The sequence below is a fragment of the Methylobacterium sp. AC315 genome, assembly GCF_979253755.1.
Window position 1 is genome coordinate 1 of the sequence record NZ_CEEDEA010000018.1, and the last position, 83673, is coordinate 83673.

The 83673-nt window shown below is 70.2% G+C and carries 79 protein-coding genes and 2 tRNA genes; 48 read left to right on the top strand and 33 right to left on the bottom strand.

Annotated features, from left to right (window positions below):
- Window positions 1-141 precede the first annotated feature (141 nt).
- A tRNA-Ala gene (locus tag AC0IY0_RS22605) sits at window positions 142-217 on the bottom strand.
- A gap of 122 nt (window positions 218-339) precedes the next feature.
- On the opposite strand from AC0IY0_RS22605, the gene AC0IY0_RS22610 reads away from it, so the two are divergent.
- On the top strand, window positions 340-642 hold the full coding sequence (locus AC0IY0_RS22610) for a YggT family protein (RefSeq protein WP_147853438.1): 303 nt from the start codon (window positions 340-342) through the stop codon (window positions 640-642).
- A 12-nt stretch (window positions 643-654) separates the two neighbouring features.
- Complete coding sequence (locus AC0IY0_RS22615) at window positions 655-1698, top strand: MaoC family dehydratase (RefSeq protein ID WP_147910727.1); 1044 nt, start codon at window positions 655-657, stop codon at window positions 1696-1698.
- A gap of 313 nt (window positions 1699-2011) precedes the next feature.
- Here AC0IY0_RS22615 and AC0IY0_RS22620 read toward each other — a convergent pair whose 3' ends face one another.
- The gene (locus tag AC0IY0_RS22620; protein WP_471765612.1) at window positions 2012-2695 is read right to left on the bottom strand and encodes a hypothetical protein; all 684 of its coding nucleotides are present in this window, start codon (window positions 2693-2695) and stop codon (window positions 2012-2014) included.
- A 38-nt stretch (window positions 2696-2733) separates the two neighbouring features.
- Window positions 2734-2979 (bottom strand): DUF6894 family protein, encoded by a 246-nt coding sequence (locus AC0IY0_RS22625; RefSeq protein ID WP_147910725.1) that lies wholly within the window; start codon window positions 2977-2979, stop codon window positions 2734-2736.
- Between the two features lie 544 nt (window positions 2980-3523).
- Between AC0IY0_RS22625 and AC0IY0_RS22630 the strand changes: the two genes are divergently transcribed.
- Window positions 3524-4507 (top strand): helix-turn-helix domain-containing protein, encoded by a 984-nt coding sequence (locus tag AC0IY0_RS22630; RefSeq protein WP_471765614.1) that lies wholly within the window; start codon window positions 3524-3526, stop codon window positions 4505-4507.
- Window positions 4508-4553: 46 nt separating this feature from the next.
- Here the strand turns inward: AC0IY0_RS22630 and AC0IY0_RS22635 are convergent, their stop codons facing one another.
- Complete coding sequence (locus AC0IY0_RS22635; RefSeq protein WP_246692921.1) at window positions 4554-5990, bottom strand: diguanylate cyclase domain-containing protein; 1437 nt, start codon at window positions 5988-5990, stop codon at window positions 4554-4556.
- A gap of 191 nt (window positions 5991-6181) precedes the next feature.
- Between AC0IY0_RS22635 and AC0IY0_RS22640 the strand changes: the two genes are divergently transcribed.
- From AC0IY0_RS22640 to AC0IY0_RS22650, 3 genes are all read left to right on the top strand, one after another.
- The gene (locus AC0IY0_RS22640) at window positions 6182-7591 is read left to right on the top strand and encodes an MFS transporter (protein ID WP_471765616.1); all 1410 of its coding nucleotides are present in this window, start codon (window positions 6182-6184) and stop codon (window positions 7589-7591) included.
- A gap of 205 nt (window positions 7592-7796) precedes the next feature.
- Window positions 7797-8054: a hypothetical protein gene (locus AC0IY0_RS22645; RefSeq protein WP_147910942.1), complete on the top strand. Its 258-nt coding sequence runs from the start codon at window positions 7797-7799 to the stop codon at window positions 8052-8054.
- A 177-nt stretch (window positions 8055-8231) separates the two neighbouring features.
- A complete protein-coding gene (locus AC0IY0_RS22650) occupies window positions 8232-9221 on the top strand; it encodes a helix-turn-helix domain-containing protein (protein WP_471765617.1) in 990 nt (329 codons plus the stop codon).
- Here AC0IY0_RS22650 and AC0IY0_RS22655 read toward each other — a convergent pair.
- Window positions 9214-10401 (bottom strand): hypothetical protein, encoded by a 1188-nt coding sequence (locus AC0IY0_RS22655; protein ID WP_471765619.1) that lies wholly within the window; start codon window positions 10399-10401, stop codon window positions 9214-9216. The two genes, AC0IY0_RS22650 and AC0IY0_RS22655, sit on opposite strands and share 8 nt — an antisense overlap.
- A 659-nt stretch (window positions 10402-11060) precedes the next feature.
- Window positions 11061-11621, bottom strand: coding sequence for a L,D-transpeptidase (locus AC0IY0_RS22660; RefSeq protein ID WP_147854512.1), 561 nt, complete (start codon window positions 11619-11621; stop codon window positions 11061-11063).
- A 785-nt stretch (window positions 11622-12406) separates the two neighbouring features.
- Between AC0IY0_RS22660 and AC0IY0_RS22665 the strand changes: the two genes are divergently transcribed.
- Window positions 12407-12994 carry a GIN domain-containing protein gene (locus AC0IY0_RS22665; RefSeq protein ID WP_471765620.1) on the top strand — a complete coding sequence of 196 codons (588 nt, stop codon included), beginning with the start codon at window positions 12407-12409 and terminating at the stop codon, window positions 12992-12994.
- Window positions 12995-13089: 95 nt separating this feature from the next.
- Here the strand turns inward: AC0IY0_RS22665 and AC0IY0_RS22670 are convergent, their stop codons facing one another.
- Window positions 13090-13422, bottom strand: a complete 333-nt coding sequence (locus AC0IY0_RS22670; protein WP_471765621.1) for a hypothetical protein — start codon at window positions 13420-13422, stop codon at window positions 13090-13092.
- Between the two features lie 15 nt (window positions 13423-13437).
- Here AC0IY0_RS22670 and AC0IY0_RS22675 point away from each other — a divergent pair, with 15 nt between their 5' ends.
- The 8 genes from AC0IY0_RS22675 (at window position 13438) to AC0IY0_RS22710 (ending at window position 24509) form a co-directional block, all read left to right on the top strand.
- A complete protein-coding gene (locus AC0IY0_RS22675) occupies window positions 13438-13881 on the top strand; it encodes a hypothetical protein (protein ID WP_246692930.1) in 444 nt (147 codons plus the stop codon).
- A 236-nt stretch (window positions 13882-14117) separates the two neighbouring features.
- Window positions 14118-15473: an efflux RND transporter periplasmic adaptor subunit gene (locus AC0IY0_RS22680; protein ID WP_471765623.1), complete on the top strand. Its 1356-nt coding sequence runs from the start codon at window positions 14118-14120 to the stop codon at window positions 15471-15473.
- An 18-nt stretch (window positions 15474-15491) separates the two neighbouring features.
- Window positions 15492-18656 (top strand): multidrug efflux RND transporter permease subunit, encoded by a 3165-nt coding sequence (locus AC0IY0_RS22685; RefSeq protein WP_471765625.1) that lies wholly within the window; start codon window positions 15492-15494, stop codon window positions 18654-18656.
- A gap of 313 nt (window positions 18657-18969) precedes the next feature.
- Entirely contained in the window at window positions 18970-20586 is a 1617-nt protein-coding gene (locus tag AC0IY0_RS22690) for an ABC transporter substrate-binding protein (protein WP_147910354.1), read from the top strand.
- A 9-nt stretch (window positions 20587-20595) separates the two neighbouring features.
- Window positions 20596-21576, top strand: a complete 981-nt coding sequence (locus tag AC0IY0_RS22695) for an ABC transporter permease (RefSeq protein WP_147910353.1) — start codon at window positions 20596-20598, stop codon at window positions 21574-21576.
- A gap of 7 nt (window positions 21577-21583) precedes the next feature.
- Window positions 21584-22555, top strand: coding sequence for an ABC transporter permease (locus AC0IY0_RS22700; protein ID WP_471765627.1), 972 nt, complete (start codon window positions 21584-21586; stop codon window positions 22553-22555).
- Window positions 22552-23532 carry an ABC transporter ATP-binding protein gene (locus tag AC0IY0_RS22705; protein WP_147910351.1) on the top strand — a complete coding sequence of 327 codons (981 nt, stop codon included), beginning with the start codon at window positions 22552-22554 and terminating at the stop codon, window positions 23530-23532. The genes AC0IY0_RS22700 and AC0IY0_RS22705 overlap by 4 nt, the downstream gene beginning before the upstream one ends.
- Complete coding sequence (locus AC0IY0_RS22710) at window positions 23529-24509, top strand: ABC transporter ATP-binding protein (protein ID WP_147910350.1); 981 nt, start codon at window positions 23529-23531, stop codon at window positions 24507-24509. Before AC0IY0_RS22705 ends, AC0IY0_RS22710 begins: the two co-directional genes overlap by 4 nt.
- Before the next feature lie 738 nt (window positions 24510-25247).
- On the opposite strand, the gene AC0IY0_RS22715 is transcribed toward AC0IY0_RS22710, so the two are convergent.
- Entirely contained in the window at window positions 25248-26252 is a 1005-nt protein-coding gene (locus tag AC0IY0_RS22715) for an AraC family transcriptional regulator (protein ID WP_471765629.1), read from the bottom strand.
- A 290-nt stretch (window positions 26253-26542) separates the two neighbouring features.
- On the opposite strand from AC0IY0_RS22715, the gene AC0IY0_RS22720 reads away from it, so the two are divergent.
- Window positions 26543-26746, top strand: coding sequence for a hypothetical protein (locus tag AC0IY0_RS22720; protein ID WP_471765631.1), 204 nt, complete (start codon window positions 26543-26545; stop codon window positions 26744-26746).
- 353 nt (window positions 26747-27099) lie between these two features.
- Here the strand turns inward: AC0IY0_RS22720 and AC0IY0_RS22725 are convergent, their stop codons facing one another.
- Both AC0IY0_RS22725 and AC0IY0_RS22730 read right to left on the bottom strand, forming a co-directional pair.
- Window positions 27100-27540 carry an MEKHLA domain-containing protein gene (locus AC0IY0_RS22725; RefSeq protein ID WP_471765633.1) on the bottom strand — a complete coding sequence of 147 codons (441 nt, stop codon included), beginning with the start codon at window positions 27538-27540 and terminating at the stop codon, window positions 27100-27102.
- An 81-nt stretch (window positions 27541-27621) separates the two neighbouring features.
- A complete protein-coding gene (locus tag AC0IY0_RS22730; RefSeq protein ID WP_471765634.1) occupies window positions 27622-28830 on the bottom strand; it encodes an SMP-30/gluconolactonase/LRE family protein in 1209 nt (402 codons plus the stop codon).
- Between the two features lie 774 nt (window positions 28831-29604).
- Between AC0IY0_RS22730 and AC0IY0_RS22735 the strand changes: the two genes are divergently transcribed.
- Complete coding sequence (locus AC0IY0_RS22735) at window positions 29605-30330, top strand: ParA family protein (protein WP_147910569.1); 726 nt, start codon at window positions 29605-29607, stop codon at window positions 30328-30330.
- On the opposite strand, the gene AC0IY0_RS22740 is transcribed toward AC0IY0_RS22735, so the two are convergent.
- Window positions 30321-31706: a M20/M25/M40 family metallo-hydrolase gene (locus AC0IY0_RS22740; protein WP_147910570.1), complete on the bottom strand. Its 1386-nt coding sequence runs from the start codon at window positions 31704-31706 to the stop codon at window positions 30321-30323. The two genes, AC0IY0_RS22735 and AC0IY0_RS22740, sit on opposite strands and share 10 nt — an antisense overlap.
- A 257-nt stretch (window positions 31707-31963) precedes the next feature.
- Here AC0IY0_RS22740 and AC0IY0_RS22745 point away from each other — a divergent pair, with 257 nt between their 5' ends.
- The 4 genes from AC0IY0_RS22745 (at window position 31964) to AC0IY0_RS22760 (ending at window position 36216) form a co-directional block, all read left to right on the top strand.
- Window positions 31964-32488 carry a (2Fe-2S)-binding protein gene (locus AC0IY0_RS22745; protein ID WP_147910571.1) on the top strand — a complete coding sequence of 175 codons (525 nt, stop codon included), beginning with the start codon at window positions 31964-31966 and terminating at the stop codon, window positions 32486-32488.
- Window positions 32485-33492 (top strand): FAD binding domain-containing protein, encoded by a 1008-nt coding sequence (locus AC0IY0_RS22750; protein WP_147910572.1) that lies wholly within the window; start codon window positions 32485-32487, stop codon window positions 33490-33492. Before AC0IY0_RS22745 ends, AC0IY0_RS22750 begins: the two co-directional genes overlap by 4 nt.
- Window positions 33493-33502: 10 nt before the next feature.
- Complete coding sequence (locus tag AC0IY0_RS22755) at window positions 33503-35755, top strand: xanthine dehydrogenase family protein molybdopterin-binding subunit (RefSeq protein WP_419829885.1); 2253 nt, start codon at window positions 33503-33505, stop codon at window positions 35753-35755.
- 305 nt (window positions 35756-36060) lie between these two features.
- A complete protein-coding gene (locus tag AC0IY0_RS22760; protein ID WP_187193465.1) occupies window positions 36061-36216 on the top strand; it encodes a hypothetical protein in 156 nt (51 codons plus the stop codon).
- Between the two features lie 11 nt (window positions 36217-36227).
- Here AC0IY0_RS22760 and AC0IY0_RS22765 read toward each other — a convergent pair whose 3' ends face one another.
- From AC0IY0_RS22765 to AC0IY0_RS22775, 3 genes are all read right to left on the bottom strand, one after another.
- Window positions 36228-36908: a glutathione S-transferase family protein gene (locus AC0IY0_RS22765; protein WP_147939945.1), complete on the bottom strand. Its 681-nt coding sequence runs from the start codon at window positions 36906-36908 to the stop codon at window positions 36228-36230.
- A gap of 167 nt (window positions 36909-37075) precedes the next feature.
- Complete coding sequence (locus tag AC0IY0_RS22770) at window positions 37076-38581, bottom strand: M48 family metalloprotease (protein WP_471765637.1); 1506 nt, start codon at window positions 38579-38581, stop codon at window positions 37076-37078.
- Between the two features lie 5 nt (window positions 38582-38586).
- Window positions 38587-39483, bottom strand: coding sequence for a pentapeptide repeat-containing protein (locus tag AC0IY0_RS22775; protein ID WP_471765638.1), 897 nt, complete (start codon window positions 39481-39483; stop codon window positions 38587-38589).
- A 582-nt stretch (window positions 39484-40065) separates the two neighbouring features.
- On the opposite strand from AC0IY0_RS22775, the gene AC0IY0_RS22780 reads away from it, so the two are divergent.
- The 4 genes from AC0IY0_RS22780 (at window position 40066) to AC0IY0_RS22795 (ending at window position 44663) form a co-directional block, all read left to right on the top strand.
- A complete protein-coding gene (locus tag AC0IY0_RS22780) occupies window positions 40066-40476 on the top strand; it encodes a helix-turn-helix domain-containing protein (protein ID WP_147909408.1) in 411 nt (136 codons plus the stop codon).
- A 168-nt stretch (window positions 40477-40644) separates the two neighbouring features.
- The gene (gene metK / locus AC0IY0_RS22785) at window positions 40645-41823 is read left to right on the top strand and encodes a methionine adenosyltransferase (RefSeq protein WP_147909404.1); all 1179 of its coding nucleotides are present in this window, start codon (window positions 40645-40647) and stop codon (window positions 41821-41823) included.
- A 195-nt stretch (window positions 41824-42018) separates the two neighbouring features.
- Window positions 42019-42753, top strand: a complete 735-nt coding sequence (gene trmB, locus AC0IY0_RS22790; protein WP_419829881.1) for a tRNA (guanine(46)-N(7))-methyltransferase TrmB — start codon at window positions 42019-42021, stop codon at window positions 42751-42753.
- Window positions 42754-42896: 143 nt separating this feature from the next.
- Entirely contained in the window at window positions 42897-44663 is a 1767-nt protein-coding gene (locus tag AC0IY0_RS22795; protein WP_471765639.1) for a sensor histidine kinase, read from the top strand.
- Window positions 44664-44676: 13 nt separating this feature from the next.
- Here the strand turns inward: AC0IY0_RS22795 and AC0IY0_RS22800 are convergent, their stop codons facing one another.
- Entirely contained in the window at window positions 44677-45510 is an 834-nt protein-coding gene (locus AC0IY0_RS22800; RefSeq protein WP_471765640.1) for a hypothetical protein, read from the bottom strand.
- 391 nt (window positions 45511-45901) lie between these two features.
- On the opposite strand from AC0IY0_RS22800, the gene AC0IY0_RS22805 reads away from it, so the two are divergent.
- From AC0IY0_RS22805 to AC0IY0_RS22825, 5 genes are all read left to right on the top strand, one after another.
- Complete coding sequence (locus AC0IY0_RS22805) at window positions 45902-46501, top strand: superoxide dismutase (RefSeq protein WP_007567646.1); 600 nt, start codon at window positions 45902-45904, stop codon at window positions 46499-46501.
- Window positions 46502-46882: 381 nt separating this feature from the next.
- Window positions 46883-48409 (top strand): murein biosynthesis integral membrane protein MurJ, encoded by a 1527-nt coding sequence (gene murJ, locus AC0IY0_RS22810; RefSeq protein WP_147939939.1) that lies wholly within the window; start codon window positions 46883-46885, stop codon window positions 48407-48409.
- Between the two features lie 166 nt (window positions 48410-48575).
- Window positions 48576-49253 (top strand): haloacid dehalogenase type II, encoded by a 678-nt coding sequence (locus AC0IY0_RS22815; protein ID WP_147909399.1) that lies wholly within the window; start codon window positions 48576-48578, stop codon window positions 49251-49253.
- A gap of 201 nt (window positions 49254-49454) precedes the next feature.
- Window positions 49455-49925, top strand: coding sequence for an SRPBCC family protein (locus AC0IY0_RS22820; RefSeq protein WP_147909398.1), 471 nt, complete (start codon window positions 49455-49457; stop codon window positions 49923-49925).
- A 178-nt stretch (window positions 49926-50103) separates the two neighbouring features.
- Complete coding sequence (locus AC0IY0_RS22825) at window positions 50104-50430, top strand: hypothetical protein (protein ID WP_147909407.1); 327 nt, start codon at window positions 50104-50106, stop codon at window positions 50428-50430.
- A gap of 52 nt (window positions 50431-50482) precedes the next feature.
- Here AC0IY0_RS22825 and AC0IY0_RS22830 read toward each other — a convergent pair whose 3' ends face one another.
- Both AC0IY0_RS22830 and nhaA read right to left on the bottom strand, forming a co-directional pair.
- A complete protein-coding gene (locus tag AC0IY0_RS22830; RefSeq protein WP_419829878.1) occupies window positions 50483-52237 on the bottom strand; it encodes a carbamoyltransferase family protein in 1755 nt (584 codons plus the stop codon).
- A gap of 50 nt (window positions 52238-52287) precedes the next feature.
- Window positions 52288-53493, bottom strand: coding sequence for a Na+/H+ antiporter NhaA (nhaA, locus tag AC0IY0_RS22835; RefSeq protein ID WP_147909396.1), 1206 nt, complete (start codon window positions 53491-53493; stop codon window positions 52288-52290).
- Between the two features lie 130 nt (window positions 53494-53623).
- Here nhaA and AC0IY0_RS22840 point away from each other — a divergent pair, with 130 nt between their 5' ends.
- Together AC0IY0_RS22840 and AC0IY0_RS22845 are read left to right on the top strand one after the other, a co-directional pair.
- Window positions 53624-53935: a hypothetical protein gene (locus tag AC0IY0_RS22840; protein ID WP_471765641.1), complete on the top strand. Its 312-nt coding sequence runs from the start codon at window positions 53624-53626 to the stop codon at window positions 53933-53935.
- A gap of 116 nt (window positions 53936-54051) precedes the next feature.
- Window positions 54052-54501 (top strand): type II toxin-antitoxin system VapC family toxin, encoded by a 450-nt coding sequence (locus AC0IY0_RS22845; RefSeq protein ID WP_471765643.1) that lies wholly within the window; start codon window positions 54052-54054, stop codon window positions 54499-54501.
- A 52-nt stretch (window positions 54502-54553) separates the two neighbouring features.
- On the opposite strand, the gene tlpA is transcribed toward AC0IY0_RS22845, so the two are convergent.
- Window positions 54554-55195 carry a thiol:disulfide interchange protein TlpA gene (gene tlpA, locus AC0IY0_RS22850; protein WP_471765645.1) on the bottom strand — a complete coding sequence of 214 codons (642 nt, stop codon included), beginning with the start codon at window positions 55193-55195 and terminating at the stop codon, window positions 54554-54556.
- A gap of 42 nt (window positions 55196-55237) precedes the next feature.
- Between tlpA and argH the strand changes: the two genes are divergently transcribed.
- Window positions 55238-56617 carry an argininosuccinate lyase gene (gene argH, locus AC0IY0_RS22855; protein WP_147909393.1) on the top strand — a complete coding sequence of 460 codons (1380 nt, stop codon included), beginning with the start codon at window positions 55238-55240 and terminating at the stop codon, window positions 56615-56617.
- Between the two features lie 117 nt (window positions 56618-56734).
- On the opposite strand, the gene AC0IY0_RS22860 is transcribed toward argH, so the two are convergent.
- A complete protein-coding gene (locus AC0IY0_RS22860) occupies window positions 56735-56989 on the bottom strand; it encodes a hypothetical protein (RefSeq protein WP_147909392.1) in 255 nt (84 codons plus the stop codon).
- Window positions 56990-57020: 31 nt separating this feature from the next.
- On the bottom strand, window positions 57021-57902 hold the full coding sequence (locus AC0IY0_RS22865; protein WP_471765646.1) for a hypothetical protein: 882 nt from the start codon (window positions 57900-57902) through the stop codon (window positions 57021-57023).
- 434 nt (window positions 57903-58336) lie between these two features.
- On the opposite strand from AC0IY0_RS22865, the gene AC0IY0_RS22870 reads away from it, so the two are divergent.
- The 3 genes from AC0IY0_RS22870 to AC0IY0_RS22880 all read left to right on the top strand — a co-directional run bounded on the left by AC0IY0_RS22870 (window position 58337) and on the right by AC0IY0_RS22880 (window position 60573).
- Window positions 58337-58828, top strand: a complete 492-nt coding sequence (locus tag AC0IY0_RS22870) for a P-loop nucleotide/nucleoside kinase family protein (protein WP_147939936.1) — start codon at window positions 58337-58339, stop codon at window positions 58826-58828.
- A gap of 558 nt (window positions 58829-59386) precedes the next feature.
- The gene (locus tag AC0IY0_RS22875; RefSeq protein ID WP_147909389.1) at window positions 59387-59674 is read left to right on the top strand and encodes a hypothetical protein; all 288 of its coding nucleotides are present in this window, start codon (window positions 59387-59389) and stop codon (window positions 59672-59674) included.
- 179 nt (window positions 59675-59853) lie between these two features.
- Window positions 59854-60573 carry an invasion associated locus b family protein gene (locus AC0IY0_RS22880; RefSeq protein ID WP_147909388.1) on the top strand — a complete coding sequence of 240 codons (720 nt, stop codon included), beginning with the start codon at window positions 59854-59856 and terminating at the stop codon, window positions 60571-60573.
- Between the two features lie 11 nt (window positions 60574-60584).
- Here AC0IY0_RS22880 and AC0IY0_RS22885 read toward each other — a convergent pair whose 3' ends face one another.
- A complete protein-coding gene (locus AC0IY0_RS22885; protein WP_471765647.1) occupies window positions 60585-60926 on the bottom strand; it encodes a hypothetical protein in 342 nt (113 codons plus the stop codon).
- Window positions 60927-61452: 526 nt separating this feature from the next.
- Complete coding sequence (locus AC0IY0_RS22890; protein ID WP_147909386.1) at window positions 61453-62130, bottom strand: HAD family hydrolase; 678 nt, start codon at window positions 62128-62130, stop codon at window positions 61453-61455.
- Window positions 62131-62321: 191 nt separating this feature from the next.
- Between AC0IY0_RS22890 and AC0IY0_RS22895 the strand changes: the two genes are divergently transcribed.
- Window positions 62322-62642, top strand: coding sequence for a PetM family of cytochrome b6f complex subunit 7 (locus AC0IY0_RS22895; protein ID WP_147909385.1), 321 nt, complete (start codon window positions 62322-62324; stop codon window positions 62640-62642).
- Window positions 62643-62651: 9 nt separating this feature from the next.
- On the opposite strand, the gene AC0IY0_RS22900 is transcribed toward AC0IY0_RS22895, so the two are convergent.
- Window positions 62652-63146, bottom strand: a complete 495-nt coding sequence (locus AC0IY0_RS22900) for a PAS domain-containing protein (RefSeq protein WP_147909384.1) — start codon at window positions 63144-63146, stop codon at window positions 62652-62654.
- A gap of 251 nt (window positions 63147-63397) precedes the next feature.
- Here AC0IY0_RS22900 and msrA point away from each other — a divergent pair, with 251 nt between their 5' ends.
- Window positions 63398-64054 carry a peptide-methionine (S)-S-oxide reductase MsrA gene (gene msrA / locus AC0IY0_RS22905; RefSeq protein ID WP_471765648.1) on the top strand — a complete coding sequence of 219 codons (657 nt, stop codon included), beginning with the start codon at window positions 63398-63400 and terminating at the stop codon, window positions 64052-64054.
- 4 nt (window positions 64055-64058) lie between these two features.
- On the opposite strand, the gene AC0IY0_RS22910 is transcribed toward msrA, so the two are convergent.
- From AC0IY0_RS22910 to AC0IY0_RS22925, 4 genes are all read right to left on the bottom strand, one after another.
- Complete coding sequence (locus AC0IY0_RS22910) at window positions 64059-64232, bottom strand: hypothetical protein (protein WP_187278477.1); 174 nt, start codon at window positions 64230-64232, stop codon at window positions 64059-64061.
- Window positions 64233-64267: 35 nt separating this feature from the next.
- Window positions 64268-64636 (bottom strand): hypothetical protein, encoded by a 369-nt coding sequence (locus AC0IY0_RS22915; protein ID WP_471765650.1) that lies wholly within the window; start codon window positions 64634-64636, stop codon window positions 64268-64270.
- 97 nt (window positions 64637-64733) lie between these two features.
- Window positions 64734-65153 (bottom strand): hypothetical protein, encoded by a 420-nt coding sequence (locus tag AC0IY0_RS22920; RefSeq protein ID WP_147939934.1) that lies wholly within the window; start codon window positions 65151-65153, stop codon window positions 64734-64736.
- A gap of 7 nt (window positions 65154-65160) precedes the next feature.
- Entirely contained in the window at window positions 65161-65463 is a 303-nt protein-coding gene (locus AC0IY0_RS22925) for a hypothetical protein (protein ID WP_246692072.1), read from the bottom strand.
- A 357-nt stretch (window positions 65464-65820) separates the two neighbouring features.
- On the opposite strand from AC0IY0_RS22925, the gene AC0IY0_RS22930 reads away from it, so the two are divergent.
- Window positions 65821-66210: a hypothetical protein gene (locus tag AC0IY0_RS22930; RefSeq protein WP_471765652.1), complete on the top strand. Its 390-nt coding sequence runs from the start codon at window positions 65821-65823 to the stop codon at window positions 66208-66210.
- A gap of 27 nt (window positions 66211-66237) precedes the next feature.
- Here AC0IY0_RS22930 and mepA read toward each other — a convergent pair whose 3' ends face one another.
- Window positions 66238-67197, bottom strand: coding sequence for a penicillin-insensitive murein endopeptidase (mepA, locus tag AC0IY0_RS22935; RefSeq protein ID WP_147939933.1), 960 nt, complete (start codon window positions 67195-67197; stop codon window positions 66238-66240).
- A gap of 134 nt (window positions 67198-67331) precedes the next feature.
- Here mepA and AC0IY0_RS22940 point away from each other — a divergent pair, with 134 nt between their 5' ends.
- Window positions 67332-67736, top strand: a complete 405-nt coding sequence (locus AC0IY0_RS22940) for a PRC-barrel domain-containing protein (RefSeq protein WP_461230194.1) — start codon at window positions 67332-67334, stop codon at window positions 67734-67736.
- Between the two features lie 92 nt (window positions 67737-67828).
- Here AC0IY0_RS22940 and AC0IY0_RS22945 read toward each other — a convergent pair whose 3' ends face one another.
- Complete coding sequence (locus AC0IY0_RS22945; protein ID WP_471765654.1) at window positions 67829-68695, bottom strand: NAD(P)-dependent oxidoreductase; 867 nt, start codon at window positions 68693-68695, stop codon at window positions 67829-67831.
- A 286-nt stretch (window positions 68696-68981) separates the two neighbouring features.
- Between AC0IY0_RS22945 and AC0IY0_RS22950 the strand changes: the two genes are divergently transcribed.
- From AC0IY0_RS22950 to AC0IY0_RS22965, 4 genes are all read left to right on the top strand, one after another.
- A complete protein-coding gene (locus tag AC0IY0_RS22950; RefSeq protein WP_419829869.1) occupies window positions 68982-71054 on the top strand; it encodes a carbon starvation CstA family protein in 2073 nt (690 codons plus the stop codon).
- 8 nt (window positions 71055-71062) lie between these two features.
- On the top strand, window positions 71063-71284 hold the full coding sequence (locus AC0IY0_RS22955) for a YbdD/YjiX family protein (protein WP_471765655.1): 222 nt from the start codon (window positions 71063-71065) through the stop codon (window positions 71282-71284).
- A gap of 216 nt (window positions 71285-71500) precedes the next feature.
- On the top strand, window positions 71501-71935 hold the full coding sequence (locus tag AC0IY0_RS22960) for a tellurite resistance TerB family protein (RefSeq protein ID WP_147910171.1): 435 nt from the start codon (window positions 71501-71503) through the stop codon (window positions 71933-71935).
- Window positions 71936-72156: 221 nt separating this feature from the next.
- Entirely contained in the window at window positions 72157-75426 is a 3270-nt protein-coding gene (locus AC0IY0_RS22965) for an efflux RND transporter permease subunit (protein WP_471765656.1), read from the top strand.
- 109 nt (window positions 75427-75535) lie between these two features.
- Here the strand turns inward: AC0IY0_RS22965 and AC0IY0_RS22970 are convergent, their stop codons facing one another.
- From AC0IY0_RS22970 to AC0IY0_RS22980, 3 genes are all read right to left on the bottom strand, one after another.
- Window positions 75536-75682 (bottom strand): hypothetical protein, encoded by a 147-nt coding sequence (locus AC0IY0_RS22970; protein ID WP_187193463.1) that lies wholly within the window; start codon window positions 75680-75682, stop codon window positions 75536-75538.
- Between the two features lie 140 nt (window positions 75683-75822).
- Window positions 75823-78360 carry a CheR family methyltransferase gene (locus AC0IY0_RS22975; protein ID WP_461230193.1) on the bottom strand — a complete coding sequence of 846 codons (2538 nt, stop codon included), beginning with the start codon at window positions 78358-78360 and terminating at the stop codon, window positions 75823-75825.
- Window positions 78361-78507: 147 nt separating this feature from the next.
- On the bottom strand, window positions 78508-78876 hold the full coding sequence (locus AC0IY0_RS22980; protein WP_147910168.1) for a DUF6894 family protein: 369 nt from the start codon (window positions 78874-78876) through the stop codon (window positions 78508-78510).
- Between the two features lie 143 nt (window positions 78877-79019).
- On the opposite strand from AC0IY0_RS22980, the gene AC0IY0_RS22985 reads away from it, so the two are divergent.
- On the top strand, window positions 79020-79793 hold the full coding sequence (locus AC0IY0_RS22985; RefSeq protein ID WP_147910167.1) for a Crp/Fnr family transcriptional regulator: 774 nt from the start codon (window positions 79020-79022) through the stop codon (window positions 79791-79793).
- Window positions 79794-79974: 181 nt separating this feature from the next.
- Here AC0IY0_RS22985 and cynS read toward each other — a convergent pair whose 3' ends face one another.
- Window positions 79975-80463, bottom strand: coding sequence for a cyanase (gene cynS, locus AC0IY0_RS22990; protein ID WP_147856983.1), 489 nt, complete (start codon window positions 80461-80463; stop codon window positions 79975-79977).
- 374 nt (window positions 80464-80837) lie between these two features.
- Here cynS and tsaE point away from each other — a divergent pair, with 374 nt between their 5' ends.
- The 3 genes from tsaE (at window position 80838) to AC0IY0_RS23005 (ending at window position 83484) form a co-directional block, all read left to right on the top strand.
- On the top strand, window positions 80838-82415 hold the full coding sequence (gene tsaE, locus AC0IY0_RS22995) for a tRNA (adenosine(37)-N6)-threonylcarbamoyltransferase complex ATPase subunit type 1 TsaE (protein WP_147910166.1): 1578 nt from the start codon (window positions 80838-80840) through the stop codon (window positions 82413-82415).
- A gap of 98 nt (window positions 82416-82513) precedes the next feature.
- On the top strand, window positions 82514-83254 hold the full coding sequence (locus AC0IY0_RS23000; RefSeq protein WP_471765657.1) for a nucleotidyltransferase family protein: 741 nt from the start codon (window positions 82514-82516) through the stop codon (window positions 83252-83254).
- A 153-nt stretch (window positions 83255-83407) separates the two neighbouring features.
- Window positions 83408-83484: transfer RNA gene (locus AC0IY0_RS23005), tRNA-Arg, on the top strand.
- Window positions 83485-83673: the final 189 nt, after the last annotated feature.

Below are 83673 nucleotides of genomic sequence, written 5' to 3' on the forward strand. Positions count from 1 at the left end.
ATGCGGTCACGCCCGACGAGTGCGCCAACTTCTTCGCTGCCGCAGGATACGAACCAGATTAAACCGAAAATGCTCTAAGTCCCTGGCTCAGCAGCGTTATCGCCGCAGCCAGTAGGACACTCGATAACCACCAGGAAGGCCTGGTGGAGCTGAGGGGAATCGAACCCCTGACCTCCGCAGTGCGATTGCGGCGCTCTCCCATCTGAGCTACAGCCCCGTCGAGGCGCCGGCCTTGTAGGCGCGGGCGGCTCAGCCTGTCAATTCCTGTTTCACCGCCGCCCGCCGCACACCGCTCCCGGTGACGCCGCGCGGGCGCCCCTAGGATACGCGCGGACCCGCATGAACGCCCTGATCTGGCTCTTCGACACGGTCGTCCAGCTCTTCATCTACGTCCTCATCGCCAGCGCGGTCCTGAGCTGGCTGGTGGCGTTCAACGTGGTGAACGTCCGCAACCCGATCGTCGCCCAGATCGGCGAGGTGCTCTACCGGATCACCGAGCCGGTGCTGCGGCCGATCCGCAACCTGCTGCCCAATCTCGGCGGCGTCGACATCTCGCCGATCATCCTGATCCTGCTGCTGCTGTTCATCAGCAAGCTTCTGCACGAATATGCCGTGCCCCAGGCTTACATGTACGCGCAGTAGGATCGAGTGACCGTGAAAACCAACCCCGGCCGGTTCTTCGAGGATTTCCGCCTCGGTGAGACCATCCGCCACGCCACGCCCCGCACCATCACGGTGGGCGACGTGGCGCTCTACACCGGCCTCTACGGCCCGCGCTTCGCCGTGCAATCGTCGGACGCCTTCGCCCGCGCCTTCGGCTACCCGAAGAGCCCGCTCGACGACCTGCTGACCTTCCACATGGTGTTCGGCAAGACCGTGCCGGACGTCTCCCTCAACGCGCTGGCCAATCTCGGCTACGCGGAGGGCGGGTTCCGCCGGCCGGTCTATCCGGGCGAGACCGTGTCGACCGTCTCTGAGGTGATCGGCCTCAAGGAGAGCTCGAACCGGCAGACCGGCGTGGTCTACGTGCGCTCGGTGGGCTCCGACGAGGCCGGCGAGACCGTGCTGAGCTATTGCCGCTGGGTCCTGGTGCGCAAGCGCGACCCGGAGGCCGCCATCGCCGAGGAGCACGTGCCGAGCCTGGCCAAGGTGGTCGACCCGCAGGATCTCGCGGGCGCCCTGCCGAAGCTCTCGGCCGCCGCCTACGATTCGGAGCTCGCCGGCAGCCCGCACCGCTTCGGCGACTACGCGGTCGGGGAGAAGATCGACCATGTCGACGGCATGACCGTCGAGGAGGCCGAGCACCAGATCGCCACGCGCCTGTTCCAGAACACCGCCAAGGTCCATTTTGACGGCCTGGCCGCCAAGGACACCCGGTTCGGCCGCCGGCTGATCTATGGCGGGCACGTGATCTCGCTGGCCCGGGCGCTCAGCTTCAACGGCCTGGGCAACGCCTTCGCGCTCGCCGGCATCAATGCCGGCCGCCACGTGGCGCCGCTGTTTGCCGGCGACACGGTCTATGCCTGGAGCGAGGTCCTGGCCGCGGCCGATGTCGGGCGCGACGATGTCGGGCTCCTGCGCCTGCGCACGGTCGCCACCAAGAACCAGCCCTGCGGCGCCTTCCCGGACCGCACCGGCGAGGGCTACGACCCGGCCGTGATCCTCGACCTGGATTACTGGGCGTTCGTGCCGAAATAGGGCTCCACGGGGCGCGCGGTCCGCACAGCGGGCGCGCTTTCCCGCCTTCGTCCGGGGCTGTCGGGCTTCGCACATCTCCGGAGGACCGGGGTTCTCCCGATCGGGCGCATCCCTCACCCCAACTTTCTCCGGCACGGGCGGGGGATGCCACGCCCCATGACGGCCGATGCGGGAACGCCGTAGGCTCTGCGGGGCTGGGGGTCCGCGGGTGCCGGTCTCTGCTGCCGATGCCGACGCTGGTGGCAAGCGCGCGGTCGGTGCTGACCGGAATTCGCTCCGCCGCACGCTGGATCGAGCCGAAACCAAAAAAATCTCAGCGCAGGCCGTTGCGGGCGACGCCGGCCTCGACCGCCACGGAGAGGCGGTCCGTGACCGCCCACGTGACCCCGACCCGGGCGTTCGGCAGGAGCGCGATGCCCTCCCGGGTGAGGGGCGGGGTGAACGGGGTCGGCCCGACCCGCAGGGTGTCGTGCACCGCGCCGGCCCCCGCCTTGGCGTAGACCAGCACGTCCGGGCTCAGCAGCGTCCCGACCGTCACCTCCAGCGCGCCGGCCAGGTCGCGGCCGTAGGCGAGGCGCCCGAAGCCGGGGGTGAGGGCGCCGTCGAGGCCGGCAAGGTAATCCAGGCCGCCGCCGATCCCATAGAGGATCGGCCCCGCCTGCCACGTCCGGCCGCCCTCGAAGCCGAAGGTCGGCCCCGCGTAGCTGCCGAGATGGCGGGACGTGCCGACCGCGTAGCCGGTGGACAGGCGGGCGTAGGAGCCGGTCCAGCGGCCCGCCGCATCCGCGGCCGGATCCAGGGCGAAGGACGGCACCGACGCGAAGCCCACGGTGGGCGGCACCGCTTGGGACAGCACTACTTGGGACAGCACCGCTTGGCTCATCGCTGCCCGGGGCGGAAGCGCCTGGGCGGCGGCGGGGCCGGCCGGAAACAGGGCGCCCCCGAGGACGAGGCAGGCCGCGAATCGGCGCGGACGGGGACCGGCGGATCGAATCATGCCGGCATGGTAGCCCACCGCTCGGCACGCGAAACCGATCAGGCCGCGAGGGGCCGCTCCGCCATCGGCTGCCGGAACGGCTGCACCAGGACGCGCCGGCCGGTGAGGTCGTGCACGCTCACCTGCCAGTCCGACCAGTCGGTCTCGTCGGACAACGACCGCATCACGTCGGCGGCGACCCGGCGGGCCCGCACGGTGAGGCGCCCGGCCGCGCGAATCTCCGCGCCGCGGGCGTCGAAGACGCATTCCAGGCCATTGGTGCAGTGGAACCGGTATCGGGCCATCGGGGCTCCTGCCTCATCCTGCGCGGCGGCGGTTGGATGTTCTATATATGTTCCTTTTCGGGACGGACAGGTCCGGGTACGATCCGTCGCAGGTTATTCCGCCCGTCCGCGGATCGGGCAGTCGGCCTTACGGGGGCCGACGCCAGGGCTGCGCTCGAAGGCCCCGCACCGGGGTCCGGCCCGCGACCGGCCGATTCCGCGACTGCGGCCCGCGTCAACGCCTGCCTGCGCATACCGCTTTTGGAGTAGCGACCGCCCATCCTGGCGGCCAGCGCGATCTCGCTGACCCTCTCCGTCGTCCTGCTGAGGCTGTTCTCCCGGGACGTGTTCGGCGACCTGGTCGCGCGATCCCGTCCGCGCGTCGGGAAGATCGACCGGTTGCGGCTCGTCCCCGGGCCGCACTGATCCGCCCGCCGGCCGGCCCGGGCTTGGCCCGAAAACAACAGTCTTCGGGCCATACACAATGACGTTCTGCGCCACAGATAGGCTTCTCCCTTCCGGTCCGAGGCCGAGACTGGGTATCCGGCCGTAGAGTGAGCATCCCGTGTCCGCCGACCCCGTCAAAACGCTCGTCCAGAGCACGGCCGAGGTCGAACCCGAGCGGGCCTTCGAGTTCTGGCGCCACACCGCGCTGGCCATGACCGGCGTCGTCAGCAGCGGGCTGGACCGGTCGCCCGCCTTCGCGGCCCGCCGCCTCGTCGCCGAGACCGCGCACAGCACCCTTCTGCACACGCAGAGCAGGACCATCGACATCGCCCGGCCGGCGCAGCACATCCGGCGGGACGGACGCGACGCCATGACGATCGCGGTGTTCGTCCGGGGCACCGGATACGCCGAGCAGGGCAATCGCGGCGCCCGGATGGTGCCCGGAGACATCTGCATCGTCGACACCAGCCGTCCCTATCGCGCGGGCGGCTACGAGGATTACGAGGAGATCCGGCTGATCACGTCGCGGGCCCTGTTCCGGGCCCATGTCGGCGAGCCCGAGACCTTCGCCGGGCACACGATCGGCAAGGGCCATCTCAACACCCTCTTCGTGTCCTACATGCAGGCCTATGCCGGGCAGGTCGCGACGATGTCCGAGGCGCAGGCCGGGATCGCGGTCGAGGGGGGCCTGCACCTGCTGCGCAGTTTCACGGGGGTGTCGGAGGATCCGATCTCGGTCGACGCGCTGAAGTCCCTGGCCTCGGTGCACATCCAGCGTCGCCTGCACGATCCGGAATTCGGCCCGGCCGCCCTGTGCCGAAGCCTGTGCGTGTCCCGCAGCCGGCTCTACACCGCCTTCGCGGACGGCGACGGCGTCGCGGCGTCGATCCGCGACGCGCGCCTGGACCGCGCGCGCCGCTACCTCTCCGTCCCGGCGCACGCGCACGACAGCATCGCGACGATCATGCTCCGGTGCGGCTTCACCGATGCGTCGGCCTTCAGCCGGGCGTTCCGTCGGCGCTTCGGGGTCGCGGCGCGCGATGTCCGGTCGCCCAGGTCCGGGGACCGCCTCCTGGCCGCCGGCTCTCACGCCGCGGTCTGACGCGCGCGCTTACGCCGAACCGGTATCCACGTCGGCGGTGAGCGCTCTAGGAAAGCGCGCCCCGGTCCGGGCGCCCGGCCCACCGGTAGGTGCCGCGGCCCTGTGCCTTGGCCTGGTACAGGGCCCGGTCGGCGCTCTGGTAGATCGCGTCGGGCTCGATCCCGTCGGCCGGGATCAGGGCGACGCCGATGCTGACGCCCACGGACACGTCGCTGCCGTCGATCCGGCAGGGGGCGCTGATCGTCCGGGTCAGGCGCTCGGCCAGGATGGCCGCGTCGGCGGCCTGGTCCAGGCCGGTCTGGATGACCACGAACTCGTCGCCGCCCAGGCGCGCCAGCGTGTCCTCGATCCGCACGATGGCCCGCATCCGGTCCGCAAGGATGCGCAGCACGGCGTCGCCCGCGGCGTGACCGAGGGTGTCGTTGACGGCCTTGAACCCGTCGAGGTCGAGGCACAGCAGCGCGCAGCCGGCACCGCCGCGCTTCACCAGGGCGATCTCCCGGAGGAACTGCTCCCGGAACCGGGTCCGGTTGGCGAGCCCCGTGAGGGGATCGTGATGCGCGAGATGGGCGATCTGCTGCTCGGCGCGCTTGCGATCGGTGATGTCGAAGGTCAGGCCGACGACCCATTCCGGCTCGCCCCGGTCGTCGACCTCGACCCGGCCGGTTCCGCTGACCCAGCGCGTCTCGCCGTTCGCGCGACCGATGCGGAACTCGGTCTCGAAGGTGCCGCGCGTGGCGATGGCGCGGTCGAGGGCGGTCAGGGTCCGCTCGGCATCGTCGGGATGCACCAGCGGCCGCCAGTCCCGCGCGATGTCGATCTCGATCTCGGCCTCGCCCAGCCCGTGCTGCCGGGCCATCTCGGCCGAGAGGAGCACCCGCCCGGTGGCGACCCGGTAGTGCCACGTCCCGGCCTGGGCGGCCTTCAGGGCGAGGTCGAGCAGCAGGGACTTCTCGGCGAGCGTCTGGTGCATCACGCGGCTGTCGGTCTCCGTCCGGAGATCCTCGACGAGCCGGCGCTGCTGCGCGAGCAGGTGCCGCGCCTCCGCCTCGGCGCCGATCAGCCCGGCGGTCACCCGCTGCACCACGTCGATCAGGAGGATGTCGATCCCGGCGACGAGGGCGAACAGGGCCAGCGCGGTGAGGACCGTGCGGTCGAGGACGAACGAGCCCAGGGGCGGGATGAAGAAGTACCACGCCGCGACGCCGGACAGGACCGCGCAGACGGTGCCGGCGCGCGCGCCGCACAGGAAGGTCGACAGGATGACCGCGGGGAAGAACGTGAAGAACGGAAATCCCGGCGGCAGAACGGGATGGAGTGCGAAGCGCAGCAGGAGCGCGACCAGGAAGGTGGCCGTGCCGATCGCAACGCCCGGCACCGGCTGCCGGAGCCGTCCGCTCGCCGCCATCGACAGCTTCAGGATCTGGATCGCCCGCCCATCCGGTGCGTCGGTGTCGGCACCAAGAACAGCGGCGGTTCTCATCGTCACGGCTCAGGCTTCTATAGATCGATCAGACGTATTCATTCCTAGAGAAGCGTTAAAGCAGTCCATCACGTCTCCGTGTTGGGGCGACCGCGGGCGCGGCCGGCATCGGACTTTGAATCCGGAACCCGCGCCGCTATCAGGACCGCCCACCGGCTCGATCGCCTGTCGGTCGAACGGGGACCCCTGTGGTGAACGACGCATCCGCACGCCCTGCCGCCCCCCGCGGCGCCCCGCCATCCGATCCGCCCGGGTCCCTGACCGCGATCACGGCGCGGCTCGACGGCTTGCCGCTGACGCGGCTCCATCTGGCGATCCTGGCGGTGTGCACCCTCGGCCTGTTCACCGACGTGGCCGAGGTCGCCCTCAGCAACGCCCTGGCGGCGATCTTCCTGGCGCCCCCCCACAGCATGCCCCGGGGCGACCTGTCCCTGCTGCTGGCCTCGGTCTTCGCCGGGGGCGCCGTGGGGGCGCCGGTCTTCGGCCTGGTCGGCGACCGGTTCGGGCGCCGCCGGGCGCTCCAGGGCACCCTCGCGCTGATGGCGGTGGGGTCGCTGGCCGCGGCGGCGAGTTCGGGCCTCACGCAGCTCACCGGGGCCCGGGTGGTGTCGGGCTTCGCGATCGGCGGCTTCCCGCCCCTGGCCGCGACGTATCTCGCCGACGTGATGCCGCCCCGGCGGCGCGGGGCGATGCTGATGCTCTGCGCCGGGATCGGCTTCCTGGGCGCCTCCGCGGTGATCCTGCTGGTCCAGGGCCTCGCCCCGAGCCCGCCGCTGGGGATCGCGCCCTGGCGCTGGGCGCTGATCCTGGGCGGGGTGCTGGCCGTGACCGGCACCATCCTGTTCGCCCTGCTGCCGGAATCCCCGCGCTGGCTCGCCTCGGTCGGCCGGGCCGAGGCGGCCGACCGGGCCTGCGGGCGCTTCGAGGACGCGGCCGGCCTCGCGCCCCCGGAGGGACCCGCCGGGGCGCCCGCCGCGGAGCCGGCGGCCGGTCCGGTGCGGGCGGGGCTGCGGGCGCTGCTGGCCGAGCCGCGGCAGCTGCGCCGGACCGTGCTGTTCGTCGCGCTCTACGGGCTCAGCCCCTGGGCGACGGTGGGCTTTCCCCTGCTGAGCGCCGTCGTGATGATCGGCAAGGGCTTTCGGATCGACCAATCCCTGATCTTCGCCGGGCTGTCGATGCTGGGGCCGCCGCTCGGAACCCTGCTCACCGCCACGGTGATCGACCGCCTGGAGCGGCGCGCCTGCCTGGTCGTCCTGGCGGTCGCGATGGTGGTCCTGGGCACGAGCTTCGCCGTCGCCGAGGCCTTCACGGTCCTGGTCCTGGTCGGCCTGGCGTTCAACACCGCCGCCGCGATCTACGGCGGCGTCCTCGCCATCTACGCGACGGAGCTGCTGTCGACCGCCCTGCGGGCCTCGGCCCTCACCTGCGCCTGGGCGACCGGCCGGATCGCGGCAGCCCTGACCCCGGTCGTCCTGCTGCCGATCCTCGAAGGCTACGGGATCCACGCCATGTTCGCCGTGATCACCGCGACCCTGGCCGCCAGCTGCGTGCTGGTGCTTCGCGGGCCGCGCGGCCGGTCGGGACGGCCGGTGGCGCGCTAGGGCGCCCGGCGCCGGGGCGGCTGCGGCGCCGCCCGGCGGCCCGATCCTCCGGATCCGACGGCCGGTCCCCGATCACGCATCGTCGTCCCGCGCAAGCCGGGGACGCCTGTCGCGGCTCCGCCCTAACGGCAGGGCGGCCCGCACCCTATCTCGGGAAGGATTCAGGACCGCCTTCGGGCCCCGTCGCCCGGGAAAGATGACCGCCATGACCTCCGTACGGATCCTGCCTGCCCTCCTGCTGATCGGCCTCGCAGGCTCGGCGCAGGCGCAGACCGTGCTGGCCCCCTCCGGCGATTCCGCGGTGACGCAGCCCGGCGGCACGCAGGGGCGGGGCGCCCGCCACAACCTCCGCCAGGCCGTCCGGGACGGCGACGTGGTCGGCGTCCCACCCGGCGCCCGCGGCGTCGATCTCGGGACGCGCCCTCTCCGGCGCGGGCCGTCCCGGCCCTATACCGGGCAGTAGGGCGCTCGCCGTCCCAGGGGGGCGCTCGGGACGCCGGCAGCAGCCCTTCGGGACGCCGCTGGCGCCGGCCGCCTGTTTACCCCTGGTTGTCTTCCGGGTCGCTCAGCTCTTGCTTTTGTCGATGCAGCCGGCAATCGCTGCGCGGCGGCCGGTTCCGTCCGTAGCGGAGCTTGCCCCGTGTCCCTCCCGGCCCTCGTCCCCAGCACCATCGAGACCACCCGTCATGTCGAGCCCAAGCGGGCGTTCGACTTCTGGTGCTCGACCGCGCTGGCGCCGCACGGTGATGTCGGCCGCATGCATCCCCGCGCGGCGTTCCAGGCCCGGAGGCTCGTCGTCATGGGCGCGGATTGGGGCCTGACCCATACGGTCAGCAGCCCGGTCGGTGTGACGGTCGGGGCCCGCCATATCGGCCGGAACCCCTCCGACGCGATGGTGATCGGCCTCGCCCTCGACGGGATCGGATACCAGGAGCAGGGCCTGCGCGGCGCGCGCCTGAGCGCCGGGGACATCAGCTTCCTGTCGCGCCAGCGGCCGTTCCTGGCCGGCACCCAGAGCGATTACGCGGAGATCCGGCTGGCGCTGCCGCGCGCGACCTTCGAGGCCTGGATCGGCACCGTCGAGGCCTTCGCGGGGCGCTGCATCGCCGACCGCCCCGCGCACGCGGCGTTCAAGGCCGCGTTCCGCACGTTCGCGGCGTCGGCCGCCTGGATGACCGAGGGCGAGGCGCAGGCCGCGCTCGAAGGCGTGCTGCACCTGCTGCGCACCCTCGTCCGGGACCAGCCCGGCAACCCGGCCGCCCCGGTCTCGTGCGAGGCGGTGGTGTCCCTGGCCCACGCCCACATCATGCGCCGGCTCCACGACCCGAGCCTCGGCCCGGCCGAGATCCAGGCGGCGCTCGGCCTGTCCCGGGCCCACCTGTACCGGGCCTTCGCGGGGACCGACGGCATCGCGGCGGCGATCCGCGACGCGCGCCTCGACCTCGCCCACCGCCGCCTGACCGCGCCGGGCCAGGACCGGCTGAAGATCGCCACGATCGCGTATGCCTGCGGCTTCACCGACGCGCCGACCTTCAACCGCGCCTTCCGCCGCCGCTTCGACCACGCGCCCGGCGATCTGCGCGCCAGAACGGGCGATCCCGGGATGGGTGCTGCGGGCGCCCTTACTTGAGGTGATAGGCGACGCCGGCGATCAGCGCCTTCTCCTCGGTATTGATCGTGGACCGGGGATCGCCGCCGAACTTGTTGTGCCAGTACTGGAAGCCGACGAACGCCTCGACCCGGTTGGGGGCGTGCTCGAGCAGCTGCCCGATATCCAGCACCAGGTTGGTCTGCGAGACGAACTCCGTCTTCGTCCGGTACTGGTTGACGTCGCCGTAGCGGCCCTTGGGCATCACGATGGTGTTGAACCCGGCCAGCGCCAGGGGCAGGCCGGTGAAGGCCAGCGGGATCGTGTAGGTCAGCTCGAATTCCGGCGTCGTCTTGAACTCGACGCTGCGGAAATGCGAATAATCGAAGCCCGGAATCGCCGGGATGCCGCTTTCCTGACGCGGAGGGTCCCCGGCGAAACCGTTGCGGGAGAATTCCTTGTAGGCCTGGACCTTCAGGTTCACGAACCCGACCGGCACGTCGAAGGCGAAGTTGAGCCCGAAGGTGCCGGCGCGCTTCTCGGAATCGAACGTCGTGTTCTTGGTGTTGACGTCGGCCCCGAACGCCAGCCCGATATCCTTGACCAGGCCCGGGATCGCGAACGCGGTGGTGTCGAAGATCTTGTTCGGGCTCAGGACGCCCCGGTAGATCAGGTAGACCTCCGTGGCGCCGTAATTTTTCCTCTGGCCCAGCTTGTCGCCCGCCGCGTCCTGGGAGCCCGACTGGAGGATGTCGAGGGAGATCAGGTTGGTGCCGTAGGCCCAGGAATTGGCGTGGAACAGGTTGACCACGTTCTTGGGCACCTCGCGGGGCACCAGCCGGCCCTTCGCCGTCCCGTCGGGCCGCCGCACCGAGAGGCCGGGCTCCGCCGAGGGCCCCTGGAACCGGTAGCTGATCACCGTGTCCGAGAAGGAGAAGTACGAGGGCGGCGGCGCGGCCATCGCGGTCGCGGCGGCGAGCGGCACCCCGGCCACCGCCCGGTGGTTCGCTGGCCCGCGCGCAGCGTCCGCCCGCCCGCCGGCGCCCGCATCCTCCACCGTCTCGGCCCGGGCGGCGGTGCCGACGACCACGACCGCGCCGACCGGGGCCAGCAGGGCCGCCGCGATCAGCAGGGCCGCCCGCTTCACCCGCCCGGGTTTCGCAACCAGCCCCGCCGCGCGTGCTCCGCGGTCGCGCCGGCGCAGCCGGTCCGGGCCGGCCACGCCGGGCGGCTCGCGGCGGCCGCGGGCTTCGCGGTGTCTGGGGTTCGCGGTCGCCGCGGGCGGAAGCATCGAACGGACTTTCTGCCTCGGCCCACGCCGACTTTAAGCTGAACCTTGGACGTGTCGCCCAGTAGGCATGGGGATTATGCGCCCGTCAATGCAGTGCATCGAACGTTCTTAATTGATAATGTAAATACTGGACATGTAAATCTAATACAGAGTGGTGGCCGGTCTCTGTGGAGGAACGGGGCTTTCGGTTGGGTGTTCGGTGCGCATGGCGGTCGCAATACCCTGGCGTGCGGGGTGCGCCGCGGGAGGGCGTGAGACGAATCGACAACGGAAATCGGCGCCCGCGCCCGGGGCCCGCATTCCGTGTCCCGGGCGCCCACGACGTTCAGGCATCGATCGAGGGGGCAGGGGGCGCCGCTGCGCCTCGTCCGGCGCCACCCCCATCCCCGACCCACGAGGGCCACGGATTACACGCGCTGGACGATTCATCGCCCGAGGATTGGTCCCCCATAGCCGATAACCCGCGCCGTCGTTCCGGGGCGCAGCAGGCGGGCCCGGAACCCAGAAATGCTGCGCGTGCAAGAGCTTGACACGTCGGCGTCTCTGGATCCCGGACCCCGGCTGTCGGCCCGGGCCGACCGGCGGCGCGGTCAGTCCCGCACCACCACCTTGGTGCCGACCCGGACCCGGTCGTAGAGATCGACCACGTCCTTGTTGGTCATGCGGATGCAGCCCGAGGACACCGCGGCGCCCATCGTCTCGGGCTCGTTCGAGCCGTGGATCCGGTAGAGCGACGAGCCGAGATAGAGGGCGCGGGCGCCCAGCGGGTTGTCCTGGCCGCCGGCCATGAAGCGCGGCAGGTCCGGGCGGCGGGCCAGCATCTGCTGCGGCGGACGCCAGGCCGGCCATTCCTTCTTCATCGTCACCGTCTTGGTGCCGGACCAGGAGAAGCCCTGCCGGCCGACGCCGACGCCGTAGCGGATCGCCTCGCTGTTCCCGAGGATGTAGTAGAGCCGGCGCTGGCGGGTGGAGATCACGATGGTGCCGGGCTTCTCGGTGCTGTTCCAGCCGATCGTCTCGCGCGGGATCGCCTGGCTGCGGAAGACGTTCAGGAAATCCGCGAGCGGGCCGCTATCGATCGGGCCGGCGGAGGCGGGCGCGCTCCCCAGCAGGGCGCCTGCGAGCGCGAGCATCGCGATCCGTCTCGACATGGTCTGTCATCCTCTCCGCTTGGCCGGTCGCTTGGCCGGTCGCTTGGCCGGTCGCTTGGCCGGTTTCTGCCGACGGCGTCGGCCGTCGCGGCCGGGCCGCGATCCCTGGGGCGAACCGGCCCGGACTTCGCGGCGAGGTTGAGGCCGGCCGGGGGGAGGGGGCATTTCCGGGCGTGAATGTGTGGTGGGCGCAACACTCTGCTCCCGGCGTGGAGCTGGGGTTTGGCGAACGGACCCTGCACCCGCGAGAACCACGCGCCGCTCGAAGAGCCCTTCGCAAAACGCCTGCTGCACCGTCGGGGCTCGAAGACGGGATCCCGGCCATCGCGCGTGGCGTGCAGAAGTCTCCGTATCGCGGGTCGCGTCCCCAGATGGGGCGGCGGATTTTAGCGCGGCGGGCAACGTTCCCCAGAGAGCGGATCCCGCCGCCTTTCCGAAAGATCTCCGGCCGCCTCGGCCCACATCGCAGCCTGGGTCTCGTCAAGAGTATGCGGTGGGCGCCCAACGATTTCATGCCACCTTGACGGACGTGACAGGCCCGCGTCTGATGGTGTCCTGACGAGGTCTAGGAATCACGCAAGATTATAGGGCGCATCGATCAAGTCAAAATGGCCCGGACAATTCGTTCTCGGTCGGGCGGGGTGCAACATAGGGGCTGGGCGATGCGGGGCCGTCTCATGAAAAGCGCATCCTGCGCCCGGATTCTATTTGTCGTATGCTCCTCGATCGCTGTTCCGACCTTCGTGACGGCGCGGACCGATGGCCGTCGCTCCTGGTGTGACGCCATGAAGGAGTCGAGCGCGAGTGCCCCTCGCACCAGTGTCGACCTCGGGTGGAGCGGAAGCCACTCCATCGACATCGGAATCCCGGCCCGGGTTCAATATCGGCCGGGTCCGAAAGCTGAAGCGACAGTGACCGGCAACGCAGATCTCGCGAGCCATGTGCGCCTGCGCGATGGCCAGCTCGAATGGGATAGCAAAGACTACGAGGACTGCTATCCCACCGATCTTGTCGTCCATCTCGTCGGCCCCCCGGTTGCGGAGTGGACCATCCACGGCACCGCGCACCTCGACCTGAACAACATCAGGCAGGATGTCTTGAAAATCACGAGGCACGGCATCGGACGGATCACCGCGGACGGCGACGTCAGAGAAATCTGGCTTCGGGCCTCGGGCAGGGGAAGCGCGGATCTCGGTCGACTTGAGACGCAGCGCGCGACGATCCGTATCTCAGGGAGCGGTGAGGTCGACGTGGCGCCACGCGAGGACGCTGACATTTCAATATCAGGGCGCGCAGTCTTAAGAATTCACGGGAACGGTGCCAAGCTTCACATTCAATCTCACGGCCGGGCCCAAGCCATACAGGTTCAGTGACGCGACCTGTCCGTTGGGATGGACGAATAAGTTTATGCCGATCGTCCCGGGCGCGATGCCCCGGACGACATGCTCGGGGATCGGCCGCCGCGTGGTCACCCGAGGTGCCGGTCGGCGGGAATCGCCGCCGTGGCGGGGATGGTCACCCGCGCCCCGTCGGCCTCGGCAAGTTCCACGATGCGGGTCTGCATACCCGGAGCGACGTACACGACCGTACCCCCGGCGCCGGCCGGCATCGGGTCGCCGTCATCCGGCATCGCCTCATCGAGCCGCACGATGCGATCGAGATCCCGGATTGCGGGCTCGGCGCGTCGCGCCGTGTAAAGCGTCGCGACCGACAGCCCTGTGACGTGGCCTGCGCGCCCCGCACGTCCGCAAGCCATCAGCCCGGCGCGACGCCGTGGGTGATTGCGCCGGGGGACGGCCATGCTTATCTCGGGACCGTGATCCGATCCGTCGCCCTTCTGGCCCGCCGCGTCGCGGGCCCGCCGGACCGCCTCGTCCGGAGCCTCGCCGTGCTGGCGATGCTCGTCGTCGCGGCGGCTGCGCTGATGGCCGCGCCCCGGCCGGCCCGGGCCGCCCCCGTGGCGGGCCCGGCCTGCTGGGTGACGAGCCAGGCCGTGGCCGTGCTGTCGGATGCGCGCGGGGTGGAGACGCGCAAGATCGAGACGCGTAAGGCCGGCTCCGAGGCCCGCCGGGCGCTGTTCGACGGCACCGACCTGTGTCCGGCCGATCTCGAGGTCGTCGGCGAACTCGGGCTCCCGCGCCGCCCCGTGGAAGCGCCCCGGCCGCGTCACGTCTCCGCCGCATCCTACGGTTATGCCCCGGCCGTCGCGCCGGCGTCCGGACCGGACGAAGCCCTGCACCGGCCGCCCCGGGCGGCCTGATCCGCGCCGCCGGTTCCGCCGGCCAGGCGCCCGATCTGCGCCCTAGCGGCGCGAGGCCCTCGTGCCGGATCCCGGATCCGGCGTGGCGGGCCAAACTCTCGATCGTGCAGCATCGTCCGTCCGGAAGCCGGAAAACCCCTTTCGGGGGAATGCGCGATCCGCCTCGACGAGGCGCGGCCCTTTCAGCGCCGCGCCGGCCTCTGCAGACGCATGTTATTCCAGGAGCGTCGGAACCCGTGACCCGCACTTCGTCCGCCCAATTCCCGTCCCCCGTCCGGCGCGCCACGCCGCGCGTGACCGTCCTGGGGGCGTCCGCCCTGCTGGCGCTCGGCCTCGCGGCCTGCAACCCGAGGCAGGTGGCCGCGCCGACCCCGCCGGTGCCGGAGGTCGGCTTCGTCACGGTGACCCCGCAGGCGATCCCCTACCTGCGCGACCTGCCCGGGCGGGTGGCGCCGATGCGGATCGCCGAGGTCCGGTCGCGGGTCTCCGGCCTCGTGGTCAAGCGCCTGTTCGAGCAGGGCAGCCAGGTCAAGGAAGGCGACATCCTCTACAAGATCGACCCGGCCCCGTTCGAGGTCGAGCTGGCGAGCGCGGAGGCCGTGCTGGCCCGCCACGAGGCCGCCCTGGTGCTGGCCCGGCAGCAGGCCGACCGGCTCGAGACCCTGCTGACCCGGGCCACCGCCAGCCAGGCGCAGTACGACGCCGCCTTCGCGGGCAAGAAGCAGGCGGAAGCCGAGGTCGCCGGCGCCAAGGCGGCCCGGGACCGGGCGCAGCTCAACCTGGGCTGGACCGACGTGCGCGCGCCGATCACCGGCCGGATCGGCCGGGCGCTGCTCACCGAGGGGACCCTGATCGAGCCGGGCTCGACGGGAGCGCTCGCCACGATCCAGCAGCTCGACCCGATCTACGTCGACATCACCCAGTCGGTGGGCGAACTGAACCGCCTGCGCCGGGATCTGGCCAGCGGCGAGCTCGCCCGGCTGGAGGACAACACCGCCAACGTCCACCTGATCATGGACGACAACTCCCTCTACCCGCTGGCCGGCCGCCTGCTGTTCTCGGACGTCACCGCCGATCCGAGCACCGGCCAGGTGACCCTGCGGGTGCAGTTCCCCAACCCGCACGACGAGCTGTTCCCGGGCATGTACGTCCGCGCCCGGATCAAGCAGGGCATCGATTCCGACGCCATCGCGGTGCCCCAGCAGGCCATCCAGCGCACCGAGGACGGCCGCGCCGAGGTCTGGCTGGTCCGGGCCGACGACACGGTGATGCGCCAGCCGGTCGAGGTCGGGCCGGTGGTCGGGCAGAACTGGCTGATCCGGGACGGGCTCAAGGCCGGCGAGCGGGTGATCGTCGACGGCGTCCAGAAGATCACCGCGGGCGTGAAGGTGAAGCCCCTGGACCAGACCCCGCTCCACGGCGAGGAGAGCCCGAAGCACGACGCCGACGAAGCCCCCGACGCGGCCGGCGACCAGAAGCCAAGTGATCAGAAATCAAGTGACCAGAAGCCAAGTGACCAGAAGCTTGGCGACCAGAAGCCCGGGGATAAGGCGCAGGTCGCCCCGCGCGCGGCCGCGGTCAACCGCCACTGAGCCCGGGAGACCTCGACCATGGCACGCTTCTTCATCGACCGCCCGGTCTTCGCCTGGGTGGTGGCCCTGTTCATCTGCCTGGGCGGCGCCCTGGCGATCCCGAACCTGCCGATCGCGCAGTACCCGGTGATCGCCCCGCCGCAGATCGCCCTGTCCACGGCCTATCCCGGCGCCTCGGTGGACAGCCTCTACGTCGGCACGACCCGGCTCATCGAGGATGAGCTGAACGGCGCGGCCGACATCATGAACTTCGAGTCGACCACCGACTCGTTCGGCTCGGTCAACATCACCGCGACCTTCCTGCCCGGCACCGACCCGGCGCTCGCCTCCGTGGAGGTGCAGAACCGGTTGAAGCGCGTGGAGGCCCGCCTGCCGGCGGAAGTCCGCCAGCAGGGCATCCTGGTGGAGGAGGCCTCGGCTGCGACCCTCAACATCATCACCCTGATCTCCAAGGACGGGTCGATGGACGAGGTGGGCCTCGGCGACTTCCTGATCCGCAACGTCATCAACGAGATCCGGCGCATTCCCGGGGTCGGGCGCGCCACGCTCTACTCCACCGAGCGCTCGCTCCGGGTCTGGGTCGATCCGGACAAGCTGCGCGGCCTGTCGCTGAGCGCCGAGGACGTGACCGAGGCGATCCGCAACCAGAACATCCAGGTCGCCTCCGGCTCGGTCGGCGCCCAGCCGAGCCCGACCAAGCAGGCGGTCACGGTGCCGATCATCGTGAAGGGCCAGCTCGGCACCATCGAGGATTTCGGCGCGATCGTGCTGCGGGCCAACTCGGACGGCTCGAACGTGCGCCTGCGCGACGTCGCCCGGATCGAGCTCGGCGGCGACGCCTACCAGTTCTCGACCCGGCTCAACGGCGGCCCGGCCGCCGGCATCTCGGTGACGCTGGCCCCCGACGGCAACGCGCTGGAGACCGCCAAGGCGATCCGCGCCAAGATGGTGGAGCTGTCGCAGTTCTTCCCGCCGGACCTGAAGTGGGACATCCCGTACGACATCACCCCGGCGGTCGAGGCCTCGATCGAGAAGGTGCTGCACACCCTGGTCGAGGCGGTGGTGCTGGTCTTCCTGGTGATGTTCCTGTTCCTGCAGAACATCCGCTACACCCTGATCCCCACCATCGTGGTGCCGATCGCCCTCATGGGCACGGTCACGGTGATGTGGATCTCCGGCTTCTCGGTGAACGTGCTCACCATGTTCGGCATGGTGCTGGCCATCGGCATCCTGGTCGACGACGCCATCGTGGTGGTGGAGAACGTCGAGCGGATCATGAACGAGGAGGGCCTGCCCCCCAAGGAGGCCACCAAGAAGGCCATGGAGCAGATCACCGGGGCGATCATCGGCATCACCCTGGTGCTGATGGCCGTGTTCATCCCGATGGCGTTCTTCCCCGGCTCGGTGGGCATCATCTACCGGCAGTTCTCGATCGCCATGGTCACCTCCATCGCGTTCTCGGCGCTGCTGGCCCTGTCGCTGACGCCGGCCTTGTGCGCGACCTTCCTGAAGCCGGTGGTCAAGGGCCACGGCCACGCCAAGGGCGGCGTGTTCGGGATGTTCAACCGCTTCGTCGACCGCGAGACCGCCCGCTACGGCCGCGGCGTGGCGGGCCTCATCCGCAAGTCCGGCCGGGTGATGCTGGTCTACCTCGCCCTGGTGGCAGGCACGGCCTACGCCTTCGTCAACCTGCCGGAGGGCTTCCTGCCGGTGGAGGACCAGGGCTTCTTCACGGTGGACATCCAGACGCCCCCCGGCGCCTCCTACAACCGCACCCAGGAGGCCAACCGCCGGGTCGAGGAGCACCTGCTGGCGCAACCCGGCGTCGCCACCGTGACCATGCTCAACGGCTTTTCGTTCTCGGGCCAGGCCCCGAGCACCAGCCAGGCCTTCGTGACCCTGAAGCCCTGGAGCGAGCGCGACGCGAAGAACTCGGCCGCCGCCCTGGTGGCCGGGACCAACGCGGCGCTGGCGAACTACCGCGACGCCACCGTGGACGCCCAGGAGCCGCCCCCGGTGGACAACCTCGGCAATGCCGCCGGCTTCTCGTTCCGCCTCCAGGACCGGGCGAACCGCGGCTACGCGGCCCTGCTCTCGGCCCAGGACCAGCTGCTCAAGCTCGCCCAAGGCAGCCCGATCCTGCAGAAGGTGAAGATCGAGGGTCTGCCGCCGACCCCGCAGGCGGAGCTGATCGTCGACCGCGAGAAGGCGGCGGCGCTCGGCGTCAAGTTCGAGGACATCAACGCCACGATCCAGCTCAACCTCGGCTCGGTCTACACCAACGACTTCCCCAACCGGGGCAAGATGCAGCGCGTCTACGTCCAGGCCGAGCAGCTCCAGCGCATGAACGCCTCGGACATCCTCAACTACGCGGTGAAGAACGCCGGCGGCACGATGGTGCCGATGTCGTCCTTCGCGGAGCTGAAATGGGGCATGGGGCCGAGCCAGATCGTCGGCTTCAACGGCTACCAGTCGGTCCGCATCACGGGCGAGCCGAACCCCGGCTACACCTCGGGCGACGCGATCAACGAGATGGAGCGGCTGATGCTGCAGCTGCCCAAGGGTTTCGGCTATGCCTGGACCGGCCAGTCGTTCCAGGAGAAGCAGGCTGGCAGCCAGGCCAGCCTGCTGCTGGCGCTCTCGGTGCTGATCGTGTTCCTGTGCCTGGCCGCGCTCTACGAGAGCTGGGCGATCCCGGTCTCGGTGCTGCTGGTGATCCCGCTCGGCGTGATCGGCGCGGTGGCGGCCGTCTACCTGCGCGGCATGCCCAACGACGTGTACTTCAAGATCGGCCTGATCACGATCATCGGCCTCTCGGCCAAGAACGCGATCCTGATCGTGGAGTTCGCCAAGGACCTCTGGAAGCCCGGAACCTCGGTGATCCAGTCCGCCATCGAGGCCTCGACGCTCCGGTTCCGGCCGATCGTGATGACCTCGCTCGCCTTCATCTTCGGCGTAGTGCCGCTGGCCATCGCCACCGGCGCCGCCTCGAAGAGCCAGCAGGCGATCGGCACCGGCGTGATGGGCGGCATGATCACCGCGACCGTGCTGGCGGTGTTCTTCGTGCCGGTGTTCTTCGTGGTGGTGATGCGCCTGTTCCGGCGCAAGGCCGTGGCCGACGGCGAGCGGGGCGCGGGCGAGGCGGCGGCGCAGCGGCCCCACCACGCGGCGGCGGCCGAGTAGGGGCGGGATCGGGCGCCTGAACCGCGACGCGTTTTCCCTCCCCTCCGCAGGGGAGGGCCGGCGCATGTCACCTCCGGATCGGCCCTCCCGCGAGCCACGGATCACCGACACCTGACGCGCGCAGCCGTCGGCTTGCACCCGTCGATGTCTGAACACCGTCGACCATCACCCTGCATTTTGTATGCGGATGGTCCGAACCTTGCTGTGGGTGTGTGGCCGGCGCGGTTTGCCCGCGCGCTTCTCTCGGCCTAGGCTCAACCCCTGCGCTGGTGGTGGCGGCCTGCCATCAACTTCCACGGTTTCGGAGATCCGCTTGTCCCGTTCGACCCTGAAGATCCTCGCCCGCGGCGTGGCCGCAGGCGCGGTCGCGACCTTCGCGCTGGCGGCGCTGCCCGCGCAGGCCGCCAACGTGTTCCGCTTCGCGTTCCAGGGCGATCTCAAGTCGCTGGATCCCTACTCCCTCAAGGAGAGCTTCACCGAGGGCATGCAGCAGGCGGCCTACGAGTCGCTGGTCACCCTCGACAAGAACCTTAAATTCGCCCCCGGACTGGCCGAATCGTGGGAGACGCCGGAGCCGACCCGCTGGCGCTTCCACCTGCGCAAGAACGTCACGTTCCACGACGGCTCGCCGTTCACCGCCGACGACGTGCTCTTCTCCGCCCAGCGCGTCCGGGCCTCGGGCTCGAACTTCACCACGAACGTCCCGGCCGACGCCGAGTTCGTGAAGGTCGACGACCACACCGTCGACATGGTGCTGAAGAAGCCGAACCCCATCGCGCTCGCCCAGTTCCCGACCTGGCTGATCATGTCGAAGAGCTGGTCGGAGAAGAACGGCGCCGCCCAGCCGACCCCGGCCAACGCCACCAGCCCGAGCTACGCCACCCTGCACGAGAACGGCACCGGCCCGTTCGTGATCGCCGAGCACCAGCCCGGCGTGAAGACGGTGTTCAAGAAGTTTCCCGGCTACTGGGGCAAGGTCGAGTCGAACCTCGACGAGGCGGTGCTGACCACGATCGCCAACCCGGCGACCCGCGTCGCCGCTCTGCTCTCGGGCGAGGTCGATTGGATCGACCCGGTGCCGTTGCAGGATCAGCAGCGGGTGAACGCCAGCGGCACCGCCATCGTGATGGCGGGCCCCGAGCTGCGCACGATCTTCCTCGGCATGGATCAGGACCGGGACGAGCTCAAGGATTCGAGCGTCAAGGGCAAGAACCCGTTCAAGGACATCAAGGTGCGTGAGGCGTTCTACCTCGCCATCGACGAGGAGACGATCGCCAAGCGCGTGATGCGCGGGCAGGCCGTGCCCTCCGCCCTGATGATCGCTCCGAGCCTCTACGACCGCGGGGCCGAGTTCAAGCGCCCGGCCACCGACCTCAAGAAGGCCAAGGAGCTGATGGCCCAGGCCGGCTACCCGGACGGGTTCTCGCTGACCATGGATTGCCCCAACGATCGCTACGTCAACGACGAGGCGATCTGCCAGGCGGTGGTCTCGATGCTCGCCCGCATCAACGTCAAGGTGAACCTGAACGCTCAGCCGAAGGCGAAGTACTTCGCCAAGGTGCTGGCCCCGAATTTCGACACCTCGTTCTACCTGCTCGGCTGGACGCCGTCGTCGCTCGACAGCCACAACATCCTCTACGAGATCGTCGGCTGCCGGAAGCCCGGCGACAAGTCGGGACGCGGCAGCTGGAACCTCGCGGGCTACTGCGACCCGAAGATCGATGAGATCGCCGACAAGGTCGAGGGCGAGACCGACAAGACCAAGCGCGACGCCCTGATCAAGGAGGGCTTCGACGTCCTGAGCGCCGACTGGGGCTACATCCCGCTGCACCAGCAGGCCCTGGCCTGGGGCGTCTCCAAGAAGGTCCACCTGACCCAGCGCGCCGACAACCTGCTCCTGCTCTACTGGGTCTCGAAAGACCCGCAGTAGGGCCCGGGCGTGCTCGCCTTCCTGCTGCGCCGGGTGATCCAGGCGGCCGCGGTGCTCGCGGTCGTCGGGCTCATCGCGTTCTCGATGTTCCGGTTCGCGGGCGACCCCGTGAACCAGATCGTCGGGCCCGACACGCCTGCCTCCGAGCGGGCCGAGATCCGCAAGAGCCTCGGCCTCGACGATCCGGTGCTGATGCAGTTCGCCCGCTACGCCGGCGACGTGGTCCGGGGCCGGCTCGGGATCTCGTACCAGTTCCGCCAGCCGGTCTCGCAGCTGCTCGCCGAGCGCATGCCGGCGACCCTGGAACTCGCCTTCTGCGCCACGGTGTTCGCGCTCGTGGTCGGCGTCCTGATGGGGGTCTACTGCGCGCTGCGCCGGGATTCCTGGCTCGCCGGGCTGTTCCAGGCGGTCTCGCTGATCGGCATCAGCCTGCCGACCTTCCTGATCGGCATCCTGCTGATCTACCTGTTCTCGGTGACGCTCGGCTGGCTGCCCTCCTACGGGCGCGGCGACACGGTGCGGCTCGGCTGGTGGACCACCGGCTTCCTCACCTGGTCGGGCCTGAAGGCGCTGATCCTGCCGTCCGTCACGCTGGGCCTGTTCCAGATGACGCTGATCATGCGGCTGGTGCGCGCCGAGATGCTGGAGGTGCTGCGCACCGACTACATCCGCTTCGCCCGCGCCCGGGGCCTCTCCACCCGGGCGGTCCACCTGCGCCACGCCCTCAAGAACACCCTCGTGCCGGTGATCACCATCGCGGGGCTGCAGCTCGGCTCGGTCATCGCCTTCTCGATCATCACCGAGACGGTGTTCCAGTGGCCCGGCATGGGCCTGCTGTTCGTCCAGGCCGTGCAGAACGTCGATATCCCGATCATGTCCGCCTACCTGCTGCTCGTCGCGCTGATCTTCGTGACCATCAATCTCGTGGTCGACATCCTCTACACCGTGGTCGACCCGCGCCTGCGGCTGTCGTCCGCGCGGACCGCGTGAGGCCGGCATGAGCGGACGTGATAGCGACGCCGGCAACGCGCCGCCGGTCCCGCTGGCGGCGGCCACGCCCGGACGGCTCGCGCGCTGGCGCGATTCCGACCTGGTCGCCAGCTTCCTGCGCTCGAAGACCGCGATCGTGGCGCTGCTCGCCACGGTGCTGATGGTCGGGCTCGCGGTGGCGGCCCCGCTGATCTCGCCCCAGAACCCCTACGACCCGGCCCAGCTCGACCTGATCAACTCCAACCTGCCGCCGATCTGGCAGGCGGACGGCCAGGCGCCGTTCTACCTCGGCACCGACGACCAGGGCCGGGACGTGCTCTCGGCGGTGCTGTACGGCCTGCGCCTGTCGCTGATCGTGGGCGTGCTCGGGGTGATCACCTCCGGCGTGCTCGGCATCGCACTGGGCTTGGTCGCCGGCTATGCGGGCGGCGCCCTCGACACGCTGATCATGCGGGTCGCCGACGTGCAGCTCACCTTCCCGGCGATCCTGATCGCCCTGGTGGTGGACGGCGTCGCCCGGGCGAGTTTTGGCGGCGCGCTGGATGTCGGGCCGCTGATCGGGCTGATCGTGATCTCGATCGGCCTGTCGTTCTGGGTCCAGTACGCCCGCACGGTGCGCTCCTCCGTGATGGTCGAGAAGGGCAAGGACTACGTCCAGGCCGCCCGGCTGATCGGCCTGACGCCCCCGGTGATCCTGGTCCGCCACGTGCTGCCCAACGTCACCGGGCCGGTCTTCGTCATCGCGACGATCAACCTGGCGCTGGCGATCATCACCGAGGCGACCCTGTCGTTCCTCGGCACCGGCCTGCCCGAGACCATGCCGTCGCTCGGCACCCTGATCCGCACCGGCAACCGGTTCCTGTTCTCCGGCGAATGGTGGATCGTCGCCTTCCCGGGCCTGGCGCTGGCCGGCCTCGTCATCGCCATCAACCTCCTGGGGGATTGGCTGCGCGACGCGCTCAATCCGAAGCTGCAATGACCGAAACCATCCTCTCCGTGCGCGACCTCACGGTCACGTTCGACACGCGGCGCGGGCCGCTCACCGCCATCGACCGGGTCTCGTTCGACATCGGCCGGGGCGAGATCCTGGGGGTCGTCGGCGAATCCGGGGCCGGCAAGTCGGTCACCGGTTCGGCGGTGATCGGGCTGATCGACCGGCCCGGCCGGATCAGCGGCGGCGCGATCACGTTGCGCGGCGCGCGCATCGACAACCTGCCCCCCGAGGCGATGCGGCGGGTGCGGGGCAAGCGGATCGGCATGATCTTCCAGGACCCGCTGACCTCGCTGGACCCGTTGTTCCGGGTCGGCGACCAGATCGTCGAGACCCTGCGGGCCCACACCGACCTCTCCGCCCGGGCGGCCCGCACCCGGGCCATCGACCTGCTCGCCGAGGTCGGCATCCCGGCGCCCGAGCGGCGGATCGACGGCTATCCGCACGAATTCTCGGGCGGCATGCGCCAGCGCGTGGTGATCGCGCTGGCGCTCGCCGCCGAGCCGGAGCTGATCATCGCCGACGAGCCGACCACGGCGCTCGACGTCTCGGTCCAGGCGCAGATCATCACCCTGCTCAAGCGCCTGTGCCGCGAGCACGGCACCGCGGTGATGCTGGTGACCCACGACATGGGCGTGATCGCCGAGGCCGCCGACCGGGTCGCAGTGATGTATGCCGGGCGGGTCGCCGAGATCGGCCCGGTCGCCTCCGTGATCGCAAAGCCGCACCACCCCTACGCGGTCGGCCTGATGGGGGCGATCCCGACCCTGTCGCAGGAGGCCGACCGGCTCAGCCAGATCCCCGGCTCGATGCCGCGGCTCACCGCCATCCCGCAGGGCTGCGCCTTCAACCCGCGCTGCCCGAAGGTGTTTGCCCGCTGCCGCGTCGAGCGGCCGGAGCCGATCCTGGTGGGCGAAAGCCGCGTCGCCTGCCACCTGTACGACGTCACGGAGAAGGCGGCGTGAGCGCCTATGTCGAGGTCACCGACCTGCGCCGCCTGTTCGATGTCTCGAAACCCTGGCTGAACCGGGTGATCGAGCGCGAGCCCCGCCGGTTCCTCACGGCGGTGGACCGGGTCGGCTTCACCATCGCCAAGGGTGAGACCTTCGCGATCGTCGGCGAATCCGGTTCGGGCAAGTCGACCGTGGCCCGGATGGTGGTCGGCCTGCTGCCGCCCTCCGCCGGCGAGGTGCGGATCACCGGGGTCTCGATGACCGATCCCCGGGAGGCGGCGGCGCGGCGGCGGCTGCGCTCGCGCATCCAGATGATCTTCCAGGACCCCTACGCGTCGATGAACCCGCGCTGGCGCGTGGGCAAGATCATCGCGGAGCCGATCCGCGCCTTCAACCTGATCCAGGGGGAGGGGGCGATCCGCGCCCGGGTCGGCGAGCTGCTCGGCCTGGTCGGCCTCCACCCGGACGATTCCAAGAAGTACCCGCACGAATTCTCCGGCGGCCAGCGCCAGCGCGTCGCCATCGCCCGGGCGCTCGCCAGCCAGGCGGAGTTCCTGGTCGGCGACGAGCCGACCTCGGCGCTCGACGTCTCGGTGCAGGCGCAGATCCTCAACCTGATGCGCGACCTGCAGGACCGGCTCGGGCTGACCTACCTGTTCATCTCCCACAACCTCGCCGTGGTCCGCCACATGGCGACCCGGGTGGGGGTGATGTATCTCGGCCGCCTGGTCGAGGTTGCGGCCGCAAAGGATCTGTTCGCGCGGCCCCGCCACCCGTACACGCGGATGCTGCTCGACGCGGTGCCCGACCTCGCCCATGTCGGCCGCGCCCGGGTGCCGGTCTCCGGCGAGATCCCGAACCCGATCGACCCGCCCCCCGGCTGCACCTTCAACCCCCGCTGCCCGCTCGCCAACGACCGCTGCCGCACCGAGGTCCCGGCCCTGCTGGACGGCGTCGCCTGCCACGCCGTGCAGGAGGGGCGGGCCTGAGGGGGCCGGCGCGGGCGGGATCGGATGCGCGCTGCCGTTCGCCGCGGGGGGGATTGCTCGCTTTTCGCTTTGGGGCGGCGATGCATGGAAACGGACATCGTCGCCGAGCCCGCTCACGACCCGTTGCAGAAAGTCGGGCGGTCCGCTCAGAGGCAGCTTGTTGGTCGAGGACCGACGTTCGGGTTGGGTGCTTTGCTGCTGGTCAGCTTTCGGGAGCTAACCCGGAGAAACCGGACGTCCGCTTGAATGGGGACGTATGGCGGTTCGCGATTACTCTGTTCCCTCAAATGATCCGCAGCGGCATCCTAAAATCAGACTTGGGAACTCAAATCGCGTTTGCGCCGCGTGCCGCGTGGTGACGAGCCGACCAAGTGACCCCACCTAGAGAACATAAGATATTATTCGACTATGATAGCTTGAGCCTGCATAGCATCCGATGCACCGCAACTATTTCGGCTTGTGAATATTTACGTATTCCTTTTTATCCGCTCTGCCATAATGCAGATTATCGCACTACGATCATTTTCAGACGGGAGGGCGTCCCATAGCTGGATCATGATGCGAAATTGGTCAATGAGATTGTCGCTCTGATATAGGTCTTCTATAGGCTTGTTGAGCAACTTGGCGATTTTATGTAACGAAGCTATTCTTTTTTTATGATCCTTGCCTGAGTCAGCCATGTGAATTATCCAAATATCAAAAAATGAAATCACCGCCTACAACAGGAAAAATTCAGTCTCATCTTTTTCGGAGCGTTTCGGATGGTTTCTCGTGGAACCGCATGCGGTAGATTTTGGCAAATGCACTCATGCTGATAAATCCCCAGGCTGCGGCTATATCTGCTACTGCGTTGGGGCATTGATCATTCAGAAGATCACGCCGGGTTCCTTGCAAACGGCGTTCTTTGAGAAATTGACTGGGCGGGTAGCCCCGGAACCGGCGGAACGCCTCAGTCAATGTTCGAAGGCTGCATCCGACCGCACGGGCGACTTCCGTCATCGTCGGCAATTCGGCCGCATGATCGGCCATATATTGCTCTGCCCCACGGACAACGCGCGGCGCCAAACGGTTCGATGGATCGTTCAGGTTCAATCCGGCACGTGAAGCCCATTCGTTTAGCAAGTGCACACAAATCATCTGTTCGAGATGGCGCCCGGCCCGGCCATAAGCAAGTTGGTTCGGTGCTTCCGCAATGCAGCTCACAACATACTCTATTAAGCGCAACCAACTGGACTCGGCGCCGCCAATAGCACATTTATGAAGCCATAGAGTATCGCCCGGGATAAAACCAAACCAATCCTGGCAAACTTGAGCCATCAGATCTGGCGGTATGGTAATATTCAATTGAAGGTGATCTTCGTCAAAATCCAAATCATAGTCAACATTACTGCAATCCAATATGAAACTATTATTGTTAAATATTTCTACGGACTCAGATTTATTAATATAATGTCGTGATTTACCTTCCAGTGTCGTAAGCACAATAATGTTCGCCATCTTGTCCAGATGGCCGGTGATATTGACAGGAATTCCGTAAGCAAATCGAGTAATAGTGATGCGCCCTACTTGAGCAGAATGCATTAAAGAACGGGGTGCTACAATTTTTCCTGTAGGGACTACGCTATAAGGCATATAGACTTTGTTGGACCAGTCTTCGATTTCCTCCCAGCTCTCCGAGTATATTTTATGATGCTGGCGGATAGCATTGCCCTGAGCATCTACGATAAGTGCGTCGCGGAGCATTGGCTGCCTGCTAGGTGCATCGTGGGTCGAAAAGAGTGAAGCCTTCGATGGGGATCGGCGTGTTGGAGTCTGTCTTATTTTTTGCCGAATCGCGGCATTAGCTGCCGATATCCGGCATCTGGGAGGTCCGCCCTTATATAGATTTTAAAGAGGTTTCAAAGGGCCGCTCTCAATATCGAACGCCGCAGATCACGCGGTGCAGCTTTGAATGGTGGGCGAAGATAATCTTTGTGAAACGGCTCTGATTGCTGAAACTCAACAAGTTGAGAGTTTTACATTAAGGTACTCAAATGACAGGCAGCGACGATGAAGATTTTGATGTCATATCGGATCTCTGTATCAATGCCTGTCAGGCAGTATTAGCCTCCGGATCGGCCGAAATGCGGGCGTTGGCGCGTCTGATGCTTTATGTTCTTGCTCGGGAAACAATAGAGCGCATGACAAAATCAAATTTAGATCTTGATAATTCGCCTGCCCTGCCCAGTGTTTGTTAGTTAATTTTACATATGATAAGATACAGATAATAAATAGAAGTATATATTTTATTCAAATCAAGCATTCGCTGAGTTCTTGTAGGGTCTGATTGCGATCCTGTTCCTGTGTGCTTTTGTTTTATCCAGACGGACGAGAAGCGACCGGCTCGGGCCGTGGGAGGAGTGTCCGGTTCTCGCCGAGCGTCCAAGTCCCGCTCCAACCCCGAGCCGAAGTTGCCGGAGGGCTGACGAGCGGCTGCTTCAGAGAAACGCTAACGGCAGATCATGAGGCTGGGGCAGGCCGCAAGCGGAACCCAGCGCGCGTCGAAGGTCACCCACCCCCCCATCCGCGAGAGGGTGCGCCTGACCCCACCTCACGCGTCGCGCCATTCCGAAAACGTCGCCGCCTGGCCCACGCTCACGCCGTCGCGGTCGAGCTGCCAGACGATCGCCTGCTCGATCCAGAAGCGCCGGCCGCCCTTGGCGATGCGCAGGCCGCGGTAGCCGCGGGTGAAGCCGTCCCGGGCGACGGCGTCGAGGAGGCGCTGCCGCTCGGCGCGCTCGGGAGCCTCGGCCGAGAGCCGCGAGGGCAGGCCGACGAGTTCCTCGCGACGGTATCCGAAGCAGGCCTGGGCGGCCCGGTTGGCGTAGACGAAGCGCGGGTCGGCGCCGCCGTCATGGGCCAGCACCACGAAGGGTGCCTGCTCGTACAGCCAGGCCGCGTCCGCCCGCTCCGGCACCAAGGCCGCGCCGAGGCGCCGCCGGTAGCTGCCGGTGAGGACGGCGAAGAAGTCGGGATCGAGCGAGAGGTCCATCACGGCAATCCGGAAGCTGATGCGCCATCGAGGATTCGGCGCATACCGCGTGGCGGGCCTGCCGCGGTGTGCCGAATCCCACTACAGGACCGGGTCCGCGTCGATGCGCATGCGCAGGATCGCATAGGGCGGCTGCTGCAGGTCCTGGCCGCGGTTGAATTCCGGCCGGCGGTTGACCTGGGCGCTCGAGATGTAGAGCCACCGGTCCGGGGTGATCCAGAACGTGTCGGCCCAGATCAGGCGTGGGTCGGCGGCCAGCACCTCCACGGTGCCGTCCGGCAGGCGCCGGCCGACGGCGTTGTGCTCCTGCAGGCTGAGATAGACCCGGTCCTGCGAATCGGTGGTCAGGCCGCCGGTCATGCCCTTCTCGCCGAGATCCTGCACCGTGGCGGCCAGGGCCGCGTCCGATACGTTCGGGTCGAGGAGCGCCGCAGTCTCCACCGCGTAGAGGCGCCGGCTCATCAGCGGCGCGTAGTACAGGCGGCGGCCGTCCGGGCTGATCGCGATGCCGTTGGCGCCGCCCGTGGGGTTTTTGGCCGGGGCATCCCCCTTCTGCTCCATCACCGGCCGCAGCTCCACGAACTTGACCAGCCCCTCCTGGGTGGCCGTGCTCGGGTGGTCGGCCAGGCGCCGGCTCACCCGCCCGCTGGCGAGGTCCACCGCCAGGATCGCGCCCTGGCCGCCCTGGCCCTGATCGGTGATGTAGGCGAGCGCCCGGCCGTCGCGCACGTCGACCCGCAGGTCGTTCAGGGACGACTCGGCCACCACGCCGGCATCGAGCGGGATCACCCGGCGGATCTTGTCCTGGGTGATGTCGATCTCGAGGAGCTTGGCGGCCCCCGGCACCGGCTTGCTCTTGCCCTCGGTCAGGCCGGAATCGAGGATCCAGAACGCATCGTTGCGGTCGAACACCCCGTTGGGGACGTGGAACAGGGTCGCCTGCGGGTCCTTCGGGTCCGGCTTGTTGGCCCGCGCGTCGGGGTAGGGCTTCACCGAGCCGTCGGGGAGCACCTCGCCGAGGGTGACCGGCTCCGAGCCGGTGAAGCGCGGCATCATCACGAAGATCCGGCCGCCCCGGGCGATCGCCAGGCCGGTGGGCGTGGACGGGGCGTTGGCCGCCATCGCCAGCTCCAGCACCCCGGCGGGGCGGCTGGTGGGGGGCTCGCGGCCGGCGGGTGGCGTGGCGGACGCTGGGGCGGGCGATGGCGTAGCGGGCGATGCGGCTTGAGCCGATCCGGCCGCGAGGGCGACGAGGCCCGATCCGATCAGGCGGCGGCGGTCGAGGGACATGCGGTTCCTGGGGGCGGGCTGGCGGGGCGGCGTCCCGCGGCCGGCGGACCCAGCGGCCTCGCGGCCCGCGGGACCGGGCATACCGGCCCAACGCGCCGCGACGGGCGGGCGATCCCGCCCGGGGCCCGGCCCGGCGGGCATCCGGAGCCGACGGCGCGGCTGGAGCGGGGGCCGTACTGGACTTCGTCCCGCAGACCGGGCGCCGATGATGCCGGAACTATTTCGTGTTCGTCGATCTCTTCGGTATCGGCGCTGTTATTGCTAGAGGCCTTCTGTTTTCAGTCGGTTTTAGTGTCTTGCTTGATCATCAATAAAATTATTGACACTTCTACGGCAGTTAAGCTATGAACCGCACTGAAGCCGTCATGCGCTTCCCAAGATTCTGCGTACTATATCGTCAGAAACGCGGTGTAGTCGCAGATCAGAGTGAGTCCGTAGGCTGCGTTTAGCCGTAGAAAACTCGGCTCTGCTGCCGAGGTTCTGGTTTGTTCCGGATGAGCCGCCCGCGGACCTCCGGTGTTCATGATCTCAACGTCATGATAGCTGGATAGCTGGAGTACGGTCGCCGCTGCGGCGGTGCCCTGCCGGGCCGGGCCTGCGCGACGGGGCCTCACGCGCAACACGGGTCGGGACGGCCATCGTCCGGCGCTGCGACGATCGTCGCGGGGACCGGGCCCGAGATCGACAGGCAGGAGACGCATGGATCCCCAAGGAATGGATCCCCAAGGAATGGATCCCCAAGGAATGGATCCCCAAGGAATGGACCCCCCGGGAATGGATCCGACAGTCATCGATTCCCCAGGCTCCCTACAGGGATCGGAGACCGCACCGCGCCGGAGCGCCCAGCCGCGCATCCTCGCGGTGGCGGTGCAGAAGGGCGGCACCGGCAAGACCACGCTGGCGGCCTCTCTGGCCGTCGCGGCGGCGCAGGCGGGCGAGCGCGTGACCGCCCTCGATCTCGATCCGCAGGGCTCGCTGGCCGGCTGGGGAGCGCTGCGCGACAGCGACGCCGTCGCGGTCGACCGGATCCAGCCCTGGGAGATCGCCCAGCTCCCGGAGATCCTGGACATCCTCGCCCAGCAGGGCACCACCCTCGTGGTCCTCGACACCGCCGGCAGCGCGGCCGGGCTGGCGCCGGCCCTGAAGGGCGCGGATTTCGTGCTGATGCCGGTGCGGCCCTCGCGCCTCGACATCGTGGCCGCGCGCCCGACGCTCCAGGCCCTGATGGCGCTCGGCCTGCGCGGCCGGTTCGCCCTGGTGCTGAACCAGTGCCCGCCGCCGCCCTCGCCCCGCACCAGCGCCTATGCCGCGCAGTTGCGGGCGCTGGGCGTGCTGGCCGAGCCCGGCATCATCCACCGGGTCGACCATCAGGACGCCCTGGCGACCGGGCTCGGCGTCACGGAATACGCCCCCGCGAGCCCCGCCGCCGAGGAGATCCGGGCCCTGTGGGCCTGGATCGACGCCAAGATGCAGGCGCCCGGCCCCCGTGCTCAGCCCTGAGCGAGCGCCGCGAGGATCCGCGCCCAGGAGCGCGTGCCCTTGTGGAAGCTCGTCAGGTCGTACTTCTCGTTGGGCGAGTGGATCCGGTCGTCGTCCAGGCCGAAGCCGATCAGCAGCGTGTCGCGATCGAGCAGCCGCTTGAAGTCGCCGACGATCGGGATCGAGCCGCCGGCCCCCACGGTCACGGCCGGCACGCCCCATTCCTCGGCCAGCGCCGCCTTGGCGGCCCCGAGCTGCGGCATGTCGAAGGGCAGGCTGATCGCCCGCGAGCCCTTGTAGGTGATGACCTCGACCGTGCAGTCCGCCGGCACCCGCGCACGCACGAAGGCCTCGAACCGTTCGGCCAGAACCTTCGGATCCTGGTCGTCCACGAGGCGGAACGAGATCTTGGCCGAGGCGGTCGAGGCGATCACGGTCTTGGTGCCCTCGCCGGTATAACCGCCGATGATGCCGTTGGCGTCGCAGGACGGGCGCGACTGCACCAGCTCGATCGGCATCCGCCCGCGCTCCCCGGCCGGCTCCTTCAGGCCGATCGGCCCGAGCAGGGCCTCGGGTGTCAGGCCGAGGCCGCGCCACTGCTCCAGCACCTCGGGCGGCCGCTCGTGCACGCCGTCGTAGAAGCCCGGGATCGTCACCCGCCCATCGGAATCGTGCAGGTCCGCGATGATCTTGGCGAGCACGTGGATCGGGTTGCGCGCGGCGCCGCCGAAGAAGCCCGAATGCAGGTCGCGGTCGGCGCAGGTGACCTTCACCTCGAAATACGCGAGCCCGCGGAGCGACGAGGTGATCGCCGGCGTGGACCGGTCCCACATGCCGGTGTCGCAGACCAGCACCACGTCGCAGCCGAGCTTCTCGCGATTCTGAGCGACCCATTCGGGAAGCCCTTGCGAGCCGCTTTCTTCCGCCCCCTCGATCAGGATCGTGACGCCGCAGGGCAGCTCGCCGCTCATGGCGATGTAGGCCCGGCACGCCTCCACGAAGGTCATGACCTGACCCTTGTCGTCGGAGGCGCCGCGCCCGACGATCTTCTTCCCGCCCTGGCCGTCGTTCGCGATGTGCGGCTCGAAGGGCGGCGTCTTCCACAGGTCGAGCGGATCGACCGGCTGCACGTCGTAATGGCCGTAGAACAGCACGTGCGGCGCACCGGGCTTCGGCTTGGTCGCGAGCACCACCGGGTGCAGCGAGGTGTCCTCCACGGAGGTCTCGAAGCCGAGCGCCGTGAGGTCCTGGGCGAGCCACGCGGCGGCGGCGCGGCAATCGCCGGCATAGGCGGGGTCGGTCGAGATCGACGGGATGCGCAGGAAGGCGAACAGCCGCTCGAGGGCGTTCTCCAGGTCCGTGTCGATGTCGTTGAGGATCGCGTCGAGCGCGGCCATCGGGGGCTCCGGGGTGCGGCGGGGACTCTGCCCGTCGAGGGTTACCCGAGGCGAGGCGGGCGCCGCAACGCCTGGATCGCCCGAGACTGAGACCGTTCGTCGGCGGAACGGGAGCAGATTGGAATGGTTATCGACAGGACCGGCGACTCGGCATTCTGGCGGCATCCTGGCAGCACTTGCCCGCCGCCGCCCGTTGCCGCCCTGACCGATCCGTTTCCCGCCCGGCCCCGCGGCCGGCCCAGATCGTGGACGACAGCATGCTTCTCGAACACAGTCCGCCGGTGCGGGCCGATACCGGCCTCGACATCACCCTGACGATCAACGGGCAGCGCCGGGAACTCCAGGTCGCGCCCTGGACCACCCTTCTCGATCTGCTGCGCGAGAAACTCGACCTCACCGGCACCAAGAAGGGCTGCGACCATGGCCAGTGCGGCGCCTGCACGGTGCTGGTCAACGGCACCCGGGTGAATGCCTGCCTGACGCTGGCGGTGATGAAGGACGGCGCCGAGATCACCACGGTCGAGGGTCTCGCCGGGCTCGGCGACCGCGGCGGCAGCAACGCGCTGCACCCGATCCAGGAGGCGTTCATCGAGCACGACGCCTTCCAGTGCGGCTACTGCACCCCCGGCCAGCTTTGCTCCTCGGTCGGGATGATGAACGAGGGCCATGCGACGTCGCGTGAGGAAATCCGCGAGGCGATGAGCGGCAATCTCTGCCGCTGCGGCGCCTACACCAACATCGTCGACGCCATCGAGGACGTGATGCAGGGAGCCGGCCGATGAACCGCTTCGATTATGTCCGCGCCGGCACGGTGGCGGAGGCGGTCCAGGCCTACGGGGCGGGCGCGCGGTTCATCGCGGGCGGCACCAACCTGATCGACCTGATGAAGTACGACGTCGAGAAGCCGGGCCGGCTGATCGACATCACCCGGCTGCCGCTGGACGCCATCGAGGCCCACGAAAACGGCCTGCGGCTCGGCGCGCTCGCGACCAACGCCAAGGTGGCCTACGACGAGCGGGTCACGGCGCAGTATCCGCTGCTGCGCAACGCCATCCTGGCCGGCGCCTCGGCGCAGCTGCGCAACGCCGCCTCCACGGGCGGCAACCTGCTGCAGCGGACCCGCTGCTACTATTTTTACGACACGGCCACGCCCTGCAACAAGCGCGAGCCCGGCTCCGGCTGCCCGGCGATCGGCGGCGTCAACCGCATCCACGCGATCTTCGGGGCCAGCGAATCCTGCATCGCCACCCACCCGTCCGACATGTGCGTCGCCCTCGCGGCGCTCGAGGCGACGGTCCGGGTCAGCGGGCCGCAGGGCGAGCGTACGATCCCGTTCGCGGACTTCCACCGGCTGCCCGGCGATAGCCCGGAGATCGACACCAACCTCACCCCCGGCGAGATCGTCGTCTCGGTCGACCTGCCCGCCAGCAAGTTCCCGCAGCACTACACCTACCTGAAGCTGCGCGACCGGCTGTCCTACGCCTTCGCGCTGGTCTCCGTGGCGGCGGGCGTCGAACTCGACGGCGACACGATCAAGACCGCCCGGCTGGCGCTCGGCGGCGTCGCCCACAAGCCCTGGCGCAACCGCGAGGCCGAGGCCCTGCTCGAGGGCAAACCCGCCACCCGCGAGAGCTTCCAGCAGGCGGCCGACCTCATCGTCTCCGAGGCCAAGCCGCAATCGGCCAACGGCTTCAAGATCGAACTCGCCCGGCGGGCCATCGTGCGCGGCCTCGAACAGGCCGCTGCCGGCACGCCCCAGTCGCTCAGCGACAAGCGCATCCAGTAGGCACCCGCAGATGACCCAGACCTTCAGCTCCACCGGCCGCGACACCTTCGTCGGCAGCCCGCGCAGCCGCATCGACGGACCCGCCAAGGTCACCGGCCTCGCCAAATACGCCGGCGAGTTCGCCGCCCCGGACCTCGCCTACGGCACGGTCGTGTCGAGCGCCATCGCCAAGGGCCGGATCGTGGCGATCGACTCCGCCGAGGCCGAGGCGGTGCCGGGCGTCCTCAAGGTGATCACCCACGAGAACCGGCCGCGCACCGCCTGGCGCGACAAGAACTTCCAGGATGCGGTGGCGCCCCCCGGCTCGCCGTTCCGCGCCCTCTACGACGACCTGATCGTGTTCAGCGGGCAGCCGGTCGCCCTGGTGGTGGCCGAGGATTTCGAGACCGCCCGCTACGCGGCCTCGCTGATCCAGGTCCGCTACGAGGCCCAGGAGCCCGTCACCGACATCACGGCCGCGCGCGGCGACGCCTACGAGCCGCCCTACAAGCGCGAGGGCATCAAGCCGCCGCCGGAGCCGTGGGGCGACGCCGACCAGGCGTTCGGCCGCGCGCCGATCCGCGTGCAGGGCGGCTACACGCTCGCCAACGAGCACCACAACCCGATGGAGCCGCACGCCACCACGGTGGTGGTCGAAGAGGACGGGACCTACACGGTCTACGACAAGATCCAGGGCGTCTCGAACAGCCACCAGTATCTCGCCAACGTGTTCGGCCTGAAGCCCGATCAGGTCCGGGTGCTCAACCCCTATCTCGGCGGCGGCTTCGGCTCGGGCCTGCGCCCGCAATACCAGGCCTTCCTGGCGATGCTGGCCGCCCAGGAGTTGAAGCGCTCGGTCCGGGTGACCCTGACCCGCGACCAGATGTGGTCCTTCACCTACCGGAGCGAGGCGCTGCAGACCGTCTCCCTCGGCGCCGAGCGCGACGGCACCCTGACGGCGCTCCGGCACGATGCCGTGCAGGGCACGTCGCACTTCGAGGATTACCAGGAGGTCGTCGTCAACTGGTCGGGCGTGCTCTACCGCTGCGATAACGTCGCCCTGACCTATCGGATCGCGAAGCTCGACACTGCCACCCCGGGTGACATGCGCGCGCCCGGCGCCGTCACGGGCGTCTTCGCCATCGAGACCGCCATGGACGAGCTCGCCTACGCGACCGGGATGGACCCGATCGCGTTGCGGTTGAAGAACTACGCGGTCTCGGACGCCACCGCCGAGGGCAAGCCGTTCGGCTCGAAGGAGCTGAAGGCCTGCTTCACGCAAGGCGCCGAGCGCTTCGGCTGGTCCAGGCGCAGCCCGGAGCCGCGCTCCATGCGCGAGGGCCGCGAACTCGTCGGCTGGGGCGTCGCCACGGGCGTCTGGGAATCGATGATGATGCAGTCGAACGCCATCGCGACCCTGACCGCCGACGGCCGGCTGACGGTGGGCAACTCCACCGGCGACATCGGCACCGGCACCTACACGATCCTGACCCAGATCGCCGCCGACACCCTGGGCCTGCCCATGGAATCGGTCACCACCAAGCTCGGCGACACGCGCCTGCCCGAGGCGCCGGTCGCTGGCGGCTCCTGGACGGCGGCCTCCTCCGGCACCGCCGTGATGAAGGCCTGCCGCAACGTCGGCGAGCAGGTGTTCAAGCTGGCCCGCGGGCTGGAGAACTCGCCGCTCGCCAATGTCGACTTCGACCGCGCCGTGTTCTCGGACGGCCGCATCTCGGTGGCGGGCGATCCCGGCCGCAGCGTCTCGATGGTCGACGTGATGCGGGCCGCCGGCATCGACAAGGTCGAGGCGGTCGAGGAGGCGGGCCCCGACAAGGACTTCAACGACACCTACCAGGCCTACACCCACTCGGCGATCTTCGTGGAGGTCAAGGTCGACGAGGAGCTGGGCCAGATCCGGCTCACCCGGGTGGTGTCGGCGATTGCGGCCGGCAAGATCCTCAACCCCAAGACCGCGCGCAGCCAGATCCTGGGCGGCGTGGTGATGGGGATCGGCTCGGCCCTCGAGGAGGAGTCGATGCTCGACCACCGCCTCGGCCGGTTCATGAACCACAATCTCGGCGAGTATCACGTGCCGGTCCACGCCGACATCCAGGATATCGACGTGATCTTCGTGGACGAGGAGGACAAGGCCAACCCGCTCGGCGTGAAGGGGCTGGGCGAGATCGGCATCGTCGGCACCGCGGCGGCGATCACCAACGCGGTGTTCCACGCCACCGGCAAGCGCGTGCGCGACCTGCCGATCACGATCGACAAGCTGCTGTGACCGGGGGCAGCCGATGTTTCCCGTGAAACATCGGCTGCTTTTTTAACCGCTCCGAGTCCTGCCGGACGGCGTGCCACTCGCGAGCGTCGCAGGCCCTCCGGACGCGTGACGTTCGCGCGAACCGCGCCGGTTCGCCGGGACCGCCAAGGTTGGTCCACGATGACCGGGCGCGTCGGCATCGGCTGGCTCGGCCGGGACGGGTATGCGGAGCCCGCCGCCTCCGACCCCCGATGGATGAGCGCCAGCGCACCGATCCGTTTACCCGTCGGGCGCATCCTGCCGGTCTCTTGCGAAGGAGACCTCCCATGGAATCGGTCTATCGCGGCTTCGAGACCTCGCTGCTCGGTCTCGCCCTCTGTCTCGGCCTCGCCGCCTGCCTGACGCTCGGCACCACGCCGATGCCGGGCGACGGCTTCGCCGTCACCCTGCCGATGGTCTCCGTGACCCTCGCGGGCCCCTGATCCGGGCGCTGTTACGCGGCACTCCGGGTCGCGCGGAACATGAAGCCGCGCGCCGTGTCGTCCATCTCGGCCTTGAAGGTGTGCCTGTCCTTCAGCCCCTGTGCGGCCACGGCGGCCGGGCGGGCGCTGATCGCGTCGAGGTGCCGCTTGACGTGGGGCAGGCCCGCGAAGGCGTCGTCGCCCAGCACGAACGGCACCATGCGGGCCCAGCCCCACACCGCCATGTCGACGATCGTGTAGGTTTCGCCCAGCACGTAGGTGCGGTCCGCGAGGCGCTGGTTCAGGATCTCCCAGTGGCGGCGTGCCTCGAAGGCGTAGCGCTCGGTGGCGTAGGCGCCGCCATCGGGGGCGAAGTGGCGGAAGTGGACGCACTGGCCGGAGAACGGCCCGATGCCGGTGGCCACGAACATCAGCCAGGACAGCATCTCGCCCCCATCCGGCTCGCCCTCGGGCAGGAACCGGCCGGTCTTGCCCGAGAGGTAGAGCAGGATCGCGTTCGAATCGAACACCGTCACGTCGCCGTCGACGATGGTCGGCACCTTGCCGTTCGGGTTGAGCGCCGCGTAGGCGGGTTCGAACTGCTCGCCCTTGCGCGTATCCACCGGCACCGGCTCGTAGGGCAGGCCCAGCTCCTCCAGGCAGAGGGCGACCTTCATCGGGTTGGGGCTGAGATTGTAGAAGAATCGAATCACGGCGCTCTCCCTGACGCAGCGTCCCGAACGGCCGTCGGCGGCCCTCGGAACACGGCGATGCCAACCAAAACCGCCGCTCGCCCCTTCGGGATACCCGATCCGGCGCGACGGACGCGCGACGGTCGTCCGGGAGCGGGGCCGGCGCAAGCTGCGGCGATGCGGGGCGGCTATTCCGCCACGATCTTGTAGCTCCGGCCGGGCACCAGGGCGGCGCCGCGCTCCAGGCCGTTGAGGACCAGGAACCGGTCGAGCGGCCGGTCCGGCACCGCCATGCGGCGGGCGAGCTCCTCCGCGCTGGTCGAGCCGGCCTGGACCACCTGCAGCCGCAGGGGACGCAGCACCGCCTCCTCGGGGGGGACCGCCGCGAGGCTGGCGATCCAGGGCCGGAAGGCGGGATCCGGGTCGGTGGCGCCCTTGGCGGCCATGATCATCCGGACGGTGGTGTCGCCGATCCGGATCGCCGCCAGCCGGAAGGTCCAGTCCTTGCCCCGCGACAGCGCCAGGGCCGCCGGGTGGCCGCCGACCTCGCGGGTCTCGAACCCGGCCGGGTCGAGCGCGTCGTTCCAGCTGCCCTTCAGGGCCGCGTCGAGGGCCTGGCCGTCCTTCGCCTCGATCTGGTCGAACAGCAGGCGCCGGTTGCCGTCCGGCGTCGTGCCGAGCACCGCCGAGCGGGTGTTCTCCAGGACGAACCCCGCCGGCACGTCGAATGCGATGCCGAGCCCCGGATGGACGAAGCGGTGGCCGCGCACCGCGCCATCGCGCGGGTTGTCGCCGTACGGAAGCCCGTCCAGGGCGGCGAGGTAGGCTGCGCGGTCGTCGGCCCCGATCCCCGGGGCCCCGATCCGGCGCGCCGCCCGGGTGACCTGGGCGATGCGCTCGGCGGTGCCCGGGTGGGTCGCCAGCATGTCGGGTTCGCCCCCGGGGCCGGCGCCGGCCTTCAGGGCGGTGGAGCGGTTGAGCGCGGTGAGGAAGCGGCCGGCCGCGAACGGATCGTAGCCGGCCTTGGCCAGCGTGCGCACCCCGGTGGCGTCCGCCTCCAGTTCCTGCTCGCGGGAGAAGCGGGCGAGCGCGAAGCGGGACTGGTGCTGCAGCTGCGCGCCGGTATCGGGATCGTTCAGGACGTCGGCCACCACCCGGCTGACCAGCGCCGAGCGCAGCTCCAACTCGCTCCGGGCGGTCGCGTGGTTGAGGGTCACGTGCGCCATCTCGTGGGCCAGCACGGCCGCCGCCTCGGAGGTGTCGCTCGCCAGCGCCACCAGCCCGCGGGTGACGTAGAGCCGCCCGTTCGGCAGCGCGAAGGCGTTGACCACGGGCGAATCGAGCAGCGTCACCGCGTAGGTCTGGTCCGGCCGCTCGCTCGCCTTCACGAGACGGTCCGTGACCTCGGTGAGCATCCGCATCACGTTGGGTGCGCGCACCTCGCCTCCGAACGAGGCCACGAGCTTGAGGTGATCCGCGTCGGCGGCGCGCTCGCGCCCGGTGGTGCGCGGGGCCTCGGCGGGCACCCGGACTACGGCCGGCACCACCGGGCCGGCGGCCTGGTCGGCCACGCAGGCGCCGAGGGCGGCCAGCGCCGCCACCCCGGCGCACGCCGTCGCCAAGCCGGCACAGGCCGTCACAACGCCGCGCAGGCGCTGCCCCGCCACCCGAAATCGCTCCGTGATCCCGCCCATCGCGATCAGCGCCGCAGCTCCCGTTCCCCCACCGGCTCGGCCTCGCGCCGGTCCGGTTCGCCCAGAACCTCGATGGCGTCGGCGGTAGCCTCCAGGGTCGGGCCGCGCCAGACCTCCAGGATGCCGCGGACCCGCACGCGCCGGCCTTCGAGCGATGCCGCACTCAAACCACGGGCACGCATCATTCGCCAAGTGCGTTTCGGTACCATGACCGTGAGGCCGTCCGCGCCGCGGGCCACGAAGTCGAGATAGGTGCGGGCGCTGCGCTCGCCGACATGGCCGATCCGGCCCTCCACCACGGCGAAGCGCCCGGCCAGCGCCCGGAGCGCCGGGCCGTCCGCGGCTTGCAGGACCGGGTCGCGCCACAAGCCGCGCTTGCTGTCCCGGGCCCCGGCCTCCACCGCGCGCAGGGCCGGGCGGCACAGGCCGTCGCGCTCGTTCGCGTCCGCGACGGCGAGCCCGGCACCGATCAGGCCGCCCGCGAGATCAATGTCGCCATCCGCGACTTGGCCATCCACGACTCGGCCATCCACGACTCGGCCATCCGCGACTCGGCCATCCGCGACCTGGATGTCGGCCCGCTCCCGGCCCCAGCGGTCGGGCGGCCCGCGCGGGACCACGATCAGGCGCAGCCCCCGCCGGGCGTCCAGCCAGGCGCGCGCCGCCTCCGCGGCGTCCGGGGCGTCCGGCCAGCGCAGGGAATCGAGCACCGCCCGGGCACCGGAGCCGAGGCGGATCTCGCCCCGCAACCCGATCCCGTCGAGGGTCTCGGAGCGAGCCGGTCCCTGGCGGCAGTCTCCGGATTCCGAGCCCGCGGCTCCGGCCTGCCCGGCAAGGCCGCAGGCCGCCAGCACCAGCGCCGCCGCGCGGCACAGCCGCCACCCTGCCGTCGTCCGGATCATCGACCGCCTCCCGGATCGACCATGCTCCCGGATCGACCATGCCCCGGAACGCCGGCGCATGCACCGCGCGGTTGGCCTGTCCGGACGTTGATGCTATGGAAATCGCGGTCGTCTCCGTAGCTCAGCTGGACAGAGCACAGGTTTCCTAAACGGTCACAATTGGGCGTCGCGCCGGGAAACCACGCGACGGATCCGCTCAAAGTCGGGGAAAGCTTCCGGCGCCGGGACACCGGCGTCCTGCCGATCCCGAGCCAAGCCCGCCCGGCGCGAACGCGTCGGCGGGAAGGTGTAGAGACTAGACGGGCGGCACCTAACGGCCGGGCGCGAGCGCCGGCCCACGGTGAAGGGATAGTCCAGGCCACGAACGCGGCTCTCCGGGGGCGCGGCGGCGAAAGCCGAAGTGGTATGAAACCTGGGGTCGCAGGTTCGAGCCCTGCCGGGGACACCAGAATCCAGGTCGCGGACGTGTGTCCGGCGCTGCGCGGAAACGTTTACCGCGATGATGGCCCGCCGGTGACACGGACTCGCGATGCGGTTAAGCTTCGCCGCCCGAAATTCGCGGCAGGGGTAGGCAAGTTCTACATGGCGGGTCAGAAAACCGATCAGCGCGACGTGTATGTCGGTCAACGCATCGCCGAGCAGCGCCGGAAGGCGTCGCTGACGCAGCGCCGCGTCGCGCAGAGTTTCGGGATGTCGGCAGCACAGTTGCAGAAGTACGAGAAGGGCACCAACCGGATCAGCGCCGTCCATCTCGATATCTTCTCCCGGATGACCGGGGTGCCGATGGATTACTTCTTCAAGGGCATGCCGCGGAACGACGACTTCACGGCGCCGGGCTTCGCGGAGCCGGAGCAGGCCCCCTTGAGCGAGGGCGGCGGCCTGCAGGGCCTGGCCGAGATCGTCGGGCGTCACATCACCGAGCATTTCACCGAGGAAGCCCGCCGGGACGTCGCCGCCGCGATCCGCGCGCTGGACAATAAGCTCAACGGCTGATTGCTGAGGCGCGCCGCGGACGGGCGTTTTTTCACCCGTTTCGTGCGTTATAGCGGATCTGTTCGGCGATCCGCCTTGACCGTCCTCCGACCGGGTGCGAGAACCCCGACCCCATAAGGGTCGAACGCCGCGATCGCGACGGCGTACCCGTGATCGGGATCCGTCCAGATGCCGCGTTCCAACTACCTGTTCACCAGTGAGTCGGTCTCCGAGGGCCATCCCGACAAGGTCAGCGACCGCATCTCCGATACGGTGGTGGACGCCTACATCGCGGCGATGCCGGAGGCCCGGCTCGGGGTCGAGACCATGACGACCACGAACCGCGTCGTCATCGCGGGCGAGGTGCGCGGCCCGGATTCGGTGACCTTCGAGAACCTCGAGGAGCTGACCCGCCAGGCCGTGAAGGACATCGGCTACGAGCAGGACGGCTTCCACTGGAAGCACAACGAGGTCGCGATCTACCTCCACGCCCAGTCCGCCGACATCGCCCAGGGCGTCGACGCGGCGGGCAACAAGGACGAGGGCGCGGGCGACCAGGGCATCATGTTCGGCTACGCCGCCGACGAGACCCCGGAGCTGATGCCGGCGCCGCTGTTCTACGCCCACAAGATCCTCAAGGACCTCGCCGACGCCCGCAAGAAGGGCGAGGGCGATGCCGCCAAGCTCGGGCCCGACGCCAAGAGCCAGGTCACGGTCCGCTACGAGAACGGCCGCCCGGTCGAGGCGACTCAGATCGTGCTCTCCACCCAGCATCTCGACGAGTCCCTGGACTCGGCCGACGTGCGCGCCATCGTCGAGCCCTACATCCGGGCGGCCCTGCCGCAGGGCTGGGTCAACGAGGGCACCGTCTGGCACGTCAACCCGACCGGCAAGTTCGTGATTGGCGGCCCGGACGGCGATTGCGGCCTCACCGGCCGCAAGATCATCGTCGACACCTACGGCGGCGCGGCTCCGCACGGCGGCGGCGCCTTCTCGGGCAAGGATCCGACCAAGGTCGACCGCTCGGCGGCCTACGCGGCCCGCTACCTCGCCAAGAACGTGGTCGCGGCCGGGCTGGCGCGGCGCGCCACGATCCAGCTCGCCTACGCGATCGGCGTCTCCAAGCCGCTGTCGATCTACGTCGACCTGCACGGCACCGGCCAGGTCGACGAGGCCAAGCTCGAATCCGTCTTGATGGACGCCATGGACCTGTCGCCCCGCGGCATCCGCACGGCGCTCGGCCTGAACAAGCCGATCTACGCCCGCACCGCGGCCTACGGCCATTTCGGCCGCGCCCCCGAGGCGGATGGCGGCTTCTCCTGGGAGCGCACCGACCTCGCTCAGAAGCTGAAGTCGGCGCTGTCGTAAGGCAGCCCGCGCTCCAGCGCCGAACCACCCGCCAGCGCGTCGTCCTCCATCCGGGACGGCGCGCTGGCGTTTTCGTGAGTCCCGGTTTCGAAAGGTCTTGGACCTTTCGCGGGTCCAGGGCAGAGCCCTGCTTCGGGGTCGTGAGCCCCTGGAACCCCGTCCCCGCCCGGTGCGCGGACGACGCGTTGGTAATCGATGTCTGACCTCAACGGACGGCCCGGCCATGAGGCCGACGAGCCGGAGCGAGCCTTCTTCGGGCGGCGCAAGGGCAAGCGCCTGCGCGGCCTGCAGGAGCGGCGCCTCGCCGAGCTTCTGCCGGCGCTCCGCGTCGATCTCCCGGCGGACGACGGCCCGCTCGATCCGCGCACGCTGTTCCCGACCCTCGGCGGCGCGCCGGAGGCGGTCTGGCTCGAGATCGGCTTCGGCGGCGGCGAGCACCTCGCCGCCCAGGCCGAGGCGCATCCCGGGATCGGGATCATCGGCGCGGAGCCGTTCGTCAACGGCGTGGTCAAGCTGCTGGCCGCGATCGAGGCGCGGTCCTTGCGCAACGTGCGCATCCGCGACGAGGACGTCACCGCCCTGCTGGCGCGCCTGCCGGACGCCTGCCTGGACCGGGTCTACCTGCTCTATCCCGATCCCTGGCCGAAGCGCCGCCAGCGCAAGCGCCGCTTCGTCTCGGACGCCTCCCTGGCGGAGATCGGCCGCGTCCTGAAGGATGGCGGCCTGTTCCGCTTCGCCAGCGACATCGACGACTACGCCGGCTGGACCCTGGTCCGGGCCGCCCGCTGCCCGGTCCTGACCTGGACGGCATCGGACGCGCGCGACTGGACCCGGCCGTTCCCGGGCTGGCCCGGGACCCGCTACGAGGCGAAGGCGCTGGCGGCGGGGCGGCGCCCGACCTATCTGGAGTTCTCCCGCGGGCCGCGCTGAGCGGACGGGTCGCCGCAGCCGAAGCGGGACGCCTTGCCACGGCCACGCTCGGACGCCATCCTGCGGCGCCTTCGCGGTCGGGACCGCGGCAGGGGGGCATCTCGTGCGGGAGCGCGCCGCGGCGCGTTCGAGGGTTTTTCCGAGTGGGCGAGAGCGTGGGGCAGGACCCGGCGACGGACGACCCGTATCGCGCGGGCTTCGACGATGCCGCGATCGGCCTCGTCGTGCTCTCAGTGGACGCGGCGGCCATCGACGCGGCCAACCCGGTTCTGCATGACCTGCTCGGCTGGCCGCCGGGCAGCCTGGCCGGCCGCGCCACCGCGGATCTGCTCGCGGAGGACGGGCCCGAGGGCCTGGATGACGGCATCCAGGGCTGGCGCCGGGCGGACGGGACCGTGATCGACGTGCGGGTGCGGCGCTCCGGCCGGACCCTCGTGGTCGAGGCCGCGGACGCGGACGCGGCTGCGCATTCCGAGGCGAACCGCGAGGCGCTGGCGACCGCCGGCCTCGGCGAATGGCGCTGGGACCGGGCGACCGGCCTGCTGACCCTGTCGCGCCGGGCCGCCCGGATCCTAGGGCGCCAGCCGGGGCGGTCCGTGCCGTGGGACGAACTCAAGAGCGGCCTGTCCGATCCGGAGCTGGCGCGCCTGCGCGCCACCGTCTCGGAGGCGTGCCGGGCCGGTGAATCCTACCATTTCGATACGCCGGTGACCGTGGCCGGGCGCACCGTGATCCTGCGGGTGCGGGGGCAGGCCGTGCCGGGACGCGACGGCGCGGTCCCTCACGGATCTGGCGCGGGTCCCGCTCGCGACGCGCTCGAGACCTGGTCCGGCATGGTCGGCGTCGTCCAGGACATCACCACCCGGGTCGAGGCCCGGGACGAGATCCTGTCGCGCGACCAGCGCCTGCGGGTGGCGACCACGATCGCCAAGCTCGGCATCTTCGAGTGGCACATGCTCGAGGACCAGGCGATCTGGGAGAACGAGCACATGTACGAGATCTTCGGGCACGCGCCCGAGGACGGGACCATCGGCAAGAACGAGTTCCTGAGCGACATCCTCCACCCGGACGACCGGGCTCGGGTCCGGCACGCGATCTCGAAGGCGCTGCGCGAGGACGGGATCCTGCAGATCGGCGGCCGGATCCGGCGGAAATCCGACGGGGTGTGGCGCACCATCGACATGGCCGGCCGGTTCGAGCGGGACGCCCCCGAGCGCCTGCCGCGGCGCCTGATCGGCGTGGTCGCCGACGTGACCGACCGGCGGATCGCCGAGGAACGCCAGAGCCTGCTGATCCGCGAGCTGCACCACCGGGTGAAGAACACGCTCGCCACCGTGCAGGCGATCGTGGGCTCCACGGCGCGCACGGCCTCGAGCATCGAGAGCTTCTACGAGGCCTTCGTCGGGCGGATCAAATCGCTCGCCCACACCCATGCGGTGCTCACCGAGGATACCTGGCAGACCGCCTCGCTCACGAACCTGCTGCTCAGCGAGCTGAAGCCCTACGCGGAGGTGACGCCCGACGGCGGGGCCGAGGGGCGGATCAGCCTCGACGGCCCGGCGATCGACCTGCCCTCCGAGATCGCGGTGCCGATCGGCATGGCGATCCACGAGCTCACCACCAACGCGGCCAAGTACGGGGCGCTCTCGAACCGCACCGGGCGGGTCGCGGTGACCTGGACCCTGGAGCCCGGGGGGCCGGCCGGGATCCTGCTGTTCCACTGGCGGGAGACCGGCGGGCCGCCGGTCCAGCCACCGAGCCGCCAGGGTTTCGGTTCGCGCCTGCTGCAGCGGGTGCTGATCACCCAGGTCCAGGCCGAGGTCGAGACCGACTACGACCCGGAGGGCTTCAGCCTGACCATGCGGGCCCCGATCCCACCGCGCAACGACAGCCTCAACCCGCTGGCCTGACGGGTGCGACCCATCAGGCGGCGCCGCGCGCGCCGGATTCGCCGCCGCCGTCCACGAAGGCCTTCAACTCGTCCAGCGACGCGAAGGTGAAGCGGCCCTGCGGCGTCTCCGCCTCGATCGAGCCGTCCTCGAACATCACGTAGGTGTTCCCGCCCGAGGCGTAGCGCCCCACGACGGTGCGGGTCTCGGGCTTCGCGTCGGGCTCGGGATCCGGCGCCGCGTCGAGGCCCGGGCGCAGGGCCGGGGGCTCCAGGGGCGGCACCGGCTGTTGTGGCGGCGCTTCCGGCGCCGCGAACAGGTCGTCCTCCGGGCTGCGCTCGGCCATCGCGGCCGCGATCGGGTCCGGGGCGGGCCGGTGGGGCGGCTCCGGATCCGTCACCGGAAGGGTGGGGAAGGCCTGGATCGGGAAATCCGATTCGACCGCGGCCGGCCTCTGCGGCTCCGCGATTCTGGGAGCTTCGGCCGGCGCGGGCGGCATGTCCCCGGACAGGCGCAGGCTGGGCTCGATCCGCGGCCGCTCGGGATCGAAGGCCGGCTCGACGATCGGCGGCACGATGAAGGCGGGGGCGGCCGGCAGCACCGGCGGCAGCCGCGGGGCGCTCTCCACGGCGGGGCCGGAGGGGGCCGAACTCAGGGCCGGCCGCATTCCGATCGTCCGCTCCAGCCGCCGGAACACCAGGGCGAGCACGCCGATCCCGAACAGCACCGCGCCCGACGAGGCCGCGACCGATCCCGCGATCACCATCGCGAGGCCGCTCTCCAGACGCACATAGGGAAAGCCCTGGATCACGGCGGCGCAGCCCCCGATGGCCATGGCGGCGGCGAGCGCAAACAGCGCAGCGATCATGTTACTCTCGAGAAACGGGCCGGCTTACCGCCGACGCTTACGGCGTGGCGCACAGTAAGGCCTTGCGGTCATATTGCAAAACCCGGTGGCGAGATTGCCCGGGAATACCGGTTCTCGACGCGTGTCGGGCCGGACATCCGAAGCGGTGGGGCACGCATCCGCCGGAACTTCGCGCCAAGCCTGGCCGCAACGGCGTTGCCGTCGCGCGGGCACCGACTTACCTAGCGAGTCGTGACCCGGAAGCCCCCGCCGGGGACGAGGCCGCCCATGGCTGGGGCGGGCTGCTGTTTCCCGTGAAACACAGCCGGCTCCAGCTCCTTGTTATCGCACGGTGAGCGCGGAACGCCGGACCCGGCTCTTCCGCATCGTGCCTCAAGCGGAGACAGACCCTATGACCTTTACGCTGCCGGAACTGCCCTACGCCTACGACGCGCTCGGGCCGTACATGTCGAAGGAAACCCTCGAGTTTCACCACGACAAGCACCACAAGGCCTACGTCGATACCGGCAACAAGCTGCTCGAGGGCACGGATCTCCAGGGCAAGAGCGTCGAGGAGATCGTCAAGGCCGCCTACAACACGAATCAGCCGCTCTTCAACAATGCCGGCCAGCACTACAACCACATCCACTTCTGGCAGTGGATGAAGCCCAATGGCGGCGGCGCGATCCCCGGTGCGATCGCCAAGAAGATCGACGAGGATCTGGGCGGGGCCGAGAAGTTCAAGGCGGACTTCATCCAGGCGGGCGTCAGCCAGTTCGGCTCGGGTTGGGCCTGGCTCGCCGTCAAGGACGGCAAGCTCGCGATCCTGAAGACCCCCAACGGCGAGAACCCGCTGGTCCACGGCGCCAAGCCGATCCTCGGCGTCGACGTGTGGGAGCACTCCTACTACATCGACTACCGCAACCGCCGCCCCGACTATCTCAAGGCGTTCATCGAGAACCTGGTGAACTGGGAGCACGTCGAGAAGATGTACGGCGAGGCGACCGCCTGAGCCCCTTCCGATGAGCCGGCGCCGCGGGCCGATCGTGTCCGCGGCGCCCTTGAGATGGCGGACAAAAGCGGCTCTTGATGCGGCTCCCGGGATGACCCGGGCTGTACCGGGGTAACAGGTCATTTCCAGCCCAGTCCGTAGGACCGCATCGCGCCGCAGGACGCCCTCGACGATTTGTGCGTCCTCACCGTCCCCACTCCGCGGGGGAGGGTGGGCCGGCCGTCAGGCCGGGCCGGATCGTGCCGAAGTCCCGCACGGGGGCGCGCGCGACGATGGGGGATGTGGCTCCCGTCGCGCTCCTTCAAGGCGCACTGCTCCCCTCTCCCGACCCTCTCCGGGGGCTACCCTCCCCCGCAGGGGGGTGAGGGTGGGGACTCGTCCATGATCCGCTCCATCCTCTCGGTGGGCGGCTGGACCCTGGTCTCGCGCGTCACCGGCTTCGCCCGGGACGTGGTGATGGCCGCCGTGATGGGCGCGGGGCCGATGGCCGACGCCTTCGTGGTCGCGTTCCGGCTGCCGAACCATTTCCGCGCGATCTTCGGCGAGGGGGCGTTCAACACCGCCTTCGTGCCGGCCTATGCCGGGCTCGCCGAGGCGGGCAGCTCCGGCGAGGCGCACCACTTCGCCGACCGCGTCTTCACCCTGATGCTGATCGTGCAGCTCGTGCTGCTCAACCTCGCCCTGCCGGCGATGCCCTGGGTGGTGCACGCCCTGGCGCCGGGCTTCGCCGAGGACGGCGAGCGCTTCCAGCTCGCGGTGGCGCTGACCCGGATCACCTTCCCGTACCTGCTGTTCATGACGCTGGTGACGCTGCTGTCGGGCATCCTCAACGCCCACCGGCGCTTCGCCGTGGCGGCAGGCGCCCCGGTGCTGCTCAACCTCACGATGCTGGCGGCCCTGTCGCTCAGCTTCCTGTTCCCCAACGCCGCCTACGCGGCCGCCTGGGGCGTCGCGGTCTCGGGGGTGCTGCAGTTCGGCCTGCTGTGGTGGGGCTGCCGCCGCGCCCGGGTGATGCCGGATCTGGCCGTGCCGCGCTCCGACCCGGCGCTGAAGCGGTTCTTCGTGGTGCTCGGGCCCGCGGTGATCGGGGCGGCGGGCTTCCAGATCGCGACCTTCGCCGACACGATCATCGCCAGCTGGCTGCCCACAGGCGCGGTCTCGGCCCTGTACTACGCCGACCGGCTCTACCAACTGCCGTTCGGGGTGATCGCGATCGCGGCCGGCACGGTGCTGCTGCCGGAGATGAGCCGGCGGATCGCTTCCGGCGACGTCGCCGGCGCGCACGCGGCGCAGAACCGGGCGGCGGGGTTCTCCCTGGCCCTGTCGGCGCCGTTCATGGTCGCGTTCCTGACCATCCCGGGCCTGATCATGGCGGCGCTGTTCCAGCGCGGCGCCTTCGGGGCCGAGGATGCCGCCCGGGCCGCCTCGGTGCTGGCCGCCTACGGGCTCGCCCTGCCCGCCGTGGTGCTGGTGCGCAGCGCGGTGGCAAGCTTCTACGCCCGCCAGGACACCAGGACCCCGCTCTGGGCGTCGCTGACGGCGATCGGGGTCAACGTCGCGCTCAAGCTCTGGCTCACCGGGCCCTACGGCGTCACCGGCCTGGCGCTCGCCACCGCGGTCAGCCAGTGGGTGAACCTGCTGCTGCTGGTCGTCCTGGCCCGCCGCCGCGGCTGGACGGCGCCCGGCCGCACCCTCGGCCTCACGGTGCTGGGCGTGGGGCTCGCCTGCCTGGCGCTGGCCGGGGTGGCCGTCTACGGCCAGGGGCTGGCCGAGGCGCTGGTGCCGGCCCTGGCGCATGGGCGCGAGATCGCTGTCCTGGCCCTGCTCGGGCTGGCCGGGGCTCTCGTCTACGGCGGCCTGCTGGCGGGGCTGCTGCACCTGTTCGGCCTGCGCCTGCGCCGGGCCTGACGCATCGTTCCGAACGCCGGCGCGGCCCCCGTTCGGCACGATGCTGTAGACCATGGTCCGGATACCGGCGTTCGGACGATGGTCTACAGCGATCGTCCGATCGAGTTGGGCTCGCCGCCGCGCCTTCGAGTCCCAGATCGCCCGTAGGGCCCCAGTGAGGAACGCCATGACCGACGCCAAGGACCTGCTCGCGGGCGTGAAGGCCGTCCTGTTCGACGCCTACGGCACGCTGTTCGACGTGAGCGCCGCGGTCCAGCGCTACGCCGACGCGGTCGGGCCGGATGCCGAGCACCTCTCCGAGGTCTGGCGCAACAAGCAGCTCGAATACAGCTGGACGCTGTCGCTGATGGGCCGCTACGCCGCCTTCTGGGACCTCACGGTGCGCGCCCTCGACTACGCGCTGGCGGTCCATCCGGGGGTGGATCCCGGATTGCGCGAGAAGCTCCTCGACGCCTACCGGGACCTCGATGCCTATCCCGAGGTGCCGGGCGTGCTGGCGGCCTTGCGCAAGCGCGGCCTCCGCACGGCGGTCCTGACCAACGGCAACGCCGCGATGGTCGACCGCGCCGTGGCCTCGGCGGGGCTCGCCGACCATCTCGACGCGGTGCTCTCGGTGGACGACGCGCAGGTGTTCAAGACCCACCCGGACGCCTACCGGATCGCGCTGGTCCGGCTCGCGGTCGGGGAGGCGGACGTGCTGTTCTGCTCGTCCAACCGCTGGGATGTGGCGGGCGCCAACGCGTTCGGGTTCCGGACCGCCTGGGTGAACCGCCGGGGGCTGCCCGACGAGTACGCGGATCTCGCGCCCACGGGCGTGATCGGTTCGCTCGACGGGCTGCTCTGAGCAGAGCGGCCCGGGGCGCCTCGCCGCGCCCCGGGGCCCTGCATCTTGGGCCATGCACCTTGGGCCCTGCATCTTGGGCCCCTGCGTCTCAAGCCCCTGCATGTTGGACTAAAGTCGCGCTTGCAACGTGCCGCCCGCGCACTCGGTTCGCCCCTGACTCGGACGCCAGCCTTGTGAGCGTCGAGCGCGAGGGAACGTCTGATGAAGCGCATAGTGTTGGCAGCCGCATGTTGCGTCGGCGTGGCGGGCCCCGCCTGGGCCCTGGACGTGACCAAGTCGGTCGACGTCGCCGCGTCGCCCGAGGCGGTATGGAAGACCATCGGCGGGTTCTGCGGGATCGGCGACTGGCATCCCGCGATCGAGAAATGCGTCCCGTCCAAGAAGGGCGCCAAGGATGTCCGCACCCTCAGCCTGAAGGGCGGCGGCACCATCGTCGAGGAGCAGGAATCCCGCGACGACGCGAAGATGGCCTACACCTACACGATCCTGGAGGGGCCGCTGCCCGTCACGGATTATCATTCGACCCTCATGGTCGCGAAGGCCGGCAACGGCTCCAAGGTGACCTGGACGGGCACGTTCAAGGCCAAGGGCGCCCCCGATCCCAAGGCGCAGGAGGCCATCGCGGGCGTGTACGAGTCCGGGCTGAAGGGCATCGCCGCCAAGGCGCAGTGACGGTACGGTAAGGTCGCGGCGGCAGCGGGCGGAGGCGCTCCGCTGCCGCCGCCCGCTGCCGGCGGCACAACGGGTACGCGATCGAATTGCGCAGCTTCGGAGATTTTTAATCGTCCCGGTGTTGGATCATCCTCAACACGGACGGGAGACTTAGCGCGTGGCCACGAACGGTTCCTTCATGACGATCCGCGCCGGGGCCGCAGCCCTCGCCGCTTCCCTGGTGCTCGGGGCCGTCGCCCCGGCCACCGCCCGCGACCAGACTGGCGCGATCCTCGGCGGCCTCGCGGCCGGCGTGGTCGGCGGTGTGGTCGGCGGCGCCCTGGTCAACGGCGCCAACCAGCCCCCGCCGCCCCCGCCGGAGTACCGCCCGCGCCGGGTCCTGGTCGAGGAGCCCGAGACCGTCGTGGTGCGCGAGCGCCGCGGCCCGATCTGCCACTACGAGCGCCGCAAGGAATGGCTCGGCGACGGCGAGTTCACCTACCGCCGCGTTGAAGTCTGCGAGTAATTCACTTTCCCGTCGTCGCGTCCGCGCCGCGTCCCCCGGGGCGCGGCGCGTCCTATTTCACCACCAGCCAATCCTCGACCACGAGGGCGTCGAGGCCGGTGGTGTAGAACATCAGGATGGCGTCCTCCGCGCTGTCGAGGATCGGCTTGCCCATCACGTTGAAGCTGGTGTTGAGCAGGATCGGCACCCCGGTGATGTCCGCGAAGGCGCGGATCAGCGCCGCATAGGCGGGGTTGCGCTCCGGCGTGACGCTCTGGAGCCGGCCGGTGCCGTCCTGGTGGACCACCGCCGGCACGCGGGCGCGGACCGGCGCGCGCCAGACCAGCGTGCGCTCCATGTAGGGGCTGTCGGCGTAATCCTCGAACCAGTCCGGCCCGGCCTCCGCCAGGATCGAGGGCGCGAACGGCCGGAACGCCTCGCGGTACTTCACCTTGGCGTTCAGCGCGTCCTTGGCGCCCTCCGGCCGCGGATCGGCCAGGATCGAGCGGTTGCCGAGCGCCCGGGGGCCGAACTCCGCCCGGCCCTGCACCCAGCCGACGAGGCCGCCCGCGGCGAGAATTTCGGCGGCGGCCCGGGTCGCCTCCGCGTGGCCGACGCGTCGGGCCCGCGGCTCCTGCTCGGCCAGCCGCTCCATCGGGGCGGTGGAGACCCGGGAGCCGAGATAGGGCGTCAGCGGGCGCGAGGCCGCGGGCGGGCCGGCCCAGTCCGGATGGTCCTCCGCGTAGGCGAGCCACGCGGCGCCCACTGCGTTGCCGTCGTCGGCCGGCGCCGAGGGGACGTGCAGCCGGGTGAAGCCGGAGCGGCCGAGCACCCGACCGTTATACGACGAGTTGAGCCCGCAGCCCCCGGCGATCACGAGGTTCTCGGAGGGGCCGAGGGCCGCCGCCTCGGCCACCAGCACATCCATCAAAGTCCCAAAAAAATCCTGGCCGCAGCGGGCGAGGTCGGCCCAGCCCTGCTCCCGGGCGTCCGCGGGGCGGCGCGCGCGGAGTTCGGCGGCGACCGCCTGGATCGTGGCGGCCTCGGCGAAGCGCAGGCGCCCGGCCTCGACCGTGCAGAGGCGGGCCAGCAGGGCGGCCAGCTCCGGGTCGGGGCGTCCGTAGGGGGCGAGCCCCATGATCTTCCATTCCTCGCCCTTCACCTGGTCGAAGCCGGCGAGATCGGTGACGAGCCCGTACAGGAAGCCGAGCGAGCCGCGTCCGCGGTGGCGGCGCAACTCCGTGAGCCGGCCGTCCCGCAACCGGTAGATCGCGACCGCGCCGGTTTCGCCCATGCCGTCGACCACCAGGGCGGTGGCCTCCGCGAACGGGCTGCCCCACAGCCCGTAGGCGGCGTGGCAGAGATGGTGCGGGTAGCGCCGCTGCCCGGCGATCGTCGCGCGCGGCGTCCCGGTGATCCGCGCCTCCTGGTTGAGGGCCAGCAGCGTGCCGTGGCCGGCCCGCGCCTGCGCGGCGTGGAGGTCGGCGATGAACACCCGCTCGGCCTGCTCGGGCACGAAGGAGCGGTTGAGCGCCGTGGTGTGGGCGGCCAGCGCCATCAGGTCGAACGCGCCGGCCCCGGCTTGCCCGCGCAGGAAGTCGGCGAACTGGCCCCCCCAGGACGAGGCGACCACGATCTCCGATCCGGCCGGCACGTAGTCCTGCACGAGGCCGGTCACCCGGGCCGGGATGTCCGGCTCGCAGTTCGGGGCGCGCTTGTACTGGAGGAAGCGCTCCGTGGCCTCGGCGAACAGCACGGCGCCATCGGGCCCGACGAGGGCGAGCGCTGGATCGTGGAAGGTCGTGGCGAGGCCGAGATAGAACCGCATGGATAGGCGGGTAGCGCATTTTCGCGCGCAACGGAGCCCGGGGGCGGCCGCTACCGGATGGCCGCGGGGCGAGGCACCAGCAGGAGGATCGCCGCCCCGGCGAGTCCCGACAGGGCCGAGCCCGCGAGCACGCCGAGCTTCACCGCGGTCTCGTGCTGCGGATCCGCGAAGGCCAGGCCGCCGATGAACAGGCTCATGGTGAAGCCGATCCCGCACAGGACCGCGACGCCGTAGACCTGGCCCCAGCCGGCCCCGGCCGGGCGCTGCGCCCATCCGAGCGCGACCGCGAGCCGCAGGCTGGCGAACACGCCGGCCTGCTTGCCCAGGAACAGCCCGGCGGCGATGCCGAGCGTCACCGGCTGGAGCAGGGCGTCGAGCGTCAGGCCGGTCAGGTCGACGCCGGCATTGGCGAAGCCGAAGACCGGGACCACCAGGTAGGTGATCCAGGGCGCCAGGGCGTGCTCCAGGCGGTGCAGCGGCGAACTGACGTCCTCCGGCCGGCCGGGGCTCACCCGGATCGGGATCGTGAGCGCCAGCAGCACGCCGGCCACGGTGGCGTGGATCCCGGAGCGCAGCACCAGCACCCACAGCACCAGGCCGAGCAGCAGGTAGACCGGCAGCCAGGTCACGCCCACCCGGTTGAGGCCGTAGAGGCCGGCGAGCACGAGGGCGGCGAGCCCCAGCATCCCGGCATCGAGCCCGGAGCCGTAGAACAGCGCGATCACCACCACGGCGCCGAGGTCGTCGACGATGGCCACGGCGCTCAGGAAGATCTTGAGCGAGACCGGCACCCGCTTGCCGAGCAGCGCCAGGACGCCGAGCGCGAAGGCGATGTCGGTCGCCGCCGGGATCGCCCAGCCGCGCAGGGTCCCGGCGCCGAGATTGGCCGCCGCGTAGACCAGGGCCGGCATCGCCATGCCGCCGAACGCCGCGATGCCGGGCAGCACCCGGTCCGGCCAGGTGCGCAGCCGCCCGTCGAGCGCCTCGCGCTTGATCTCCAGCCCGACCAGCAGGAAGAACCCGGCCATCAGGCCGTCGTTGATCCAGTGCTGCACGCTCATCGGCCCGAGGGCGGCGTGGAGCCCGTGCGCGTAAGCGGCAGCGAACGGGCCGTTGGCGACCACGAGGGCCAGCGCCGCCGCGGCCATCAGGATCAGCCCACCCGCGGCCTCGCTCGCGAGCATGGTGCGGATGGCCGAGAGCGGGCGCGGACCGCGGGCCGATGGGGCACGGCCGGGATTCGGAGGCGGCTTCATCGCGGGCAGGCTTGGCGTGGTTTGCGAGCGGGGGCAAGAGGTGACGGCAAGAGGCGGGGCGGGCCGCCATCTGTCCGTGTATCGGTCCTTGCGCTATCCTGCCGCCGTTCGAGAGGGAGAGGTGCAGGGAATGGCTGTACCGAAAACCACATCCGTGCAGCGGAAGCGGGCGCCGCGGCCATCCGCGCGAATCCATGCCACCGTGCTGGAGGAAGCGCAGCAAGCCGGGCTGCTCGATGGAGAGACGTCCGAGCACGTGAGCTTCCGTGTGCCGCCCGCCCTGGTGGATGCCGCCAAGCGGGAGGCTGGGATCACGTCGACAACCGAACTCGGCATGGTCGCCCTGGCGCTCCTGGCTCAATCCGATCCCGTCGCGGATTTTCTCGGTCGCACGGCGGGACGGCTCGGGGCAGACCACGATCTCGACACCGGCTCCCATTGAGCGTGGACCTGCGTGGCGCGCTTCGGCGGCGCAAGCCGGACAAGCGAAGCGTCCGCCTCGTTCCGCGTCCGTAGAGCGAACGCCCGGATTGGACGACCTTCGACGCGGCGACGCCTGTGGCCCTCGTCCTGGACACGAGGGTCTATATCCATAGCGCTGCCGGCAGGCTGCCCGAGGCGCTGCACCGGCTCATAGAGCGGGCGCTGCTGTTTCACTGTGCCGTCGCTCTCGCCGAACTGTCGGTCGGGGTGGCCGCCGCCGATCCGCATGGACCGAACTGGGCGGCACTGCGCGATCACTATGCCGAACTCTTCAGCCGCATACCGGAGACGCGCCTGCTGGCGCCCGACGCACAGACCTTCGCGGATGCCGGACTTGTCGCCGGCACCCTCGCGCGCCTCCAGGGCTACCAGAGGCATCAGCGCACGGCCTGCCTCGCCGATGCGCTCATCTTCCTGACCGCCGTGCGGGCTGGCCTTCCCGTTCTGACGGCCAATCGCGAGGATTTCGATCTCATCCAGCAACTGGCGCCGGAGGGGCGGTTCCTCACTTACGAGCGCACCTGAACCCTCGAGCGCATCGTTCCGAAAGCTGGCGGCCACCTTTCGGAACGATGCTTCAGGACGTCCGCCCCAAAACCGCGCGGATCAACCCCAGCCCGTCCGGGCTCGACCAGGCGGCGGGGCCCTTCATCACCCCGATGGTGCAGCCCTGCGGGTCGATCAGCATCGTGGTCGGCAGGCCCGGGGATTGCGTGTCGCGCTGGATCGCGGGCAGCACGCGCCCGCCCGGGTCGGCGTAGAAGGCGAGGGCGTGGATGCCAGCCTTTTTCAACCATTCCGGCGGCTTGTCGAGGTTGCGGGTGTCGACGTTGATCGCCACGACCGTGAAATCCGGCCCGCCGAGTTCCGCCTGGAGGCGGTCGAGCGCCGGCATCTCGGCCTTGCAGGGGGCGCACCAGGTCGCCCAGAGGTTGACCAGCAGCAGCCGGCCCTTGAGGTCGGACAGCCCGGTCTCGGCGCCGTCCGGCCCCTTGAACCGGATCTCCGGCGCGGGCCGCGCCTGCGTCACGGCCTGCATGCCGGCGACCTCGCCCTTGGCGGACGCATCGACCCGGGCGACCGCTTGTGTTGCCCCCGCGCAGGGCTGGGGCGCCCCGGCCATGTTGCCGGGCAGGAGACCGCTCCCGTATAGGGCGGTCCCAAGGACGGCGAGCGCAGCGAGGCCCGCGCCGGCCAGGATGGATGTGCGGCCGGGCATCAGGCTCGGCCCTCGGGACGTTCAGGGCGCGGAAGGATCGACATGAGCAACCGGATGTGGGGCGGCCGCTTTGCCAGCGGCCCGGCGGAGATCATGGAGGAGATCAACGCCTCCATCGGATTCGACAAGCGCCTCGCGCCCCAGGATATCCGCGGCTCGCTGGCGCATGTGGCGATGCTCGGCGCGGCCGGCATCCTCCCGGCAGACGATGTGGCCGCGATCGAGGCCGGGCTCAAGTCCGTCCGCGACGAGATCGAGGCGGGCCGGTTCGTGTTCAAGCGCGAGCTCGAGGACATCCACATGTCGGTGGAGAGCCGGCTCACCGAGATCGTCGGCCCGGCCGCCGGGCGCCTGCACACCGCGCGCTCGCGCAACGACCAGGTCGCCACCGACATGAAGCTGTGGGTGCGCGACACCCTCGACTCCCTCGACCAGCAGGCCGCCGACCTGCAGCGGGCGCTGGCGGACACGGCGCTCAAGCACGCCGGCACGGTGATGCCGGGCTTCACCCATCTCCAGTCGGCCCAGCCGGTCACCTTCGGCCATCATTGCCTGGCCTATGTCGAGATGCTGGCCCGGGACCGCGGCCGGTTCCGCGACGCGCGGGCACGGCTCAACGAGTGCCCGCTCGGCGCCGCGGCGCTCGCCGGCACGTCCTTCCCGATCGACCGGCACGCCACCGCGTCCGCGTTGGGATTCGACCGGCCCACCGCCAACTCCCTGGATTCGGTCGCCGACCGCGACTTCGCCCTGGAATCGCTCGCCGCCGCCTCGATCTGCGCCGTGCATCTCTCGCGCTTCGCCGAGGAGCTGGTGATCTGGACCTCGGCGCAGTTCAACTTCGTCAAGCTGTCGGACGGCTACACCACCGGCTCGTCGATCATGCCGCAGAAGCGCAACCCCGACGCGGCCGAGCTGGTGCGGGCCAAATCCGGCCGGATCATCGGCGCGCTCACCGGCCTGCTGGTCGTGATGAAGGGCCTGCCGCTCGCCTATTCGAAGGACATGCAGGAGGACAAGGAGGGCACGTTCGACGCCCTCCAGGCGCTCTCCCTGTGCCTGGCCGCCATGACCGGCATGGTGAAGGACCTGGAGCCCAACGCCGCGGTGCTCGCCCGAGCCGCCGGTTCCGGCTACGCCACCGCCACCGATCTCGCCGACTGGCTGGTGCGCGAGCTCGGCCTGCCGTTCCGCCAGGCCCATCACGTCACCGGCCGCCTGGTCGGCGCCGCCTCGGCCAAGGGGGTGGGACTGGAGGACCTGTCGCTGCCCGAGATGCAGGAGGCCGAGCCGCGCATCACCGACGCGGTCTACGCCGTGCTCGGGGTCGAGAACTCGGTGGCCAGCCGGACCAGCTACGGCGGCACCGCGCCGGACAACGTCCGGACGCAGGCGCAGGGCTGGATCGAACGGCTCGGCTGACGGCGCACCCGCAGCGGGGGCGGGAGATCGGGGCTGCGCCGCCGAACCGGTATCCACTTCGGCGGCGAGCGCTCTGGGCCGGTGTCCCGCCGGCTCGGCCGGATCGGCCAGGGGGCCTCAGGACGATGAGGTCTTGAGTTCGGCCTCGCTCCGGTTCGCATGCAGCGAGGCCTGAAAGTTCAGGTGCGCCTGCGACGGCCGGCTGTCGATTGCCTTTCTGGCCTGCTCGTCGCGCTCCAGCTTGGCGTCCCGGACCTTGTTCTCGGCCGCCTGCTTGTCGATCCTGTCGGTCGCGCTGGATTGCTGCGCGCGGTGCGCTTCTGCGGCGTGCTGCTCGGCGGGCCGGGCTGTCGTCGCGTTGACCTTGTCCATGGCGAGAGATCCTGTGGTTTCGGTGCGCGCGTCAGAAGACGCGAGGCCAGATGCCGCTCGGGCGGGCGCCCGAGGCGGCGATATCGGTCTGGATCGCGGGATCGATCCGCGCGGGCGCGGCCGATTGGCGGGCCATGACCCGCCGCATCGTCCGCTTCAGCGCCAGGGCCTCGTCCAGCATCGCGTGCGCGTCGGCCTGGACGCCGCCGTCGTCGATCCGATCGTCCGATTCGTGCCGGAGCAACGCGCCGGGATAAGGTGCGTCCTCCAGCGGGGATCGGGGCAGATCGGACGTGTCGGCGGCGGCCGGATGCGGGGAGGCCGCGCCCGGATCGTCCGCCGCCACGGCGTTCAGGCCCATCGCCGTGTTCAACACGTCCGCGAAAAGGCCCGCCGCAGCCCGCGGCATGTCGGAGCTTCCTGCGTCCCGCTCGGGCGCCGCGCCGACATCGATCGCCGCCGCAGCCTCGGCGAGCGTCGCCTGTGTGAGGGCCCCGTCCCCGCCGGCGGCGGCGTAGTCCCGGGCGGCATCGGCGATCTCCCGGGCCACCTCGGTCAACGCCTCGGCGATGCGGGCCGCCGCCTTGGTGTCCCCGGAGGCCGCGGTCGCCAGGGCCTCCGCCTTGAGCCGTCGGAGCTTCTGGCCGGCCGCCTGAAGCGCGGAGGCGGCGACGTCCCGTCCGCTGGTCCGGGCCGACGCCAGGGACAGGAGGACGCCGCTGATCTGGGACAGCTTGGCGTAGCCCAGCCGTTCCGCGGCGGCCAGCGGCGACCCCGCCTGGGGCTCCGGCCCGGGACCGGTCGCCGGCGCGGCATCGCCGGGATTCCCGACGAGGCCCGGATGCTCCGCCCTGTGCGTCCCCGGCCATTGTGCCCGTTCGGGCGCCGCCACCCTGTTCACAGATCCAACCATGGCCATCCTGCCCTGCGGAACTGTCGTGCGCCGGCGGACTCAAGTCATGCCGGCCCACATCATGTGCGCTTTGTTTGAGGATTTTGCAAACGCGACGCTGATTTTACAGGTGTCGTCTAAAATAAATCTTTTGCGGAGATCTATTTTAGCCTCGATGGTCATCATAACAAACAGAGCGAGGTCTTATTACCTCTCGCCGGGGGATACTGGCAAAAACCGAAACGCTCGGGCTCAGGGGCCTCGGATCTGACATCCCCGGCGCCCCCTGGTCTCGCCCGCCGGGATCTGTCAGATGCCGCCCATGACCTTGTCGATTCACCGCGCGGCCGCTGCGATCCGCAGCCGCATTAACGGCCCGGCCTGATCCGTCAGGCCGGGTCTGCCCGCCCGTGAACACTCTGGCGCCCGGTGCGCCGTGCCCAAGGTCGACCGTCATGCCTGCCCAACAAGCGACGCTGCATCTCGTCTGCGGTAAGATCGCCGCCGGCAAATCGACGCTCACCGCCCGCCTCGGCGCGGCGCCCGGCACCATCGTGGTGGCCGAGGATCGCTGGCTCGCCCGGCTGTATCCCGACGAACAGGCCACCCCGGCCGATTATGTCCGCCATTCGACCCGTCTGCGCGGCGTGATGGGCCCGCACGTGGTCGACCTGCTCCGGGCCGGGCTCTCGGTGGTGCTGGATTTCCCCGCCAACACGCGCGCCAGCCGGGACTGGATGCGCACCCTGTTCGAGGAAGCCGGCGCAGCCCACCGGCTCCACTATCTCGATGTGGCCGATGACGTGTGCAGGGCGCGCCTGCGGACGCGGAATGCGGCCGGCACGCATGAGTTCACCGTTACCGACGCGCAATTCGCGCTGTTTACACAATACTTCGTGGCGCCGACCCAGGACGAGGGCTTCGACCTGGTCGTCCATCGCCCGTGAGCTCGAACGCGAGGCGTGGCGCCGCTGGCTCCGGAGCGGTCGCACGACAGCCGGGGGATCATCCGGTCGGCCCTTCATTGAGCCTCCGATCCCGCGCCCTGTGAACGCTGCGCCGGATCACCGCGCTGTCCGGCCCGCGGTCGGCTCCGGCCTATCCGGGATGATATACGGCACCCGGATCAGGGACTTCTCAGAAGTCCCGCTCGTGCGCCCGGGACGCTTCGTCTCTGCGTTGCCCAGCCTCGGCCGGCGCGCCGTCGTGGGCTACGACGCGACCGTGCTGCGCGTCGGCCATGCCGGGCTTGATGCCGTCGATGATCGCAACCTCGCGCGCGACCTACGCGGACACAGCCTCGGCCGCGAGGCAGGATTGGCTGCGCCGGGTATCGGTCCCTGCGCCTCCCTCCGCCCGCTCCGACCCGGCGGGGGCGATGCTCCACACCAACCCACAGGCCCGGCGGAAATTTGTGCATCGCAACCTTCCGCCGGCCCGCGCGTTCACCCTCTGGCTAAGTGTGGTCCGTTAGAAGCTCGGCTGTGTGGATCGGAGATCGCATGATGCCTGTCGAGAGTTGGCTGAAGCCGGACGAGGTGCCAGACCTCGCGGCACGGGCCACCGCCATGATCGATGCCGCCCTGACGGGCTCGGGCCTGACCCGGGAAACCTACTGGTCGGCCGTCCGCAAGGGCTACAACACCCCCTACAACGATCCGCCCCGCAAGCGCGCCGCGCCGGCTCAGCCGAACGCCGTCACGCCCGCCGCCGCACAGGCCGAGCCGGCCGCGACCGTGCCAGTGCCCGCGGCGGTGATCGCGGCGCTGGCCGCCGAGGTGCGGGCCGTCTGAGCCGGTCCGCCGCGCGCCGGGCCGCCATCGCTTCGGCCGACCGCGAATCGCGGTGACCGAAGATCCCGGCCGCGATGAAGACCTTGGCCGCCATCTTGCCGACTTCTTACGCGAGCTTCACTATTCCCGATCCCCGGTCCGGCCCCGCGCATGGGGCCGCCCGTCGTCAGGAAGTGAAGATGGTCCGCGTCCCCCGCCTGCTCCCGGTCGGAGCCCTCGCCCTGCTCGCATCCGGTCTCGTCACCGGCCTCGTCGGCGCCGTTGTCGGGAGCGTCGGCCTGTCCGCGTCGGTCGCCCAGGCCCAGGAGGCGCAGCCGGACGGCTTCACGGATGCCGCCCCCGCCCGGCGCGGGCGCCGCTCGCGCCGGGAGCGGACGCCGCGGGCCGAGAAGAAGGCCGCGACCCCACCCGGGATGCAGCAGGCCACCCCGGTGGCGATCTTCGGCGACTGGAACGTGTTCGTGAACGGCGATGGCCGCGCCAAGCTCTGCTACGCCATCGCGCAGCCGCAGGCCCGCTCGCCCAAGACCCTGAAGCGCGACACCGCCTACCTGTTCGTGAGCGTGCGCAAGGGCGAGAACGTCCAGAACGAGGTCGCGGTGATGTTGGGCTTCCCGTCAAAGCCCGCGGCCTCCCAGGTCAAGCCGGGCTCCGCCGCGGCCCCGACGGACCCGAGCCTCAACCTCGGCGCCGGCCGCTACGGCCTCGTCGTGAAGGACGGGAATGCCTGGCTGCAGAACCCCGCCGAGGAGGCCCGGGTGGTCTCCGAGATGAGCGCGCGCAACCCGAAGCTGGTGATCAAGACCACCTCGCTGCGCGGCAACCCGACGAGCGACGAATATGCGCTCGCCGGGTTCGCGGAGGCGATGAAGCGCACCCGGGACGAGTGCGCGCGGTAGAGCGCGCCCCGTCAGGCCCGGCGGCGCCGGAGCTCCGCAGCCGCAGCCTCACCGCCACGGGCGGCTGAGCGGCGGCCTGCAATCCGCTCGCGGGCGGCACGGGCCGCCTGCTCGGCGTTGCGGAACACCGCGCCGTCGAGCCCGTCGAAATCCCGCGCCGACGAGAAGAACCGCACGCCGCGCCCCTCCGGCACGGCGATGCCGGCGGTGATCTCGCCGATCTCGATCACCCGCGGCGGCTCGGTCCGCTCCGGGCGGGCCAGATCGTCAGGCGCAAAGGTGCCGTCAGGTGGAAGCGTGGCGGGGAGGTCGGGACGGTCTGTCGGCGTGAACGCGATGTCGAGACTGGGCATGGGACGGAATCCTGCGATGGCCGGCGCCAGGGCCGTGCCGGAATGCGGGTGATGGTTTGGATCGTCGAAGGGCTCGGGGCTCGCCGATCGGCGCGCGCGCGTCTCTTGCGCCCCCGATGTGACGGATGCGCTGCCGCCGGACCGACGCTCGGTCGGTTCAGGCTCGGGCGCGCATCCCGGGTTTTGCCGTGAGACCCACGCGGCATCGACAGCGCCACCGATGGGCCGGGGTGCCGGATACGGAACGGAGCGGGCGTCGAAGGGAGACGGTTCGGATCGACATCGACTGTCCTCCAGACTGAAGGACCGCGCGGCGCGGGCGCCGTCGCAGTGCTTTAGCGTTTGATGACGCGGCGCAAGCTACGCTTCTCAAATCACCGCGGCCGTCGGAGGTCGCGAAACGTCCGGTTCGGCGACGATCAAGATGGGCGCCGGCCGCCGGTCCGTCAACGGAATGGGGTTCCGATTTTCGGGGCCGGCCTGGCAGGAAGCCGGTCCGGTTCGGGCCTCCGGGAGATGCGATCGGTCAGGCGGCGGCGATCACCGCGGCGAGGTCGGAGAAATCCGAGAAGACCTGGTCGGCGCCGGCCGTCATCAGGTCCGCGCCCGCGGGGTCGTGCCCCCAATGGCCGCCGCCGGTGAAGCCGGCGACCCGCATGCCGGCGCTTCGGGCCGCCGTGACCCCGGGCACGCTGTCCTCGATCACCAGGCAGGCGTCCGGCCCCGCGCCCATGCGGGCGGCCGCGAACAGGAACAGGTCCGGGAAGGGCTTGCCCCGGGCGACCTGCGCCGAGGAGAAGACGCGCTCGCCGAACAGCGGCAGGAGCCCGGTCAGGCTGAGGGAATGGCGCAGCCGCACCGGGTCGCTGCTCGACGCGACACAGGACGGCAGGCCCAGGGCCGCGACCGCCTCGGCGACGCCCCGCATCGCTCGCAGCTCGGCATCGAACAGCGCCAGCGTCTCGGCCTTGACCGCCTCCACGAAGCCCGGGGGCGCGGTGACGCCGTAATCGCGCGCGACGTGGTCCATGATCGACACCATGGAGGTGCCGGTGAAGCGCGCCCGCACCGTCTCGAAGGTGATCGCGACCCCGATCCGGTTCAGGCCGGCGGTGAGGCAGGCGAGGCTCAGGGGCTCGCTGTCCACGAGGACGCCGTCGCAATCGAAGATCACCAGGCCGAGTGTGTTCACGCGCGCATCCAAGGTCGACCGGTCCTCCGGGGGAAATCCTCACGGCAAGCCCCCGCCGGGCGACCCTGTGGCATGGCCCCCCGGGGCCGGCAACCGCTCGCAGGCCGCGCGCAGCATGCCGCCGCTTGCACCCGGCGGCCCGGCCCCATACTCCCGGGGCGGGCGTCCCTCCCGGCGCCAGACATGGCTCAGAAGACCCCGCGATGTTCCGCTTCCTGGCCCGCGTCCTGGGCTTCCTGCTGATGGCCGGCGGCTTCGTCGCCCTGGTCTATGACGGCGCCCGCTCGATCGCCAACAACGGCCTGCGGGTGACGCCGCTCTCGGACGTGATCGCGACCCTGTCCAAGGACAAGGCCGGCACCCTGCAGGGCAGCATCGAGGGGGCGGCGCCCTGGCTCTGGCACCTCCTGGGCCTGCCGCTCACCCTGGCCCCGGCCTCGCTGATCGGCCTGGGGCTCGGCGCGGTGCTGCTCTGGCTCGGCCAGCCGGGCCGGGAGCCGATCGGGTTCCTGACGAAGCCCTGATCGGCGGTCCTACCGCCCCGCGAGCTGGGCCCGCGCCGCGGCGAGCTCCTCCGTCAGCCGCGCGATCTCGGCGGTGAGCGCGTAGTGCTCGCTCACGTCGATCTGGGACGCGAAATAGTAGACGACCGTCCCGGCCGCATCCCGCACCGGCCCGACATACAGCGCGTTCTGGAAGACCGAGCCGTCCTTGCGGTAGTTCAGGAGGTCGATCTTGATGTCGTCCTCCCGCCGGACCGCGGCGCGCAGGCGGTCGATCGCGGCCGGGTCGGTCTCCGGCCCCTGCAGGAAGCGGCAATTGCGCCCGGTCACCTCCAGCCGCGAATAACCGGTGAGCGTCAGGAAGGCGTCGTTCGCGAACACGATCGGGTTGTCGTGTTGCCGGGGATCGGTGACGATCATCGGCATCCGGGTCGCCCGCACGGCCGCGGCGAACGGGTCGCCCCGGTTCGATTCCGCCCTGAGATTGTCCAGCACGTGGCTCGTGGCGGTCCAGCCCGTCTCCATCCGGCTTCAGCCCCTCACGCCGCGACCTGTGCGGGCGGCTCCCTTGCGCCTACAAGCCGGAATTCGCGGGCCCGGTCCAGTCCTCCGGCCGGGATTAGCCACGGTCGCACGGGTTTCCAGCAGGCTGTACGCTCTTGCAGACGGCCAAAGCTGTCATGCCCAGCGTCTCGGCCGCTTTCCCGCCCGCTTCTTTGGCGTCCGGGCCGGCCCCATATTCCGATCGAGCCCTGAGCCCCGGAAGGCGAGAGACGATGTTCCTGTTCCGCAAGCGCCCCGAGATGCCGAGCCCCGCCGCGGCTCTGCCGGGCCGCCCGAATCCCGTCCCGACCACCGAGACCCATTTCGTCAACGGCAACCCGCTCAAGGGCCCCTATCCCCCGGGGATCGAGACGATCGTGCTCGGGCTCGGCTGCTTCTGGGGGGCCGAGCGCCGGTTCTGGCAGCTGCCGAAGGGCGTGTTCGTCACGGCGGTCGGCTATGCCGGGGGCTACACCCCGAACCCGACCTACGAGGAGGTCTGCACCGGCAAGACCGGTCACAACGAGGTCGTGCTGGTGGCCTTCGATCCCGCGGTTCTGCCCCGCGACGCCCTGCTGCGGACGTTCTTCGAGAGCCACAACCCGACGCAGGGCATGCGCCAGGGCAACGATGTCGGCACGCAGTACCGCTCGGGCATCTACACCACCGGCCCGGAGCAGGAGGCGACCGCCAAGGCCGTGCGCGCGGCCTACGCCGAGGCCCTGCGGACGCGCGACTTCCCCGACATCACCACCGAGATCGTGCCGCTGCAGCACTTCTACTTCGCGGAAGGCTACCACCAGCAATACCTCGCCAAGAACCCGGCGGGCTATTGCGGGCTCGGCGGCACCGGCGTGAGCTGCCCGGTGGGGACCGGGATCGCCGCCTGAGCCGTTACGGGTTGCCGCCCGGCCGCGTCGGCGCAGCCGGCACCGGCACCGCCGGCGCGGTGACGGCGCCCGCTTCGGGCTGGGGGGTGCTCCGCGGGCTGCGCAGCACGATGAGCACCCCGCCCACGACCGAGAGGGCGAGGGCGGTGACGAGGATGAGGAAAAGCCAGCGGGGCATTTGGTGGCCCTAACACGTCGCGCCGGGTTCGGCGATCAGCGCGGCACGAACACGCCCGGGACGACCTTGCCGGTGCGGCCGAACATCTCGTCCGCGCGGGCACAGCTGGCCGGCACGTCCTTCTCGTAGACGGCGAGGTAGGCGCGCGCCTGCAGCAGCAGGGTGTCGCGCTCGAGGTCCGCCGGATCGACGCCCATCGCCTGGACCACGCTCTTGAAGCGGTTGCCGTCGGTCCGCAGCGCCTGGCAATGGACGTTCACGAAGCCGGCCAGCCCGGCGAGCTTTGCGGCCTTCAGGGCGTTGGCCGGCGGTTCTGCCGGCGGCTCTTTCGGCGCCTGGCCCAGGGCCGGCGCCGCGAGGACGGCCAACACGAGCGTCGTCGGCAACAGGCTGCGGATTCGCATGCGGGAACACTCCATCAGGGACGCCGGTGCCGTGTGGCGATCCCGACAGCCGATCCGGCGGGCGCGTCCGGCGCGGATCTGGGATCGGGCCTGGATATCACCGGTCGATACAGTTCTCCACGAACATCGCCCGCGCGCGCTCCAGTCTCGTGAAGTCGGCCGCGCTCCCGGGATTGCGCAGTTCGGCGCCCTCCGGCAGCCGCCCGGCGAACCCGGCACCGAGATCGGCCACGAAGGGGCGCGGGCCCGTGTAGGTTCCCATGCGGTTCCTGACCTCGACCGTCCCGCAGATCCCCCCGGCGCGGCCCCGCCGGAGGCCGGCCAGCCGGGCGTCTGTGCTTCGCAGGTCCCGTTCGATGAGGGCGAGCACCGCCTGCGCGTCGTCCGGACCGATCGCCGCGCCGGGGCGGTCGGGCAGGCCCTGGGCCGGGCCGCCGGTCGCCGCGGCTGCGAGCAGGGTGAGGCCGAGCGCCGCGCCGGCGATTCCCCTGCCGGCCCGGCGGATCACGCCCGGCACCGGGCGCTCACTCCGGATCCTTCGCGTCCCGGGCGTGCAGCGACAGGCAGGTGCGCACCATGTCGTTCAGCGTCAGGTCCTTGGTGTCGCCGATATTCGCCGTCTCCTCCAGGCAGTGCATGAAGTAGCGGCTGTCGAGATCGGGCGAGAGCGTGCGCATCGCCTTGCCCATCCGGTCGGTGAAATCGACCTTGTCGGCCCTGGAGGCGCGCGGCCAGAGCGACGCCTTGTCGTCCACCCCGAGGCGCGCCCACGCCGGCGCGCTCATCAGCGTGGTGGAGATCATCACGGCCGTCAGCCATCGGGTCACGCTGCGATCTCCTCGTCCGCGCCCGCACGGGCACGCCGCCCGTTCCATACGGGTTCGTCCCGGGAAACAAGTGAGCCGTCAGCCGACAGGAAAAAATAAGACTCCGGCCTCATAGAAGACGCATATTATTATTGACCGGCGCCGTTATAGCCTGCCGAAACATCCCGTAAGGCTCTGTCGGTGGGCGATGACGTCATGGATAGTGCTGCAATCGGTCCGGAGTGGCTTCGAAATCCGGATCGCACGCTTTCCCGCTGGCCTCGCACCCCGTAGCGTGGCGCGTCTGGAGCCTCGTCCCGAATGTCGGCCGCCGGCTCTCGGAAGAAGACGATGCGCGAGGAGCGCAGGCAGCACCGCATGATCCGAGCCGTATCCGCCCTGCTCTGCCTCGCGATGGTCGCCGCCGCGTCGGGAGCCCGCGCCCAGACGGTGGACGACGGCTCCGGCGCCGCCCTGGGACCGGCGGACACCCGCGCGGTCCTCGACCTGATCGGGCGGCACCTGAACAGCCCGGACGCGAAGGTCACCGTGCTGCGCCGCAGCGGCGGGTCGATCATCTGCGGCTCGGTCAACGTGAAGAACCGGGACGGGCTGTACACGGGCGAGCGCGGCTTCGTGGTCGATCTCCCCCGGTCGTTCTTCGGCCGCGTCCCCGACGGCCCGGAGCTCATGACCTTCAGGCCGGGGGAGGCGTATCAGGCCATGGAGCGGATCCGGCAGCTCTACTTCGCGCGCTGCCTGGACTGAGCCGCCGCGATCCCGGTCCCGGCGAGGCTACGGCGCCTTGAGCACCGCCCGGCAGGCGGACGGCAGGGCCGCCATGGTCATGGCGGGCTTGGCCTTCGGCGGCACCTTGGGCGGCTTCGGATGCAGCACCGCGTCCGAGAACCAGTAGCTCAGGTCGTCGCAGCCATCCCCGGCCGGGGGCGCCCCCTGGGGCTGGCAATCGTCCTGGCCGGCCGGGCAGGAGAGCCGGATATGGTAGTGGTAATTGTGCCCGTACATCGGGCGCACCTTCGACATCCAGCGGCTGCCCGCGGCGTCCCGGCACAGGGCCTTCTTGATCGCCGCGTTGACGAAGATGCGCTCCACCTCCGGCTGCTCGGCGGTGAGCTTGATCAGCTGCAGGTGCGTCGGGGTCCAGACCTCGGGGTCGATGTCGAGGCGGTCCCGGCGGACCATGTCGGTGGCCGAGGTCTCCTCGCGCTCCGCCCGGCTCATACGGTGGTCGGGCATCGGGGTCAGCCAGATGTCGGCGTCGATGCCGATCTGGTGCGAGGCGTGGCCGGTGATCATCGGGCCGCCGCGGGGCTGGGCCATGTCGCCGACGAGCAGCCCCGGCCAGCCGACCCGGGCGGCCTTCTGCGACAGGCGCTCGACGAAATCGATCAGGACCGGCGTGCCCCACATCCGGTTGCGGGACGGGCGCATCACCTGCCAGTTCGGCCCGTCCATCGCCAGCGCCTCGCCGCCGGCGAAGCAGCCCTTGGCGTAGAACCCGTAGATGTGGGCCGGCCCGCCGGAGGCCCGGGTGACGCGGCCGAACAGGGCCTTGGCCGGGGTCGAGGGCGCGTCCGGATGCTCGAGCGGCGGCAGCGGCTTCGGGTTGACGCTGCCGCGGTCCTGGGCGTGCCCGCCGGTCACGGACAGGACCAGGGCGGCGAGCGCGAGGCCGGGCTTCAGGCCGAAGCCCAAGCGAGGGCCGAAACCTGGGGCGGTGAACGGGTTCTGCATGCGGGAGCTGTTCGTCCGTCGGAGGGGGCGGGCGCAGGCCCGGACCGGAACGTCGCGCACGGGCCGGGCGTTTTTCAGGCAACGCATTTTTTCAGGCAACGACCGAAACGCGACGCGCGATCCCGGAGGCGACCATGGCGGACCATCCCCACCCCGCGGAGCGGCAGCCCCACCCCGCGCGGCGGCATCCCCGCAGCCTGATCGCCAGCGATCGGGTCATCGGCACCGACGTGCGCCGGCCGGACGGCAGCAAGGTCGGCCGGATCGAGCGGCTGATGCTCGACAAGGTCTCCGGCCGGGTCGCCTACGCGGTGATGAGCTTCGGCGGCTTCCTGGGCCTCGGCGAGGATTTCTACACGCTGCCCTGGACGGTGCTGCGCTTCGCGCCCGAGCAGGACGCCTACATGCTCGACATCACCGAGGAGCAGCTGCGCGCCGCCCCCGCCCGTACCCCGGAGGGCACCGACCCGGCCGAGGACGGCGCCTGGGAGGAGCAGATCCACCGGTATTACGACGCCGCGCCCTACTGGGGGATCTGACGCGCGCCGACCCCGGGCCCCGCCCAGGCGGGATCCGCGACACGATCCAGCGCCGCGCGGGGCCGCCGGATCGTGTCGCGGCGGGCCGAGCCTCAGCGCTCCAGGCGCGCCACCAGGCTCGACGTGTCCCAGCGGTTGCCGCCCATGGACTGCACCTCGGCGTAGAACTGGTCGACCAGGGCCGAGACCGGGAGCTTGGCGCCGTTGCGGCGGGCCTCGTCCAGCAGGATGCCCAGGTCCTTGCGCATCCAGTCGACCGCGAAGCCGAACTCGAACTGGCCCTGGTTCATGGTCTTGCCGCGGTTCTCCATCTGCCAGGAGCCGGCGGCGCCCTTGGAGATCACGTCGAGCACGGCCTCCACGTCGAGGCCGGCGCGCTTGGCGAAGTGGACGCCCTCGGACAGCCCCTGGACCAGGCCGGCGATGCAGATCTGGTTGACCATCTTGGTGAGCTGGCCGGAACCCACCGGGCCCATCAGCCGGCAGGCGCGGGCGAAGGACCCGATCGCCGCCTCGACCTTGGCGTAGGTCGCCGGCTCGCCGCCGCACATCACGGTGAGCACGCCGTTCTCGGCGCCGGCCTGGCCGCCGGAGACCGGCGCGTCGATGAAGCCGAGCCCCTTGGCCTGGGCGACCTCGGCGAGTTCCCGGGCGACCTCGGCCGACGCGGTGGTGTGGTCGACGAACACCGCACCGGACGCCATGCCGGCGAGCGCGCCGTCGTCGCCCAGCACGACGCTGCGCAGGTCGTCGTCGTTGCCCACGCAGGCGAACACGATCTTGGCGCCCGCGACGGCCTCCCGGGGCGTCGCCGCGAAGGCGCCGCCATGGGCCTTCACCCAGGCCTCGGCCTTGGGGGTGGTCCGGTTGTAGACCGTGACGTCGTGGCCCTTCTTGGCGAGGTGTCCGGCCATCGGGCCGCCCATCACGCCGAGACCCAGGAATGCGACCTTCGCCATTGTTGTCCGCTCCTCGCGGGGCCGGATCGCGCCGGCGCCCTTCCTTCGCTCACGGCAGGCGGGGACGGGGTTCGGCAGCCGGCCCGTGAAGGCGCTGTCGCCGTGCCGAAGTCCCGATGTGACAGATTGGGCGTCGTGCCGCCGCCAAAGCTGCATCACAGCTCGGATCGCTTGCGTCAACGGCGGACGAATAGGATAAACCGCCCCTGTAGCCCGGGACCCGCGAGTCCCAGCCGGCGGCCCCCGCGGCCCCGAGCGCGAGGCGGTCGGTCAGGGAGCGGGACGGATGGGTACGGCGATCGGCAGGCAGGTTCGCGACCACGGGCCCTGGGCCCTCGTGGGAGCGCTCGGCGCCGCGGCGCTGGCGATCGTGGCCACCCAGCGCGGCGAGACGATCAACGCCCTCTGGATCGTGGTCGCGGCGGTCTGCGTCTACCTGATCGCCTACCGCTACTACTCGAAATTCATCTCCGAGAAGGTGATGCGCCTCGATCCGAAGCGCCTCACGCCCGCGGTCCGGCACAATGACGGGCTCGACTACGTCCCCACCAACCGCAGCGTCCTGTTCGGCCACCATTTCGCGGCGATCGCGGGGGCGGGCCCGCTGGTCGGCCCTGTGCTCGCCGCCCAGATGGGCTACCTGCCCGGCATGCTGTGGATCCTGGCCGGCGTGGTGCTGGCAGGCGCGGTGCAGGACTTCATGGTCCTGTTCGTGTCGATGCGCCGGGACGGCCGGTCGCTCGGCGAGCTGATCCGGGCCGAGCTCGGCACCGTGCCGGGCATCATCGCGCTGTTCGGCACCTTCCTGATCATGGTGATCCTGCTGGCCGTGCTGGCGCTGATCGTGGTCAAGGCCCTGGCCGAGAGCCCGTGGGGCACCTTCACGGTGATGTCGACAATCCCGATCGCCATGCTGATGGGCGTCTACGCGCGCTACATCCGCCCGGGCCGGATCGGCGAGGTCTCGATCCTCGGCTTCGTCCTGCTGATGCTGGCGATCCTGGGCGGCGGCTCGGTGGCCGCCAGCCCGGTCTGGGGCCCGGCCTTCACCTTCACGGGCCCGCAACTGTGCTGGATGCTGATCGGCTACGGCTTCGTGGCCTCGATCCTGCCGGTCTGGCTGCTGCTGGCGCCGCGGGACTACCTCTCGACCTTCCTCAAGATCGGCACCATCGTCGGGCTGGCGCTCGGCATCGCGGTCGTCGCCCCGCACGTCCAGATGCCGGCGGTGACGAAGTTCGTGGACGGGACCGGCCCGGTCTGGGCGGGCAGCCTGTTCCCGTTCCTGTTCATCACCATCGCGTGCGGCGCGGTCTCCGGCTTCCACGCCCTGATCTCGTCGGGCACCACGCCCAAGCTCATCGCCAGCGAGGCGGATGCCCGCTTCATCGGCTACGGCGGCATGCTCATGGAATCGTTCGTGGCGATCATGGCGCTGGTCTCGGCCTGCGTGATCGACCCGGGCGTCTACTTCACCATGAACTCGCCCGCGGCGCTCGTCGGCACCACGCCCGAGACCGCCGCCGCGGCCGTGACCAAGCTCGGCTTCGCGACCACCCCCGAGGTGATCACCCAGACTGCCGCGGATGTCGGCGAGCACACGATCATCTCGCGCGCCGGCGGCGCCCCGACGCTCGCGGTCGGCATGGCCCACATCATCTCCTCGGCCATCGGCGGCAAGGCGATGATGGCCTTCTGGTACCATTTCGCGATCCTGTTCGAGGCCCTGTTCATCCTCACGGCCGTGGACGCGGGCACCCGGGCCTGCCGGTTCATGGTGCAGGACCTCGTCGGGCTGGCGGTGCCGTCGTTCCGGAACACCACGTCCTGGGGGCCGAGCATCGCGGCCACCGCCATCGCGGTCGGCGCCTGGGGCTACTTCCTGTACCAGGGCGTGACCGACCCGCTCGGCGGCATCAACACCCTGTGGCCGCTGTTCGGCATCTCCAACCAGATGCTGGCCGCGGTGGCGCTGACGCTCTGCACGGTGGTGATCTTCAAGATGAAGCGCGAGCGCTACGCGTTCGTGACCATCATCCCGACCGCGTGGCTGTGCCTGTGCACCCTCACGGCCGGCTGGCAGAAGCTGTTCTCCGCCGACCCGAAGATCGGGTTCCTGGCCCATGCCGAGCGCTACGCGGCGGCGGCCGCCGAGGGCAAGCTCCTGGCGCCGGCCAAGAACGCCGACCAGATGGCGCAGATCATCCTCAACGACCGGATCGACGCCGTGCTGGCGGCCCTGTTCATCGGCCTCGTGGTCGCCATCGCGGGCTTCGGCATCGCCGCCTGCCTGAAAGCCTGGCGGGCCGACCGCTGGACCGCCCTCGAGACCGAGCCGCACTTGGCGCCGGCGGAGTAGGGACCGTCATGGAACCACAGCAGAGCCTGCGCCGCCGCCTCCAGGTGCTGTCCAAATGCGTCTGCGACGGCGCCCGGCTGATGGTGGGGCAGGGGGATTACGCGGCCTACGCCGCGCATATCCGCCGCACCCATCCCGACCAGACCCCGATGACCGAGCTGGAGTTCTTCCGCAACCGCGAGAACGCCCGGTTCGGCGTGGGCAACACCTCGGGGTTCCGCTGCTGCTGAGCGGGGGCGATGCCGTCGTACGGTGCGGGGCTCGTCGTCCCGCACCGTACGACGGCGGATGCGCTCCTGCCCTCGGAGACCGGATTCGGCGCCTGCGCCGCGCCCGCCCGCCAAACCATAATCCGTGCGCGCGAGATCGGTCCCCGGTGCAAGCGCGGCCGGATCTTGACTCGGCCGCCACAATATCCGCCATCTCCGACCGCACGGGAGCTCGGCATGAGCATTTTCCAGGACGCCATCCTTCGGTTCGGCCGCACGATCATGTCGTATGCGGGCGATGCCGTCTTCCTCCAGGCGGCGGTGTCGGCCGCGGCCAACGTCATCGTGGCCGACGGCGACGTCGCCGAGGAGGAGATCGAGTCGGCGATCGCCGGCATCCGCGCTAACCCGATCCTCGAGAAGTCCTACGACACGCTGCGGGTCGAGCAGGAGCTCTACGAGGCCATCGCCCGGGCCAAGACCCGGGCCGGCCGCCAGGAGAACCTGCGCCTGATGGGCGCCATTGCGGAACGGCCGATCGACCAGCGCCAGGACGTCTTCCTGATCGGCGCCGACGTGGCCGATTTCGGCGGCATCAGCGAAGTCGAGCACAAGGCGCTCGACGAGATCGGCGCGGCGCTCCACGTGGACAAGTCGGCGCTGCTGCGCTGAGGCGGACGCCACGCCTTCCCTCCCGCGCAGGGGGGAAGGCCGTGCCGGTTCGGCCGCCCATCCGTCGATGCCGAAGAGCCATCGCCGTCCGGAGCGACCCGCCCTGCGGCGTCGCGGCCTGCCTCTTGCCTGCCCGGACATGTTAGCGAAACCGAACGGTTATTTGGTACGCCAACACGCGACGTGAACAGGCCGGCCCTGCGCCGGCCGGCGGAGACCGCATGGGACTCGTCCTCTACGCGCTCAAGTTCCGGATCACGACCTACGTGCTCGCCGTGCTGATGATGCTCGGCGGCGTCGGCGCGCTGATCGTCACGCCCAAGGACGTGCTGCCGGTCGTCGACATCCCGGTCGTCGTCGTGGTCTGGACCTATACCGGCCTGTCCACGCCGGAGATGGAACAGCGCATCACGACCTATGCCGAGTACGGCATCTCCAACAACGTCAACAACATCCGCCGGATGGAGTCGACCACGCTGCAGGGCACGGCGGTGCAGCGGATCTACTTCGATCCCGCGGTCAGCATCGACCTGGCCATCGCCCAGGTCGTGTCCTCCACCAACTCGATCCGGGCCGCGATGCCGGCCGGCACCCAGCCGCCGATCATCGTGCGCTACTCGGCCTCCTCGGTGCCGGTGATCCAGCTGGCGCTGACCTCCGCCAAGGACAGCCTCAACCAGGTCTACGACTACGCCCAGTACCGGATCCGGCAGACCCTGGCGCAGGTGCCGGGCTCGACCCTGCCGGCGCCGTTCGGCGGGGCGCCCCGGCAGATCATGGTCGATCTCGACCTCAACGCCCTCCAGGCGCTCGGCCTGACGCCGCTCGACGTCACCAACGCCATGACGGCCCAGAACCTGACGGTGCCGTCCGGCCTCGCCAAGATCGGCGAGCAGCAATACCCGATCCAGCTCAACGCCACGCCGCCCTCGATCGAGACCCTCAACCTCGCGCCGATCAAGGTGGTGGCCGGCCAGCCGGTGCTGATGCGCGACGTCGCCTATGTCCGCGACGGCGGGCCGCCGCAGATCAACGTGGTCCGGGCCGATGGCGGCCAGGCCGTGCTGATGCAGGTGATCAAGAACGGCACCGCCTCGACGCTGAACGTCGTCAACAACGTCAAGGCGGCGATGCCGACGATCCGGGCCGCCGCCCCCGAGGGGCTGACGATCAAGCCGCTGTTCGACCAGTCGGTGTTCGTCTCGAACGCCATCGAGGGCGTGCTGCACGAGGCCGCCATCGCGGCGGCGCTCACGGGGCTGGCGATCCTGCTGTTCCTGGGCTCGTGGCGCTCGACCCTGATCGTGCTGATCTCGATCCCGCTCTGCGTGATGACCTCGCTGGCCGTGCTGGCCGCACTCGGCGAGACCATCAACGTGATGACCCTGGGCGGCCTCGCGCTCGCGGTCGGCATCCTGGTGGACGACGCCACGGTGGCGATCGAGAACACCTACCGGCTGTTCGAGGAGGGCGAGGAGTTCCGCGAGAGCGTGGTCCACGGCGCCGCCGGCATCGCCAAGCCGGCGCTGATCTCGACGCTGTCGATCTGCGCAGCGTTCACGGCGGTGTTCGCGCTTGCCGACACGCCGAAATACCTGTTCACCCCGCAGGCGCTCGCGGTCGTGTTCGCGATGCTGACCTCCTACCTGCTGTCGCGCACCCTGGTGCCGCTGCTGATCGACGTGATCGTGGCGCCGGAATACGCCCAGAAGCACGCCAAACACCGGAATGCGGCCGATCCGCCCCGCCGGGGCCGGATTGCCCGGGCGTTCGGCCTCGTCTCGGGACCCGTGTTCCGCCTCGCCGGGCGCGCCCACGAGGCGTTCGAGCGCGGCTTCAGCCGGTTCCACCGGGGCTATATCGGGCTGCTGCACGCGGTGCTGGCCCGCCGGATCGCCACGTTGGCCGTGGTTGGGCTCGTGTTCGGGACGACCGGCGTGCTGTTCGTCTTCGTCGGGCAGGATTACTTCCCGCAGATCGAGGCGAGCCAGATGACCCTGCACCTGCGCACCCGCACGGGTATGCGCATCGAGACCACTCAGCAGGTCTTCGCGGAGGTCGAGGACACGGTCCGGGAGGTGATCCCGCCGGGCGAGATCGAGCAGATCCTCGACAACATCGGCCTGCCCTCGACCAACTACAACTTCGCCTTCTCGGACGGTTCGTTCGTCTCCTACAACGACGGCCAGATGCTGATCAGCCTGAAGGAGGGCCACGGCTCGGTCGCCGGCTACATGAAGCGCCTGCGCGCGGTGCTGATGCAGCGTTTCCCCGACCTGATCGCCTATTTCCAGCCCGCCGACATGATCACCCAGATCCTGAACTTCGGCGTCATCACGCCGATCGACGTGCAGGTCTCCGGCCGGAACAAGGAGAAGGACCTGGAGGTCGCCCAGCGCATCGTCCAGCGGCTCAAGCACACCAAGGGCCTGGTCGACGTCCACCTGCAGCAGATCGTCAACGAGCCGCAATTCTACGTGGACGTCGACCGGCGCCTCGCCTCCGAACTCGGGCTCACCGAGCAGCAGGTGGCGCAGAACATGAACATCTCGCTGTCGGGCAGCTACCAGGTGACGCCGAACTTCTGGCCCGATCCCAAGACCGGCATCCCCTACCAGCTCTGGGTGCAGACGCCGGAATACCGCAACGCGTCGCTGGCCGACCTGCGCAACACGCCGATGTTCGTGCGCGCGGCCGCGACCGCGGGCACCGGCCCCGGCGTGCTGACCCTGCTGTCGAGCCTCGCCGAGCTGCGCCGGGTGCCGACCCAGACGGTGATCAACCACGTCAACATCCAGCCGACCTTCGACGTCTTCGCCTCGGTCCAGGACCGCGACCTCGGCTCGGTCGCCCGCGAGATCGACGCGATCGTCCAGGACGAGCAGAAGAACCTTCAGGCGCCCGACAAGATCGCGGTGCGCGGCCAGATCGAGAACATGCGCAGCGCGTTCTTCCGCCTGGAGATCGGGCTCGGGATCGCGCTGATCGCCGTCTACCTGCTGATGGCGGTGAACTACCAGAGCTGGGGCGACCCGTTCGTGGTGATCGCAGCCCTGCCGATGGCGTTCTGCGGCATCACCTTCGCGCTGTTCATCACCGGCACGACCTTCTCGATCCCGTCGATCTTCGGGGCGATCATGTCGGTGGGCATCGCCTCGGCGAACTCGATCCTGCTCGTCACCTTCGCCAAGGAGCACCGGGAGGCCACCGGCTGCAGCGCCCTCGAGGCGGCGATCACGGCCGGCGAGACCCGGCTCAGGCCCGTGCTGATGACCGCCTCGGCGATGTTCTTCGGCCTCATCCCGATGGCGCTCGGCACCGGCGAGGGCGGCGAGCAGAACGCCGCGCTCGCCCGCGCCGTGATGGGCGGCATCGCCTTCGCCACCCCGGCGACCCTGCTGCTGGTGCCGTTCCTCTACGTGCTGCTGCGCAGCGGGCCCGCGCAGCCGGTTCAGGATTATCTGGGGGCGGAGGGCGCGCAGGCGGCCTGAGGGATCTTGTTATCCGCCGCCGCCTCGGGCGCGTCTCAGGTGCGTCTCGGCCCTGCGATCCCGAGCCCGCGATTTATGCCCGCGATTCCAGGCCTTCCCGCAGCGTGTCTCACCCGCGTCGGCCGGGAAACTCCTTGGCGAGCCTGCGCCGCAGCTGCTCCATGAGGGCGCGCAGCTGTGGCGAACCGGTCCTTGCGATGAGGGCGTTCAGCGCGGCGATCGTCTCGTCGAGCTTCTTGAGGTTTTCGTCGGCCATGTCCGGGCTCGGGAGGAATCGCGCCCGAACACCTACGTAAGAACGGCCCGTTCCGTTTCCCCCGAATGGGGGACGGACGCATGCGACTTTCGTCCCGGGTCACCCGGTCCGGCGCGCACCGGATCTCCGGGCGCCGCCCCTCACCCGGCCGGCGGGACGGCCACGAAGGTGACCACCACGCCCGCGATCGCGCCCGTCTGGACCCGGTAGGGCACGATCCGCACGAGGTGGTGCTGGCTCGGCGTCTCGCCGGAGGGCTCGATCCGGCGCTCGATGTCCTGCCCGGCGGACAGCACGCTCCGCAGGTCCTCGGCGAGGTCCGGATAGGCCGGTCGCAGGGCGAAGTCGGTGAGCGGCCGGCCGCGGTCGCCCTCCTGGATCGGGACGAACTGCGCCACCGCCGGCGTGAACGTCCGGATGACGAGGTTGCGGTCGAGGAACACGGTGGCTAGGCCGCTGGCGTTGAACAGGTTGCGCAGGTCGCCGTTCGCCCGGTCGAGGTCGTCGATCTTGCCGCTCAGCTCGCTGTTGACCGTCTGCAGCTCCTCGTTGAGCGACTGCAGCTCCTCCTTGGACGCTTCGAGCTCCTCGTTGGTCGATTGCAGCTCCTCGTTCACCGAGATCAGCTCCTCGTTGGACGATTTCAGCTCCTCCAGCGCGGTCTCGTATTCCTCGATCATGGTCTGCAGCCGCTCGCGGGTGTCGCGCAGCTCGCGCTCCAGTTGCAGCACGTCCGTATCCGGTCGCAGCTGCGTGTCGCGCGCCTCGTCCGCCGCCCGGCTGAGGGATGGGCCCTGGTCGTGGAACAGCACGAGCAGCAGCGGCTCGGCGCCGTCGCCCTGCATCAGCGGCTCCACCGTGACGGAGGCCAGCTGCACGCGCCCCTCCTCGCCCTCGATCGCGAGGTTGTCGCGCCGGGCCGGCCGGCGCGTCTCGATCGCCTCGCGCAGGGCCGAGCGCAGATCCAGGCGCAGCCCGCGCCGCGCCAGCGTCAGAAGCTGACGGCTCGGCAGCCCGACCGGGGCCTCCAGGTACTTGCCGGTCCGCGGCGAGTAGTGGACGATGTCGCCATCCCGGTCGACCACCACGTGCGGCGACGCGAAGCGCTCGATGACGTGGCTCTCGACCAGCTGGCGCAGGGGCGGCCCGGCCTGGTGCATCGGCGAGGCCGACCGGAGGCCGCGGTTGAACGCGGCGGTGCGGCCGAACGGGGCCGGCTGCGTGCCGGTGACGGTCAGCGGCAGCCGCGCGGCGTACCCGTCGGTCTCCCGGGCCTGGAAGATGCGGTGCTTCCGTTCGACCGTCGTGAACAGGTCGGTGAACTGGCTGATGTTCTCCGCCGTGCCCAGGAACAGGTAGCCGCGCGGGCGCAGGGCGTAATGGAAGATCGGGATGACCTGCGCCTGCACGGCCTGGCCGAAATAGATCAGCAGGTTGCGGCACGAGACGAGGTCGATCCGGGAGAATGGCGGGTCGCGGATCACGCTGTGGGGCGAGAACACGCACAGTTCGCGCACCTCCTTGGTGATCACGTAGGAGCCGCCGTCGCTCGTGAAGAAGCGCTTGCGCCGCTCGGGGGAGACGGTGTCGAGCAGCGCCTCCGGGTAGCGGCCGGCTCGGGCCACGCCCAGGGCCAGATCGTCGATGTCGGTGGCGAAGATCTGCACCCGGGGCACGGAGCGCATCCCATCCATGAGCTCGCGCATCAGCATGGCGAGGGAATAGACCTCCTCGCCGGTGGCGCAGCCGGGCACCCAGGCCCGGATGGTGTCGCCAGCTCCGCGGCCCTCGAACAGGCGCGGCAGCACCTGGGCCTTGAGCACCTCGAACGCGCTGGAATCGCGGAAGAAGTTGGTGACGTTGATCAGCAGGTCGCGGAACAGGGCCGTGACCTCGTCGCCGTCCTGGCGCAGGCGCTCGACATAGTCCTCGACCCGCGCGAGGCGGGCGATCTGCATGCGCCGCTGCACCCTCCGGATGAAGGTCCGGGGCTTGTAGCCGGAGAAGTCGTGGCCGATCTGCTCGCGCAGCAGCCCGTAGATCTCCGCGGTCGCCGCCTTGGCGGCCGCCCCCTGCAGATCCTCGATCACGCCGAAGCTGCGGGCATACTCGAGGAGCTTGGCCGCGATCTCGTCGGCCGGGAGCGCGAAGTCGATCAGGCCGGTGGCGATGGCGCTGGCCGGCATGTCGGGGTGGCGCGGGGCGGTGCCGTCGGCGACCTGGGCGAAGGTCAGGCCGCCACGCTCCTTGATCGCCTTGATACCGAGCGTGCCGTCGGTGCCCCCGCCCGACAGGATGATGCCGATCGCGTACTCGCCGCACGCCTTGGCGAGGTCGCTGAAGAACAGGTCGATCGGGTTGCGCTCGCGCCGGACCGGATCCTGCTCGCGGATCGTCAGGCATCCATCCTGGAGCCCGAGGATGGCGCGGGCGGGCAGCACGTAGATATGCCCGGGCTCGACCCGCATCCCATGTGCCGCCACCATCACCGGCATCGGCGTCAGGCGGGCCAGCACCTCGTGCAGCAGGCTCTCGCGGTCCGCACTGATATGGGTGACGACGACGTAGGCGAGGCCGCCGTCGAGACCGAGGCCGGCGAACAGCGTGTCGAGGGCCTCGATGCCCCCCGCGGAGGCGCCGATGCCGACGATGGGGAAGGGCGCTGCGTCGTCAGCCATCGGCAGGATCCACGGGACCGGGGAGTGGAGCCCGTCGGCGCTGCGGACGGCGTCGGCATGGTCCGGGGCGGCGGGAACGGGGTCTCACGGAGAAATGTCGTGGCCCGCGTCCGTCACCGGGTCAAGCCGCGCCCATGATGTCCCGCCTCACGATGTCCCGCGCGCGCGGGCCAGGATCTCGCGTGACCGCTGCGTGGTCGCCCGCGCCGCGCCGATCGCGTCCGCGATTTCCTGCGACAGCCGGCGTGCCCGGGTGGTCTGCTTCGGCCTGATCTGCCGCTGCGGGTCGCGCAGCCGCTCGGCGAAGGGGATCTCCATCAGGATCTCGCCGGCCTCGTTCGTGATCACGAACGCATACGGCATCGGGCTCAAGCCCTCGCGGATGAGGTCGATCGCCATGTCGGGAATCGACGCGCAGGCTTCGAGATAGGCGGTCTCGATATTCGGCATCGTCAGCCCGTCTTCGTCCGGGTCGAGGCCGGTGGGCGTACGCAAATGAAAGTAGAACAGGGGCACGGGCGCCTCACGAATGCGGCCGCGCCGTTCGGGTGGACCATCGCGTTCATAACGCCGGACGATACAATCCGGTCTCACATGCGTTAAGAGCGATTTGAACTGCGTCCATTGGCGCGGGTTGACCTGTGATGCGGAGGCTGCCGATGCTCAACCCTCTCATCGCAAAGCTCGAGCAGTTCACGCACCTGTCGGACATCGACCGGGCGGGGCTGCAGAACCTGGTCGCCGAACCGTTACGCTGCTACCGGCCGGGCACCGACATCGTGTCCGAGGGTGACGACCCGAAGGTCGTGCGCCTCGTCCTGGCCGGCTGGGCCTACCGCTACAAGCAGTTGCCGGACGGGCGCCGCCAGGTGGTGGCGCTGTTCCTGCCCGGCGACCTGTGCGACCACACCGTCTTCGTACTGTCCGAGATGGATCATTCCATCGGCGCGCTCAGTGCCGTGACCCTGGTCGAGATCCAGCCCGCGACCTTCGAGACGTTGATGGCCGAGCATCCGCGCGTGACGCGGGCGCTGTGGTGGGAAGGGCTGGTGAGCGCCGCGGTACAGCGCGAGTGGATGCTGAACCTCGGCCGCCGCAGCGCCGGCGAGCGGCTGGCCCACGTGTTCTGCGAGGTGTTCTACCGCCTGCGCGGCATCGGGCTGACCCAGGGCACCACCTGCGACATGCCCCTGACGCAGACCGACCTCGCCGACCTGATCGGCATGACGCCGGTGCACGTCAACCGCGTGTTGCAGATGCTGCGCCGGCAGAGGCTGGTCGAGCTGAAGAGCCGTCGCCTGACCATCCCGGACCTGCCGACCCTGGAGAAAGCCGCGCTGTTCAACCCGAACTACCTGCACCTCGACCATGTCGGCGCCCGCTTCGACGCCGTGGGAGAGCACCCGGCCGCCGTCGCACGGTACGGGGCCTGACCGGCGGGCGGTCTCCGTGCTTGGCGGCCGGTGCGCGCGCTCCGTTGCCTGAGAGCGCTCGCCGCCGACGTGGAGACCGGTTCGGCGGCGAGCGCGCTGGATCACGGACCGAGAGCCGTTCCCGATCGCACCGTGATCGGGAGCGGCTCCGGGATGTGGCGATCTTCGGGAGGGGCGCCGCTCAGCCCTCCTTGAACCCGTATTCCGGCGTGTCGTCGTCGTTGCCGTAATACTTGTACGGCAGGAACTTGCCCGACATCGTCAGCTTCACCCGGTCGCCCTTGTTGTTGGCCTCCCGGGCCATCTCCATGTTGAAGTCGATCGCCGACATGATGCCGTCGCCGAACTCCTCCTGGATCAGCTCCTTGAAGGTCGTGCCGTAGACCATCACCAGCTCGTAGAAGCGGTAGATCAGCGGGTCGGTGGGCGGCATCGCCGGGATCGAGCCCCGGTAGGGCGCTTCGTTGAGCATCCGCTCCTCGGCGACCGTCAGGCCGAACAGCTCGGCCGCCCGCTTGGCCTGGGCCTTGGGCAGCTTCATCTGGCCCATGCAGGCCGCCGTGATCAGGAACGGCGAGAGGCCGCCGATCGCCTCGTGGATATGGGCCCAGCTCCAGCCCTTCTCGCGTTTGATGTCGAGGAGCTTCTCGGTCAGGTCGGCGCGCTTCATGTCGGCTCCGTGTTCATGCGTTTGGCTGGTCCGGGTGAGGCCGCCGGTGAAGTGCGGCCTCACCCCACCCCAAGCGGGGTGCGTACCCAACCCGGAACCGATGAGGGGGGATTCGGTCGGGGTCGGACGCGGGACGCGGTCCGCGGCTTCGGCTGGGCCTGAACGCTGCGGAACCCGCACAATAGCAAGACATGCGCCAGCCAATTCTTCGCGGATACCGCACAGCGCGGCGCGCCGGATCGCCGGGACGCGACGCGTCGGGCAAGCGTGGTTTCGATGCACCGGCCAGGCCGGAAGCGCGCCACGGGAGCCGGAAACGCTTGCATCCGCGGCCTGTTTTCGGACCATGCGCCCTTGGGTCTCGGAGGCGGGCTTTGGACGGGGACGATCGGGACGGACAGACGGCGGGCGCATCGGCGCCGCCGGCCCCCTGGGAATTCGTGCTGCCGGAGGAGACGGCCACGGAGGATCTCGGCCTGTTCCTGTCCGAGCTGTTGTGCCCTGGCGACGTCGTGGCGCTCTCGGGCGGCCTGGGCGGCGGCAAGACCACCCTGGCCCGGGCGGTGATCCGCGAGCTCGCCGGCGACCCGCGCCTGGAGGTGCCGAGCCCGACCTTCACGCTGATCCAGCCCTACGCCGCCCGCGACGGCCGGGCGATCGTCCACGCCGACCTCTACCGCCTGCGTGACCCCGACGAGCTGGTGGAGCTCGGCTTCGACGAGATGGCCGAGGACGCCATCACGCTGGTCGAGTGGCCCGACCGGATGCCCCCCCGCGACGGGCCGGTGCTCACCGTCGACCTGTCGCTCCGGGCCGAGTTCGGGCCCGAGGCCCGCCTGGCCCGGATCGACGGCAGCGGCGGCATGCGCGCCCGGCTCGACCGGGCCCGGGCGGTGCGCCGGCTCCTCGACCGCAGCGGCTGGGACCTGGCCGAGCGCACCCTGATGCAGGGCGACGCCTCGTCCCGCGCCTACGAGCGCCTGACCAAGCCCGACGGCACCAGCGCCGTGCTGATGATCGCCCCGCCCCGTCCCGACGGCCCCGCGGTGCGCGACGGAAAACCCTACAGCGCGATCGTGCACCTGGCCGAGAGCGTCCACGCCTTCGTGGCCCTCGACCGGGGCTTGCGGGCCCTGGGCTTCTCGGCGCCCAAGATCTACGGCGAGGACCTGGCCGAGGGCCTGCTGATCCTCGAGGATCTCGGCAGCGAGCCGGTGGTCGAGGCCGGGGCGCCGCGGCCCGAGCGCTACGCCGAGGCGGTGCGCCTGCTCGCCAAGCTCCACGCCACGCCGCTGCCGGCGGTGCTGCCGGTGGCGGACGGCATCGAGCACGTCCTGCCGTCCTACGACGAGGCGGCCCTGCTGTTCGAGGCGGAGCTGATGCCCGAATGGTACGTCCCGGCGATCCGGAACGCCGCGCTCTCGGAGGACGCCCGGGCCGAGTTCGTGGCCCTGTGGCGCGCGGCCCTGCAGAACGCGCGACCCGACCGCGCCACCTGGACCCTGCGCGACTACCACTCGCCGAACCTGATCTGGCTGCCCGAGCGCGATGGGCTGGAGCGGGTCGGGCTGATCGACTTCCAGGACGCCGTGATGGGCCATCCGGCCTACGACGTCGCCTCGCTGCTGCAGGATGCCCGGGTCGACACCAGCGCCGAGTTCGAGCTGCGGCTTCTGGGTCTCTACGCCCGCGAGCGCCGGGGCCGCGACCCGGCCTTCGATGTCGGGGCCTTCGCCACGGCGTACGCGCTGCTAGCCGCCCAGCGCGCCACCAAGATCCTCGGGATCTTCGCCCGGCTCGACCGGCGCGACGGCAAGCCCGGCTACCTCGCCCACCTGCCGCGGATCGAGGGCTATCTCACCCGCAACCTCGCCCACCCGGCGCTCGCCGAGTTGCGGGCCTGGCACGCGGCGCACCTGCCGGGCCTGGTCCCATCCGAGGAGGAGGCCTGAGCCCGCAGGGCTCCGCCCCGCACCCGCAAAAGGTCCAAGGCCTTTTGAAGCCATGCCTTTTGAAACCATGACTTGCAACGCCTGATCCGGATCCCCGCATGAGCGAGCCCGCCCCCGCCGTCACCCGTGCGTTCGTGCTGGCCGCGGGCCTGGGCAAGCGCATGCGGCCGGTCACCGCCACGGTCCCGAAACCCCTGGTGGCGGTGGCCGGCAAGGCGCTCCTCGACCACGCCCTCGACCGCGCCGCCGAGGCCGGGATCGAGACCGCGATCGTCAACGTCCACTACCTGCCCGACCTGATCGAGGGGCACCTCGCCCGGCGCACCCAAGGGCCCGCCATCCAGGTCTCGGACGAGCGCGCCGCGCTGCTGGAGACCGGCGGCGGCATCCGCAAGGCGCTGCCGCTGCTGGGCGCCGCGCCGTTCGTGGTGCTGAACTCGGATTCGTTCTGGCTCGAGGGTCCGGCGCCCAACCTCCGCCGCCTGATCGACGCCTGGGACCCGCAGCGCATGGATGCCCTGCTGCTGGTCGCCCCCACCGCCACCAGCCTGGGCTACGACGGCGCCGGGGATTTCGTCATGGACGCGGACGGCCGCCTGGAGCGCCGCGGCGCGCGCGCGGTCGCCCCGTTCATCTACGCGGGCGTGGCGATCCTGCAGCCCGGTCTCTTCGCCGACACCCCCGAGGGCGCCTTCTCGCTCAACCTGCTGTTCGACCGCGCGATCGCGGCCGGACGCCTGTCCGGCATGCGCCTCGACGGCCAGTGGCTCCATGTCGGCACCCCGGACGCGATCCGCGCCGCCGAGGAGCGCGTCCGGGCGAGCGCCAGCGCCCCGTAGCGCCGGCCGTTCCGCATTCGGCAGATCGGTCGCGTTGAACGGTGTCGCCAAACGGTCTTGCCAAACGGTCTTGCCAAACGGTCTTGCCAAGCCCGATCCGAGCCTCTAGAAGCCCCTTCACGCCGGCGGGCCAAGCCCCCGCCGCCGTGACAGGCGCCCGTAGCTCAGCTGGATAGAGCACCAGACTACGAATCTGGGGGTCAGAGGTTCGAATCCTTTCGGGCGCGCCATTCCATCAGCAATCGCAATGAGTTAGCGCCAGCAGGCGACGCGGTATTCTAGTACCGCGGCTCGATATCGTCTCGGGGTACGGCTTCGGGTACGGCATTCGCGACGTTGCTAAGAGCGCCTAACAGAACCGTCTGATCTGGTTGAGAGTGATGAGGCTGGCGGCGAGGCTCGTGAAGGCCTCGTAGATG

Excerpts from the sequence above, each read along its gene's own strand:
- AC0IY0_RS22705 (WP_147910351.1), top strand. The coding sequence starts at position 22,552 with ATGACCGAAACCATCCTCTCCGTGCGCGACCTCACGGTCACGTTCGAC.
- msrA (WP_471765648.1), top strand. The coding sequence starts at position 63,398 with ATGTTCCTGTTCCGCAAGCGCCCCGAGATGCCGAGCCCCGCCGCGGCT.
- AC0IY0_RS22725 (WP_471765633.1), bottom strand. The coding sequence starts at position 27,540 with ATGGACCTCTCGCTCGATCCCGACTTCTTCGCCGTCCTCACCGGCAGC.
- AC0IY0_RS22720 (WP_471765631.1), top strand. The coding sequence starts at position 26,543 with ATGACAGGCAGCGACGATGAAGATTTTGATGTCATATCGGATCTCTGT.
- AC0IY0_RS22770 (WP_471765637.1), bottom strand. The coding sequence starts at position 38,581 with ATGGGCGGGATCACGGAGCGATTTCGGGTGGCGGGGCAGCGCCTGCGC.
- AC0IY0_RS22730 (WP_471765634.1), bottom strand. The coding sequence starts at position 28,830 with ATGTCCCTCGACCGCCGCCGCCTGATCGGATCGGGCCTCGTCGCCCTC.
- AC0IY0_RS22900 (WP_147909384.1), bottom strand. The coding sequence starts at position 63,146 with ATGGAGACGGGCTGGACCGCCACGAGCCACGTGCTGGACAATCTCAGG.
- AC0IY0_RS22880 (WP_147909388.1), top strand. The coding sequence starts at position 59,854 with ATGGTCCGCGTCCCCCGCCTGCTCCCGGTCGGAGCCCTCGCCCTGCTC.
- AC0IY0_RS22820 (WP_147909398.1), top strand. The coding sequence starts at position 49,455 with ATGAAGCGCATAGTGTTGGCAGCCGCATGTTGCGTCGGCGTGGCGGGC.
- cynS (WP_147856983.1), bottom strand. The coding sequence starts at position 80,463 with ATGAAGCGCGCCGACCTGACCGAGAAGCTCCTCGACATCAAACGCGAG.
- AC0IY0_RS22610 (WP_147853438.1), top strand. The coding sequence starts at position 340 with ATGAACGCCCTGATCTGGCTCTTCGACACGGTCGTCCAGCTCTTCATC.
- AC0IY0_RS23000 (WP_471765657.1), top strand. The coding sequence starts at position 82,514 with ATGAGCGAGCCCGCCCCCGCCGTCACCCGTGCGTTCGTGCTGGCCGCG.
- AC0IY0_RS22955 (WP_471765655.1), top strand. The coding sequence starts at position 71,063 with ATGGAACCACAGCAGAGCCTGCGCCGCCGCCTCCAGGTGCTGTCCAAA.
- AC0IY0_RS22760 (WP_187193465.1), top strand. The coding sequence starts at position 36,061 with ATGGAATCGGTCTATCGCGGCTTCGAGACCTCGCTGCTCGGTCTCGCC.
- AC0IY0_RS22715 (WP_471765629.1), bottom strand. The coding sequence starts at position 26,252 with ATGCTCCGCGACGCACTTATCGTAGATGCTCAGGGCAATGCTATCCGC.
- metK (WP_147909404.1), top strand. The coding sequence starts at position 40,645 with ATGCCGCGTTCCAACTACCTGTTCACCAGTGAGTCGGTCTCCGAGGGC.
- AC0IY0_RS22805 (WP_007567646.1), top strand. The coding sequence starts at position 45,902 with ATGACCTTTACGCTGCCGGAACTGCCCTACGCCTACGACGCGCTCGGG.
- AC0IY0_RS22755 (WP_419829885.1), top strand. The coding sequence starts at position 33,503 with ATGACCCAGACCTTCAGCTCCACCGGCCGCGACACCTTCGTCGGCAGC.
- AC0IY0_RS22670 (WP_471765621.1), bottom strand. The coding sequence starts at position 13,422 with ATGGCCGTCCCCCGGCGCAATCACCCACGGCGTCGCGCCGGGCTGATG.
- AC0IY0_RS22965 (WP_471765656.1), top strand. The coding sequence starts at position 72,157 with ATGGGACTCGTCCTCTACGCGCTCAAGTTCCGGATCACGACCTACGTG.
- AC0IY0_RS22970 (WP_187193463.1), bottom strand. The coding sequence starts at position 75,682 with ATGGCCGACGAAAACCTCAAGAAGCTCGACGAGACGATCGCCGCGCTG.
- AC0IY0_RS22740 (WP_147910570.1), bottom strand. The coding sequence starts at position 31,706 with ATGGCCGCGCTCGACGCGATCCTCAACGACATCGACACGGACCTGGAG.
- AC0IY0_RS22895 (WP_147909385.1), top strand. The coding sequence starts at position 62,322 with ATGTTCCGCTTCCTGGCCCGCGTCCTGGGCTTCCTGCTGATGGCCGGC.
- AC0IY0_RS22635 (WP_246692921.1), bottom strand. The coding sequence starts at position 5,990 with ATGAGAACCGCCGCTGTTCTTGGTGCCGACACCGACGCACCGGATGGG.
- AC0IY0_RS22985 (WP_147910167.1), top strand. The coding sequence starts at position 79,020 with ATGCTCAACCCTCTCATCGCAAAGCTCGAGCAGTTCACGCACCTGTCG.
- AC0IY0_RS22950 (WP_419829869.1), top strand. The coding sequence starts at position 68,982 with ATGGGTACGGCGATCGGCAGGCAGGTTCGCGACCACGGGCCCTGGGCC.
- argH (WP_147909393.1), top strand. The coding sequence starts at position 55,238 with ATGAGCAACCGGATGTGGGGCGGCCGCTTTGCCAGCGGCCCGGCGGAG.
- AC0IY0_RS22780 (WP_147909408.1), top strand. The coding sequence starts at position 40,066 with ATGGCGGGTCAGAAAACCGATCAGCGCGACGTGTATGTCGGTCAACGC.
- AC0IY0_RS22975 (WP_461230193.1), bottom strand. The coding sequence starts at position 78,360 with ATGGCTGACGACGCAGCGCCCTTCCCCATCGTCGGCATCGGCGCCTCC.
- AC0IY0_RS22940 (WP_461230194.1), top strand. The coding sequence starts at position 67,332 with ATGGCGGACCATCCCCACCCCGCGGAGCGGCAGCCCCACCCCGCGCGG.
- AC0IY0_RS22750 (WP_147910572.1), top strand. The coding sequence starts at position 32,485 with ATGAACCGCTTCGATTATGTCCGCGCCGGCACGGTGGCGGAGGCGGTC.
- AC0IY0_RS22915 (WP_471765650.1), bottom strand. The coding sequence starts at position 64,636 with ATGCGAATCCGCAGCCTGTTGCCGACGACGCTCGTGTTGGCCGTCCTC.
- AC0IY0_RS22910 (WP_187278477.1), bottom strand. The coding sequence starts at position 64,232 with ATGCCCCGCTGGCTTTTCCTCATCCTCGTCACCGCCCTCGCCCTCTCG.
- tlpA (WP_471765645.1), bottom strand. The coding sequence starts at position 55,195 with ATGCCCGGCCGCACATCCATCCTGGCCGGCGCGGGCCTCGCTGCGCTC.
- AC0IY0_RS22800 (WP_471765640.1), bottom strand. The coding sequence starts at position 45,510 with ATGATCGCTGCGCTGTTTGCGCTCGCCGCCGCCATGGCCATCGGGGGC.
- mepA (WP_147939933.1), bottom strand. The coding sequence starts at position 67,197 with ATGCAGAACCCGTTCACCGCCCCAGGTTTCGGCCCTCGCTTGGGCTTC.
- AC0IY0_RS22775 (WP_471765638.1), bottom strand. The coding sequence starts at position 39,483 with ATGATCCGGACGACGGCAGGGTGGCGGCTGTGCCGCGCGGCGGCGCTG.
- AC0IY0_RS22660 (WP_147854512.1), bottom strand. The coding sequence starts at position 11,621 with ATGTCGAGACGGATCGCGATGCTCGCGCTCGCAGGCGCCCTGCTGGGG.
- trmB (WP_419829881.1), top strand. The coding sequence starts at position 42,019 with ATGTCTGACCTCAACGGACGGCCCGGCCATGAGGCCGACGAGCCGGAG.
- nhaA (WP_147909396.1), bottom strand. The coding sequence starts at position 53,493 with ATGAAGCCGCCTCCGAATCCCGGCCGTGCCCCATCGGCCCGCGGTCCG.
- AC0IY0_RS22840 (WP_471765641.1), top strand. The coding sequence starts at position 53,624 with ATGGCTGTACCGAAAACCACATCCGTGCAGCGGAAGCGGGCGCCGCGG.
- AC0IY0_RS22865 (WP_471765646.1), bottom strand. The coding sequence starts at position 57,902 with ATGGTTGGATCTGTGAACAGGGTGGCGGCGCCCGAACGGGCACAATGG.
- AC0IY0_RS22930 (WP_471765652.1), top strand. The coding sequence starts at position 65,821 with ATGATCCGAGCCGTATCCGCCCTGCTCTGCCTCGCGATGGTCGCCGCC.
- AC0IY0_RS22645 (WP_147910942.1), top strand. The coding sequence starts at position 7,797 with ATGACCTCCGTACGGATCCTGCCTGCCCTCCTGCTGATCGGCCTCGCA.
- AC0IY0_RS22830 (WP_419829878.1), bottom strand. The coding sequence starts at position 52,237 with ATGCGGTTCTATCTCGGCCTCGCCACGACCTTCCACGATCCAGCGCTC.
- AC0IY0_RS22885 (WP_471765647.1), bottom strand. The coding sequence starts at position 60,926 with ATGCCCAGTCTCGACATCGCGTTCACGCCGACAGACCGTCCCGACCTC.
- AC0IY0_RS22735 (WP_147910569.1), top strand. The coding sequence starts at position 29,605 with ATGGATCCGACAGTCATCGATTCCCCAGGCTCCCTACAGGGATCGGAG.
- AC0IY0_RS22870 (WP_147939936.1), top strand. The coding sequence starts at position 58,337 with ATGCCTGCCCAACAAGCGACGCTGCATCTCGTCTGCGGTAAGATCGCC.
- AC0IY0_RS22945 (WP_471765654.1), bottom strand. The coding sequence starts at position 68,695 with ATGGCGAAGGTCGCATTCCTGGGTCTCGGCGTGATGGGCGGCCCGATG.
- AC0IY0_RS22665 (WP_471765620.1), top strand. The coding sequence starts at position 12,407 with ATGAAGGAGTCGAGCGCGAGTGCCCCTCGCACCAGTGTCGACCTCGGG.
- AC0IY0_RS22700 (WP_471765627.1), top strand. The coding sequence starts at position 21,584 with ATGAGCGGACGTGATAGCGACGCCGGCAACGCGCCGCCGGTCCCGCTG.
- AC0IY0_RS22745 (WP_147910571.1), top strand. The coding sequence starts at position 31,964 with ATGCTTCTCGAACACAGTCCGCCGGTGCGGGCCGATACCGGCCTCGAC.
- AC0IY0_RS22860 (WP_147909392.1), bottom strand. The coding sequence starts at position 56,989 with ATGGACAAGGTCAACGCGACGACAGCCCGGCCCGCCGAGCAGCACGCC.
- AC0IY0_RS22825 (WP_147909407.1), top strand. The coding sequence starts at position 50,104 with ATGACGATCCGCGCCGGGGCCGCAGCCCTCGCCGCTTCCCTGGTGCTC.
- AC0IY0_RS22875 (WP_147909389.1), top strand. The coding sequence starts at position 59,387 with ATGCCTGTCGAGAGTTGGCTGAAGCCGGACGAGGTGCCAGACCTCGCG.
- AC0IY0_RS22960 (WP_147910171.1), top strand. The coding sequence starts at position 71,501 with ATGAGCATTTTCCAGGACGCCATCCTTCGGTTCGGCCGCACGATCATG.
- AC0IY0_RS22685 (WP_471765625.1), top strand. The coding sequence starts at position 15,492 with ATGGCACGCTTCTTCATCGACCGCCCGGTCTTCGCCTGGGTGGTGGCC.
- AC0IY0_RS22625 (WP_147910725.1), bottom strand. The coding sequence starts at position 2,979 with ATGGCCCGATACCGGTTCCACTGCACCAATGGCCTGGAATGCGTCTTC.
- AC0IY0_RS22815 (WP_147909399.1), top strand. The coding sequence starts at position 48,576 with ATGACCGACGCCAAGGACCTGCTCGCGGGCGTGAAGGCCGTCCTGTTC.
- AC0IY0_RS22620 (WP_471765612.1), bottom strand. The coding sequence starts at position 2,695 with ATGATTCGATCCGCCGGTCCCCGTCCGCGCCGATTCGCGGCCTGCCTC.
- murJ (WP_147939939.1), top strand. The coding sequence starts at position 46,883 with ATGATCCGCTCCATCCTCTCGGTGGGCGGCTGGACCCTGGTCTCGCGC.